The sequence below is a fragment of the Glycomyces halotolerans genome (assembly GCF_054779575.1).
The window spans coordinates 1-108,143 of sequence record NZ_BAAGXZ010000018.1 but is presented as its reverse complement, the minus strand read 5'-3'; the positions used below and the strand labels follow the sequence as shown (position 1 = coordinate 108,143).

The window sequence follows — 108,143 nt, the reverse complement described above, 5'->3', positions numbered from 1 at the left end:
GCCAGCGGCCGGCCGGGAACCACTCGGACGAGAACGGGTGCGGATGCGCCGACTGGCGCACCGACCAAGACCTGGACGCCGACTTCACCGGCGATGTCGCGAACGTGTTCCCCACCGGGCTCTACCCCGACGAATGGGGCCCCGCCCTCCGAGAAGAACTCGACCGCTGGGCCGAACAGATCGGCCTCGACCGCGACCTGAAGGCCGCACGCGAAGCCCGCAGCAGGGCACGAGCCCGCTTCACCAACAGCACCGAGCGGCCAACACCAGCACCCCCACAGGCGAGGGAACCGCAAACACCGGTGAAGGAACCCGAACCCTCCCCGCCTCCGGCCACCACACCCCCACGCGAACCCGAGACCGCCTCCCGAACCCTCCCCGCCCCCACATCAGCGACCCCGGCCGCAGCGCCGCCGCCGGGCATCACCGGCGAACGCGACTCAACACACGAACCGATACCGTTCTTACCCCGCCCGTCGCAGGAAGCATCCTGCGGCGGGGGAAGCGACACGAACATCGCAGCCCGAGACCCCAAGCGGGTCCGGGCCCTCCGCCATGCCCACACCCTCAAAAGGACACCTCGGCCCGGCCACGAACACACCACCCCGGCCAACCCCGCTGCCTCTTTATCGCCGCCAATGAACCCGCGCCATCTACCAGCCCGCTACCCGAAGACACGACCCCGACCGCCCTCCTACCTCCTCATCGCCGCCAAAAGACCGCAGCCATGCAGCACCCGAGAGACGACAACCGACCTTGCCCGCTCTGTTGGCCCGGGCTTTCGGGTGGAGGCACTCGATCCCGGCCGACCGGGTCAGGCGACGCAGCCGCCGACGCGAATGCCTGCGGTCCTCGCGCCGGAGCATCGCATCGAGCCGGCGCAGCCCGTAGCGGCTCTTGTGGCGCTCGTGCGGCACTTCGAGCTGCTCGGTCAGCGCCTGGTCGGCCCGCTCCCGCGCCGAAGGCCACGCGTGACCACCACCCGTAATAGCCCTAATGCGTTTCTCAGGACCTCGAGCTCCTGAGCCTGACGGCGCACCGTCTCACGCAGCTGTTCGAGCTCGGACCGCTCGTCCGATGACAGTGCTTCCCCCTCGATCACCAGCTGACTCCTGTTCACAAGCCCACCGAATCCCCGCCCGGTGCTGGCGATCGCGCGAGATGGTTCTGGATGACCGCGTGCCTGAACTGGTAGACACCGCCGGTGCTGCGTAGGATCTGGCGCTCCCGGGCGTCCTCGAGCGTCTTCATGAACGGCGAACCCCAGGGCAATCGGCCCTCTCGACGCCTGCTCCACAGGTATACCGACAGTTCCTTGGCCGCTGAGGGGACGAACATCCAGGCGACCACGATCGCCAGCGGCGGGGCGAAGACAAAGTACGACCATGACGGCACCACGAACGCATGTGCGTCGCCCCGTGCCCAGAAATGCATGACGAGCAGCAGCCAGAGAAAGGGGACGGCGAGCGTGAACAGCCGGGAGATCAAAAGGTTGCGGTCGGTCCGATACGAGCCGTAGGGCCCCATCACCCCGAGCTGTGTTCGATCGATCAGTCGCCCTGCCAGAAAAATCCAGGTGAGCGCGTTGAACCAGAAGAGCCCGGAGGCCTCGAACGGGATCTGGGAGACCGGCATCTCGGGAGTCATGGATCTGAACGCTACGACCGGCAGGAGTATCGAATACGCGATCACGCCGGCCAACTGGAACCACACCAGTCGTGCCGGACGACGCCGCCGATTCGGTGGGGGCATCTCCCACCAGGCCAGATCCGAGGTGCCTTTCTCCCTGAGATACCTGGCGACGAAACCGAGGATGAGTATCGCCTCCCGTGCCCGGCGATCGCCCTTCCGTCCGCCACGGCTGCCGGAGCGATAGACGTTCTCCACATATGCTGCGGCGAGGAAGTCCTCGATCCTGCCGCGGGAATTGAATCTGAGCAGCTCCTTCGGCTGCGACCGCTCGTCGTCTTCGAACGCGGCGCGGGCAAGGAAGACCATCAGGGGAGTTGAAAGCGCCTTGCTGAGCGCCTGCGCCTTGCCGCTTTTGTGGATATTGGCGAGTTTGTCGACCACGGGCTCCCATTGTTCCGGCACCACCGTGGGGCGGTCCTCGGTCGGCTCTGACCGGCACAGGTATGCGGCGGCCAGTTGCCAGTCCAGGTCCTTGAGGGTGTAGACACTGGCCTTCTGGAGGTGGAATTCGCTCGCGGCCGTCGCGCGGTACTCAGTCGCACGACAGGCGAGTACCAAGGGGAGCGTGGCGAAAACGGGGTCGCGGTTCAGGTTCCGCATCGCGGCGCGTCTGCGGCCGTCCTGGTCGGTGATCTCGTCGAACCCGTCCAGGAATGGGACGATCTTGCCTTCGTCGATGAGATGCTCCGCGATCGTCCCTGCTCCTCGTCTCCATTTCGGATAGTGGTGCTTCAGGTATGGATGGAGGCGCTCGACCTGGCTCTGGAACCATTCATGGAAGGGCGTCTGGGGATCCCAGTCGCCGACGGAGACCAGCACCGGCACCGGGGCGACGGCGTCCCGCCGATGGTCGCGAACAATGGACCACAGCATGCGGACCAGGACCGAAGTCTTGCCGGACCCGCTGTCTCCGAGAATGACGAACCGCTGCTTCGGATCGCTTTTCCACTCGTCGACCATGTCGGTGATCGTGATAGAACGGCCGAGGTCGACATCGGTGGGCGAACGCGGTGCTGTCCCCGCGGCGGGTTCGGTGACCAATTCGGTCATAATGGGCGAATCCACCAGGCCCAGTTGCAGCGCCTCGCGGTCAGCTTCCTTCCTGACGTCGAATCGCAATTGTTTCAGCGACTCGGTCAGGCTCCGCTTGCTACTTCGCCACAGTGGATACGTCGCGAGCAATCCCGTCACCGCCGCAACAAGGCTCCCCGCGTCCCCATGAGTCGTGTATCCCAACAGGTACGCGGCCGTGGCCGCTATAACTGCTGCACTGAAGAAGAAGGCGATGATCTTCCTGGTCAATTCGACTCCAGGGGTAGGATAGGCAGCTTTCAAGAATTGTACGGGCGCAGGGCCGGCCGCAGTTCGCGTCGTTTCACGGAACGCCGTGGGCGGTCGCCAGCCTCGCCGCGGCACCGGCTGCCGGAAAGCGCCGCGCGGCGCGGTCGTCCTGAGGCTCGGGGAAGTCGGACATGATCACCGGCGAGGTCCACGCCCCACGGATCGTGGCCTTGCCCGACCCCGATCATGCCGTCCCCGACTGTCACCACATGGTAGTGGCCGCCGTCCACTCAGCCCGTTGCCTGGGCGGCGACGAGGCCCGCTACGTTGCGGGCCTTGCGACTTTCGGCGGACCTGCCCGCTTCGACCTGTTACGGAAGTGAATACTGCTCGCTGCCGGATGGAGCACGGATTTCGAGACCGGGCTTCGACCCTGCGAAGCGCATCGAATGCCGGCAAGGTCCAGCCGGGCCAGGAGATTGCAGAAATCGCCGGTCACTTTCGCGACTCTGGCGCACGCGGCTCGGCACTGCCGTCGTCGAACCGGCTCGTTCATTGAGTCACCGAGGGGCCGTTCGGCGAGTGGCGCACGTCCACATGGTGGCGATCAAGGTGCGGAAGGCCGAACCGCTCGCGTACGATGCGTTCGCGGACGAACGGAAGCGGCCCATGACAGAGCGGGACGCGACTCGAACACCCTTGCCGCACCGATTCCAGCGGAGGAGACCTTGCTAGACGTAAGCGGACTCGCCTGGGCCGGCACCATCGGCCTCATCGTCGTCCTGTTGGCGGTCGACCTGATCATCGGCGCGGCCAGGCCGCACCACGTCGGGTTCCGCGAAGCCACGGCGTGGTCGGTGTTCTACATCCTCGTCGCCGTCGCATTCGGACTCTGGTTCGCCTCCCAGTACGGCGGCGACTTCGGCACCGAGTACTTCGCCGGCTACATCATCGAGAAGAGCTTGTCGGTCGACAACCTCTTCGTGTTCGTCATCATCATGACCACCTTCGCCGTCCCCACCGAGCACCAGCACAAGGTGCTCACCTTCGGCATCGTGCTGGCCCTGGTCATGCGGGCGATCTTCATCGCCGTCGGCGCCGCGCTGCTCAACCTGTTCTCGTTCATGTTCCTGCTGTTCGGCCTGCTGCTCATCTACACGGCCGTGCAGCTGTTCCGTCACCGCGACGAGGACCCCGACATCGAGGACAACCCCGTCGTCAAGGCCTCCCAGCGCATCCTGCCGGTCAGCACCGACTACGTCGGCGGCAAGCTGTTCGCCCGCATCGGCGGCCGCAAGATGGTCACCCCGCTGTTCGTGGTGCTCATCGCGATCGGCAGCGTCGACCTGCTGTTCGCGCTCGACTCGATCCCGGCCGTGTTCGGCGTCACCGAGGAGCCGTACATCGTCTTCACCGCCAACGCCTTCGCGCTGCTGGGCCTGCGCGCCCTCTACTTCCTGGTCAAGGGCCTGCTGGACCGGCTGGTGTACCTCTCGACCGGCCTGGCGATCATCCTGGCGTTCATCGGCGTCAAACTCGTCCTGCACTGGCTCCACGTCGACATCGACGAGCGGGTCCCGGAGATCTCCACCATGTTCAGCCTCGGCGTGGTCGTCGTCGTCCTCGCCGTGGTCACCGTCGCCAGCCTTGTCAAGACCCGCCGCGACCCCGAGGCCAAGGCCCACCCCGGCTCCCTGCGCGGGCGCGGACAGAAGCAGGAGGAGGAGCGCTAGCGGGCCGGGTCGCCTATCGGACAAGGCCACCGAGCCCGCCAGTCACTGCGGCACCACCCGCATCGCGGAACCGGCGAAGGTAGGTTAGCCTTACCTTCATGTTGGATGATGTGGGTCTCCGCGGCAGCGCTCTCGAACTCGCCTACTTCGGCGACACCGTCGTGCACGGCGCCGACATCGAGCTCGCCTACGGCCACGTCACCGCGCTCCTCGGCCCCAACGGCAGCGGCAAGTCCACGCTCCTGCGCGCCCTCGCCCGCCTCCACCGGCCCACCGCCGGCACGGTCGACCTCGGCGACGGCACCGCCGTCGCCTCCCTCAGCCCCAAGGCCTTCGCCCGGAAGGTCGCCCTGCTCGCGCAGTCCCGGCCCGTCCCCGGCGGGGTCCGCGTCGCCGACGTCGTCGGCTACGGCCGCCACCCCTACCGCGGCCGCTGGCGCGACGGCGACGCCGACGGCCCCGCCGCCGTCGAACGCGCCATGGCCATCTGCGGCGTCGCCGACATGGCCGACCGCGGCGTCGAGACCCTCTCCGGCGGCGAACGCCAACGCGTCTGGCTCGCCTCCTGCCTCGCCCAGGACACCGGCGTCCTCCTGCTCGACGAGCCCACCAACCACCTCGACCTGCGCTACCAGGTCGAGATCCTCGACCTCATCCGCGACCTCGCCGACGAGCACGGCACCGCCGTCGGCGTGGTCCTGCACGACCTCGACCAGGCCGCCGCGGTCGCCGACCGCACGGTCCTGCTCTGCGACGGGCGCGTCATCGCGTCCGGCCCGCCCCACGAGGTGCTGACCGGCGAGCACCTCACCGCCGTCTACGGCATCGACATCGAAGTCGACGCCGATCCCGTCACCGGCCACCTCAGCTGCCGGCCCCTCGGACGACACAACCGACGGCCGGCCGCAGCGCCGGCCGCCAACCAGTAAGGAAACCAATGCGACTCCACCCACGCGCCCTCATCGCCGTGCCCGCTGCCGCCGCCGTCCTCGCCGCCGCGGCCTGCGGCACCACCGAAGAGGCCGACGGCGACGACACCGCCGCCGAGGCCGCGGCCGGCCCGGTCTCGGTCACCGACGCCACCGGCACCGTCGTCGAACTCGACGCGCCCGCCACCGACATCGTCACCCTGGAGTGGGCCGAGACCGAGATCGCCGCCAGCCTCGGCGTCATGCCCGTCGGCGTCGCCGACGTCGCCGGATACGAGACCTGGGTCGGCGCCTCCATGCCGCTCGACGACACCGTCGAGGACGTCGGCACCCGCGCCGAACCGTCGGTCGACTCCATCGCCCAGCTCGCCCCCGACCTCATCATCACCGAGGTCCGCGACGAGACCGTCATCGAGCAGCTCCGCGAGTTCGCCACCGTCCTGGTCACCGAAGGATCCTCCGAGGACGGCAACCTCGAGCGCATGGAGCGCGACCTCTACCTCATCGCCGAGATGCTCGGCAAGACCGACGAGGCCGACGCCCTCATGGCCGACTTCGAAGCCAAGATCACCGAGGTCAAGGACGCCATCGCCGCCGCCGGCACCGCCGACGTCCCCTACCTGTGGGTCGACGGCTGGGAAGACGGCGGCACCGTCGCCATCCGCATGTTCGGCCCCACCTCCCTGGTCGGCAACCTCGCGACCGAGGTCGGCCTCACCAACGCCTGGGACGGCGAGACCGACGGCCAGTGGGGCCTGGGCCAGAACGACCTCGAAGGCATGGCCGAATACGCCGAGACCGACCTGCGGCTGGTCTACAACGAGTCCGACAACTCCGGGCTGTTCGCCGAGACCCTCCCCGAGAACGACCTCTGGTCGAGCCTCCAGTTCGTCCAGGACGGCCACACCTACAAGCTCACCGAAGGCGCCTGGACCTTCGGCGGCCCCGCCTCCAGCGAGGTCCTGCTCGACTTCTTCGCCGAGGTCTACACCTCTTGAGCACCACCCGAACACCGCTGACGCGACCAGCGACCCCGGTCGGCACCAGGACCCGCCTCGTCCCGGCGGCCACCCTGTTCACCACCGCCGCCGGGGTCCTGGTCGCGCTGGCGGCCGTCCACATCACCCAAGGCTCCTCGTCGATCGGCGCCTCCGACCTGCTCGGCCTGCTGACCGGCTCGACCGACGAGATGACCCTGCACGTCCTGACCGACTCCCGGATGCCGCGACTGGCCGCCGCCGCGCTCGTCGGCATCGCCCTGGGCGCCTCCGGCTCCCTCCTCCAGTCGATCGCCCGCAACCGCCTGGCCAGCCCGGACACCCTCGCCGTCACCGGCGGCGCCTACCTCGCCGTCGCCGCCGCGGCCGCCTTCGGCATCAGCCTCCCGGTCCTCTCCGGCGTCGGCGTCGCCTTCGCCGGCGCGCTGGCCACCTCCGCGCTCGTCCTCGCCGTCTCGGCCGGCGGCGGCGCCTCCACCACGCGCCTCATCCTCGCCGGCTCCGCCGTGTCGCTCGCGGCCAACGCGCTGGTGACACTCCTGCTGATCCTGTTCCAGGAGAACACCGTCAGCCTCTTCGCCTGGGGCTCGGGCAGCCTCAGCCTCACCGACTTCGGGCCCCTCAACGCGACCGCGCCGATCGTCGCCGCCTGCCTGGTCGCCGCGATCGCCGTCGGCTCCCGCCTCGACCTGCTGCGTCTCGGCGACGACACCGCCGCGAGTCTCGGCGTCGGCGTCCGCCGCACCCGCCTGATCGCGATCGTCTGCTCGCTGCTGCTGGCCTCCAGCGCCGTCGCCGTCGCCGGGCCCATCGGCTTCGTCGGCCTCGCCGCGCCCGTCGTCGCCCGCCTGATCGCCGGCCGCGTCCCCGACCTGCTGCCGCACCGCCTCCTGGTGCCCTTCAGCGCCCTGTGCGGCGCGGTGATCCTCATCGCCTCCGACATCGTCGTACGCGCCGTCCTCGGCGGCGCCGCCGGATACATGATCCCGGTCGGCGTCACCACCACCGTCGTCGGCGCCGGCGTCATGGTGTGGCTGGCCCGCAAGGTCACCGACGGCGGCACCGCCGACAAGCCCGCCATGCTCCACGGCGCCAGCGGACGCACCCGCACCGGCTTCGCGTTCATCACCGTCGTCCTCACCGCCGCCCTCGCCGCGGGACTGGTCGTCGGGATGCTCTCGGGCGACACCATGTTCCTCACCGGCGACATCGTGAACTGGCTGACCGGCGAGACCGGGAAGGCCTACACCTGGATCATCGACCAGCGCTACCCGAGAGTCCTCGCGGCGATCCTGGCCGGGGCCGCGCTCGCGGCCGCGGGGACCGTCACCCAGGCCGTGTGCCGCAATCCCCTGGCCGAGCCCGGGATCCTCGGCGTCACGGCCGGAGCCGCGGTCGGCGCGGTCGCCCTCATCACCTGGTTCCCGGCCGCCGGGGCGTGGACGGTGACCTCCGGCGCCGCCGTCGGCGCGGTCCTCGCGTTCGCCGTCGTCTACGGTCTCGCCTGGAAAGGCGGCCTCGACACGGCTCGGCTCGTGCTCATCGGCATCGGTGTGCAGGCCATCGCGACGGCCGTGATCACGCTGCTGATCATCTACGCCGACCCGTGGAACACGCCGAAGGCCATGACGTGGCTGTCCGGCTCGACCTACGGGCGCACTGCCGGCAGGCTCGTCCCGGTGGCGGCGGCCCTGGCGCTGCTGGTGCCGTTCATCGTCTCGCGCCGCCGGGAGGTCGACCTGCTGGCGCTCGACGACGACACGCCCCGGACCCTCGGGGTGCGACTGGAGCACACCCGCTTGCTGCTGCTGGGGGCCGCCGCGCTCCTGGCCGCCGCGGCCGTGGCCGTGGTCGGCACCGTGTCGTTCGTGGGCCTGGTGGCCCCGCACCTGGCCCGGAGCCTGGTCGGCTCCAGGTCGGTGCGGGTCCTCCCGACCGCGATCCTGCTCGGCGCGCTGCTGGTGAGCGTCGCCGACACGCTCGGCCGCACGGTCATCGCCCCGGCGCAGATCCCGGCCGGGCTGGTGTGCGCCCTCATCGGCACGCCCTACTTCGTGTGGCTGCTGTGGCGCACCCGCCGCGCTTAGTCGCCGCCTGCGCCTTTCAGGACCTGTACCACTTCTGGTTCTCGCCGCCGTGGCGCTCCCACATGATGAGGTCGGTGCCGTCGGCGGAGTTCCAGCCGGCCACGTCGATGCACTTGCCGGACTGCGGGTTGACCAGTTCGTGCTGGTCGGTCAGGACCCATTGCTGCGCGGCGGTGCCGTTGGGCGTCCACAGCTGCACCTTGGCGCCGTTCTCGGTCGAGCCGCCGGCGACGTCGAGGCACTTGCCGAGGGCCCGGATGGTGCCGTCGTCGTGGAAGGTCCACTGCTGCGCGGCCGTCCCGTTGGGCGTGTAGAGCTGCACGGGCGTGCCGTCGGCGCTGACGCCTCCTTCTACGTCCATGCACTTGCCGGCGAAGCCGGTGATGGCCCCGGTCATCGAGCCGCCGCCACCGCCGCCGCCGACGGTGAGCGTCAGGCGGCCCGGCTCGGGATCGGCGGCCGCGCCCGACTGGTCGTGCGCGCCGTTTGGCGTCACGTCGTCGTAGGGGAAGGCGTAGCCGATCGGGGAGTTGGCGTGGACCACCCGCGAGTAGTGGTTCGTGATCGGGTGCCGGTAGAACTCGTCGACCGCGGCGCCGTTGGGCTGGTCGGCGTGGCTGAGGATCGTGCTGCGGTTGAAGGCCGCCGCCAGCCGCGCCAGGATGCCCTTGCGGACGTCGGAGTCGCCGGGGTTGTTGGTGAACGGCCCGTGGTCGCAGGTGAAGATGTCCCAGTCGTTGGGTTTGGCGAAGCTGGAGCCGTCGTTGAAGACCAGGTGGTCGCCTTGGACTCGGCCGGTGAACACCCCGCGCCCGCCCTGGTTGTCGACCCGCAGGTCGTTGTGCCGGTAGTGCTCCCACACCTGGTCGGCGTAGCCGCTCCAGTAGCCGTTGAACGGCATGTCCGGCTGACCGGCCCGGGGCGCCATGATGTTCTGCGGGGACATGACCCGCAGGATGCGCCCGCCGTCGCCGCGCATGACCAGCTCGTCCCACGGCTGCCCGTCGGCGGCGGCCTGGGCCTCCAGGTCCGAGGCGATGGCCTCGACCGCCCCGGCCGGCAGCGGCGCCACGCCGTGGTCCCCGGCGCCCTGCAGGCGGATGCCGATCGGCAGTGCGGTCACCAGGTCGACGTAGCTGAGGTTGATGAACAGCTGGACGTCGTTGAAGGTGAACTCGCAGAAGGAGACGATCTTGCCGAAGTTGGCGTCGTTCTCGTTGTGGAGCGCGGGCTCGACCAGCGCCGGGCCGGGATTGACGTAGAAGTCGAGGGTGTCCTCGCGGACGAAGTAGACCCGCGAGCCGTACATGCGCGGCAGGGTCAGCACGACCGGGTCGGCGCCGGGGGCGTTCAGCGGGATCGAGGCGTCGATCGGCAGGGGAGTGCCGGGCGCGGGCGGCTCCTCGAGGTAGTAGGGGCCCTGGCCGGCGCGCACGAGCATCATGCGGTCGGTGCCGAACTCGCGGCCGGTGACGTAGGCGTTGACCGAGGCGGTGTCGGTGTGGTTGGCGAGCGCGAGCTCGCAGGTCGCGGGGGTGGCCGAGGCCCGGGGTGCGGCGAACCGGCTCCACCAGGGCGCGCTGGCGGCGACGATGCCGGTGGCGGCGGTCGCGGTGATGAGTTTTCTGCGGGACAGCATGGAGTGCCTCCTTGGTGGGGGAGAAGGGCCGGGATTCCGGCGCTTCGACATGGTTTCTTTACTGATAGGGGGCGCAGTGCGGCACGGGGCCGCTCGGGAGAGGTCGGTCGAGTGGTCGTGCGGGGTCGTCGTCGGGTCAGGCCCGTCCGCGCGGGCGCAGGCGGCCTCCTGGCAGCGGCGGGGCCGGGATGCGCTCGCCGTCGTGGCCGGGCACGGTCCCGAAGCGCGTCTGGTCCGGGTCCTCCCACGCCGTGCGGGCCGCGACGATGTCGTCGTGGCCGCGGCCGACGAAGTTCCACCACATGACCAGGTCGTCGGGGAACGGTTCGCCGCCGATGAGGAAGACCGTCGCTCCCGCGGTCGAGGACAGCGCGAGCTCGTCCCGGCCGTCGCCCAGGTACAGCAGCGGTCCGCGCGCGAGCGCGATGCCGGCCGCCTCCAGCGTGCCGTCGATGGCGATCACGGCGTGCTCGAAGTCGGGCCGCAGCGGCAGTGTCGCCGCGCCGCCGGCTTCGATGCCGATCTGCGCGCCGACCAGCGGCGTGTAGGTCGTGGCCGGGGAGGCGGCGCCGGCGAGTTCGCCGACGGCCACGACGCCCCGCACGCCGGAGGCCTCGAAGCGCGGCAGGTCGGTGTGCCGCTCGAATCCGGCTCGGACGCCCTCGCCGCCCTCGGGCAGCGCGACCCACAGCTGCAGGCCGTCGATCATCGGCGACTCGCCGAGCGAGATCTCCGAGTGCGCGATGCCCGGCCCGCTGGTCACGAGGTTGAGCTGGCCGGGGCGGATCACGACGTCGCTGCCGAGGCTGTCGCGGTGGTGTATCTCGCCGGCGATCGGCCAGGTCACCGTCTGCAGCCCGGTGTGCGGGTGCGGCAGGACCCGCATGTCGGTGTGCTCGGGCCCGAACTGGTCGAGGAAGCACCAGGCGCCGACGGTGGGGATCCGCCGCTGCGGGAGGGTGCGGCTGACGTGCATGGCCCTGACGCCGCCCAGCGGGACGTCCCGCGCCTCCAGGAGCCGGGACCGGGGGCCGGTCGTCTCGGCGGCGTGGCAGGGCGTCTCCGCCGGGCGGGCGTCGAGGTTGCTCATGGTGTCGACCTTAGGCCTTTCAGGCCCGGTACCACTTCTGGTTCTCGCCGCCGTGGCATTCCCACATGATCACGTCGGTGCCGTCGGCGGAGTCCCATCCGGCCACGTCGACGCACTTGTCGGCCTGCGGGTTCACCAGGTCGTTCGCGCCGCTGAGGACCCATTGCTGGGCCCCGGTGCCGTTGCAGGTCCACAGCTGGACCTTGGCGCCGTTCTCGGTCGAGCCGCCGGAGACGTCCAGGCACTTGCCGAGGGCCCTGACGGTGCCGTCGTCGTGGAAGGTCCACTGCTGCGCGGCCGTGCCGTTGCAGGTGTAGAGCTGCACCGGGGTGCCGTCGGCGCTGTTCGCCGCCTCGACGTCGAGGCACTTGCCGGCGTAGCCGGTGACGGCTCCGGTCGATCCGCCCCCGCCTCCCCCACCGCCGCCGGAGTAGACGCGGACGTAGTCGACCTTGAGCTGCTGCGGGAACTGGGTGGTCGCGTCGGGGTAGCCGGGCCACTGGCCGCCGACGGCGACGTTCATGATCATGAAGAACGGGTGGTCGAACACCCACTCGTTGCCGCCCAGGTCGGCGGGCGTGAGCGTGAAGTACTCGTTGCCGTCGACCGACCAGGTGATGGAGTCGGGCGTCCAGTCGACCGCGAAGGTGTGGAAGCCGTCGGCGAAGTGCTGGCCTCCGGGCAGGGTGTAGCCGTTGCCGATGCCTCCGGCGCCGGAGTAGCCGGGCCCGTGGACGGTGCCGTGGACGGTTCCGGGCTCGGAGCCGATGTTCTCCATGATGTCGATCTCGCCGCTGTTCGGCCAGCCGACGTCGCCGAAGTTGTCGCCGAGCATCCAGAAGGCCGGCCAGATGCCCTGGCCGCGCGGGATCTGCATGCGGGCCTCGAAGCGGCCGTATGCCTGGGTGAAGGTCTCGGCGGTGAGCAGGCGCGCCGAGGTGTACTCGCAGGCGCCGTACCAGCACTGGTAGCCGGCGGGGTTGTTCTTGCGGGCGGTGATGACCAGGTTGCCGGCCCCGTCGTGGGCGGAGTTGTCGGTGCTGTCGGTGTAGTACTGGTGCTCGGCGTTGCCCCAGCCTTCGCCGCCGATGTCGTAGCGCCACTTGGCCGGGTCGGGCGGGGTGCCGGCGGCGCGGTCGAACTCGTCGCTCCAGACCAGCTGCTGGGCGGCGACCTCTTCTTGGGCGCCGGCGGTGGTCAGCGAGCTCAGGCCGACCGCGGCGGCGGCGACGGCCGCGCAGCCCAGGGCCAGCAGCCGGAATCTTCTTCGGGGTGGTCTCACGGTCGCGTCCTCTCTTCGCAGTGAGCCGAGAGCGCTCTCCAGTGACGAACCCAGTACGGGCCCTTAGTGAGAGAGCGCTCTCTCTAAACCGTGCTTACTTTCTACCATTGAGCATCGATTGCTGTCAATGCCTAGATGGTCCGAAACGCCCCCGCGACACCGGAATGCGTTTGCGGCTCCGCCGGCCCGGAACCGGCCTGGGAGAATGGCCCGGTGGGCATCGAGACGCAACTGCGGCGGGCGATCACCGTCTTCCGGTTCGCCGCGCTCGGCTACCCGGTGGTCCTCTGCGCGCTGCTCTACGAGACCCTCGCCCGCCCGGTCCCGGCGGTCCTCCTCGTCCTCGTCCTGGCCTTGTGGACCCTCGCGGTCAGCCGCTCCTACGCCGGACGCGGCTTCCGACCGGCGACGCTCTACGCCGACCTCGCCGTCACCGTCGCCGCGATCGCCACCTCCACCTGGGCGCTCGCCGTCGACGGCCGCAGCGTACCGATCCCGGTGGGCCCCTGGCTGGCCGGAGCCGTCCTCGCCTGGGCCGTCCAAGGCGGACGGCGCCGCGGCGTCATCGCCGGAGCCACGGTGGCCCTCGCCGGCATGGTGTTCCGCGGCGGCCCCACCGAGAACACCTTCAGCGAAGCCATCCTGTTCATCCTCACCGGACTCATGGTCGGACACTTCACGCGTCTCGGGGTCGAGGCCCAGGAACGGCTCGAAGAGGCCGCCGCCCGCACCGCCGCCGCCCGCGAACGCGACCGCCTCGCCCGCGACATCCACGACTCGGTCCTCCAAGTCCTCGCGCTCGTGCAGCGGCGCGGCAACCAGATCGGCGGCGAAGCCGCCGAACTCGGCCGCCTCGCCGGCGAACAGGAGGAAGCGCTCCGCACCCTCATCGGCTCCCAGACCTACCGGCACCCCTTCGACGGGCAGCGCGACGTCCGCGACCTCCTCAGACGCCATGCCGCGGAGACGGTCACCGTCGCCGCGCCCGCCGCCCCGGTGCCGCTGCCGGCCGGCGCCGCCGCAGAACTCGCCGCCGCCGTCGCCAGTGCGATCGACAACGTCCGCGAGCACTGCCCGGCCGGGACCAGCACCTGGCTGCTGGTCGAGGACCAGGGCGACGAGGTCGCCGTGGCCGTGCGGGACAACGGGCCCGGCATCCCGCCCGGGAGGCTGTCCGAGGCCGCCGCCGAAGGACGGCTCGGCGTGGTCCAATCGATCGAGGGCCGGATCCGGGAACTGGGCGGCAGCACCGCCATCACCGCGACCCCCGGCCAGGGAACGGAAGTCGAACTGCGGGTGCCGCGCCCGCACCGGAAGGCAGGCAGTGATGGCGACGCTCATAGTGGTCGATGACCATCCGATCTGGAGAGAGGCGATCAGCCGCGACCTCACCGAGGCTGGCCACGAGGTCCTCGCCTGCCTCGGCGAGGGCCGCCGGGCCCTGACCGCGATCCGCGAACTGCGCCCGCAAGTGGCCATCCTCGACCTCCAACTGCCCGACCTGCCCGGCGTCGCGGTCCTGCGCGAACTCGAGGACGACCGCCCCACCGAGGTACTGGTGCTGTCGGCCAGCGGCGAGTCCGAGGACGTGCTCGAGGCGGTCAAGGCCGGAGCCCGCGGCTACCTCGTCAAATCCGCCGGCCCCGCCGAACTGCTCGACGCGGTCGAGCGCGTCGCCGCCGGCGACGCCGTGTTCACCCCCGGCCTCGCCGGACTGGTCCTGGGGGAGTACCGCCGCCTCGCCAACGCCGGAGCGGGCGACGAGAGCCCGAGCCTGTCCGAACGCGAGACCGAAGTCCTCCGCCTGGTCGCCAAGGGCCTGACCTACAAGGAGATCGCCGCGCGATTGTTCCTGTCGCACCGCACGGTCCAGAACCACGTCCAGCGCACGCTCAGCAAACTCCAGCTTCACAACCGGGCCCAGCTGGTCCGCTACGCCATCGAGCACGGCATCGACGAGCGGTGAGTACTGCAACCCTCTGAAATTGAGTACTTCGGCGCGCCAAGTCGAGCCGGGCACCCGATGCGGAACCGGCCCCGACCGGTGCCCAATGGAGACATGAGCGAGACCGCCTTCATCACCGCCGCCGGAGCCTACCTGCCCGGCCCGCCCGTCGCCAACGACCGGATCGCCGAGCGCCTCGGCGGCGTCGACGAACGCGGCGACCGCCTGCGCCGACGCATCCTCGCCGCCAACGGCATCGAGACGCGCCACTACGCCCTCGACGAGACCGGCGCTACCACCGAGCTCAACGAGGAACTCGCCGCGGCGGCCCTCCACGCGGCCCTGGCCGACCGCTCCCTCGAACCGGCCGACCTCGACATGCTCGCCACCGCCACCACCCAAGGCGACCTGCTCGTCCCTGGATTCGCCTCCATGGTCCACGGCCGACTCGGCGGCGGACCGATGCAGCTGCTCTCGGCCTCCGGTGTGTGCGCCTCCGGCCTCGCTGCCCTCGACGCCGCCGTCGCCAAGGTCCGCCTCGGCGAACACGGCCGCGCCGCCGTCGTCGGGTCCGAACTGGCCAGCCGCCGGCTGCGCCGCTCCCGCCTCGAAGGCGCCGAAGCCGACGCTGCGTTCCTGCGCTGGATGCTCTCCGACGGCGCCGGGGCCGTCGTCGTCGAGCCCCGGCCGCGCCCCGACCGCCCCTCACTGCGCGTCGACTGGATCCGCCACGTGTCCCTGGCCCACGAACACCCGGTGTGCATGCGCGCCGGCACCGGCGAAGTCCTCGAACCGAGCGCCGGCGACACCTGGCAGGACGTCGACCTCGACGAGGCCGACAAGACCGGCATGATGCACCTGCGCCAGGACACCAGCGCGCTGGCCGCCCTCGCCGAAGCCGGGCTCGAGCAGTTCGCGAACCTCACCCGCGAGGGCCTGGTTGACCTCGCCCGGCTCGACCACGTGCTGTGCCACTACAGCACCCACGCCTTCCGCGACATCGTCTTCGACCGGCTCACCGCTGCCGGAGCGGCCCTCAAACCCGAGAAGTGGTTCTCCAACCTCGCCACGAGCGGCAACACCGGCGCGGCCTCGATCTTCATCGCGCTCGAGGAATGCTGGCGCACCGGCCGCTTCGAGCCCGGCCAGACGATCCTTCTGGCCGTCCCCGAGTCGGGCCGGTTCTCCTTCGCCTTCGCCCACCTCACCTGCGTCGGCGCCGAACGGACCGAGCCCTCATCGGCCGCGCCGACCGCCTCGGCGGCGCCGGCGCGCGGCGACCTGTTCGCCCGCCTCGACGACGTCTGGCTGGACTTCGAGCGGCGGCTCGAGCAGGTCCCGGTCATGCACCGCCTGCACGAGGGCACCGCCACCATCGAGGACTACCGGCGCCTGCTGCACAACCTGCGCCAGCAGGTCGCCGACGGCGCCCGCTGGATCTCCCGCGCCGCCTCCAACTTCTCGGTCGACCACTTCGACCTGCGCAGCGCCGCCATCGGCCACGCCGCCGAAGAGCACCGCGACTTCATGATGCTCGAACGAGACTTCGTCGCCGCCGGAGGATCGATCGACGAGATCCGCTCGGGGGAGAAGAACCTCGGATCCGAAGCGCTCTCGGCCTACATGTTCCACACCGCGAGCCGGCCCGACCCGATCGGGCTGCTCGGGGCCATGTTCATCATCGAAGGCCTCGGCACCGGCAAGGCCTCCGAATGGGCCGTCCGCTTCCAGGAACTGCTGGGCCTGCGCGACGACCAGGTGAGCTTCATGCGCTACCACGGCGAGGCCGACGACGACCACTTCGCGAAGCTCCAGGCGATCCTGTCCTCCGACCGCGTCGACGAGGCCGCCGCCGACGCGATCGTCAAGACCGCCAAGGTCGTCGCCCGCCTCTACGCCCTCCAACTGGAAGAGCTCGACCATGTCTGATCCGTCCATGTGGGACGCGGTCGAGGCCGACCCGGCCATGCCGCTCGAACCCGACGTGGCGCGCAAGGTCGTCGACGACCAGCGCCGCTGGACCCGCACCTGGCTCTACCCGATCGCCAGGCCGATCTCCCGGATCGCCGCGGTCCTCATCGTGATGAGCAAGCGGCTCTTCCCGATCCGCTGGACCGCGCACGCCACCATGGACCGGCTGTGCCTGTGGTTCCTGCGCCGCTTCGTCTCACCACTGGCCGTCGAGCTGCTCATCCGCCACTTCGTGATCGAGACGAACCTGCTCAACTTCATCGTCGACAACGCCGAGAACGCCGACCTGGCGCCGGTGAGGCTGCGGCCCACCACGCTCGCCGGACTCGGCGACCGCGCCGTCATCGAGCACGACATCAACGTCTACGACGTCCTCGCCGCCCTCGGCCCCGGACCCCTGCGACCGCGCGAGATCGACTACTCCGGCCTCGACATGCCCGACCTCGACCCCGAACCGAACCGCCGCCGCCTGCTCAACCTGGACATCCAGACCGCGCTGTGCCTGATGAACCTGCCGTTCGCCATGTGCCTCACCCCCGAGGAGTACCGGCGCGCCGTCCACTCCATGCGCTTCGACGACTCGATCCTGGCGATCCTGGCCGACATCACCGGCGACCCGATCTTCCTCAGGTGGCAGTGCGGCGACCTGTCGATCCGCGCCGACTCCAACATCGACGTCCCGGCCGCCGTCTACCGCCACGCCGTCGTCTGCGAATACGCCCACGCGCACCTGGTGCGGCTGGCCGCATCAAGCGCGCGTGAGCCGAGCGGCGCTTAATCCCCGCTCGAACGCCAGCCGTCGGCCGCCAGGCGGTCGCGGTCGCGCGGGCGCGAGGACTCGAACACGACCCCGCCTCCCTCGCGCACCTTGATCTTGTCCACGTACACGCCCCGGCCCTGGTAGTACGAGTCGCTGACGTACGACCAGCGCACATACCTCGTCCCGGCCGGCAGGGCCGCCGCCGCGTCGATCCACCGCCGTCCCGAGAAACCGGAGAAGACCCCGCCGGTCGTCCAGCGGTGCGAGTCGGTCCGCAGCTCCAGCGGCACCGTCGCCCACGTCTCGCCGTCGGCGCTGGCCTGCACCGAGCCGCGGTCGGTCGACTCGGTGTCGTACCACAGCGCGAACTCGACCGAGCCGTTCGACAGCGGCGAGTCCAACCCGGCGGTCAGCGCCGCCTCGGTCCGGTCGGCCTGGCCCGAGAACCAGGAGTCGCGGCCCGTGCGCGGCTCGACCGGGACCGCCCGGCTCAGCGGCCGGTGCGCGGCCCTCCGGTAGCTGCTGACCCCGCCCCAGTTCCGGGTCGGGTGGACCCGGTTGGTCAGCAGGACCGCCAGCGTCCCCGACAGCGGGTCGAGCACGATCGAGGTACCGGTGTAGCCGGTGTGTCCGATCGTGACCGGCGAGGTCAGCGCGTCCATGTACCAGCGCTGGCCGATCTGCCAGCCCAGTCCTCGCGCCGCGCCCGAGCCGAGCCCCGGGTTCATGTCGGTGAAGAACCGCCGCGCGGTGTCGGTTTCGAGCACGCGGGCCTCGCCGTAGGCGCCGCCGTTGAGGATCGTCTGCCCGAACACCGCCAGGTCTCGCGCCGTCGAGAACACTCCGGCGTGTCCGGCGACGCCGCCGAACGACCAGGCGTTCTCGTCGTGGACCGAGCCGCGGATCATGCCGCGGCCGGTCCACGGCTGGTACTCGGTGGCCGCGATCCGCCCGAGTCTCTCGGCCGGAGGGTTGTAGCCGGTGTCGGTCATGCCGAGCGGGCCGGTGATGTACTCCTCGACCAGTTCGTCCAGGCCCGCGCCGGTGACCCGTTCCATGGCCTTGGCCAGGACGATGAGGTTGAGGTCGGAGTACTCGTAGCCGCTGCCGGGCGGCCGCCTGAGCGGCCGGGCGTAGATCCGCTCCATGCGCGCCTCGTTGTCGGGCGCGCTGTAGAGGTTGATGAAGGCGATCTGACCGGAGGTGTGGGACAGCAGCTGCCCCATGGTGATCGGTGTCTTCTCCGGGTCGGCCGAGTCGAACTCCGGCAGGTGGTCGACCACGGGCGCGTCGAAGTCGATCCGGCCGTCCTGGTCGAGCCGCGCCGCCACGGTGGCGGTGAACAGCTTCGAGATGGAGGCCAGGTCGTAGATCGTGTCGAGCGAGGCCGGCTCCCACCGGTCCTCCGGCAGCTCGATCGGGCTGCCGGCCTCACCGTCCCAGCTTTCGTAGCGGACCTGGTGGCCGACGGCCCGGTGCTCGACCACGACGCCGTCGCGGGCGGCCAGGACCACGAACCCGGGGAACGACGGCGCCGCCCCCTCCATGTGGGCCGCGGTCTCGGGCACTATCCGCTCGACGTGCTCGGCCACCAGGCCGGCCTCGGCGGCGCCCCCGGCCCGCAGCGTGTGCGGGACTTCGGGGAACACCACGTCGCGGGGGCCCACGGTCGGCGGGCCGGTCAGTTCGGTCATCGCGGGCAGTTCCTCCGCGGCGGCCTGGGAGCCGCCGGTCATCGCCGCCAGCGCTGTGGCGGCGGCGCCGCTGAACACCATTCGACGTCTCATGATCCTCCTCAGCGCGGGGGCCGGCGGTAGATGAGGTGCGACTCGCGTAGCTCGGCGAACGCCGCGAGGTCGTCGGTCCAGACCGAAGTTACCTCGCCGATCTCGGCGCCGCCCTCGATCGCCAGCCGGACCGCCTGGTTCCCGGTGAGCTTGTCGAGCCAGTACGAGGTCGGCCCGTCCTGGCCGCGCCAGCCGTACTGCCCGAAGTGCCGGCGCTGCTCGATGATCATCGCCAGCGCGCTCCTGATGGGGTCGAACGACTCGCGGTCGGTCACCTGGAGTTCGACGCCGCCGCAGACCGAGCCGCGCCACTTGGAGAACGTCGGGTTGAAGTAGGCCTCCCTGAACCGGGCCCCGGGGAGGTCGGCGGCGTTGAGCGCCTGCTGCCAGCCGTGGTCGATCTCGGGCGCGCCGAGCAGCTGGAACGGCAGCGTCGTGCCGCGGCCCTCCGACAGGGCCGTGGCCTCGAACAGGCACGTCCCGGGGTAGACCGCGGCGGTGTGCACCGTGGGCATGTTCGGCGAGGGCGCCACCCACGGCAGCCGCGTGTCCTCGAAGTAGGAGCCGGCGTCCCAGCGTTCCATCGCGACCACGGTCAGGTCGACCGGCGAGCCGCCGGCCTCGGTGACGAACTCGGCGTTGAACAGCCGCGCCAGTTCACCGATGGTCATGCCGTGCCGCTGGGCGATCGGCTTGAGCCCGACGAACGTCGCGTGCTCGGGGTGCAGGACCGGCCCGGAGACCTCCTTGCCGGAGATCGGGTTGGGCCGGTCGAGGACGACGAACCGCAGCCCCAGCGAGGCGGCGGCCTCCATGGCCAGGTACATCGTCCAGATGTAGGTGTAGAACCGGGACCCGACGTCCTGGATGTCGAACACGAGGGTTTCCACGCCCGCTTCGGCGAGGAGCTCGGTCATCCGGTCCTTGTTGTTGTAGGCGTTGTACACCGGAATGCCGGTCTTGGGGTCGAGGAAGTAGTCTTCGCCTTCGCCGGCCTGCGAGGTGCCGCGGAAGCCGTGCTCGGGGCCGAAGACGGCCACGATGTCGACCTTGCCGCTCTCGTGCATCAGGTCGACCTCGTGGGTGAGGTCGGGCAGGACGCCGGTCGGGTTGGAGATGACGCCGACGGCCTGGCCGGCGAGCTCGGCGAATCCGGTCTCGGCGAGGACTTCGATGCCGGGCTTGACGCGCTTGCGGGGGTGCGCGTACGCGGTCTGCCGGGTGGCGGCGGGGATCGCGGCCCCTCCGAGGACGGCGGCGGTGCCGCCGAACAGCCGCCTGCGGTTGATCTTGGCGCTCATCAGTAACTCACTCCATGTCCGAAGGCGTACAGCACCGTGTCGGGGTCGTCGGCGGCCGGTATGTCGACCGGGAGGCGGCCCTGCGGGGCGGTCTCGCCGACGATCACTTTGACGGCGGATTCGAGCCCGGCGGCGGCGTAGGAGTACGTCGCCAGGTAGGCGTCGGCGTCGTCGGGGTAGTAGGCGATGTCGTAGGGGTTGCGCACGGCGACGGCGACGACCGGCGTGCCGGTCTCGTGCAGCGCGGCGACCAGGTCGGCCTGGGCCGGGTCGGTGGCGACGCCGTTGGTGGTGACCACGACGAGGTCCTTGCCTTCGGCTTCGGCCGCGGCGGCGTCGATCTCGGCCTGGGAGGGGTTGCTCCCGGTGGCGAGTCGGGAGGCGTCCCAGCCGCGTTCGTCGAGTTCGGCGGCGATGGCGCCGGTGGTGGCGTTGCCCCAGCCGGTGACGAGTGCTTCGCCGGTGGCGGCGGCCGGGAGGGCGCCGTCGTTGGTGACCAGGGTGGTGCTCTGGTCGCTGATGTCCTGCGCGGTCTCGAGGTGCGAGGGGACGCCCACGACGTCGTCGATGGCGCTTGCGTCGGCGTACGGGTCGTCGAAGAGTCCGAGCTCGTATTTGAGGTCGAGGATGCGCGTGACCGACTCGTCGAGCCGTTTCTTGGAGACCTCGCCGGTCTCGACCGCGTCGAGCACGGCGTTGTAGGCCAGGTCGATGTCCGGGGGCATGAGGAGCATGTCGGCTCCGGCCTGGAGGGCCATGACCGGGACGCGGTCGTCGCCGTATTCGTCGCGGACGCCCTGCATGGTGAGCGCGTCGGTGACGACGACGCCGTCGTAGCCGAGTTCGTCGCGCAGCAGGCCGGTGAGGATCGGCTCGGAGAGCGTGGCGGGCTTGAGCGAGTCGTCGAGCGCGGGGAACTGGATGTGGGCGGTCATGATGGTGCCCACGCCCTCGTCGATCGCCGCCTGGAACGGCGGCGCGTCGAGCCGCTGCCACTCCTCATAGGAGTGGGTGATGAGCGGGACGCCGATGTGGCTGTCGGTGTCGGTGTCGCCGTGGCCGGGGAAGTGCTTGACGGTGGCGGCCAGATCGCCGCCGGACTGGTAGCCGGCGACCTGGGAGGCGACCATGTCGGCCGCGTGCCGCGGGTCGGAGGAGAAGGACCGGACGCCGATGACGGGGTTGGCCGGGTTGACGTTGACGTCGGCGACCGGCGCGAAGTTCTGGTTGATGCCGAGGGCGCGCAGTTCGTCGCCGGCGATGTCGGCGGCGGTGTAGGCGGCGTCGGCGTCGTGGGTGGCGCCCAGGGCCATCGCTCCGGGGAACTGCGTGGCGGGAGGGCCGACGCGGGTGACGATGCCGTGCTCTTGGTCGGTGGAGATGAGCAGCGGCGTGTCGCCGGCTTCGAGCGCGGTCTCCTGGAGGCCGTTGGAGAGTCCGGCGATCTGGTGGGGGTCGTTGACGTTGTTCGACCAGGCGAAGTAGATGACGCCGCCGAGGTGGTAGGTCTCCAGCAGCTCGTCGGCGTTGTCGACGCCGTGCGCCGACCGGTTGCGGGAGACGTCGGCCGGGTCGGTGGTGCCGGAGGTGTCGCCGTAGGCGTAGGTGACGAAGAGCTGGCCGACCTTCTCTTCGAGGCTCATGGAGCGCAGGTGGTGTTTGACGAACAGCCGCTGCCGGATCTCGTCCCAGTGGTCGGATCCGGGGGGACCGGGTTGGGCCCCGGCCGAGGCTCCGGTCGAGGCGACCAGTGCGGCGCTCAGAGCGGCGACGACGGCGATGGCCCAGGGCCGCTTGGAGACGCGCTCGGGGAGTGCCGTCTTGGGGGTCGTGGGCTTGTCGGCTTCTCGCTTGAAGAGCAGGGTCTTGGGCTTCGGCTTTTCGGCTTCGCGCTTGAAGAGCAGTGTCCTGAGGTTCAGCTTCATGGTGCAGACTCCCGCCTGGACAGGGGGTTGAACGCCGCGGCCGACGGGTGGCGGCCGCGGCGGTTGTGCGGGGACGTCCGACTGGAGGAGAGTTGACCCCTACGGGCGGGTACGACCCCTGTTGATCATCCTGGCAGAAACCTTCAACATTAATCAATACTTTGAAATGAAATTTCAGACAAGGGCGGCGGCCCGCCTCCCCGTACCGGGAGGCGGGCCGCCGTGATCAGGTGTCGTCGCGGTCAGCCGCTAAACGCGGTTCCACCGCTGGTTCTCACCGCCCCAGCAGCTGTAGACCTGCACGGGGGCGCCGTTCGAGGAGCTGTAGACGTCCAGGCAGGCGTTGCCGGAGCGGATCGTGCCGTCCGAGCCGACCGTCCACCGTTGACCCCCCGAGCCGTCGCACGAGCGGATCTCGACCAGCGTCGCGTTGCCGCCGGAACGGGCGTCCAGGCACTTGCCGAGCACTCGCAGCTCCCCGCTCGAGGTCTGTGTGAACTGCTGGTTCTGCCCTTCGTAGCAGGCGTACAGCTGAACGCGGGCGCCGTCGGCGGTGTTGCCGCCGGGAACGTCGATGCACTTGCCGGCCGAGACGCTCTGCAGCAGAACGGTGTCGCCACCGCCTCCACCGCCGCCGCCACCGTCGTCTCCGCCGTCGTCATCACCACCGCCGTCGCCGTCGGGGGCCACGGCCCGGCCGGTGCTCGGCGAGATCATACCCGCGCACAGGCCGCGCGAACGCAGGTCCGAGGCGATCTGCGGGATGGCGTTGATCGTCGCCTGGTAGTCGTCGTGCATGAGCATGACCCCGCCGTCCTGCAGCCCGCGCGCGGCCTGCACGATCTGCGAGGTCGAGGCCCCGTTCCAGTCCTGGGAGTCGACGTCCCAGAGGACCTCGGTGAGCCCGTACTGCGACTCCACTGCCCGCAGCGTCGAGTTCGTCTCGCCGTAAGGGGGCCGGAACAGGTTCGGGGTGACGCCGGTGGCCTGCTGGATCGCCTGCTGGGTGCGGGAGATCTCCGATTCCATCTGCTGCCGGCTCAGCTGCGTCATGTGCGGGTGGGACCAGGAGTGGTTGGCCACCCACATGCCCGCGTCGACCTGGGCCCGGGCCAGACCGGGGTTGCTGGAGACGGCCTGACCGGTGTTGAACATCGTGGCGCGCAGCCCCGCGGACTGCAGGGCGTTGAGCAGGCTGCCGGTCGTCCCGGGGTTCGGCCCGTCGTCGAAGGTCAACGCGACGTAACCGTTGCAGTTCTGCGCGTAGGACGGAGCGGGGGACGAGATCGCGAAAGCCACGGCGGCTCCCAGGGTTGCGAAGGCGGCTGCCAGGACTGTGATGATGGGACGTCTGCGTCGGCGATCGCCGTGCATGGGGTGTCCTCCTCGGAGTGTTCGCCGGCGGTGCCAGGCCGAGGGTGCCGAACGGCACCGGCCGGTGGGTACGGCGCATCAGTCTGCGTCGGCGAGCGCCCGGGGTGAGGGCCCGCGTCGCCATGAGGGGGTGACGGTGGATCGATGTTCCGAATGCGTACAGGAACGCACCGAATTATCCCCGAGAAGCGCCTCTGGCGCAAGGGGTCCGGTCAGCGGCGGTCAGGCGTCGTCGGGCCCGCTCGACCCGGCCGGGTAGGACTCCAGCGGCACGTCGCCGTCCTTCCACGCCCGCAGCACCGGCTCGAAGATCCGCCAGCACTCCTCGGCCTCGTCGCCGCGGATCGACAGCGTCTGATCGCCCTCGAGGATGCTCTGGATCAGCCGCGAATAGGCCGGCAGCTCCTGCTGCGGGAACTCGGCGTTGAGCCGGGCGCGCTCGAGCCCGAACGGGTCGCCCGCGCCGTTGAGGTTGACGTCCAGGGAGATCTCGTCCGGGCCGAGGATCATCCGCAGCTCGTTGGGCGGCGCGGCCTCGGGGAACGGCTGGTGCGGCGCCGGGCGGAACCGCAGGACCAGCTCCTTGCGGGCCTTTCCGAGGGCCTTGCCCGTCCGCAGCCGGAACGGCACACCGGCCCAGCGCCAGTTGTCGACCCACAGCGTCGCCTCGGCGAAGGTCTCGGTGCCGCGTTCGGGGTCGACGCCCTCCTCCTGCGAATAGTCCGGCACCCGGCGGCCCTCGATGTCGCCGGCGGTGTAGCGGGCGCGGCGCGACGGGCCCGGATCGGCGGGCCGGACCGCCCGCAGAGCATCCACTTTGGCGTTCCGCAGGTCGCGCTGGCCGATGCCGACCGGCGGGTTGATCGCGATGAGCGCCAGGAGCTGCAGCAGGTGGTTCTGCAGCATGTCCTTGAGCGCGCCCGCACTGTCGTAATAGGATGCGCGGCCTTCGAGGGTGATCGTCTCGTCCCAGACGATGTCGACCGCTTCGACGTGCGCGTTGTTCCACAGCGGCTCGATCACGCGGTTGGCGAATCGCAGGCCGAGGATGTTGAGCACGGTCTGCTTGGCCAGGAAGTGGTCGATGCGGAAGACGTCCGATTCGTCGAAGGCCTCGTGGATCGCGGCGTTGAGCCGCCGGGCGTCCTCCAGGTCCTCGCCGAAGGGCTTCTCGACGACGAGCTTGCTGCCTTCGGGCGGCCGCCGCTCCCGCAGCGCCTGGACCACCTCGAGGAAGATCGAATTCGGCAGGGCCAGGTAGACGACCGCCGGTCCGTCCAGGCGGTCGAACAGCGCGCCGAGCCGTTCGGGATCGGTGACGTCGGCGGTGTGGTGGCCCAGCCGCTCGCCGAAGGCGCGGACGGTCTCGTCGGGCGTCTTCGGGGCGTGCTCGTCGAGGCGCTCGCGCACCATCGAGCGGTAGTCGTCGTCGCTCATCTCGCCGCGCGTGACGCCGATGATCTCGGTGTCCCCGAGCAGGCCCGACTCGTGCAGCCGCACCAACGCCGGATACAGGAACCGCCCGGCCAAGTCGCCCGAAGCGCCGAGCACGATCAACGTCCCGATCGCGGATCCACCGCTCTGCTCACCCATGCCGGTGCAGTACCCGCCCCGCCGGGCGGGAAACTCGGTGGCCTCCGCGGTCCCGTTCGGGCACGATCGAGGCCCCCGCCTCGCCGAACAGGTCGTCGACCTCACCGTCTGGCTTCGGCCGCGTTTCGCCGCAAACGACGCTCCGAGGCCGGTTCGATCGTTATGGTCGGAAAGACTCGATGCGGGCACCCTCCCGGCACGGGCGGTACGGCGAGCGGAACAGGAGCTGAGGCCATGCGGACGACCGGCTTCCGACCGCTCGCGATCGCCGTCCTGGCCGCCTGGCTGGCCGGATGCTCCGCGATCGCCGCCTCGAGCGGGTCCACGGTGGACCGCATCGTCGCCGAGGCGCACACCCAGGTCCAGACCGCCGGACTCGTCGCCGCCGCCGGACTCGAGGACCCGGCGCCCACCGTCCCCCTGGCGACCATCGCCGACGACACCGAAGCGGCCTTCAACGCCCTCCGCGACAAGACCCTCGAACTGCCCGACGACGAGCCGGCCCGCGACGACCTGCTCGACCTCACCGACGCCTCGCTGGCCCTCGTCGCCGACATCCGCTCGGCCCTGCGAGCCGACGACCGCCAGGCGCTGCGCGAGCTGCGCACCAGAGCCACCTCCCTCGCCGAGGACTGGAGCCTGCGGAGCGACCTGCTGTGAAGCGTCTCGCCGGCCTCACCATAGGCGTCCTCAGCGCCATCGGCGGATTCGTCGACGTCGGCGACATCGTCGCCAACGCCTCCGCCGGCGCCCGCTACGGACTCGGCCTCGCCTGGGTCGTCGTCCTCGGCGTCATCGGCATCTGCGCCTTCGCCGAGATGTCCGGCCGTCTCGTCGCCGTCTCCGGACGCCCGGTCTACGACGTCATCCGCGAACGGCTCGGCCCGCGCATGGCCCTGGCCAACCTCGTCGCCTCCTTCGCGACCACCCTCCTGACCCTCGCCGCCCAGATAGGCGGCGTCGCGCTCGTCATCCACCTCGCCGCCGGCATCCCGCACGTCATCGTCGTCGCCCCGGTGGCCATCGGCCTGTGGCTGCTGATCTGGTTCGTCAAGTTCGAGCGGCTCGAACAGGCGATCGGTCTCGCGGGCCTGGCCGTCGCCGTCTTCGTCGTCGCCATCTGGCGGCTCGACCCCGACTGGTCGGCACTGGCCGGACAGGCCACGAGCCTCACCGCGCCGGCCGGCGAACCGGTGCCGACCTACCTGTACTACGCGGTCACGCTCTTCGCCGCCGCCATGACCCCGTACTCGGTCTTCTTCTTCTCCTCCGGAGGCGTCGAGGAGCGGTGGACGCCGGGGGACCTCGCCAAGGAGCGCCTCACCACCCTCATCGGATTCCCGATCGGCGGCATCCTCTCACTCGGCATCGCCGCGTGCGCGGCGATCGTCATGCAGCCGCTCGGCATCGGCGTCGGCAGCCTCGGCCAGGTCGTGCTCCCGGTCATCCTCGCCTTCGGGCTCGCCGGAGCGATCGTGGCCCTGTTCGGATTCTTCGCCGTCATGACCGGAGCCGCCCTCGAGACCGGCATGTCATGCGGATACATGGTCGCCCAGTACTTCGGCTGGTCGTGGGGCAAACGCCTCCCGCCCAAGCGCGCCGCCCGCTTCCACGCGGCCGTGGCCTGCTCGATACTGCTGGCCCTGCTCATCGTCCAGACCGGCGTCGATCCGGTCATGGTCACCGAGCTCTCGCTGATCGGGGCCGCGGCGGCGCTGCCGCTGACCTACCTGCCGGTCCTCATCGTCGCCAACGACCGCCAGTACCTCGGCGATCGCGTCAACGGCCGGCTGAGCAACGCCGTCGGCCTCATAATGCTGGTGGTGGTAGTGGTCGCCGCCGTCGCGGCGATACCACTCCTGATAACGACGGGGATGGGGGCATGAGCGAAGACCGATGGCGCGGACGCGAGCGGATCGACCTCGGCACGCAGCTGCTCGACCGGCAGGTCGTCGACCCCGACGGCATCGCGGTCGGCAAGGTCGACGACCTCGAACTCCGCTACCGCGACGACGGCGTCCTCGAGGTCACCGCGATGCTGGTGGGGACCGACGCGCTGGCCGACCGGGTCCCACAGCCGGCCAAGGGGCTCCTGCGACGCCTCCTGCGCTTGGCCGGCGGCCCCGACGAGGCCCGCCGCATCCCCCTCGACCAGGTCATGCAGTTGACCTCGGCCGTCGAAGTGACCGGCCCTGCCGCCGAGGCCGCGCTGAGCCCGGCCGAGCGCCGCCTCCGCGATTTCGTCGCGAAGATCCCGGGGGCCGGTCATGCTGGCGGCTGAGGTGCTGAACGCGCCGGTGCTGGACGCCGACGGGAACCGGGTCGGCAACGTCCTGGACCTGCGCACCCGCCCGGACGGCGGGAGACTGGTCGTCGAGGGCCTGGTCCTCAGCCGGAGGAGCATCCGCCTGTTCGGCTACGAGCGGGGCGACGAGGGCGGCCCGGCGGTGTTCACGCGCCTGGCCGCGTTCCTGCACCGGGACACGCGCGTGGCCGACCTCGACGAGGTCGAACTCGACCCGCCTCACGCCGTTCGCCTCAGAGTGGCGTGGGACGACCTCCACGACCTGGAATCGCCGCAGCGTTAGCCTGGCTGTTCGATACGTTATATATCGACCAGGAGGTATGGACTCTGCTTTGTCCGGTTTCGGACTCACCTCGGTGAGTGCCCGTCGGCGGCGGCGAAATTGGCTACCTTGGAGGAGCTGGAGGGAAATCCTCATGGGACAGTTTGATCATGGTGCCGCCCAACGCGACACTGAGCGACTGCGTGCGGACTATCTCGCCGCGTACCACGGCGGGGAGCTCGAGGCCGCCCTGCGGATCGGCGCCGACGAGCTCCTCCCGCTCGCCGAGGCCCTCGCCGAGACGGACCCGGCGGTCCACGCGGAACTGGCCACGATCCTGCGGAACCTCTCGCTGATCAGCCACCGGCTGGGCCTGCCGATCGGTGCGTTCCACTTCATCCAGCGGGCCTTCGACTCGGCCATGCGGGTCCACGACCACGGGAAGCCGGCCGACCGCAGCCTGGAGAGCGCCGCCACCGAGACCGCCGAACTGGCCGCCGAGATCGCAGGCGGCCACGTCGGGCGCGGCGCGGGCCTGTCCGACCGCGAACGCGAGGCCATCGAGCCCGCCGCCGCGCTGGTGCCGTCCTCGATCGAGCTGATGGGCAGGCTGGGGTCGTTCGAATGGGCCTGCCGGTTGCGCGTCGCCGCCACGCAGCTGCGTGGACTGGAGACCTATCCGGTCCTCGAACTGGTCGACCACGAGGCGCGCTCGATCGTGTGGATCGCCCGGCTGGCGTACGCGGGAGGCCACCGCGAATTCGCGGTCGCGGAACTGCGGGAGGCGATCGACCTGTGGCCGGAGCAGCTCGGGCACGGCGGACGGTACTGGTCGACGCGGCTGCGGCGGACCTTGACCGTCGCCGCTGAAGTGCTCGAGTCGCTGGGGAGGCACGAGAGCGCCCGCGCGTTGAGGAGCGCGGTCGAGCTCGCCTCCGAGAACCCGAGGGCCGTCCCGGATCTCCGCGCGCACTACCGCGAGGCCTCGGCCGCCATGCCGCGCTAGGCGACGGGGGAGCAGGGGACGGTCTCGGGGAGCTCCGGTTCACCGTCGGCCCCGGCGCGGAAACCCGCTTCGGCCGTCTCACCGGGGTCGAGGTCGCCGTTGAGCCAGCCGTTGCCGTACCGGTCGTCCTCGAGGTGCTCCATGCCCCAAGTCCGGTTCACCTCGACGCCTTCGATGTCGATCACCACTTCCCAGCCGTCGAAGGACTCCTCGCCGGTGTTGGCGACTTCGACGGCCACTGAGATCTTGTTGCCCCAGCTGTCCTGCCGGTGCAGCGTGGCCACGCACTGCGGCCCGGTAGGCTCCGGGTCGCTCGGCGGCTCGTCGGCCGACTCGGTCGGGGCCTCGCTGCTCTCCTCTGCGGCCGGCTCGGACGACGGTTCGGCGCTCGGACTGGCGGTGTCCGAGGCGCTCTCCTCGGCGACGCCGTGCGAGGGACCGGCGTCGGGCAGGCGGCTGACCGGCGGCTCCTGGCTGCCGGGACTCCATTCGGCGCCGTCGCCGCCGTCCATGGCGATCGCGAACTGCCAGGCGGCGATCGAGGCGGCCACGACGGCCACGGCGAACAGCGACGTGACCAGACGTCCGTGCACGCGACCGCGCAGCAGCTTCGGCCGGCTCTTCCACACGCGCATCGAGCCTCTTCCAACGTGGGCGCAAAAGGGGCGGTCGGACGCGCGCCGTTCGGGCGCCGGCCGCGAGGCGACGCGTCCACGGTGAAGCGTACAAGGGGCCGGTCCGCGACCGACCGGTCGCCGGGGTCACCCTTGCCATCGACACCCGCTGTCTGAACGGCATCGGGCCTAGGAGTGCACGCAGAACTCGTTGCCCTCCGGGTCGGCCATCACGATCCATCTGGACGGACCCTGCTCATGGGAGCCGTGCCGCGTCGCGCCGAGGCCCTCGAGCCGCTCGGCCTCGGACTCAATGCGATCGGCGCCGTAATGCAGGTCCAGGTGCAGGCGGTTCTTCACCGTCTTCGGCTCCGGGACCTTCTGGAACAGCACCCGGATGCCTCCGTAGACGCCGTTCTCCGGGTTGACCGGTTCGTCCGGGTCGCCGATGGCCTGGCCCTCCCTCCATGCCTTGCGGCCGTCGACCTCGGTCACGAGGTCCTCGGTGATGAGCCCTTGCGCCAGCAGCGACTCGATGAGCGCGGAATTGTCCTCGACGGCGTAACCCATCGCGGCGGCCCAGAAGGCGGCCAGCCGGTGCGGGTCCTGGCAGTCGACGCAGATCTTGTAATGCACGGCCATGCGACGAGCCTATGGGACCGCTGTGACAGTCGGGGCCGTCGAGCGGTGAAAGGTCCGTCCTGATCGGCCCGGGAACCGGTGCCCCGTCCCCCGATGGAGTTAGCATGGGCCTGGAACGGAGGGATCCTGATGCGGATCGTGCTCCCGGGAGGCACCGGGCAGGTCGGGACGATGCTCTACCGCGCCTTGACCGCCGCCGGGCACGAGGTCGTCGTCCTCACCCGCCGCTCGCAGGCCCGGCACGAGGTCCAGTGGGACGCCGAGTCGATGGGGCCCTGGGCCGAGGAGATCGACGGCAGCGACGTCGTCGTCAACCTGGCCGGCCGGAGCGTCAACTGCCGCTACGACCAGGAGAACCTGCGCCAGATGCTGGCCTCGCGGGTGCGGTCGGCCCGGCTGGTCGGCGAGGCGATCGCGGCCGCCGAGCGCCCGCCGAAGCTGTGGCTGCAGATGAGCACCGCGACCGTCTACGCCCACCGCTTCGACGAGCCGAACGACGAGGCGACCGGCCTCATCGGCGGCGACGAGCCCGACGTGCCGGACTACTGGTCCTTCAGCGTCCACATCGCCAAGGCATGGGAGAAGGCCCAAGCGACCGCCCGGACCCCGCGCACGCGGAAGGTCGCCATGCGCACGGCGATGGTGATGAGCCCTGACCGTGGCGGCGTCTTCGACGTGCTGCTGAGGATGGTCCGGCTCGGACTGGGCGGCCCGGTGGCCGGCGGTCGCCAGTACCTGTCATGGATCCACGACCACGACTTCGCGCGCGCCGTCGAGTTCCTCATCGACCACGACGACATCGAGGGCCCGGTGAACCTCGCCTCGCCCGGCCCGCTGCCGCAAGCCGAGTTCATGCGCGAGCTGCGCGAGGCCTGGGGCAGGCGTTTCGCCCTGCCGGCGACGAAGTGGATGGCCGAGTTGGGCGCGTTCGTGATGCGCTCGGACACCGAACTGCTCTTGAAGAGCCGCAGGGTGGTACCGGGCCGCCTGCGGGAGGCGGGCTTCGAGTTCGCCTATCCGCGGTGGCCGGAGGCGGCCGCGAACCTGGTCTCGCGAGTGCGCGACCGCGACGAAGCGGACCGGTGAGCCGCCGCGGTCGCGAGCGCTCAGCGCCAGTACGCCATCGCGTGGACCCGCTGCTTGGGAATGCCCAGTTCCTTGCGCGCGAACGCGGACAGGGCCCTGGTGGCCGTCATGTGGCAGGTGATCCACACGTACGCCCGCTCGGGGTCGTCGACGAGTCCCGGCAGCGCCTTCCGCACCGCTTCGACCAGGCGCGCGCCGTCGTCCTCCCGGGGCACCAGATGCAGCTCGTGCCGCTCGGGGTCGATCCTGAACGGCAGCTCGGCGTCCGAATCGTGCGCCGTCTCGAACCACACCGTCGCCTCGGCCTCCGGCAGGGCCGCCAGCAGTGAATTGATCGCCGGGAGCGAGGCCGCGTCGCCGACTGCGAGGATCCGTTCGGGCAGCGGATCCGGTTCGATCCAACGCGATCCGTGGAGCGTGCCCTCGATCGTGTCGCCGGGCTTGGCCACGCGCGCCCAGTCGCTCGCGCCGCCGTCGTGGATCGCGAACTCCATATCGAAGGCGCCGGCCTCGACGTCGGGGTCCACCAGCGTGTAGGCGCGCTGGTAGGCCTTGCCGTCCTGATAGAACCACAGCCGAGTCCACATCGTCGGGTGCACGCCGGAGAGCCCGAGCATGCCGCCGTCGGTGAAGCTCAGTCGCCGGTAGTGGTCGGTGACCTCCTCGTTGGCGGTCACCGTGAATACGAAGTCCTTGGCGCGCAGCAGTTTCAGTACTGCGCCCTCCCAGCCGTGGCCCATGGGCACCTCTCCTCCCGGCCGCCTTCGCAGTCGACGGCTCGTATGACAGAATCTCGAGTTAGGTTAGACTACCCTAACTATCAGGAAGTGAGGCGGGATGGAGTTCGCAGCGCACCGCGACGCGTGGGGCATCCCGCATCTGCGGGCGCGCACGCCCCGCGCCCTCGCCTTCGCGCAGGGGCACAACGCGGTCCGGGACCGCTCCTGGCAGCTCGAAGTGGCCCGGCACCGCGCCCGCGGCACCGCCGCCTCACTGCTCGGGCCCGAGTCGCTGGCCTGGGACCGCTTCGCCCGCCGGGCCCGCATCGGCGAGACCGCCCGCGCCTGCTTCGAAGCCCTCGACACCGACACGGCCGCCTGGGTCGCCGCCTACGTCGACGGCGTCAACGCGGGGCTCGGCGAAGCAGAACCATGGGCTCCATGGACCCCGCTGGCGATCTGGTACGCCGAGCACATCATGTTCGGCGCCGGATTCCCCGCCAAACTCTGGCGCGACCGCGTGGCCACCGCCCTCGGCGAGAACGCGGTCGACCTGTTCGCCCTCGACGGGCCCCACCGCAGCGGCAGCAACGCCTGGCTCCTGGCCGGCGAACGCACCGGCTCCGGCGCGCCGATCCTCGCTGGAGACCCGCACCGCATCCTCGAAGCGCCGGGCATCTACCAGCAGATCCGCCTCGCCTGCGAGGATTTCGACGTGCTCGGCCTGGCCGTCCCCGGCGTCCCCGGCATAGCCCATTTCGGACACGCCGGCGCGGTGGCCTGGGGCGTGACCAACGCCATGGCCGATTACCAGGACCTCTATCGCGAACGCCTGCGCCGCAACGGCACAGGCGTCGAGGCTCTCGGCCCCGACGGCTGGGAGAGCGCCGACGTCCGCACCGAGACGATCGAAGTAGCCGGAGCCCGGGCCGTACACGTCGAATGCGTCGCCACCGCGCGCGGCCCGGTCATCGCCGGCGGCACCGACGAACCGTTCGCCCTCAGCCTGCGCTGCCCGGTGCGCGTCGACGCCGACCTCGGCTTCGCCGCGATGCGGGCGCTGCTCCACGCCCGCACCGTCGCCGACGTCGACGCGGCCCTGGACGACTGGGCCGCCCCGGTCAACGTCGTGCTCGCCGCCGACACCGCCGGAGACCGACTCCACCGCGTCGCCGGTCGAGTCCCGATCCGCCACCGCGACAACCGCTGCAAGCCGGTCCCGGCATGGGAACCCGCATACGCCTGGCGCGGCCGGCACGCGCCGCCACGAGCCGAAACCGGCCCGATCACCGTAGCCGCCAACGAGCGCGGCCTCGCCGCCGGACTCGGCGTCGAGTTCGCGCCCGCGCACCGGGCCGACCGCATCCGCGAACTGCTCGAGCTGTCCGACGCCTGGAGCCCCGAGGCGATGAGCGTGGTCCACACCGACACGCTGCTGCCCTCGGCCGGACCGCTGCTGGAGGCACTGTCCTCGCTCGACCTCGGCGAAGCGGCCGCGCGGCTGCGCAAACGCCTGCTGGCATGGGACCGCCGCATGGAGGCCTACAGCGTCGAGGCCGCCGAGTACGCCGCGCTGCGCACCGCCGTGGCCCGCCGCCTCGCCGAGCACCCGGCGCTCGCGCCGCTGGCCGAACCGTCGCCCTACCCCGAGGTCTTCACCCCCTGGCTCGCACTGGTCCCTCGCATCGGCTACGCGCTCGAGCACCTGCTCACCCGCGGCCGCGAGCTCCTCTCCGCACGCGACCTGGCCGAGGCCGTCCGCTCGGCCGCCGAGGCGGTCGCCGCCGAGCCGGTCGGCACCCCCTGGGGCCAGGTGCATCTGCCCTCGCTCTGGCGGCCGCGAAAGCCCGGAGCACCCGAGCCCGCGCCGCTGCCGGGCGTGGCGGGCGACCACGACTGCGTCCTGTCGACCTCCAGCGTCCCCGGCGTCACCGACCGCTGCGTCCGCGGCCCGGCCGCGCGCTGGGTATGGGACCTGTCCGATCGCGAACGCAGCCGCTGGATCGTGCCGCTCGGCGCCGCCGGCGACGACGGCCACCGGCACGCCGACGACCAGCTGCCGCTGTGGCGGTCGGGCGAGCTCGTCCCGGTCGCCACCGATTGGAACCGACTCAGGGAGGAACACCCGATGACCGAGCACGCGACCGACTCGACCCGCCGCGCCCCCGTCCACGAGCGGACCGTCGAGGGCTTCGGCCACGTCGGCATCGTCCCGCTCGACCCGAAGTCCGACCTCGACCTCGTCCACGGCTGGGTCACCGAGGAGCGCGCCCGCTTCTGGGGGATGACCGGCTACAGCCGCGAGAAGGTCCTGGAGATATACGAGTTCCTCGACTCGCTGACCACCCACCACGCCTACCTCGTCCACCGGGACGCCGTCCCGGTGGCGCTGTTCCAGACCTACGAGCCCGACGCCGACCCGATGGGCGAGTGCTACGACGTCCGCCCCGGCGACTTCGGCGTCCACCTCCTCGTCGCCCGGCCCGACCGGGGAGCGGCGCGGGCCGGCTTCACCGCCGCACTCGTGTCGGTCCTGCTCGAGTTCGCCTTCAAGGACCCCTCGCACCGGCGGATCGTCGTCGAGCCCGACGCGCGCAACGAGCAGGCCCGCGCCCGGCTGCGCCGCACCGGCTTCACCATCGGGCCCGAGGTCGAACTGCCGGACAAACGCGCCCGTCTGGCGTTCCTCGACCGCGAGGACTTCCTGCGCGGCTAAGGTCGAGGCAACCGGCACACCGGCTCGCGGCGGAGAACCCGGCACGGGTGGCCGGGAGACCATCGCACCGCGTCTGACGCCAGAGCCGAAGGAGCACGATGTGCGCGCCGTGATCGCCACCGACTTCAACACCGAGCCCGAGCTCGCCGAACTGCCGGTCCCCGAACCGGGGCCCGGGGAGGTCCTCGTCCGCCTCGCCTCGGCCGGGGTGAACCCCTTCGACTGGAAGGTCGTCGACGGCATCATGCGCGGTGCGGTCGAGCACTCCTTCCCGCTCGTGCTCGGCTCCGACGGCGCCGGGATCGTCGAGCTCACCGGCCGCGACGTGACCGGCTACTCGCCGGGCGACCGCGTCTTCGGCCAGTTCATGGACGTCGAGCGCGGCCGCGGCTCGTTCGCCGAGTACGCGCTCGCCCCGGCCGACGGCAAGCTCGCGCTCCTGCCCGAGGAGCTGCCCTACGACCTGGCCGCCGCGCTCCCGACCGCCTGCTGCGCCGCGCACGACTTCGTGGAGGGCACCGGCACGGGCCAAGGCGACAAGCTCCTCGTCAACGGCGCCTCAGGCGGCGTAGGCCAGGCGGCGGTGCAGCTGGCCGCCGCCAAAGGAGTCCACGTCATCGCCACCACCGCGCCGGACACGGTCGGGTACCTGCGCGAGCTCGGCGCGGCCGAGACGGTCGACTTCGCCGCCGCCCCGACCGTCGAGCAGGTCAAGTCGGCGCATCCCGAAGGCGTCGACGCCGTCCTCGACCTCGTCTCGGGGCCCTCGGAGATCGGCGAGGTCGCCGGGCTCCTCAAGGGAGGCGGCACGATCGTCAGCTCCAACACCGCCGTCGATCCGGAGGCGATGCAGGCGCGGGGCCTGCACGGCCGCAACATCTTCGGTCAGGCCACGCCCGAGGCGCTGGCGTCGGTGGCCGAGTCGGTGCGCACCGGCCGCCTCAAGGTCCGCATCGACCACCGGGCCGCGCTGAGCGAGGCGTGGGAGGCGCTGACCCGGCTGCGCGAGGGCAAGGCGCGCGGCAAGACCGTGCTGGCCATCCAGGCGTGATCAGCGGACCTCGAAGCGGACGCCGGTGAGCTCTTCGGAGACCTCCCACAGCCGCCGGGCCGTCTCGGGGTCGCCGGCCTCGGCCTTGGGCCGCACGATGGTCGGGTGCCCCTTGTTCTCGCCTTTGCCGTCGGGGCCGATGTACTGGCCGCTCTCGGCGCCCGGGTCGGTGGCGGCGTAGAGCTGCGGGAGCGCGCCGTCGGCGGCCGACTGGGCGCGCAGCCTCACCACGAGCCAGCCGACCGGCCTGAGCATGGCCGGGAGGCTGTGGGTCAGGTTCGTCGACGCCAGGCCGGGGTGGGCCATGACGCTGCGGACCGGGACCTGCGCGGCCCTCAGCCGCCGGTCGAGCTCGAGTCCGAACAGGATGTTGGCGAATTTCGACTGCGCGTAGTAGCGCCATGGAGTGTAGTCGCGCTCTCCGGTGAGGTCCTCGAAGTGGATGCGCCCGCTGTGGTGGGCCATCGAGGCGACGGTGACCACGCGCGGGTCCCGGTCGAGGCGGATGCGGTCGAACAGGAGCCCGGTGAGGGCGAAGTGGCCGAGGTGGTTGGAGGCGAACTGGAGTTCGTGGCCCTGCGCGCTGAGCGATCGGGGCGGGGCCATGACGCCGGCGTTGTTGACCAGCACGTCGAACTCGACGCCGTCCTTCCGGATGCCGTCGGCGAAGGCCCTGACCGACTCGAGGTCGGACAGGTCGAGGCGGCGGATCTCGAGCTCGGCCCCGGGGCGGGACCGCGTGATGTCGTCTGCGGCGGCCCGGCCCTTGGCCTCGTTGCGGACGGCCATGATCACGCGGGCGCCGCGTCCGGCCAGTTCACGCGCGGTCTCCAGGCCGAGGCCGCTGTTGGCGCCGGTGATGAGCGCGGTGCGCCCGGTCTGGTCGGGGATGTCTTCGGCGGTCCATTTCCCGCTCATGATGTGCCTCCAATAAGATGAATCTATATTCACTATAATAGTGAATTACCATTCACGTTACAAGGCGGGGGAGCGGCGGCATATGATGCAGCTGCGATGGGAGGAGACCAGATGCGTCAGACCCGGCCCCTGCGCGCCGACGCGGCCCGCAACCGCGCCAAGATCCTCGAGGCGGCCAACGACCAGATCGTCGCCCGCGGACCTGAGGTGCCGATGGAGGCCATCGCCGCCGCCGCCGGCGTGGCCGTGGGTACCCTCTACCGGCATTTCCCAACCAAGGACGACCTGGTCCGCGCCGTGCTCGAATCCCACCTCGCCCAGATGCGCGTCGAGGCCGACGCGGCCGCCGCCCGCATCGAAGCGGGCGCGAACGCCATCGGCGAGCTCGGCGCCTTCGCCCGCCGCGTCATGGACACCGCCGCAGGCAACAAGGCCGTCAAGGCCGCCGCCCGCGCGCTCGGCACCGAATACGACGCGGGCGCGCACAAGGAGATCGGTCAAGTCGCCTTGAAGCGCCTCATCGCCGCCGGCAGGGCCGCCGGCGAGTTCCGCGACGACCTCACCGTCGACGACTTCTTCCTGTTCTTCACCACCGTGCCGATCGATCAGCCCGCGCCGCAGCGCGAACGCTGGCTCACCCTCATGCTCGACGGCTTCCGCCCGGCCGCGGGCAGTCGCTGAGCGACGGCTTCGGGGCGCCGAGGCGTCGCTCCGAAAAATAGGCAACTTATGGTTGCGCATTGCTGTCGCGGCTGCTAACGTCACATGCAACCAAACGTTGCGAAAGGTGGCGGTCATGGAATTCGGATCGATCGAGCGGGAGATCCACGTCAACGCCTCACCGGAGGTGGTCTTCGACGTCGTGAGCAGTCCCGAGCACGTGCGAGAGTGGTGGCCGGACGAGGCCGACTTCTCGCTCGTGCCGGGCGAGGACGGGCGCATCGGCTTCCGCAAAGGTGACGGAGGAGAGATCTCCTGGGAGCAGTTCACCGTCGTCGACGCCGCTCCGCCGCACCGGTTCTCCTTCCGGTGGACCCACGCCGAGGACGAGGCCGCGGCCCCTGGCAACTCGCTGCTCGTGGTCTTCGAACTCGAACCGGCCGGGACCGGGACACGCCTGCGGATGACCGAGTCCGGCTTCCGCGAGCGCGGCTGGGACGAGGCGAAGGTCGAGGCGATGCACGCCGACCACGGCAAGGGCTGGGACCACTTCCTCAACCGCCTGCCCGCCTACGCCGAGAAGGTCGGTTCGGCCCGATGAGCACGGCGGTGGACGACGATCTCTGGTCGGCGGTCGGAGACCCGACCCGACGCCGGATGCTCGATCTCCTGCTGGCCGAGGGCACCGGTACCGCGACCGGCCTCAGCGAGCGCCTGCCGGTCACCCGCCAGGCGGTCGCCAAGCATCTCGCCGTCCTCGACCGGGCCGGACTGGTGCACGCCGCCGTAGCCGGACGCGAGCGGCGCTACCGCGTCGACACCGCCCAGCTCGCCCGCGCCGCAGCGCAGTTCGCCGAAGTCGGCGCCGCCTGGGATGCCCGCCTCCGGCGCATCAAGTGCATCGCGGAGCGGATAGAGCGAAGCGCGGGCGAAGGCCGCGAGGCCGAACGACGGTCCGAGACGGGCGAAAACGAACCGGACCGATGAGGCACAGCAGTAGAGAGGAGCATGGAAATGGCAGACATTCTGCACCGCATCGGCGTCGAGGGCGCCACCCCCGACGAGGTGTACGAAGCTCTCACCACCTTGGAGGGCCTGTCCGGCTGGTGGACCGAGCGCACGACCGGCGATCCCGGACTCGACGGCGTGGTCGAGTTCCGGTTCGAACGCGGGGGCTTCGACATGAAGGTCGTCGAATCCGAGCCCGGCCGACGCGTCCTCTGGGAGGTGGTGGAGGGCCCGCCCGAGTGGGTCGGCACCGAGATCCACTGGGACCTCCGTCAGGACGGCGCCTGGACGATCGTTCTGTTCAAGCACGCGGGCTGGCGCGAGCAGGTCGAGTTCATGCGCCACTGCAGCACCAAGTGGGCCGCGTTCTTGTTCAGCCTCAACGACTTCGTCCGGAACGGCAAGGGCGCGCCGGCCCCGCGGGACTTCCGCGTCGATGATTGGGACTGAGACCTGAGCCCACTCCGCGGGCCGCCTTCCAGCGGCCCGCGCATCTCGCCGCTACACGACCGATGCTGCGCGCCCGAAGACCGGCCGGGACGTTCGGGCCGCGAGTCTGCTCATGCCCGCGTTCGGCCGGTCGCTCGCACCGACACCAAAATATTCCTTGACAAGAATATTCTTCTTATGGAATACTTCTGGTCATGGAAGACCTCTTCGCCGCGCTGGCCGACCCGGTCCGCTGGCGGCTGGTGACCCTGCTGGCCGAGCGGCCCCGCCCGGTCGGCGTCCTCGCCCAGCTGGCCGGGACACGTCAGCCGCAGACCACCAAGCACCTGCAGGCACTGGAGCGCGTCGGCCTCGCCACCTCGCAGCGAACCGGCCAGCGCCGCATCTACGCGCTCCGACCCGCCGCACTGCGGGACCTGGCGACCGCGATCGTCCGACTCGCCGACGCCGCCGATGAGAGCGGCGGCCTTCACGCGACCTTCGACCGCTACGGCATCGCCCTCGAAGCCGAGCGGCTCGCCGCCGACGCGCCCGGATGGGCCGACGGCCGCTCGTTCGAGTTCCGCCGGTCGCTGGAGGGCGCTCCCGAACTGGTCTGGCGCCATCTGAGCGAGCCTCGGCTCCTGGCCCGATGGTGGACGCCCGACGACCTCCGCGTCTCCGAACTGGTCTTCGAGGCGCGATCGGGCGCCCGGATCGTCCAGGAGTATCGCGACGCTGAGGACACCGACGGGACCGACCTCGTCGCCGGGCGCGCCGAGGGCATCGTCGACGAGGCCCGGCCGGCCGAGCGCTTGGCCTACCGCCTCTCGCCGCTGCTCCCCGACGGCTCGGTCGCCTTCACCGCCCACGTCGACTACGACCTCCGCGCCTCCGGCGCCGGCACGGACCTCGACGTCCGCTACCGCATCACCGACAGCACCACCGAATCCGCGGACTTCGTGGCGGGCATCGAGATCGGCTTCGGCCAGAGCCTCGACAAGCTCGCCGCCGCCGTCGCCGCGGCGACGCAAGACACCATCACCGACACAGGGAACGGACAATGAACCACTCGACCGGTCGCAGAGTGACCGCGAACCTGAACCTCACCCTCGACGGGCGCTACAACGGTCCCGGCGGACCCGCCGACCTCGGCGCGATCGTCCCGTACGCGGTCAGCGAGGTGTCACGAGAGCACATGAGGCGCATGCACGAAGGCGCGACGACGGCCCTGCTCGGCCGGCGGAACGCCGAAGGCTTCATGGGCTACTGGCCGCGTGTCGCCGACGACGAGAACGCCGATCCGCGCGATCGCGGATACGCGAAGTGGCTGGTGGACACGGAGAAAGTGGTCCTCTCGAGCACCTTGACCGAAGCGCCCTGGGAACGCACCCGCATCGCGAACGCGCCCTCCGCGGACGTCGTCGCCGAGCTCAAGGCCTCCGGCGAGGGCGACATCCTCGTCAACTGCAGCGTGAGCGTCATCAAGGCCCTCCTCACGGCGGACCTGCTCGACCGGCTGCACCTCATGATCGTCCCCGAGATCGCCGGAGGTGGTGGGCGACTGTTCGAGGACGGCCTGCCGGCCACCAAGTGGACGGTCGCTCACCACGAGGCGGGCGACCTCGGAGAGATCGCTCTGGTCTACGACCGCGTCCGCTGAGCCGCCCCGGTCTGCTCGGGCGCCGTCCAGCTGTCGAGCAGCCGCAGCGCCTCGGCGCTCGGCGAGCCCGGCTCGACGTTGTAGACGCACATCACCTGATCGGGATCCCCCGGCGCCTCGAACGACTCGTAGTAGAACTCCAGATCCCCCACGACCGGGTGCCGGTAGCGCTTGATGCCGTGGGTGCGTCGCAGCACTCGGCGGTCGTTCCACCAGTCGTCGAACTCCCCGCTGCGCTCAGACAGCTCCTCGATCAGATCGGCCAGGCGAGCGTCGTCGGGGTGCCGCCCGGCGTCGAACCGCAGCACCGCCACGGTGTCGCCGGCCATCCGCTCCCACTCGGGCGTCCGCTCGCGCGCCTCCGGATCCAAGAAGAGGTACCGCGCCATGTTCCGCTCGGCGACCGGTTTGGACTCCAGGTCGCCGATCACCGCCCGCGCCAGGCGGTTCATCGCCAGCACGTCGGTCCGGCGGCCGCAGATGAACGCCGGAATCCGGTCGAGGCTCTGCAGCGTCAGCATCATCCCGGGGCGGACCCGCTGCGCCGCACCGGAAGAGCGGCGCACAGACGGATTCACCCCGCACAGGTCGAGCAGATGCGCCCGCTCAGAGGCGTCGAGCTGCAGCGCCGACGCCAGCGCCTCGAGCACCTCGGGAGACGGGTTGCCGCCGCGCCCCTGCTCGAGCCGCGTGTAGTACTCGGTGCTCATGTTCGCCAGGCGGGCGACCTCGTCGCGGCGCAGCCCCGGCACGCGCCGGATCCGCCCGTCGTCGGCCAGCCCGGCCCGCTCGGGGCTGAGCCTGCCGCGACGCGAGCGCAGGAATCCGGCGATCTCCGAACCTCGGTCCATGCGCCCATTGTGACCTGCCCGGCCCGCGCCCGCACGGCTCCGGGTGGCCCTGCCGGTACCAGTTCGGAGAGGGCGCATTTCGCGGCGGATGCGGCCCCGGAACGGTGGTCTGCTTGATCCGGGCGGCCCCGCCTGCCGCCAGAGTCATTCGATGATGAAGGGACACCACATGTCCGCAGAGAACACCGCCCCGCTCGCGGGCCGGATCGCGGTCGTCACCGGAGCCTCGAGCGGGATCGGCGAGGCCGCCGCCGAACTCCTGGCCGCTCGCGGCGCGAAGGTCGCCGCGCTGGCCCGTCGCGCCGACCGGCTCGAGGGCCTCGTCGAGCGCATCGCCGACAAGGGCGGCACCGCGATCGCCGTCCCGGTCGACGTCACCGACGCCGCGGCCGTGGACGCCGCCGCCGAACGCGTCGCCTCGGCCTTGGGCAAGGCCGACCTGCTGTTCAACAACGCCGGCGTCATGCTGGGCGCGCCGATCACCGAGCGGCGGACCGATCAGTGGCGGCGGCAGATCGACCTGAACATCACCGGTCTGATGAACGCCATCGGCTCCTTCACGCCCCAGCTGGTCGATGCCGCGGGCGAGCGGGGCGTGGCCGACCTGGTCAACACCTCCTCGATCGCCGCCCAGGGCGTGTTCGGGTCGTTCGCCGTCTACTGCGGAACCAAGGCCTACGTGAGTCACCTGTCGCGCAGCCTGCGGGCCGACCTCGGCCCCGCAGGGGTGCGGGTGTCGGTGATCGAGCCGGGGATCGTGGCGACCGAGCTGCAGGGCCACGTCACCGACCCGCCGTCGGTCGAGTGGATCGAGGCCGCGATGAAGTCGATGGAGGCGCTGGAGTCGGCCGACATCGCCGAGGCCGTGGCGTTCTTGGCCCAGCAGCCGGCGCGGGTGAACTACCAGCAGCTGACGGTCATGCCGACCGGCCAGGTGTGAGCGGCGAGGCGGGCCCGCCGCCCGGAAGTACGCGGCGGGCCCGTGAACCGGCGGCGTTACGCGGCCGGAGCCTTGGCGTAGACCTCGATCTCGCTCATGGTGATCCAGCCGACCTCGCCGACGGTCATCGCCACCCGGACCGCCGAGGTCCGGGCGTCGACGTCGATGTCGACCACGGGCGAGGACTCGGTGCCGACGGTGACCGGATCACCGGCGTCCACCCAGGAGCCGTCGGCGGCCAGGTACTGGACCTGGACCGTGTCGGCGTAGCTGGCGCGGCCGCCGTCGCTGTAGAAGTAGAGCGACACGCTCGTGACGTCCCGCTCGACCGGCAGCGTGAAGGTGATGGTGTCGGCCGTCCGCTTGTCGCCGGACACCCAGTTGGAGTAGGCCTTGTCGGTCAGGACGCCGTTGCGCAGCCCCTCGGTCGAGTAGCCGGGCTCGGTGAAGGTCGCCGAGGTGGTCACGCCGTCGTCGAGCGCGGCGTTGACCTCGATCGGCTCGGCGATCTCCACGTCGGCCTCGGCCTCCAGCGTGGATCCGTCGACCAGGTGGGCGGTGCCGGTCACCGTGACCGTGCCGAGCTCGTCGAACGCACCTTCGGGCGCTTCGTCCCACGTCACCGGCACCGACGCGCGGCCGCCGTTGTCGCCGACGGCGACCACTTCGTCCGGCAGCACCGGCGCCGCCCCGGGGTACGTCGTCGCCCGCGCCGTCTCGGTCGCACCGAAGGTGTCGACGGTGATGTGCGCGGTCGCCTGGTGCCGGTTGCCGAGCACGTCGGTCGCCTTGCCGCGGATCTTGATCGTCCCGGGCTTCTTCCATTCGCCCTTCTCGGGGTACGTCCAGTCCACCTGGAGCTCGCCGCGCGGTCCGTCCCGGTAGACCGGGGCGACCGTCTCGGGCAGCTCGGGCCTGTGGCCGGTGACGGTGTAGCCCTCGAGGTCCTGGACGCCGAGGACGGTCTCGTCGACGACGGTCCAGCGCTGGTTGGAGCCGGAGGTCGGCGTGTAGGTGCCGACCTGGGCGCCGTCCTCGGTGGACCGGCCCCAGACGTCGGGCAGGCGGCCGGTGGCGGCGTTGACGAAGGTGTAGGTCCCGTCGCCGGTGGTGGACAGGATCCACTGGGCGCCCTCGTCGGGTGCGGTATCGGCCGCTTCGAGCACGAGCGCGTTGTCGTCGCGGACGGCCAGGCGCGTGCCGGTGTCCACGTTGACCACTTCGTGGCGTTCGCGGTTGGTGTGGCCGTCGGTGAGCTTGCGGATCGACCACAGCTGGTCGGTCGCGGCGGGGTCGTCGGTGCGGATGACCACGCCGGCGCCGTCGTCGCCGGGGGCCAGCGACTTGTCGCTCTGGACGCCGTCGAGGCGGTAGACGTGGCCGTCCTGGATCAGGGCGGCGTCCTCGGCCACGCCGGAGACGCCGTCGACGACGAAGGTGGTCACCGACTTGCCGGGCACGGTCAACGTCGCCGAGGTGCCGTCGAAGGCGACGGTCTCGCCTTCGACGAGTCCGCCGGCGGCGCTGGAGACGATCGGGGTGACCGTCGCTCCGGAGTCGACCGAGGCGAACTTCGACATGTCGAGCGTGATCGCGCGGTCGTCTTCGCTGTTGTTGGTGTAGACGACCGTCGCCGCGTCGCGAGAGTCCTTGACGGCGGCCACGGCCGCGGTGTCGTCGACGCCGATGACGTGGTCGCCGGGTTCGATGTAGTGGGTGAAGTTGCGGATCGTGTCGAACTTGGTGTTCGGCCGGATCGGGCAGGTCTCCAGGGTGTCCTCGGCGGCGCAGTCGAACGGCACGTGGATGCTGCCCCAGTTGCCGCCGCCGGCGACCTGCGGGTTGGTGTCCTCGATCGGCTGCCAGAACACCCAAGCGGACGGCTCGAGTTCGCGCAGGTCGTCGGTGATGCGGCCGGCGATGCCGAGGCCGTTCTCCATGGTCTCGTAGTCGGTGGGGGAGTACCAGCTGCCCTCGACTTCGCTCATCCACAGCGGCTTGTCGTCGCCCTTGGCGAGGTCGCGCACGCCGGTGCGGCCGCCGGTGCCGTAGGTGTGGACGTTCATCTGGTCGACCACCGCGCGCGACTGCTCGCTGTAGGCGTTCCAGTTGGTGGTGAAGGTGCCCGGGTTGGTCTCGTCCATCGCCGAGATCACCGCTTCGGTGTCGGCCGTCTCGAGCCGCTGGGCCAGCGCCTGGATGACCAGCTGCTGCAGGCCGGGACCGGCGTGGGCGCCCTCTTGGCGGCCGCCGGTGGGCTGGACGCCGTCGGGTCCGAGGGTGGTGCCCCAGTAGTTCGTGTTGGGCTCGTTGAGCGGGTTGACGGTGTCGAACTCGATGCCGTGGTCGGCTTCGAGGTGCTCCATGACCTCGGTCAGGTAGATCGCGAACTCGTCGACGGTGTCGGTGCGGATCTGGTCCTGGCCGGCGTCGAAGCCGCCCGAGACGTAACCGGAGACGGTCTGGAAGTAGGGCGGGGAGTTGGAGAACGCCTCCCAGTGGGTGACGTCGTCCTTGATCTGGTCGACCCACCAGCGCTGGCCCGCGTCGGCGTCCCAGTTCCAGTGGTCGGGGTTCTCGGGGTCCCACCAGTCCTTGTCCTCGTGGGTGGTGCCTTCGGGGGCGGCCCAGAAGTAGGGCATGTTCGCCCCGTCCTTCATGTACTCCGAGTCGATGTTGGGTGCGTTGCCGCCGCCGATGTTGTAGCGGGCGATGTTGAGGTTGAGTCCCTCGTCGCCGAAGACCATGTCCACCAGCTGCTCGCGGATCTCGTCGGGGTAGCCGCCGGTGGCGTTGGCGAACCAGACGAGGCTGGTGCCCCAGCCTTCGAACTCGGGGTGCTGGTAGGAGGGGTCGGGAGTGATGGTCACGCCGGTGAGAGTGGTTTCGTCGGCGGTGGCCGCGCCCGCCATGGGGAGGGCGGCCGCCGCTGCCGCCACGGTGAAGCCCGCGGTGGTCGCCAAGGCGAGCACGCGCTTTCTTCTCGGTCTCGGGGATGACATCGTTGTCTCCTTCTGGGGAATCTGATCGAGTCGAATCGATGTTTCCACAGAATCCAACGATTGTGAACACCCTTCGTCTAACGGATCGAAAAACCCGACGATGGGAGCGAGCCCGTCTCACCTGGTGCGACGCCGGAGTGCCGGAGCGGCGCGGTCGCCGCCCCGGCACGTCGCTCACTCGAGATGGAACGTCGCCTCGCTGCGCTCCTGCGAGGTGCCGGCCGTCAGCAGGTCGAGCCGGCCGCCCGAGTGCCGTATGTACCTGCCGGAGAAGTTGTAGGACTCGAACGACTCCGCCGAGGAGTCGGCCAGGCCGGCCCGGCGGTGGAAGCTGGCGTCGGCGTCGAACAGCGACGAGCCGTCGTCCTGCTCGACCCAGCACTCGTAGTTCTTGTGCCGCAGGTAGTAGCCCGGATAGTTCGCCGACTCCAGCGAGACCGTGCCCGAGCCGGCCAGGCCCGAGACGATCCGGAACTGCGAGTCGTCCAGCATCGCCGGGTCGCCCACCCGGCCCCGGAACTCGTAGTGGTTGATCCACCCCGCGCCGCCGTGCGCGGCGAACCGGTACGGCGTGGCCCCGTCGGCCACCGGGATCCCGAAGGCCGGCGTCCCGTCGGCGTTCCAGTAGATCTTCTGGAGCCTGGTGTGCCGGTTCGGGTCGTACAGCGGGTCGCCGTCGATGTGCTCGTACGGGCGGGCGTGGTAGACCATGATGTCGCTCTGCCCGTCCTCGGAGACGGTGAAGCAGTTGTGCCCCGGCCCGTACTGACCGGTCCGGTCGTGACTGCGGAAGACCGGTTGCGGATTCTTGCTCCACGAGGCCGGGTCGAGCAGATTGCTGCTCTGCGAGGCCGTCAGCAGCCCGATCGCGTAATTCGCGTCGGTCGCGCTGGCCGAGAAGGTCATGAAGATCCGCCCGTTGCGCTTGATGACGTAGGCGCCTTCGTTGACGTTGTGGCCGATCCGCTCCCAGTCGTGGGTGGGCATGCTGATGCGCACCGGACTGCTGGCGAGGGTCCACGGGTTGGCCATCGTCGCCAGGTACAGGCTCGTCCCGCTGCCCAGGTCCGGGTCGCTCTGCGCCCAGCACAGGTACCGGCTCCCGTTGTGCTCGAACGTGGTTGCGTCCAGCGAGAACGAGTCCCGCGGGGTGACGATCCGGCCCTTCTCGGTCCAGGTGCCCGACATGGGGTTGGCGCTCGAGTTCTCCAGGGCGTACATGCGGATCGCCCAGATGTCGTCGGCGCGTCCGGCCGCGAAGTAGATGTACCACTTGCCGTCGACGTAGTGGACCTCCGGCGCCCAGATGTGGTGGCTCATCTCGCCGCTGGAGTGCTTCCACCAGACGGTGACCTCTTGGGCGCCGGCCAGGCCCTGCAGCGTCGTGGAGCGCCGCATCACGATCCGGTCGTACTCGGGAACGGAGGCGGTGAAGTAGTAGTAGCCGTCGGTGTGCTTGACGATGTGCGGGTCGGCCCGCTGCTGGATGAGGGCGTTGTGGTAGGTGACGGCCGGCGAGGCCGAAGCGGGGGCGGCGGTGCCGAGGGTCGAGGCGGCCGAGACGAAGGCCGTCGCTCCGGCCGTCTGGAACAGCCGTCGGCGGCTGAGGTGGAAATCGGGCATGGAAACTCCACTTGCTTGGTCGCTGATTGGTCGATCGCCGGTTGGTTGATCGATAACATCCAAGCTCGACTATATATTGACCATCCTGGAGCTGTAAATCCCGCCGCCGAGAAAAAGAGGCGGGGCCGGGTCCCGCCCTGCCCCGCCCTGCCGGAACCACACCCCTGCGACCGGCGTTCGCGAATCGTCGCGCGCTCTCGCAACTGTCCCACAATTGCAAGTATTTTGCAATAAGATCCGCGAACCGCCGGCTACCGCATCGTCGCCCTTCGGCATCGCTTTTTGATGGCGGAATGGATCCGGTCCGTCATGGCCGGCGTCCTATCTTGAACGAAGGGTGGGCAACGGCCCGCCGCCATCGCCGAAACCCCTTGCGAGGCAGACCATGAAACTCCTCCGAATCCCGACAGCACTGCTCGCCGCCGGCCTGGCCGTCGCCGGATGCGCTTCGAGCGACGACGCCGGCAGCGTCGAATCCGCACCGGACGCGGCCCAAGGCGCCGGCGGCGCCGACGACGCGGGCGCGGACGAAGCACGCCAGGAAGCCCCCGACCTCGGTGACGCCCAAGTCGACACCGCCGAACAGCGGGATCTGATCTACACCGCCTCGATCCGGGCGGCCGACCCTGATCCGATCGCCATGGCCGAGCAGGTGTGGGCGGCCGCCGAGTCCTACGGCGGTTTCGTCACCGCCGACCACCGCGAGCGCGCCGCGGACCAGACGGTCGTGGAGATGACCGTCCGCATCCCCTCCGAGCACTTCGAGGCGGCGATGGACGAGCTGGCGGGTCTGGCCGAGACCGAGGTGAACCGCACGGTCGGCACCGAGGACGTCACCGGTCAGACGGTCGATCTGGAGGCGCACATCGCCACCAAGAGCGCCAGTGTGGAGCGCGTGCGCGGGCTCCTGGCCGAGGCGTCCTCGGTCGACGCGATCCTCGAGCTGGAGTCCGAACTGGCCGAGCGCGAGGCCGAACTGTCCTCGCTGGAGTCGCAACTGGCGAGCCTGGAAGACCGGATCGCGCTGTCGACGATCGCCTACACCGTCTACTCGTCCGCCGAGACGGCCGAGCTCGAGGAGGAGGGCCGTTTGGGGCCGGCGAACTTCGCCGAAGGCGTGGGAGTCGGCTGGTCCGGACTGCTGAGCCTGCTCAGCGCGGTGTCGATCGTGATCGGCGTGCTCCTGCCGTTCCTGCCGCTGGTCGCCTTCGTGCTGGCGGCCGTGTTCGGCCCCGTCTGGTACGTCCGCCGCGCGCGCCGCCGCGCGGCTTGATCCGTCGCCGAGATCCCTGACGGGCGCGGGCCCGCGAGGCGTGCGCCTCGCGGGCCCCGGGGTGTTCTCATTGGAAGTGTTCGGCGTTGCGCCGCGCCCATTGGTCGAACGTCGTGCCCGGTCGGCCGGTGACGGCCTCGACGACACCGGAGACGGTGCGCGCGCTCTCCGGCGGGTCGGCTCGCCAGCCGAGGATGAAGTCGATCGAGTCGTCGCCGACGCCCATCCGGCGCATCCGGTCCCGAGCCTCGGCCACGGTCTGCTCCTCGTACCGGATCGGCCGGCCGGTCGCCCGCGACAGGGCCGCGACCTGCTCGCCCACAGTGATCACCTCCGGGCCGGTGAGCGTGTACGAGCGCCCGGCGTGACCGTCGGCGGTGAGCGTCTCGGCGGCCACCGCGGCGAGGTCGGTCTCGGCGACCGGCGCGTGTCCGATGTCGGCGAACGGCTCGCGGACGACCCCTTCGGCCCGGATCTCCTCGGCCCACGACAAGGCGTTGGACATGAACTCGCCGGGCTCCAAGATCGTCCACTCGAGACCGCTCGCCTCGACGGCCGCTTCTACGGGGCCGCGGAACCCGTTCCACATCACCGTCACCCGCCGCACGCCCGCCTTCGCCGCCGCCGCGACCAGGTCGGCGGGATTCGGCAGCGTCTCGTACGAGGGGCCGTGCGCGGCCAGCAGGTACATCGCCGTGGCCCCTTCCAGGGCCCGCTCCATGCTCGCCGGGTCGGTCAGGTCGCCGCCGACGGCCTCGACGCCGGCGGGGAGGTCGGTCGTGTCCGGACGCCGCGTCATGGCCCGAACCGGCCTGCCGTCCTCGGCCAGGCGCCGCACCAGGTGGCGTCCGACGTTCCCTGTCGCACCGGTCACCAGTATGGACATCGTTGCCGCTCCTTCGGGTCGCTGGGACGCCAACGCTAATGCCGCCCGCGCCGTTCGCCCTCGGCCCCGAGAACGAGTCCGCTTCGGCCGCAGGTCCTAAGACCCGGAGCCAGGAAGATCAGGCCGGCGGCGATGAGCAGATCCAGCATGCAGCAGGCCTCGGCGTAGGAGCGCGAGACGACCTTGTCGAGCCGGTGGACGTGCGGGGGCGGCGGTGTCGGTCATGGTCTCCTCCTGAAACGAGCGTTTCATATACCCTCTTGGGGTATTAGCTCGTCTCATGTTGCCATGATTCCGAATTTCGCGCCAGCCCGAACCACCGCCGATCGCAGGCCCGCGACCCCCGGACGGCGGCCTCGCTCCGGCCGATGTTCGGGTGGCTCGCCGCCGGACGCCCGCGTTAGAGTCGGGCCGTGATCGTCCGAGAAGGAGAATCAATGGTGCGCACCGCGGTCGTCAGCGGGGGAGGAACCGGTATCGGCTACGCCGTCGCCGAACGGATGCTGGCCGAAGGCGACAGGGTCGTCATCGTCGGCCGCAGGGAAGCGGTGCTCCGCGAAGCGGCCGACCGGCTCGGCGACGGCGCCGACTACGTGGCCGCCGACCTCGCCGAACCCGAAGGCGGCCGACTCGTCGCCGACCACCTCGCCGACCGCTACGGCGGCGTCGACGTCATCGCCGCCTGCGCCGGCGGCAACATCGAGATCCAGGCCCCCGAGAGACGCGGTGAAGGCCTGGACGGCACCTCCTGGTACTGGACCGAGAACCTGCGCCTCAACGTCATGACCGCCGTCCACCTCGTCGAAGCCGCGAAGCCGATCCTCGCCGACGGCGGACGCATCCTCCTGTTCAGCTCGATCGCCGCCTTCCGCGGCTCGGGCTCGGGAAGCTACGGCGCCTCCAAGGCCGCGCTGCACCCGTACGCGGTCGACCTGTCGGCCTCGCTGGGGCCCAGAGGCGTCACCGCCAACGTCATCGCGCCCGGGTACATCGAGGACACCGAGTTCTTCGCCGGCCGCATGACCGATTCGCGCCGCCAGACTCTCATCGGCCAGACCCACGACAAGCGCGTCGGCACGCCCGGCGACGTCGCCGAACTGGCGCACTGGCTCGCCCGCCCCGAGGCCGGACACGTGACCGCCCAGATCGTCCAGGTCAACGGCGGCGCATTGGCCGGCCGGTAGATGGACTCCTTCTGGTTCGTCGTCCGGTTCCTCACCGTCACCGTCGGCTTCGCCGCGCTCCACGGCTACCTGTGGTGGCGCCTGTTCCGCGACACGACCGAGCCGGGCTCGCGGTGGCGTCCGATCGGCGCGGTCGCGCTGGCCGTGCCCGCCGTCTTCGGGCTCGCCGCTCGCTTCGCGGTGCCCTCGCCGCTGCCGCTGTCGTGGCAGGCGGTCATCGGCTGGCCGGGCCTGGTGTGGTTCGGCGCGTTCGTCTACCTGTTCGGGCTGCTGGTCGCCGCCGAGCCGCTCCGCTGGTGGCTGCTGCGACGCAAGGAACAACGAACCGAGCCCGAGCCGGCAGCGAAGCCCTCCGGTCAGACGCGGCGCCGAGTGATCTCGCGCGGCATCGGCCTGACCGCGGCGGTCGCGACGACCGCGACGGTCGGCCACGGCCTGGCCGAGGGCTACCGGACCCCGGCGTTGAAGGCCGTCGAGGTCCCGCTCGCGCGGCTCGGTCGCGAGTTCGACGGCTACCGGATAGCTGTCGTGGGCGACACCCACTTCTCTGCCGTGCGCGGCGCCGGATACTGCGAGCGCGTGGTCGACCAGATCAACCGAGCCGGGGCGGACCTGGTCGCGTTCGTCGGCGACCTCGCCAGCGGCGAGGCCGACCAGCTCCGGGAGGCCACCGAGCCGATGGCCCGGCTCCAGGCGCGCGACGGGGCCTTCTTCGTGGCCGGCAACGCCGAGCACTACGTCGGCGCCGACCAGTGGTACGCCCGCGTCGAGGAGCTCGGGATGATCCCGCTGCCGAACACGCGCGTGGAACTGGCCGGCTTCGACCTGGCCGGCGTCAACGACCTCGTCGTCGACCAGCGCGGCATCGCCGGCGAGGTCGGACCGGACCTCGAGGCGGCCCTGGGGGACCGCGACCCGGACCGCGCCGCGGTCCTCATGGCGCACCAGCCGCGGATGATCGAGCAGGTGCCCGGCTGGAACGTCGATCTGCAGCTGTCGGGCCACACCCACGGCGGCCAGATGTGGCCGGTCCACTACGCGAGCATGCTGCGCGACGGCCAGATCACCGGCCTGGAGACCCACGGCGACACGAAGCTCTACGTCACCAACGGGGCCGGCACCAACGGCCCGCCGCTGCGCGTCGGCGCCCCGTCGGACATCACGGTGATGACACTCCGCTCCGCTCGGGCTTGAGCAGTGCGCGATGCGCTTGAACGCCGTCGCCGAGGCGCACGGGCTCGCGCAATTCATGGGAAGTGTCGGCGCCGTCGCCTAACGTCGGGGACATGGAATTGATCATGATCCCCGGACTCTGGCTCGACGGCTCCTCCTGGAGCGCGGTGACGCCGCCGCTGGAACAGGCCGGGCACCGGATCCGGGCGCTCACGCTGCCCGGCAAGGAATCGAAGGACGCCGACCGGAGCGGCATCGGCTTCCAGGACCACGTCGCCGCGGTGGTCGCCGCGATCGACGAGGCCGCCGATCCGGTCGTCCTCGTCGGCCACTCCGGCGGCGGCTCGCTGGCCCAGGCCGCCAGCGACGCCAGGCCGGACAAGGTCGCGCGGGTCGTCTACGTCGACTCGGCGCCCATGCCGCCCGGTGCGGTCATCAACGACGACCTGCCGGTCGTCGACGGCGAGATCCCGCTGCCGGACTGGGACTTCTTCGAGGAGGAGGATCTGGTCGACCTCGACGACGAACTTCGCGCGCACTTCCGCGAGGTGTCGATCCCCGAGCCGAAGGGAGTCGCCTACGACCCGTCCGTGCTGGGCGACGAACGGCGTCACGACGTGCCGACCACGGTCATCGCCTGCGAGTTCCCGAGCAAGATGATCCGGGAGTGGATCGAGCAGGACGCGCCGTTCGCGCGGGAGCTGGCCGCGTTGAAGGACCTCGAGCTGGTCGACCTGCCGACCGGGCACTGGCCGCAGTTCACCAAGCCGGTCGAGCTCGGCGAGGCGATCCTGCGGGCCGTCAGTCGCGGTTAGCGGGCCGGATCATGCAGGTGAGGCGGCCGGTGCAGACCCGCCGGCCCGCCTCGTCGCTGACGATGATCTCGTACGTGGCGGTCGATCGTCCGCGATGGATCGGTGTGGCCTCGCCGGTGACGGTGCCGGAGCGGACCGCCCGGTGGTGGGTGACGTTGAGGTCCACGCCGACGGCCATCTGCTCGGGGCCGCCGTGGAGCATCGCGCCGATCGAACCGAGCGTTTCGGCGAGCACGGCCGAGGCGCCGCCGTGGAGCAGGCCGTACGGCTGCGTGTTGCCCTCGACCGCCATGGTCGCGACCACCCGCTCCGGCGAGGCGTACCGCACGTCGATGCCCATCCGCTCGCCCAGTGCCCCGGCGGAGAACAGCTTCTCCAAGTCGATGCCGACACCGTTGAACTGCTCGATGATCTCGGGCGGAAACTCAGTCATGCTTACGTGCTCCAATCGGTTCCCGGGCAAGTCTAGGCGCGCTCGCCCGCGGCCGCCGCGATGCCGAGGCCGATCATGGACGTCCCGCCGATGCGGCTGAGCCCCCGCCGCGCGCGCGGCGAGCCCAGCATCTCGCGAGCGGCGGCCGCCGCGAAGCTCCAACCGGTGTCGCATGCGGCGGCGAGAGCGGCGAAGATCGCGCCCAGCGCCAGCATCTGGAGCACGGCCGAGCCGCCCGAGGGGTTGACGAACTGCGGCAGGATCGCCAGGAAGAACAGGATCGTCTTCGGATTGAGGGCACCGACCAGGAACCCCTCGAACATCGTCAGCGCGGTCCGACGCGGCCCGGCCTCAGCGGCGTCGGGCTCGGCGAGCATGCCCTTCCGGTCACGGAACGCCTTGACGCCCAGGTACACCAGGTAGGCCGCGCCCGCGTACTTGACGATGTTGAACGCCAGCGTCGACTGCTGCATGACCGCGCCCATGCCCAGGGCCACGAGAGCGGCGGCCGAGAATGCCCCGACGGCGTTGCCGAGCGCCGTGAGCACGGCCTTGCGACGCCCGTAGGCCAAGGCGCGCCCCACGACGAACATGACGCTCGGCCCGGGGATGAGGATGATGACGAGCGAGGTGACCGAGAAGGCCAGCAGCTGTGCGAGGCTGGGCATGCCCGAATCCAACCACCGCCCGTGCCCCACAGTCAACATCCTTTCCGCCGGCGGCCCTGCCTCGACCGGCAGGTAGCCTGCCGGAATGAAGCGCGTGCTGCTGACCGGGGTGTCGGGGGTCGGGAAGTCGACCGTCGTCGCCGAGCTCGGCGCTCGGGGGTACACGGCCGTCGACACCGACCACGGCGGCTTCTGCGCGCCCGCACCCGACGTCGAACCGCCGCGTCCGGCCGCCGAACCCGACTGGGTGTGGCACGAGGACCGCATGCGGCGCCTGCTCGACACCGCCGACGGCGAGCTCCTCTTCGTCAGCGGCTGCGTGCCCAACCAGGGCCGTTTCCACCCCGACTTCGACCACATCGTGCTGTTGAGCGCCGCTCCCGCGCTGGTCCGGCACCGGCTGCTCAAGCGGACCGGCAACGACTACGGCAAGCGCCCCGGCGAGCTCGACAAGGCCCTGCGCGACCAGGCCGAGGTCGAACCGCTCCTGCGGTCCGGGGCCACGCTCGAGATCGACACCTCAGTCCCCGTCGGAGAGGTGGTCGAGCGCGTCCTTCGCCACGTCCGCGGCGATTCGGCTTGACTTGGAGTGCACTCCAGGTTCTAGCGTCGGTCGCATGATCACACGGAAACTCGGCAGAAGCGAGATCGAAGTCAGCGGTATCGGCATGGGCTGCTGGGCCATCGGCGGCCCGTTCTACTCCGACGGCGGTCCCTGCGGGTGGGGCGAGGTCGACGACGACGAGTCGATCAAGGCGGTCCACCGCGCGCTCGAGCTCGGCGTGAACTTCTTCGACACCGCCGACGTCTACGGCGCCGGCCACAGCGAGCGGATCCTCGGCCGGGCGCTCGCCGGACGCCGCGACGAAGCGGTCATCGCCACCAAATGGGGCAACCGCTTCGACGAGGAGACCAAGTACATCACCGGCCCCGGCGACACTCCGGCGTACATCCACGAAGCGGTCGAGGCCTCGCTGCGCCGACTCGGCACCGACTACATCGACCTGTACCAGTTCCACCTCAACGAGTTCGACATCGACCAGACCGCCGCCCACCTCGAAGTCCTCGAGTCGCTGGTCGAGGAGGGCAAGATCCGCTGGTACGGCTGGAGCACCGACTCGCCCGAGCGAGCCGAGGCCTGGGGCGATCGCGGCGCCCACTGCACTGCCGTCCAGCACGACTTCTCGGTCATGTACGGCTCCAAACCGGAGGTACTCAAGACCGCCGAGCGTCTCGGCCTGGCGAGCGTCAACCGCGGCCCGCTCGCGATGGGCCTGCTCACCGGCAAGTACACCGCCGAGACCAAGGTCGGCGAGAAGGACGTCCGATCCAGCGGCGTCTCGTGGATGACCCTGTTCACCGAGGACGGCAGGCCCGCCCCCGAGTATCTCGCCCGGCTCGAAGCCGTCCGCGAGGTGCTCACCGGCGACGGCCGCACGCTCGCCCAAGGCGCGCTCGGCTGGCTGTGGGCCGTCAGCGACGCGACCGTCCCGATCCCCGGCTGCCGCACCGTCGCCCAGGTCGAGGAGAACGCGGGCGCGCTCGAGAAGGGACCGCTCTCGCAGTCCGAGGTCGAGGAGGTGGCGAAGCTCCTCGCGAGCTGACCCCTACATCCTGACCATCTCGATGTCGTGGAAGCGCTCGGAGCCGCTGTCGAAGTGGAGCCGCGCGCCTTCCATGTAGTTGAACAGCGCGCCCCACTCGTCGTGGTCGGCGTCGGGGAACAGCGCCACCAGCGCGCATTCGATGTGCCCGCCGTGCCCGATGACCAGGGCCGCGTCGCCCGGCCCGAGCGGCGCCATGAGCTGGTGCCACTGCTGCGACATGCCGAGGGAGTAGTCGCGCACGGCCCCCGGTCGGCCCACCAGCCGCGACAGTCGCGTGAACGGCGCGCCGACGTCGTGCGCCGCGGCGGCGGACTCGGTCATGAACTGGCCGATGTTCGGCAGCGTCGGCAACTCGAGCGTGACGGCGAACCCCATCGCGATGGCGGTCTCGCGGGTGCGCGGCGCGACGCTGCACGCCACGGTCTCGAACGGCCCCAGCAGGGTCCCGGCCCAACGGGCGAGCTCGACGCCCTCCTGGGAGAGGTGAACGGACTCGGCTCCGTCGCGTTTGCTGTGCCGGCGAATCTCGAGCATGGGCATGGGCGTTCTCTTTTCCTATGTCGCGCCAGCGGATCGGCTTCGAGCCTACGCGTCCGGGTCGCGCGCCTCCCGCGCCGACCGGCACTCAGGATTTGACGGCGATGCCGGCCATCTGCGTGCGCTCGTAGGGTTCGAGTTCTGCGACGGCGCGCAGCGGCTTGTCGGGCTCCTCGGGGAACCAGCGGGCGATGTACTCCAGTCCCGGCGGCACCATCGCCATGCCCTGGAAGTGCCTCTCGATGTCCTCGATCGGGCGGCACCAGCCGTTGCCGAGCGTCTCGATGCAGGCCCGCGAGAGCGCGCGCTGCTCGGGCTCGCCGGTGTCGGGCCACGAGGTCAGGAACAGGTGGCTGCCCGGCGGCATGCGGTCCATGAGGGCCGCGATGATGTCGTCGGGCCGCTCGTCGTCGCTGATCTGCATGATCATGCCGATGATCATCAGGCCGATCGGGCGGTCGAAGTCCAGGAACGAGCGCACTTCCGGGGCGTTCATGATGCCCTCGGGGTCGCGCAGGTCGCCGGCCACGAACGTGGCGGTGGCGTTGTCGGCGAGCATGGCCCGGCCGTGCGAGATCACCATCGGGTCGTTGTCGACGTAGACCACGCGCGCGTCGGGGTTGATCTCCTGGGCGACCTCGTGCGTGTTCTTCTTGCTCGGCAGACCGCAGCCGATGTCGAGCAGCTGGTCGACGCCCGCGGCCCGAACCATGTACTCCACGCCGCGCAGCAGGGCGCTGCGATTCTCGTGGGCGCACTGCTTGGCCTGCGGGATGTGGTGCTGGAAGACCTCGGCGGCCTCGCGGTCCACCGGGAAGTTGTCCCGCCCGCCCAGCAGCGCGTCGTAGACCCGGGCCGTCGAGGGGACGGTGGTGTCGATGTCCGGAGGAAGCCATTTCGGGCGTTCGTCTGACACGGGAATCTCCTATCGGTGCGAAGGGGACCGATCGAGCGTCGGCGAGCCGCGTGGGGCCGCGTCACCGTCTTCAGGCTACTCCAGACCGGACTGTCGCGGCGGCGCCGGTCAAGGCCGCCTCGCTCAGCTCGATGCGCTGGCGCACCGCAGAGATCAGCGGATCGCCGATGGCCGCGAGCACCGCTTCGGCACGCGACCAGACCTCGCGGGCCTCGCCGATCTCGTCGCGGTCGTGGTGTAGGTTGCCCAGGCGGAACAGGAAACGGCCCTCGCTGAGCTGGTCGCCGATCTCCACGGCGATGTCGATCGCGGTGCGGTAGTTCACCATCGAGCGCGTCAGGTCGCCCATCTCCCGGCAGGTCTCGGCGATGATCTGCCTGGTGCGCATCTGCGCCCAGCGGCTGCCGATGGTCTCGGCGCGGTCGAGCGCGGCGCGGAAGATCTGGATCGCCATCTCGAAGCGGCCCTGGGCGACATAGGCGCGGCCGATCGCGCACAGGCTCGTGCCCTCGCCCCAGGCGTTGCCGTGGAAGCGGGCGATGTCGAAGCCGCGCCGCGCCAGTTCGACGGCCTCGTCGACCCGTTCGAGCTGGACGTAGGTGCAGCTGAGACTGTTGAGCGCGTGGACCAGGCCCTTCGGGTCGTCTCCGGACTCGAAGTGGCCCACGGCCTTCGACTGGAGCTCCAGGGCTTCGCCGCTGCGCCCCAGCTCGATGTAGGCCGCGCCGAGGTTCACCATGAGCGCCGCGGCGACCGCCTCGTCGCCGAGCTGCTGGGCCGATGCCAACGCGGTCTCGTGCGTGGTGGCGTAGGAGCGCCAGTGGCGGCGCAGCACGTAGTACCCGCCGGCGGCGTAGGCCAGGCGCCAGGCCAGTTCGTGCTCGCCGGCCTCGGCGGCGAAGCGCACCAGGGCGCTGATGTTGTGCCGCTCGTTCTCGTGCCAGCACAGCGCTTCCCGCAGCGTGGTCGCGGTCGGGTCGGAGTCGGCGGGGATGTCCCGGACGAACCAGTTGGGCATCAGGAGCTTGGTCGCGGCGGCGGCGTTGCCGACGTAGTGGCGCAGCATCCGCCCCACGGCCCGGTCGGCCTCGTCGGCGTCGTCTTCGGCGAGCCACCTGGAGGAGGCGTAGAGCCGGATGAGGTCGTGCATCTGGTAGCGCCGGGGTCGCTCGGACTGCAGGAGATTGGCGTCGACGAGGTCCTCGAGGTGGTCCTCGGCGGTGGGCGTGTCGATCCCGGCGAGGCTTCCGGCGACCTCCGGGGTGAAGTCCACGCCCGGGAACAGCGCTCCCAGGCGGCGGAAGACGAGCCGCGCGGGCGCCTCCAGGGCCCGGTAGGACATCTGGAACGTCTCGGCGACCTGCAGGTCGCCGGCTTCGAGTTCGCTGAGCCGCTTGTGCTCGTTGCGGAGCCGGTCGGTGAGGGTGGCGATCTTCCACTGGGGACGGGAGGCGAGTCTGGCTCCGGCGATCCGCAGCGCCAGCGGGAACCGCCCGCACAGCTCGGCGAGCTCGGCGGCGGCCCGGGGCTCGGAGCGCATCCGCTCGGCTCCGGCCAGTCGGCCCAGCAGTTCCACCGATTCGGCGGTGGTGAACGGCTCGAGGCGCAGCAGCCGGGCGGCCTGCATGCCGACGAGGTTGCTCCGGCTGGTGACGATCACCAGGCAGTCGGGGGCGCCGGGCAGGAGCGAGCGCAGGTCGGCTTGGCAGCGGGCGTTGTCGAACACCAGCAGGCACCGCCGCCGTCCGAGCAGCGACCGGTAGGCGCTGGCCAGTTCGTCGGGGTCGGTGGGGATCTGCTCGGAGGGGTAGCCGAGGGCGCGGACGCATTGGCGCAGCACGGTCTCGGGTTCGAGGCGGCGTTCGTCGAAGCCGCGCATGTTGACGAACAGCTGCCCGTCGGGGAACTCGGGGGCGAGCCGGTGGGCGAGGTGGACGGCCAGCGCGGTCTTGCCGAGCCCGGGCGCGCCGGTGATGCCCAGGACGGTGGGGCAGCGGCGGTCGGGGTCGTCGAGCCGGGACACGGCGACGGCGTAGAGTTCGTCGGTCTCGGCCGCTCTGCCGGCGAAGTCGGACAGGTCGGCCGGCAGCTGGTAGGGCAGCAGGCTCAGTCGCGGCTTGGGTTCTTCGACGCCGGTGGCGAGGTCCCGTTGGAGGCGGTGCCAGCGCTCGGTCCACTGCTGGACGTCGCCGCCGCAGGCGGCGACGTAGGCGGTGACGACCTCTAGGGAAGGCAGTTCCCTGCCGCCGGCGGCTCGCGCCAGGGTGGAGGCGGAGTAGTGGGCCCGTTCCGACATGGCCCGGTAGGTGTTGCCTGTCCGGCAGGACCGCAGTTCCCGCAGCTGGTGGGCGAATTGCTGGAGCGGCCCCCGCGCAGGGTCGATCGGTTGCTCTGGTCGTCCCATTCCCTCGTTCGTCCGACTCGGCTTGGCAGCTCGTTACGAATCCCCCGCGATCATCACTCATAGTATCGAAGTGCGGCCATGTTCGCTCTGCGCACATCGCGCCTTGGCTTCGTTTGTCTCGCAACAATCGCACGGATGGCCGACAATTCGGGCCGCCGTTAGCGTCGAGGACGGAAATCCCACCAGCAGACATCCCTCGAAGTCGACGCCCGGCTCCGGGCGCGGGAAGCAGGAGTTCGCGCATGAACGCTGAACAGATGTACGACTCGCAAGCGTCGTCGAACCGGATCCGGAAGGTCGTCATCCTCGGCGGCGGCACGGCCGGATGGATGACCGCCTCCTATGTCGCCAAGGCCTTCCAGGGCACGGTCGACGTCACCGTCCTCGAAGCCCCCGCCATCCCGAAGATCGGCGTCGGCGAGGCCACGGTGCCGAACCTCCACAAGGCCTTCTTCTCGTTCCTCGGCATCGAGGAGGAGGAGTGGATGCGCGAGTGCAACGCCAGCTTCAAGATGGCCGTCAAGTTCGTCAACTGGCGCACCGAAGGCGAAGGTCAGGCCACCTCGCGCGACCTGCGCGGACGGCCCGACCACTTCTACCACACCTTCGGGATCCTCCCGAACCACGAGCGGCTGCCGTTGTCGCACTACTGGTTCAACAAGCACCACGCCGGCGAGACCGACGAGCAGTTCGACTACGCCTGCTACCGGGAGCCGGCGATCATGGACGCCAAGCTCGCCCCGCGGCACGCGAACGGCGAGCGCTGGACGAACTACGCCTGGCACTTCGACGCCCACCTGGTCGCGGACTTCCTGTGCCGCTTCTCGGTCAAGACGCTCGGGGTCACGCACGTCCAGGACCGCATGACCGAGGCGGTGCGCGACGAGCGCGGCTTCGTGACCGCGCTGAAGACCGAGTCGGGCCAGGTCCTCGAAGGCGACCTGTTCGTCGACTGCTCGGGCTTCCGCGGCCTGCTGATCAACCAGGTCATGCGCGAGCCGTTCCTGGACATGAGCGACTACCTGCTGTGCGACAGCGCCGTGGCCGCCTCGGTCCCGCACGACGACGAGGCCCACGGCATCGAGCCGTACACCTCGGCGATCGCGATGAAGCACGGCTGGACGTGGAAGATCCCCATGCTCGGCCGCTTCGGCTCCGGTTACGTCTTCTCCAGCCGCTTCACCAGCCGCGACCAGGCCACGCAGGACTTCTGCGACCTGTGGGGCCTGGACCCGGAGAACACCGAGCTGAACCAGGTGAGCTTCCGCGTCGGCCGCAACCGCCGCGCCTGGGTCAAGAACGTCGTCTCCATCGGACTGGCCTCGTGCTTCCTGGAGCCGCTGGAGTCCAGCGGCATCTACTTCATCTACGCGGCCATCTACCAGCTCGTCAAGCACTTCCCGGACAAGCACTTCGACCCGGTCCTGGCCAAGCGGTTCAACACCGAGATCGAGACGATGTTCGACGACTCCCGCGACTTCATCCAGGCGCACTTCAAGGTCGCGCCGCGAAACGACACCGCGTTCTGGCGGGAGAACAAGCACCTGGTGCTGGACCCGGGGATGCAGGAGAAGGTCGACATGTACCGGGCCGGGATGCCGGTGAACATGCCGGTCACCGACGAGTCGACCTACTACGACAACTTCGAGGCCGAGTTCCGCAACTTCTGGACCAACGGCAGCTTCTACTGCGTGTTCGCCGGGCTGGACTTCCTGCCCGCGCACCCGTACCCGCAGCTGACGTACCGGCCGGCCGACGCCGCCGGCGCCGAGCCGATCTTCGAGCGCATCGCCGACGAACGCGACCGGCTGCTGGAGACCCTCCCGAGCACCTACGACTACCTGCGCGAACTGCACGGCAAGCGTTTATCGCGCCTCGCCGCCGCGAAGGGAGATCCCCGATGAGACGACCCGCCTACGACGACCCGCGTTTCGACAAGCGCCGCATCGCCGCCCTCGACCCGCTCGACGCCGACGCCGAACTGGCGCCGGTGCCGCGCATGAACGCCGCAGCCGACGTGCCGGCCCTGACCGCCGCGCTTCGCCGCATCACCCCAGGCCCCGAGCGGGTCCGCGGCTTCTCCTTCCACGAGAGCCTGGCGGCCATGCGCGACCTCGGACTGCTGCTCGGCTCGATCAAGCGCCACGGCACGCAGCCGGTCGAGGCCGTCCCCGAAGTGGAGCCGGTCCTGCTCGAACTGGGGCGGCGCACCGACATGATCCCGCGCGACACCGTCCACCACTACACCGAGTGGAACCCCGAGGGCGAACGCCAGCGCATGTACACCGGCGACGTCCAAGAAACCGTCCTCATGGGAGGGCCGCGGGCGTCGATCCCGAAGCTGAGCCTCGCCGTCGAGTGCTGCGCGGCCCTCGACGGCCTCGACCTGGACGACCCGGACTTCGTGCCGCTGCTCGACCAGCTCGCCGGACACCTCGCGGCCTTCGACGCGGCCATCACGAAGGTCGTCGCCGAAGTCTCCCCGGAGTTCTTCGCCCAGCAGATGCGGCCCTACTACGAGGAGGTGGCCGTGGCCGGACGCGACTACCTCGGCCCGGCCGCCGCCCACGTCCCGCTCTACCTGGCCGACCTGGCACTGTGGGCGGCCGACGACAACGACCCCGAGTACGCCTCGTTCCTGCGCGAATCGGCCGAGCACACCCTCCCGGCCTGGCGCGAGCTCGTCTCCGACTGGGAGCTGCGGCCCTCGCTGGTGCGGCGACTGCGCGAGGCCGCCGCGGGCGACCCCGAGCCGTGGCGCGCCCACCTCGAGGCCCTCCACCGGGTCATGCGGCAACTGGTGGTCTTCCGCGGCAAGCACCTCGGCATCGCCCGCAAGGCATACAAGGAGGACGTGCGGCTCTACGAGCTCGGCAGCGGCGGCGCGCCCATCGCGCTGCTCGTGGCCGTCCTCGACCTCACCCGCGAGAACGCCGGATTCGCCAAGCGGCTGGTCCCCACGAAAGCGGGGCAGGCCGCATGAGGATCGTCATCTCCGGAGCCGGCATCGGCGGCCTGACCGCCGCCTTGAGCCTCCACGCCGCCGGGCACCGCGACATCCGCCTGCTCGAAGCGGCCCGGGAACTGCGGCCCCTCGGCGTCGGCCTCAACATCCTCCCCAACGCCGTACGCGAACTGGAGGCCCTCGGCGTCGCCGACACCGTCGCCTCCCACGCCGTCGAGACCGCCGAACTGGCCTTCTACAACCGGCTCGGCGACCTGATCTGGTCCGAGCCGCGGGGCCGGCACGCCGGATACCGGTGGCCGCAGTTCTCCCTGCACCGCGGCTACCTGCAACGCGACCTGGCCGCCGCGGTCGCCGACCGGCTCGGCCCCGACGCGATCGAGACCGGCCGGGCCGTCACCGGCTTCGAAGCCGCCGACGACCACGTCACCGTCCACACCGGATCCGGTTCGGTCGAGGCCGACCTCCTCATCGGCGCCGACGGACTCCACTCGGCCGTCAGAGCCGCCATGCACCCCGGCGAAGGCGAACCGCTCGGCAACGGGCTCATGATGTGGCGCGGCACCACCCGAGGCAGGCCGTTCCTCACCGGCTCGTCCATGACCGTCCTCGGCGACGACCGCCAGAAGTTCGTCATCTACCCGATCGCGCGCCCCGCCGACGGCGGCCCGCCGCTCATCAACTGGGTCACCGGCCGCCCCGCCGACCGCCCCTCAGGCGCGAGCGGCCTGGCCGAGCGCAAGAAACTCGTCCTCGACCAGTTCGGCGGCTGGAAGGTCCCCTGGGTCGACATCCCCGGCCTCATCGCCGACGCCGAGCAGATCCACGAATACCCCATGCTCGACCGCGACCCGCTGCCGACCTGGACGGCCGGGCCGGTCACCCTCCTCGGCGACGCGGCCCACCCGATGTACCCGGTCGGCTCCAACGGCGCCACCCAGGCGATCGTCGACGGCCGCGCGCTGGCCTACCACCTCGCCGCGGCCGACGACGTGCCGACCGCGCTGCGCCGCTACGAGAGCGAGCGGCTCCCGGCCACCCGAGGCATCCAGGAGGCCAACCGGCGCATGGGTCCCGAGCGCGTCATCGACCTCGCCTGGCAGCGCGCCCCCGAGGGCTTCGACCGCGCCGAGGACGTCTTCACCCCCGAAGAGCTGGCCCGGATCTCGGCCGACTACGCCGCCACCGCCGGGTTCACCGTGGACGAGCTGAACGCCGCGCCCTCCTACGATCCACCGGAGCGACGATGACGTTCAAAAGCGACACCGCCGCGGACCTGCGCGGCCTCATGGCCGGATTCCCCACCGGCGTGGCGATCGTGGCCGCCTTCGACGCCGACGGACACGCCATCGGCATGACCTGCTCGTCGCTGTGCTCGGTCGCGCTCGACCCGCCGGTGCTGCTGGTGTGCCTGCGCGAGGGCGGCCCGACCGCCGAGGCGGTCCTGTCCTCCGGCGCCTTCAGCGTCAACCTGCTGGACGCCGACGCCAGGGCCGCCGCCGAACTGTTCGCCTCCGGGGCCGCCGACCGGTTCGCGCGCGTGCGGTGGCGCGGCGGCGGCGCCGGACCGCACCTGGTGGCCGACGCCCACTCGGTCGCCGACTGCCGCGTCTGGCGAACCCAGCGCGTCGGCGACCACGTCGTCGTCCTCGGCGAGGTCGACGGCGTCACGAACTACCGCGAACCGCGTCCGCTGCTCTACGGGCTGCGGCGGTTCGCGCGATGGGAAGGAGACGGCCAGTGCGACGGAGGTTTCGCCTCCGCAGTGTCCACGCTAGAGTGCCGCTCAACGAAAACCAACAATGCAGATAAATCGGAGCAGAAATGAACGTAGCCGCAATCGTCCTTGCCCTCGTGCTGGCAGTGGCCTTCCTCGCCTCCGGCACGGTGAAGGTGCTGTCACTGGCGCCCGCCAAGGCCGACGCCGACCGATTCGGCATGTCGTACAACGCCTTCAAAGTCATCGGCGTCCTTGAGGCCGCCGGCGGCGCCGGACTGGCCATCGGGGTCCTCGCGACCGACTTCTGGTGGATCGGCGTGGCCGCCGCCGTCGGCCTGGTCGCCCTCACCATCGGCGCGCTGATCACCCACATCCGCGCCGGAGACCCCGCGGCCAAAGCAGCCGGAGCCCCGATCTTCGGCATCCTCGCCGCCGTCGCCGGCATCCTCATCTACCTCAACGCGGCCTGAGCCGCACGGGCCCGGGCCGACAGGCCCGGGCCCCCGAACCGAAGCCGCAATCCGAGAACGAGGCGAACACCGTGAAGCACCAAAGGGACCCGATAGCGATCATCGGCATGGGCTGCCGCTTCCCCGGCGCCGACGACGTCGACGCCCTGTGGCGGCTGCTGCTCGAGGGCCGCGACGCGACCGGACCGACCCCGACCGAACGCTACGACGCCGAGGCGATGTACGCGACCGAGCCCGAACTGGGCAAGGTCATCAGCAAACGCTCCGGATACCTGGAGCGGCCCTGGGACTTCGACGCCCGGTTCTTCGACATGACCCCCGCGCAGGCCGCCTACCTCGACCCGCAGCAGCGGCTGATGCTCATGACCACCTACGAGGCCTTCGCCGACGCCGGGATCACCCGCGAAGCGATCGCCGGCACCCGCACCGGCGTCTACGTCGGCAACATGAACCTCGACTTCTGGGACGTCATCGCCCGCCGCGGCCCCGAGGCCATCACCCCCTCGGTGATCTACAACCTCCGCAGCATCCTCTCGGGCCGACTGGCCTACGAGTTCGACCTGCGCGGACCCAGCATCACCGTCGACACCGCCTGCTCCTCGTCGCTGACCGCGATCCACCTGGCCTGCATGAGCCTGCGCGCCGGCGAGACCGAGACGGCCGTGGTCGCCGGCGTCAACTTCAAACTCACCGCCGACGAGGACCTCCTGCTGTCCCAGGCGCGCATGTTCGCCCGCGACGGCCGCTGCAAGTTCGGCGACGCCCGCGCCGACGGCTTCGCCCCCTCCGACGGGGCCGCCACCGTCGTGCTCAAGCCCCTCTCGCGCGCCCTCGCCGACGGCGACCCCGTCCGCGCCCTCGTCCTCGGCTCCAACGCCAGCAACGACGGCCGCGCCTCCGGCTCGCTCCTGGCGCCCTCGGCCGACACCCACGCCCAGATGCTCAGGTGGGCCTACGAGGACGCCGGCGTCGACCCGGCCGACGTCGACTTCATCGAAGCCCACGGCACCGGCACGCCCATGATCGACCCGGTCGAGTTCACCGCCCTCGGCGAAGTCCTCGGCAAGGACCGCCCCGACGACCGGCCCTGCCTGGTCGGCTCGGTCAAGAGCAACATCGGCCACACCGAAGGCGCCGCCGGGGTCGCCGCGATCATCAAGAGCGTCCTCGCCCTGGAGCACCGCCGCGTCCCGGCCAGCCTCCACTACGAGAACCCGAACCCCAAGATCGACTGGGGCGGACTGCCGCTCGAAGTGCCGACCGAGACCCGCGACCTGCCCGACCGCGGCCGGCCCCTCATCGCCGGCGTCAGCGGCCAGGGCATCTCGGCGGCCAACACCCACATCGTCCTCGCCGAGGCCCCCTCCGCCGAGCCGGCACCCGACGACGGCCGCGCCTACCCGTTCGTCATCTCCGCGGCCCGCGACGACGCCCTCCGCGCCCTCGCACGCTCCTATGTCGACTACCTCAGCGGCGCCGGAGCCCAGCACGCCATGCGCGACATCTGCTACAGCGCCGCCGTCCGCACCACCCACCACCGTCACCGCGCCGCCGTCACCGCGCGCGGCCACGCCGAACTGGCCGACCGGCTCGAACGCATCGCCCGCGGCGAGCAGCCCGACGAGACCGGCGTGTGCGAGTCCTTCCTCGCCGACGAACCGGTCGACTGGACCGAGGTCTTCGACGACACCGCCTCGTACGTGCGGCTCCCGCACTACCCGTGGCAGCTCGAGACGTACCCGCTGCCCGAAGAGGAGACCGCCCGATGAGCGCGGCAGTCCTGACCGGCCTCGGCACCGCCCTGCCCGACCGCACCGTCACCAACGACGAGATGGCCGCCCGGCTCGAAGTGAGCCCCGAATGGATCGAACGGCGCACCGGCATCCAGGCCCGCCGCCTGTCCGACCGCGACTCGACCACCTCCGCGCTCGCCGCCCGCGCCGCCGAGAACGCCCTCGACGACGCCTCACTCAGCGCAGACGGCGTCGACGCGCTCATCGTCGCCACCTACACCCCCGACTACCAGATCCCGGCCACCGCCCCGATCGTCGCCGCCGAACTCGGCCTCGGCGACATCGCCGCCTTCGACGTCAACGCCGCCTGCAGCGGCTTCGTCTACGCGCTCGCCACCGCCCGCGGCTTCATCGCCGCGGGCGCCGACCGCGTCCTGGTCGTCGGCGCCGAGACGGCCTCCACGCTCACCGACCCCCACGACAAGACCATCGCCCCGCTGTTCGGCGACGGCGCCGGAGCGGTCCTGCTCCGCTCCGGCGACGAGACCGAACCCGGAGCGATCCTCGCGATCGACCTCGGCAGCGACGGCTCGGGAGCCGACCTCCTCATCGCCCCCGGCAGCGGCTCCCACTCCCGCCTCCAACCCGAACCGGCCGACTACTACATGACCATGGACGGCCGCGAAGTGTTCATGAACGCCGTCTCCCGCATGACCGCCTCCTCCCGCGCCGTCATCAAGACCGCCGGATACCACACCGGCGACATCGACCGCATCTGCGGCCACCAGGCCAACCTGCGCATCCTGCGCGCCATCGCCGAAGAGCTCGGCGTCGGCCCCGACCGCCTCATCGCCAACATCGACCAGGTCGGCAACACCGGCGCCGCCTCCATCCCGCTCGCCCTCGACGACGCCCGCCGCGCCGGCGGCCTCGAACCGGGCGAACTGACCCTCCTGACCGCCTTCGGCGGCGGATTCACCTGGGGCTCGGCGCTGCTGCGCTGGCCCGAACCGCACTGAGCCCCACCGGCTCACCAGCTTCCCGAACTAGGAGGTATCCGATGACCACCCACGAACGCGTCGCGACCGTCGTCGCCAAATGGTGCCGGCTCGAGCCCGAGGACCTCACCGCCGAGACCAAACTCGACGACCTCGACCTCGACTCGCTCAGCCGCCTGGAGACCGCCCTCGGCCTCCAGCGCGAATTCCGCGTCGCCATCGACGACACCCGCATGAACGAAGCCGAGACCATCGCCGACGTGGTCGACATCGTCGAGACCAGCCCGCCGAAGGAAGGCGACCCGGACGCCGTCTGACCCGATGTCGACCACCGCGGTCCTCCTCCTGGCGCTGCTGGTCATCGTCATCGCCTGCCGCCTGGCGCACGTGGCGGCGCGCCGCCTCCGCCAACCGGTGGTGATGGGGGAGATCGTCGCCGGCATCCTCCTGGGACCGACACTGCTGGGCGCCGTCGCGCCCGGCGCCCAGCGGTTCCTCTTCGGCCCCGACGTGCTCGACGTCCTCGACGGCGTCAGCCGGCTCGGCCTCGTGCTGTTCATGTTCACCGTCGGCCTGGAGTTCCCGGCCGACCGGCTCCGCCGCACCGCCGGCGTCGGCCTGGCCGTCTCGGCGGCGGGCGTGAGCGTCCCGATCGCCCTCGGCCTGCTGTTCACCGCCACCATCGGCACCGGGCTGCTCGCCCCCGGCGTCGGCGTCTGGACCGGCGGCCTGTTCATCGGCCTGCTGCTGGCCATCACCGCGTTCCCGGTCATGGCCCGCATGATCGCCGACCACGGCCACACGCGGACCCGATTCGGCGCCGTCGCGCTGACCGCCGGAGCGGTCGACGACGCGGCCGCCTGGGTCCTGCTGGCCGCCATCCTCGCCGCCACCACCGCGAACGGCGTCGGCGCGGCCGGGCACGCCGTGACCGGCCTGCTCGTCCTCGCGGCGGCGCTCGCCGCCGTGCACCGGCCCGTCCGCCGGCTCCTGACCGCCGAACGGCTCGGCCGCGACGGCGTGCTGGTCGCCTCGGCCGCGCTCCTGCTCGCCGCCGCCTGGTACACCGAGTCGATCGGCGTCCACGCCGTCTTCGGCGCCTTCGCGATCGGCGTGGTCATCCCTCGCGGCGAGACCGCCGAACTCCTCGTCGAGCGCATCCGGCCGCTGACGATGGTCCTGTTCCTGCCCTTGTTCTTCGTCCACTCCGGCATGAACACCGACCTGCGCCTCATCGGCGGCGAAGCGCTGCTCGGGGCGGTGGCGCTCATCGCGCTGGCGTTCGCCGGGAAGCTCGGCAGCTGCACGGCCGCCGCCCGCCTGATGGGCGAGAGCTGGCCGGACGCGGCCAGGATCGGCCTCTACATGAACGCCCGCGGCCTGATGCAGCTGGTGGCGTTGAACATCGGCCTCCAAGCCGGCCTGATTCCGCCGACCGCGTTCGCCATGATCGTGCTGGTGGCGATCACGACCACGCTCGCCACGGCCCCCGGCCTGGCGCTGACCGCCCGCCTGGAGCGGCGACGCGCCTCGCGGGGACTCGAGCCGACGCCCGGCGAGCCGACGGCCGTCTAACCATGTCGCCCTGGGAGGTCGCCGACACCGCTCGGAACTCGGCGCTCATCCGGTCATGTGCTGTTCGAGCAGAAGTGTCATGCCCGGGACGGAGGCGCGGTCGCGGTCGTCGCGGAAGTCGGCCGGGTCCTGGCGCAGGCGTGACCACATCGCCAGGCGCGGCTCGTCGAAGCGGTCGATCGCGGCCTCGAAGTCGACCTCCTCGATCGAGTAGGGCATCTTCAGCGCGTCGCCGGAGAGCAGGAACTTGCGGAAGCTGCGCCAGGCGATCTCGGGGATGCCGTTGAGTTTGGCGATCGAGCCGTCGCCGAGGTAGTCGCGGTGGACGATGAAGGCGTGCGCGGCCTCGCCGCGGGCGAACTCGAACACCAGCACGGCGCTCGGCGCGCCGCCGCTCTCCATGACCGGGGAGCACGCCCAGGCGGTGAGCGGCCGCACCGGTTCGGCGAGCGCCTCTTCCCACGGCGGGCACGGGACCTGCGCGGCTTCGAGACGCTCGATCTCGGCGGCGGCGTACTCGCGGACCGGGCCGGACAGGACGGTCTGGACCGCGTGCAGCAGCGCTGATGCCGCCGCGTCGTCAGCTCGCCCGATGATGGCCGCCAGCAGCGCGAAGCAGATGCGGTCCTCGCCGCCCGGAACGCACAGGACCTCGGAGACGACTCTGGCGCCGTGCACCTCGGCCTCGAACGGGTCGGACAGGCCGAGCAGCTGCCCGGCCGCCTCGCGGGCGTCTTCGGCGATCGGCCGCACCGCCTCGAAGGCCGCCTCCACGGCGGCGTCGCTGAGACCGTCCGATGCGGCGGCGTGTTTGACCGCCAGGTTCGCGCCCAAGTTGGTGTCCATGGGCCCATTATGGGCGGGAGCCGCACCGCGCGCGGCGATGCGGCTCCCTGTCTTGACCGAATTCAGCTCTTTTCTCGAAAGTTCATTCCGCGGCGGTCGAGGGCTCGATGTCGCCGTAGATCAGGCCGCGGCCGTTGGTGGCGATGTAGACGCGCCCGTAGACGGCCGGGTCGCCGGAGACGGCCTTGCCGGTCCAGGCCCATTGGTGTGCGTCGTCGTTGATCCGGACCCAGTGGCCGCCGCCGTCCACCGACCGGTAGATGCCGCGCTGCCCGGCGGCCTTGGCGGAGGTGAAGATCACCGGATGGTGGCCGTCCTTGGCCGGCTTGCCGAAGCCGACGGCGTCGGCCTCTTCGAACTCGCGGATGCGCTTCCAGGTGAGGCCGCCGTTCTTCGACCGCCACATGCCGTACTCGGTGTCGGCGCCGCCGCCGACGAGCCAGAGGTTCCGCTTCCGGCCGGGCACGGCGCGGAAGTCGACTTCGCCGCTCGGCAGTCCGGCCGCCCCGGTGGCGGTGAAGGTCCTGCCGCGGTCGCCGCTGATGTAGAACGTCCCGCCCGCGAAGGCGTAGACGGTGTCGGACAGGACCCGGTCGGCCCGGATCACCGCTCCGGCCGGGAGGCCGGCCACCGGCTCCCACGTCCGCCCCAGGTCGGTGCTGTAGACGGGGGCCACGTCGATGTCGGCGGGGGACCAGAGGATCGCCGACCCGTCGGCGGTGACGGCGACGATGCCGCCGTGCGCGGCGCCGGGGACGCTCTCGAGTCGCGTCGTGGTCTGCCAGGTCCGGCCCCGGTCGGTGGAGACGCCCACGTGGCCGTCGGTGTCGCCTTCGACGTCGCCGGTGCCGACGATGAGGTCCGGACGGTGTTCGGCGAAGTCGACGCTGCGCCCGGAGCTCCAGTTCGGGTCGCGGATCATCATGGTGGCCCGGTCGAGGTCGGTGTGGACGAAGCCGCCCAGGTCGCCGACCGCGGTGACGACCGTGCCGCCGAGCGCCGCGATGTCCTGGATCGAGGTCTCCTCGAGGCCCTCGACCCGCACTTCGACCTTGAACCGCTCGATCGGCAGCTTGGTCTGCCGCCCGGCCGCGTCGTCCCAGCCGACCAGGTCGCCCTGCTCGTCCCACTCGGTCAGGCTCTCGGTGCCCCAGATGGTCGCGCCGGTGCCCCACATGATCCGGTCGGAGTCGTGCGGGTCGATCGCCAGCGCGTCGATCATCCAGCCGTGCTTGACCGCGTAGGCGGGCCCGTCGTCACCGGCGCCGAAGGTGAGCCACGGGCTGCCGGAGTGGTCCATGGTGAACCGGTCGGTGCGCTCGGGCGGCCAGGACCAGTGCTCGTCCCACACGTAGTCCCAGCTGGTCTGCCAGGTCGCTCCCGAGTCGGTCGAGCGGAAGAGGATCTCGTCGGGCCACCAGTTGTTGAGGGTGGCGGCCATGAGGGTGCCGGGTCGCTGGCGGTCGACGGTGAGGCCGCCGAATCCGGGGATGGCCCCGACGGGGTTGTGCGGCGGGGTGATGTCGGTCCATTCGCCGGTCTGGGTGTCCAGGCGCCAGATCTGGCCGCCCGCGCCGGAGGCGGGCGCGCCGCTGTAGGGGCCGGGGTCCCAGCCGGTGGCGATGAAGAGGTGGCCGTTGCGGTCGTCGACGGCCGACTGCTTGGGGATGGTGGCGTTGCCGTCGACCGAGCCGAGCGCTTCGGCCGCTCCGGTGACGGGCCGCCAGGTGGCGCCGCGGTCGTCGGAGACGTAGAGGGGGTCGGCGGGGTCGGCGACGCCGACGTAGGTCTTGCCGCCGATCTGGTCGAAGTCGATCCAGACGACGCCTTGGTTGTCGTCGGAGTAGTCGCTGGAGGGGTCTTGGACGAAGTCGCCGGCGTTCGGGAAGTCGTCGACTCGGGCCCAGGTGCGGCCGTGGTCGGTCGAGCGCCACAGGCCGTTGCCGTTCGGCGCGCCGAGGTAGAGCACGGCGTTGTCGGCGGGGTCGACGACGAGGCGTTCGCCCATGCCGCGGCCGGGCATGTTGCCACCCTGTTTGAACGGCAGTTCGGCGACGCCCCAGGTCTCGCCGTAGTCGTCGGAGTACAGGACGGCGCCGCTGCCGGGATCCCAGTCGTTGGTGTAGGTGCCGACGGCGGCGTAGACGCGGCCCGGTTCGACCGGGTCGGTGGCGACCGAGATGACGCCGGTGTAGCCCCACTGGTCCCAGCCGATCCAGTCGAGCAGGGGTTTCCAGGTCTGAGTGTCCTGCCGCCAGCGGTAGAGGCCGCCGATGTCGGTGCGGGCGTAGATGAGGTTCGGCTCGGTCTCGTTGAAGACGATGCCGGGCACGAAGCCGCCGCCGTTGACGACGGCGTTGCGCCAGGTGTAGGGGTCGGCGCGGTGCTTGTCGTTCTTCGCGAATGCCGGTCCCTGGACGGCGGTGGCCGCTACCGCGGCGGCGCCGAGCGAAGCGGCGAAAGTGCGTCGTCGCACGTTGGTCTCCTTGAGGGAATCGCGAGGGATTTAGTTGGGAGACCCAACATAACAGCGCCGACGCCCGCTGGCAATACATTCACCGTGCCGACCCGCCGGCGGCGCACGCGCAGCGCCGACGCAGATGCGAAGTGCCGTGTTCGCCGCGCGTTCGGGTTCGGTACCGTGGAGCGAGGTTGGGGATTTCCGGTTCAATTGCCGTAAGGAGACCCCAATGGGTGCAGCCATCAAGCGCCTGCGCAGCCGCCCGGTCCTGTGGATCCCGGTCGTCGCCGCGCTCGTCGCGGCGCTGGTCGTGTGGATCGTCGTCGTCCCGGCCGATTCCGACGAGGACCCCGCCTACCTCGACCCCGCTCTTCCCGTCCCAGAACGCGTCACCGACCTCTTGGAACGCATGACGATCGCAGAGAAGGTCGGCCAGATGACGCAGGTCGAGATCGGCTCCCTCGCCGGCGAGGAAGGCGACGTCGGCGAGTTCGGTATCGGCTCGCTCCTCAACGGCGGCAGCGACGCCCTCCACGACAGCCCCGAAGACTGGGCCGAGATGATCGACGACCACCAGCGCCGCGCCCTCGAATCCCGGCTCCGGATCCCGATGATGTACGGCCTGGACGCCGTGCACGGCAACGGATCGCTGCCGGGGGCCACGATCTTCCCGCACAACATCGGCCTCGGCGCGACCGGCGACCCCGAGCTGGCCGCGCGGGCGGCCGCGATCACCGCCATCGAGACGCGCGTGACCGGCGTCCACTGGACCTTCTCACCGTGCCTGTGCGTCGCCCGCGACTCCCGCTGGGGCCGCACCTACGAGGCCTTCGGCGAAGACCCCGCGCTGGTGTCCGACATGGCCGCGACCGTGGCCGGTTACCAGGGCGAGGACCTGTCGGCCGATACGAGCGTCCTGGCCACCGCCAAGCACTACGTCGGCGACGGCGGCACGACCTTCGGCTCCTCGACCACCGAGGGCTACCTGCTCGACCAGGGCGTCACCGAGCTCACCGAGGAGGAGCTCCGCCGGATCCACTTGGCGCCCTTCGAAGCCGCGATCGAGGCCGGCGTCGGCTCCATCATGGTCTCGTACTCCAGCACCGACCTCGGCGACGGAGCGATCAAGGCCCACGCCGACGAGTACCTCGTAGGCGAGGTCCTCAAAGGCGAACTCGGCTTCGAGGGCATCGTCCTGTCGGACTGGCAGGCGGTCGACCAGATCAGCCCCGACTACGCCGAAGCCGTACGCACCTCGGTCAACGCCGGTATCGACATGGTCATGGTGCCGTACGAGTACGAGCGGTTCATCGCGACGCTGCTCGCCGAGGTCGAGGCCGGGAACGTCTCCGAGGACCGCATCGACGACGCCGTCGGCCGCATCCTGACAAAGAAGTTCGAGCTCGGCCTGTTCGAGGCGCCCTTCGCCGACACCGCGAACGCCGACCTGGTCGGCTCCGCCGAGCACCGGGCCCTCGCCCGCGAGGCCGCCGCCGCCTCACAGGTGCTGCTGCGCAACGAAGGCGACCTGCTCCCGCTGGCCGGCGACGAGTCGGTCTACGTCGCCGGCTCCGGCGCCGACTCCCTCGGCCGCCAGCTCGGCGGCTGGTCCGGCTCCTGGCAGGGCACGGCGACCGGCTCGCCGCACGAGGGCGCCACGATCCTCGACGGCATCGGCGAGGTCGCCCCGGACGCCGACGTTCGGTACAGCCGCGACGCCTCCGAACCGACCGACGGCTACGACGTCGGCATCGTGGTCGTCTCCGAGGAGCCCTACGCCGAAGGCGTCGGCGACGCCGGGGCCGGAAAGCACGACATGAGACTCTCCGAACAGGACGCCGCAGCGGTCGACACCGTCTGCGGGGCCATGGACTGCGTCGTGATCGTCACCGCCGGCCGCCCCCTCGAACTCGACGGCCTCGAGAGGATCGACGCGCTGGTGGCCGCCTGGCTGCCGGGCACCGAAGGCGCCGGCGTCGCCGACCCGCTGTTCGGGCAGGTCCCGTACACCGGCACGCTCCCGGTCAGCTGGCCCCGCTCGGTCGACGACGAGCCGGTGAACGTCGGCGACGCCGACTACGACCCGCTCTTCGCCTACGGTTTCGGCCTGGCGACCTGAGCTACTCGTCGAACGCCTGGCACGGCACCGTATCGGGCAGTGCGAACCCGTCTTCGACCTCGGCCTGGAACGAGGCGCCGGTCGAGCCGCCGGGCCCGACCGCGCCGTTCCAGTCACTGCGGTAGCGGTCTCCCTCGTGGTGCTCCATGCCCCAGTAGTGGTAGATCGCGACGTCGCTGAACGAGAGGGTCACCTCCCAGTCCGAGATCGCCGCTTCGCCGATATTGGCGATGACCACGTCGACTTCGATGTGGCCCGACCACTCCTTGTCGATCTCGAGGGTCGCGGTGCACGTCGGTCCGGTCGGCGTCGAGTCGGGGGAGCGGGGCGCCTCGCTGGTGGCCGGCTCGCTCGGCTCGGCCTCCGTGGTCGGATCCGGCGACGTCGGCGTCGCGCTCGGCTCCTCAGTCGACGGTGCGGCGGCGGTCGGACCGAGTTCGGCGGCCGCCTCGTCGGTGGGCTCGCCGCTGAGGATGGCGCCGGTCGCCATGCCGCCCTCGCTCCCGGCCGGGAGCGCCTGCTCGTCGTCGCCGCCGAGGCTGCTGAACTGCCAGACCGCGATCGTCGCCGCGACCACCGAGACGGCGATGAGGATCCACAGCAGATTGCCGTGGAGCCGCCCACGGATCGGCGAGTCTTCGTGATGCCGTCCCAAGCTGCCTCCCTTCACCGTTGACGACCAGGGCCGCACGGCCGCCGAAGGCCGGTCCGCGCCCCGACGTAGCGTACAGGGATTCGACACGGCCGTGTTTCCACCGAACAGTCGAACCGTTTCGTCCCGATTAAGCTCCTGTGCAGCGGGTACGCTCAGAAAATGAAGGCGAGACTGCAACTCGGACACATCGCGGGCGTATCGGTCGGCCTGCACTGGAGCGTCCTCGGCATCGTGGCGCTCCTGGTCATCGTCGTGACCGCTGGACTGTCGACCGCTTACCCGGGACGGTCGGCGGCGGTCTACGTGATCGCCGGCGTACTCGCCTCCCTCCTGTTCCTCGTCTCGCTGCTGGCGCACGAGGTCGCGCACGCCATCGTCGCCCGCCGCAACGGCGTCGAGGTCGACGACATCACGCTGTGGCTGCTCGGCGGGGTCGCCCGCCTCCACGGCGACGCGCGCACCCCCGGCGCCGACTTCCGCATCGCCGTGGTCGGGCCGCTGGTGAGCATGCTCGCCGCCGTCGTCTTCGCGCTCCTCGCCTCGCTCATGGACCTGGCCGGCATCGGCACCCCATGGGTGCAGGTCACCGCCTACCTCGCGGGCATCAACGTGCTCCTGGCGCTGTTCAACGTCATCCCCGCCGCCCCGCTCGACGGCGGTCGGATCCTCCGCGCCGCCCTGTGGGCCTGGCGCGGCGACCGCACCAGCGCCGCGGTCTGGTCCGCCCGCGTCGGCCGCGGCTTCGGCATGGTCCTGCTGACCTTCGGCATCCTGTCGTTCCTCTTCGGATACGGCGGCGGCCTGTGGTGGGTGCTGCTGGGCCTGTTCATCATCGTCGTGGCCGGCGCCGAGGAGCGCCAGGTCCAGGTCGGCTCGGCCGTCGAGGGCCTGCGCGTCCAGGACGTGATGTCCCAGGACCCCGACACCGCCCCCGGCGACGCCAACGTCGAGCAGTTCCTCCACCAGACCGCGCTGCTGCGCCGCCACTCGACGTTCCCGCTGCTCGACGACGCCGGACGGCTCGAAGGGCTCATCACCCTCGGCCGGATCAAAGGCGTCCAGCCCGAGAACCGCACCACCACCAGGCTCCGCGACATCGCCTGCCCGCCCGACGAGGTTCCGCACTCCACGCCCGAGGAGCCGCTGGCCGACCTGCTGCCGCGCATCGGCGGCTGCGCCGACGGCCGCGCCCTGGTCTTCAGCGACGGCCACCTGGTCGGCATCGTCTCGCCCAGCGACATCAGCCGCGCCGTCTCACTGCGCGGTATGGGCGTCGAATACGACGTCGGCCGCAGCCGCACCGTCTGACCGGGCCCTACACTTGGCCTGTGACCAAGGCTCCTCAAGACGACCCCGACCAGGACGCGCCGCGGACCCGGCGCCCCAAGTCCCACGCGGCCGGGATGAGAGCCGTCGCCGGTTCGGTCCGGTTCGTCGGCCGTCAGGCCGGCGTCAAACGAGGCTTGCCGCTCCTCCGCTCGGTCAACCAGACCGACGGCTTCGACTGCCCCGGCTGCGCCTGGCCCGAGCCCGAGCACCGCCACAGCGCCGAGTTCTGCGAGAACGGCGCCAAAGCCGTCGCAGAAGAGGCCACCCGCCTGACCGTGGGCCCCGACTTCTTCGCCGCCAACCCCGTGACCGGCCTCGCCGACAGATCCGGGTACTGGCTCGGACAGCAGGGGCGCCTGACGCACCCGATGTACCTCGCCGAAGGCGCCGACCACTACGTCCCGATCGAATGGGACCGGGCCCTCGACCTCATCGCCGACGAACTCGCCGCCCTCGACGACCCGAACGAGGCCGCGTTCTACACCTCCGGCCGGACCGGCAACGAGGCCGCCTTCCTCTACCAGCTGTTCGCCCGCAGGCTCGGCACCAACAACCTCCCCGACTGCTCCAACCTCTGCCACGAGTCCTCCGGCGCCGCGCTCTCGGAGACCATCGGCATCGGCAAAGGCAGCGTCAAGCTCGAAGACCTGTGGGCCGCCGACCTCATCATCGTCGCCGGCCAGAACCCCGGCACGAACCACCCCCGCATGCTCACCGCCCTCGAGAAGGCCAAACGCGCCGGTGCGAAGATCGCCACGGTCAACCCGCTGCCCGAGGCCGGGATGCGGCGGTTCAAGAACCCGCAGACCGCCCGCGGCCTCGCCGGACGCGGCACCGACCTGACCGACCTGTTCCTCCAGATCAAGGTCGGCGGCGACCTGGCCCTCTTCAGCGCCCTCAACCGCCTTCTCTTGGGCGCCGGCGACGAGGCGATCGACCGCGACTTCATCGACGAGCACACCCACGGATTCGACGCCTTCGCCGCCCACCACGCGGCCGGCACCGCCGACGAGGCGCTGGCCGAGGCCGAACGGCACGCCGGCCTGGCCAGGGAGCGGATCGAACAGCTGCTGGCGATGGTCCGCGGCGCCGAGAAGATCGTCGTCTGCTGGGCGATGGGCCTGACCCAGCACAAGCACGCGGTGCCCACGATCCGCGAGATCGTGAACTTCCTGCTCCTGCGCGGCAACATCGGCAGGCCAGGCGCCGGCGTGTGCCCGGTGCGCGGCCACTCCAACGTCCAAGGCGACCGCACGATGGGCATCTCGGAGCGGATGCCGGCCCGCTTCCTCGACGCGCTCGGAGCCGAGTTCGGCTTCGAGCCGCCCCGCGAGCCCGGATACGACACAGTGGACACGATCCGGGTGATGCGCGACGGCAGGGTCAAGGTCTTCTTCGCGATGGGCGGCAACTTCGTCTCCGCGAGTCCCGACACCGAGGCCACCGAGGCGGCGATGCGCCGCTGCCGCCTGACCGTCCACGTCTCGACGAAGCTGAACCGCTCGCACGTCGTCACCGGCGCCCGCGCGCTCATCCTGCCCGCCCTCGGCCGCACCGACCTGGACCGGCGGGCCGGCGGCGAGCAGCTGGTCACCGTCGAGGACTCGATGGGCGTCGTCCACGCCTCCACCGGCCGCGTCGAGCCGCTGAGCGACCGGATGCGATCCGAAGTCGCCATCGTCTGCGGCCTGGCCCGCCGCGTCTTCGGCGAGGACGACGGCACCCCGTGGGAGCAGTTCGCCGCCGACTACGACCTGATCCGCGACCGCATCGAACGCGTCGTTCCCGGCTTCGAGGACTACAACGAGCGCGCCCGCAGACCCGGCGGCTTCGCGCTGCCGCACGCTCCGCGCGACCGGCGGTCCTTCCCGACCGCCACCGGCAAGGCCAACTTCACCGTCAACGAGGTCACCGCGCCCGAGGCCGGTCCGGGTCGACTGCTGCTGCAGACCCTCCGCAGCCACGACCAGTTCAACACCACCGTCTACGGCCTCGACGACCGCTACCGCGGCATCCACGGCGGCAGGCGCGTGGTCCTGGTCCACCCCGACGACGCGGCCGAACTCGGCCTGGCCGACGGCGCCTACTGCGACCTGGTGAGCGAATGGGACGGGACCGACCGGCGCGCGAAGCACTTCAAGATCGTCCACTACCCGACCGCCCGAGGCTGCGCGGCCGCGTACTACCCGGAGACGAACGTGCTGGTCCCTCTCGACTCGGTCGCGGATGTGAGCAACACCCCGACCTCGAAGTCCATCGTCGTGCGCTTCGAGCCGGACAACGGAGCATGAGCCCATGGGACGAGTGACCACCAGGCAGAAGGTCGTGCGCCTGACCGGCGGCGGACGGACCGAACGGGTCGAGACCCTCGTGGTCGAGGAACCCCTCGAGCTGCGCGTCGGCGGCGAATCGCTCATGGTCACCATGCGCACGCCCGGCGACGACTTCGACCTCGCGGCCGGGTTCCTCGTCTCCGAAGGCGTCATCACCGAATCGGGCGACCTGGCGACGATGCGGTTCTGCGCCGGCACCGACGAGAGCGGCCAGAACACCTACAACCTCCTCGACCTCCAGCTCGCCCCCGGCATCGCGCCGCCGGACCCCTCGGTCAAGCGCCAGTTCGCGACCACCGCCGCCTGCGGGATCTGCGGCAAGGAATCCCTGGACGACGTCCGTACCAAGGCCGCCTGGACGGTCGAGGAGGATCCGCTCCGGATCAGCCCTGAGACCCTCACCGCCTTGCCGGACCGCCTCCGAGCGGCCCAGCGCGTCTTCGACCGCACCGGCGGCCTCCACGCGGCCGGACTCTTCACCGCCGACGGGGAACTCCTCGCCGCACGCGAGGACGTCGGCCGCCACAACGCGGTCGACAAGCTGATCGGCTGGGCCGTCCGCGAGGACCGGCTGCCGCTGCGCGGCACTGCTCTCATGGTGTCGGGCCGCGCGTCGTTCGAGCTGGTGCAGAAGGCCGTGATGGCCGGCGTCCCGGTGCTCGCCGCGGTCTCGGCCCCGTCGTCCCTCGCGGCGGAGCTGGCCGCCGAGTCGGGCCTGACCCTGGCGGGCTTCCTGCGGGGCGAGACGGTCAACCTCTACGCCCGCCCCGACCGCGTCGCATAGACGGTCGCGCCACTGGACTACGACCGTGACCGGGCGAGTCGGTAACGTGGAATCGCTCACGGTTTCAACGGCGATGCGGAGTGTCATGTATGCGGTAATCGATGTGGAGACCACCGGTCTGTTCAATAAGGACCGAATCGTCGAGGTCGCCGTGGCCCATGTCGACTCGGACGGCCGGATCACCGACCACTGGGCCACTCTGGTCAATCCCCGGCGGGACGTCGGACCCCAGCACCTCCACGGCATCCGAGCGGCCGACGTCATGCGCGCGCCGACCTTCGAACAGATCGCGGGCGACCTCCTGCAGTTCCTGAACGGGAAGATCCCGGTCGCGCACAACATCTCCTTCGACGGGCGCATGATCCGCAACGAGTACCGGCGCCTCGGCATCGACATCCCGAGCCTCGACGAGTTCGGTCTGTGCACCATGTCATGGGCGTCGCATTTCCTCCCCGGCGTCAGACGGACCCTCGGCGACTGCTGCGAGGCCGCGGGCATCAGCAACGACCGACCGCACGAGGCGCTCTCCGACGTCCGCGCCACCGCCGAGCTGCTGACCTTCTACCTCGGCAGCACCTCCGTGGTCCCTCCATGGGACGGCCTGCGCCAGATCGTGCAGCGCCTGCAATGGCCGGCGCTGCCCACCGGCGTGGCCGTCCCGGTCCAGCGCGGCCAGGGAGCGGGAGCGGGCAAGGACTTCCTGACCCGCCTGGTCGACCACCTCCCGCGAGTGCCGGACCCGCCCCAAGCGGACATGTACCTGGCGCTCCTCGATCGAGCCCTGGTGGACCGGCACGTCTCCGCCAGCGAAGCAGACGAATTGGTCAGCCTCGCCGCGCGCCACGGCATCACCCGCCCGGCGGCGCTGAAGCTCCACGGCGACTACCTCCGCGCCCTGGCCTCGGTCGCCCTCGAGGACGGCGAAGTCACCGAAGAGGAGCTCGACGACCTCTACGAGGTGGCGGCCCTGCTCTCACTCACGCCGGACGACGTGGAGACCGCACTCGAGACGGCCCTCGCCACCAGCGAGGCGATCGCCGAGGCGCCCAAGCCGTTCGCACTGAGCACAGGGGACATCGTGGTGCTGACCGGCTCATTCGCCGAATCGAAGCAGTACTGGGCCGACCGACTCGAAACCGCCGGACTCAACGTCGCCCCGAACGTCACCAAGAAGACCGCCCTCGTAGTGGCCGCCGACGCCGACACCATGTCCGGCAAAGCCGCCAAGGCTCGCCAATACGGCATCCCGGTAATCGGCGTCGAATCGATCGACCTAGTCCTGTCGCGAGTCTGCGATTAGTCGACGTGCGCCGTATCGGCACCGGCGCCGGCCGTCCCCGAGCGGACTGTCGGGGATCCGACGCTTGAGCGCCGACGGCAACTTTGCGGGCTGACAGCGCGTGATTGAAGCGGTATCGTTCCGAAGTCCGGTTCGATCGCGCCGACCGCCGCCATGAAACGGAACCCCCCATGTCTGATCTCGAGTTCTCCGTCCCCGCATTCAATCTGCTGCTCGCACTGGTCCACCGGCGCGGCAGCGGCACGACCACCGACTTCGAAGCAGCGTTCGGTTTCAAGGACGTGAAAAAAGACGCCCGTGACCCGCTGCTCGATCGCGGCCTCATCGCTATCGACCGCGGCGTCCGACCGTATGTCTACGAACTCACCGACGCCGGCTGGCTGACCGCACGGCAGCTGCTGTCCCAGCCAGCGCCGAAGGGCATCAGCAACCGGACCGCGCGCATCCTCTGGGCGATCATGGGCGACTTCGCCACTTACATGGACCGAGCCGGGACCGAGCTCGCCGACATCTACCCGCCGCCGGCCCCCACCGATCCCCGCGACGCCATCCGCGACGCGTACCGAGAGCTCGTCGAAGGCACCTCGGGCTGGGTCTCCCTGAAGCGACTGCGCAAGCACCTCGACGGCATCGACCGGGCCACCCTCGACAAGGCGCTGATCGAACTGGTCGGCTCCCATGCCATCCGACTCATCCCCGAATCGAACCAGAAGACGCTCACCCGCGAGGACCGCGAGGCCGCCCTGTGGCTCGGTGGTGAGTACCTGCACCTCATCGCGATCGAGGCGCTATGAGCAGCGCCTTGGAGGCGTTGCGGCGTGCCCCGACGGATTTCGCCGTCACCCCGGACGACATCTGGGACGACCACGCGCGGCCGCACGTGCCGGGCATCAACGACTCGGTCATGAAAGCCATCGAAGGGCGGATCGACGCCGCCGAGCGCAGTCGCCGATCGAGCGTCCTCGGGCTCCCGATCGTCGGCGAGGGCGGTCGCGGCAAATCCCACTCCCTCGGACAGGCGAGGAAGCTCGTCCAGGACCGCGGCGGCTTCTTCGTTCGGTTCAACCTGCTGAACGTCGACGACTTCTGGTCGAACCTCGTCGCCAGTTACCTGTACGCCCTGAACATGCCGCACCGCTCCGGGCCGACCGGGCTGGCGTTCCTGCTGGAGTCGCTCGCCGAGCGAGCCGACGTCCCCTCGGATCTGCGCGAGCGCCTGCTGCGCTCGCGACTGCCGGACCCGGGAGCCACCGCGCAGTTCTTCGAATGCGTCCGCGGCCTCGAGCCCGCGCTGGCGGGCACGCGGCACACGCTTCGCGCGCTGCTCCTCCTGCACTCCAAGGACGAGCTGCGGGCCGAAGCGGGCGACGTGTACCTCAACGGCGGAGTGATCGATCCCGAGGCCGCACCCGGGTTTCCGCGTCCGGCTCCCAAGCCGCCCAAGGAGGTCGTCCGAGACCTCTCGCAGCTCATGTCGCTGTGCGGGGCGACGGTCATCGCCGTCGACCAGGTCGACGAGATCGTCCGGGCCTCGAAACGCGACACCGAGTCCGGAGAGCGCGACGGCGCGGGAGAGCTGCTGGAGATGATCGGCGCCGGGCTCATGGAGCTTCGCGACACCACCCGCCGCACCACCGTCCTTCTCGCTTGTCTGGTCGGGACCTGGCTCGAGTTCAGGGACACCTCCCAATCGACGGTCCTGCAGCGCTTCGAGGCGCCCGCACATCTCGACGCGACCCTGCCGAACCCGGAGGCGGCGGCCGAGCTCCTTGCGGCGGTCCTCGGGCCGGTGTACCAAGAGGCCGGGTTCGACCCGCCGTACCCTTCGTACCCGTTCGGGCCCGAGTGCCTCCGCGAGGCCGTCCACTTCAGCCCACGGAGGTTCCTTCTCGCCGCGGCGAACCACCTCCGGCACTGCGTCGAGTCGGAGAAGGTCACCGAACCCGACCGTCTCGACACCGAACCGGCACCGGATCGGGCGCCCGAACGGGTGACGCCGCTGAGCGCGGATCTCGACCGGGCCTTCGAGCGGTACAGGGATGACGCCGAGGTCGCTCCGGCGATCACGAAGGACAACGAGTACCTCCGCGTGCCCGAGCTGCTGTCCGCCGCCTTGGAGGCCTTTCGGCTGGAGCAGGGCCGGGGCCCCGACTCCTTCCAAGTCAAGTCTCCGGTCGGGCCCCGGCAGCACTTCCACGCCGAAGTCCACGATCATCAGACCGATCCCAAGCGGCGGTGGGTCTTCAAGGGCATCGCGGGGTCTCACGGCAACTATGTGGGTCCGCGCGTCCGGGGTCTGTACAAATGGGCCGCGCTCGACCAGAACAATCCGATCTCCGAGAACCACGGCGTCCTCTGGGTGCTCGCCCCGCAGCGGGAATGGGGCACCTGGGGACCGGGCAGCAAAGTGGCCGCCGCTGTCGAGCAGTTCGCCCGCGACGGCTTGGTGATCATGGCCTCGGACGACGACCTCCGCACGTTCGACGCCCTTCACCGGATGCGGTCGGAACGGCTTCCCGGCTATGAGGAGTGGCTCCGGCGGCGGCGACCGGCCTCCCACTCAGCATTGTTGCAGGCCGTGTTCGGTCCCCCAGGCGGCGGAGACGGCGACCCGCCGGATCCCGAGCCGACCGGCGGCCCGACCGGCAGGTTCATCGAGATTCCGCTGAACGGGCCCGGAGCGAAGCAATCTGGTCCGAGCGACGCGGGCAGCGCGGGGGCCGGTTCGGCTCAGGGCCGCACCGTCATCGACGTCCCGGTCGCCGAGGTCCCCGAGGGCGGTCCGCCGATCGGGCGCCGCGAGACCGGCGACGAAGTGCGCCTCGACCTGTCGACGACGGCGAAGCACATCGGCGTGTTCGCCGGCTCGGGCTCGGGCAAGACGGTGCTGCTGCGCCGCATCATCGAAACCTGCGCCCTGCGAGGGGTCTCGGCGATCGTGCTCGACCCCAACAATGACCTCTCACGGCTCGGACGGGCCTGGCCGGATCCGCCGGACACGTGGCTCGAGGGCGACGATGCGGCGGCAGCCGAATACCTCGATTCGGTCGAGGTGCTGATCTGGACTCCCGGCCGCACCGGCGGCCGGCCGCTGACGTTCCAGCCGCTCCCGGACTTCGCCGCGGTCATCGACGACGTCGACGAGTTCGCCAGCGCGGTGGACACGGCGGTCGCCTCGCTGGCGCCGCGGGCCATGGTCAACCGGACGACGCCGAAACACGCCGAGGCGCGCGCGGTCCTTCGCGAGTCCCTGGTCGCCTACGCGCGCACCGGCCGCTCGGACTTCCCGGGCTTCCTCGACTTCATGGACGAGCTGCCGGAGGAGGCGAGTTCGGTTCCCAAGGCCGCGGACGCGGCCGCGAAGGTCGCGGCGACGCTGCGCGCGGTCATGATCAACGACCGCGTCTTCGCCGGGGGCGGGGAAGCCCTCGACCCGGGCGTTCTCTTGCGGCCGGAGGGCGGCAAGCGCGCCCGAGTGTCGGTGATCAACTTCTTGGGTCTGCCGACCGAGGAGCAGCGCCAGGGGTTCGTCAATCAGCTGGAGCTCGCCCTGTTCTCTTGGGCCAAGCGCAATCCCGCCGTGGACAAGCCGTTGTCGGGGCTGTTCGTGCTCGACGAGGCGCAGACGCTGGCGCCGTCCTCCGGCTCGACGGTCTGCCTCGATTCGACGCTCGCGCTGGTCTCGCAGGCGCGTAAGTACGGACTGGGAATGGTGTTCGCGACGCAGGCTCCCAAGGGGATCCATAACCGGATCGTCGGGAACTGCGCCACCCACTGGTACGGGCGCATCAATGCCCCGTCGCAGATCGCGGCGGCGGCGGAGATCGCCGCGCAGAAGGGCGCGTCGGAGGTCGATCTGGCGCACCTGTCGGCCGGGCAGTTCTATCTGGTGGCCGATCGCGGTGCGACCGAGCGCGTGGACGTGCCCATGTGCCTGAGCCATCATCCGCCGACCGCTCCGACGGCCGAAGAGGTCCTGGCCGCGGCGCGGGGCGACGAGTGAGGGAGGGCGCCCGGCGTGAACGAGATCATCAGGGAGCTGCTCTCGACGTTCCGCTCCGACCAGGAGCTGCCCGACCTCGGTGAGTCCGAGCTGTTCGAGGCGTTCGCGGCCTTCTGCGTGCTGCATCAGTTCCATGAGGAGGGGTTCGCGCCCGACGCGCACCGCACCGGCGGTGGGAACGACCTCGGTGTCGATGCCTGGGGGATCGTCGTGAACGGCGAGCTCTACCACGACCTGGACGGCGTCAAGGGCGCCGTCGAGAACCTCCGTGAGGTGAATGTGGTGGTCGTCGTGGTCCAGGCCAAGACCAGCTCGAGTTACGAGGGCAAGGTGATCGCCGACCTGGCCGACAACTTGGGGCAGATCTGCGGGCGCGGGCCGATCGCCTACTCCGCTTCGCCGGAGATTCGCGAACTGCACGGCGCGCTCCAGGTGCTGTACGACCATCACCATCTCAACGCGGTCAACAGTCCTCGCCTGGAGGTCAGGTACGTTCACTGCGGTGGTGGGCCGAACCCCGACATGCTCGCGAAGTGCCGTTCGGCCGAGAAGACGGTCGGGCGTCTGGGGCGGTTCGATTCGGTGCGGTTCGAGGCGGTCGGCTCACATCGGCTTCAGCGGCTGTACAAGTTGGCGAACCGGAAGGTCCGGGTGTCGTTCGATTGGCCGATGAAGTTGACGATGCCGCGGATGGACGGGGTGAAGCAGGCGTGGACGGGGACGCTCCCGGCCTCCGAGTTCGTCGAGAAGCTGCTGGTCGACGACGGCGGCAGTATTCGCCGGTTCCTGTTCGAGGACAATCTGCGGGAGTTCCTCGGCCAGGCCAATGAGGTCAACGACGACATCGCGCGGACGCTGACCGACGAGACCACGCGGAAGCGCTTCGCCGTGCTGAACAACGGCATCACGGTGATCGCCAGGAGCTTCGACAACTCCGGCCATGAATGCCACATGAGCAACTTTCAGATCGTCAACGGCTGCCAGACCGGCAATGTGCTCTTCGAACACCGCGAGAAGCTCACCGACGACGTCCACGTCAAGCTGACGGTGATCCAGCCCGAGGACGAGGACATCGCGAGGCAGGTCACCAGGGCGACCAACCGGCAGACCGAGATCCCCAAGGAGAGCCTGACCGCCGACCGCCAGATCCACCGCGACATCGAGGCGTACTTCGCTACGCGAAAGCCGCCCCGGAAGCTGTACTACGAGCGGCGCAGTGGACAGTTCGACGCGGACCGCTCGATCAGCAAGACCCGGGTGCTCAAACAGAGCCAGCTCACTCAGTCGTTCGCGGCGGTCTTCAGGGGCAGCGCGCACGAAGCGACCCGGACGGCGAAGCTCGTGAAGGACGAGAAGCTCCGCATCTATCATGAGGAGGATCCGCCGATCGCGTACTACACGGCGGCGTCGCTCTGGTACCAGGTCGACTGGCTGTTGCGGAACAACCGCGTCGACCGGAGATGGAAGCCGGCGCGCTTCCTCCTGATGGCCGCGGTGATGCGGCGCCTGGCGGACGGCCGGACGCTGCCGCGAAGCCACCGTAAGGCCGAGGCCTTCTGCGAGAGACTGCTCGACCTCGTCTGGAACCGCGACTTGATCGAGCGGCTCATCAGTTCGATGGTGCCGCATTTGGAGCGCCTCTGGGCCTCCGAAGGTCCGACGGAGCGTCTCGGTGATCTGGCGAGGAAGAAGCGGTTCGCCGACCGGTTTCTCAAGTCGGTCGCCGAGGCGAATCTCGACTGAGCCGATGGCCCCTCGTCAACCGACCGGTCCTGAGCCGTCTGCGTCAGCGCTTCGGATTCGTCGGGGAGGACGGCGCTTAGGGCACCGGGCCGAGATGCGGTCGGATCTGCTCGGCCACGTCGGCGATCGCCTCAGCGTGAGCCTCCGGATCGGGAGCGGCCGATCGCTCGAAGCCTTCCCGCGTGAGCGCCACCGTCAGGGCCACATTGCTTTCGGTGAAGGTGCCGACGAGCGCGAGCCCGCGGCCGTCCGGGTCCCATGTCAGGCGGTCGTCGCTGACGCCGGTGAAGTGCAGTGCCTGCGAGGACTCCCATGTGGACTCAACCGGTATGGTGATCGGCTCCGGCACGGATTCCAGCTCGCCGTCGGCATGGTCGCCGGTGTAGGCCCACCAGTATCCGAATTCGTGATCCGGGTCCTGTTCGGCGGCGGCGCCGGCGGGGTCTCGGAGCAGTTCGATGGAGACGTACATCCAGGTCTCGTTGGCGCCGTCGTTGTACCTGACGTCGCAATAGGTGTCGCCTGAGACCGATATCGTCTCGCTTTCGTCGCCGTAGTCGGGACCGGACGATTCGACCGGGCCGAGCAGCGGTTCGAAGTCGTCCGGGTCGAACGCGGAGCACGGGTCGGTCGGGATGGTGTAGTAGGCGGGCCGGGTATCGGGCGACTCGGTCGAGGTGGCGTCTCCTTCCTCACCGGTACAGGCGCTGACCGCCACGAAGAGGGCCGCACCGGTGGCGGCCGCGAGCGGTCGGAGGGCGCGGATCGCGGTAGCGGCCATAAGTCCTTCTCTCCGGGGATGAGCACCTGCGGGTCGGACCGGTAGAGCCCCTCCCAGGTTCCGTGGTCGGTCTCGAGATTGCCCTTCGCTTCGTCGCGGGCCGATCGCAGCTGCTCTCTGGTCGACGAGGCGGTCTCCAGCAGTTCGGACTTGAGCTTCGATCCCTGCTGCGGGGTCAGCCCCATCTCGTATTCGAGTTCGAGCGCCTCGAAGAAGCCGTTCACCCAGTCGCTGACCGCAGAGTCGTCCTGGCCGATGACTTCGGCGATGCCGTCGCCCAGGCTGACGAGCACACCCGAGTGCGGGATCGCGTTGAACGCGGTTCGGACGCTGATCGTCAGGCTGGGGCTGGAGCCGGTCTTGAGCTCTTCGATTTGGCCGTGGACCTTGTCGAGCGCCGCGCCCAACTGCAGTTGGGCGGTGAGCTTGGCGGCGCACTCGGCGGCGGCGCCTGCCAGCAGACCGGACGCGATCACGCGGTGGATGCCGGCGGCGGGACGAAGCCGGTTGCCGTATTTCTCCATGCCCGCATCGGAGTCCTTGCCCTCCCAGGCTTCGAACAGTTCGCGGATCTGCTTGAAGCCGCCGTTCTCGTGCGCATCGATGAGCGAGTCGATCTTCTCCGCCGCCGATGCCGCCTGCCGCAGCAGCGAGTCGATCCCCGAGAGCGAGCCGTCGTCGAGCACCTCCCTGAACGCGCTGTTGACCTCTTCTATCGCAGTGTCCGCGTCCGACTTCGCCGCGCCGTCGATGACCTCCTCGTCTGCCTGCGTGGACTCTTGGGGCACCCGGAACGGCAGGATGTACGGATTCCGGCTCGGATGCTGCATGTCGCGCGGGCTGGTGTTGCCGAGAATGGAGTTGTTGTTGCCGTTGGATCTGTCCCGGGCCTCGTCCAGCGATAGCTTTATGATGAATGCGTAGTCGGGCCACGCTTCGAGGGCGTGTTCCCGCTGGTATATCTCCACGAATGCCGGGTGGAGGTCGTTGATCTTGTCCCTGATGTCGCCGTAGGTGTTCGGCAGCGAGCCGAAGTCGATGCCTTCGTAGTAGGTCAAATCGCCTTCCAATCAAGCGCGTGGGCGAGTTCCGTCACCGGTGCTGTTCGCATGCCGCTAGAACGGCCCCACGCCACCGCCGAGCTGATCCGCGTACGGGTTCTCGTCCTTCTCCTCGGGGTCTGGAGGTGCGGCCGGCGCGGCGTCGTAATTCGTCGAGGGGGATGAGGTGTAGCCGCCCTCGATCTCCGATTCCATGCCGTCGAAGGTCTGGACGAGCTCGCCTTCGAGGATCTCCTGGTCGCTCGCGATTTCGATGAGCGTCGGCCCGAGGGCCCGCACGTTCTCCCCGGTCTCGTGGATGACCTCGTAGAACAGGTTGAACATGTCGTTCCAGACCACGGCGAGGTCGTGGTCCCCGAAGGCGCCGTTCCTGCCTCGCCCCGCGTCGGCGGCCTTCGAGGCGATGTCGTCGTAGAAGTTCGCTATGTCGGGGCAGGCGGTCTGCCCGACCTCCTCGATGAGCGCGGGGTCGTAGGTGATCTTGTCGCTCACTGGGGCCTCCAAGCGAGGTTGCTCATGGTGGCGATCAACGGAGAACTCCCCTTCGAAGTTCGCCCGGGGATTCGGGTGCCGTGTCTACAGGATGCCACGAAGGCGCCACATGTCCTGAATGGCACGAACGCCCTCGTGGAGGTGCGGGTCAGAGACGTCCTGCGGGTAGGTCGGCTCCGGCCGTTGCATCAACGACGAAGAGGCAGCCTGAGGGCGGGGTTTTGCGGCGGTCCTGCGGCCCTGACCGGGTCCGGACATGGTGAGGGGCTCAGTCCCTGTCGGGTCCTGAGCTTGGAGCCTGTATTCGCTCTCCCCCTCAACGCTCCAGCGCTGAGGGCGGCTTAAAAACGGAATCGGTTCACCTTCGGAGTGCTGCTCGCCGTAGATGTCGGCCGGTGGGTTGGTGACCGGGGCGGTGAAGTCCTCGGTGACCGGTGCGGGTTCGCTCCGGTGAGTGGTCCGGCCGCTGGTGGTGGTCTCGTTGCCGGCCCATCGCTGGTAGTCGCCGAGCATGGTCTTGAGTGCGGGCGCCCACTCCTGGTCTTCGAGCCCGGTGGGGAAGACATCGAACAGGTCGCGCCCGATCACCGGCCTCCTTGCCAGTCCCCGAACCTCACAGGTGGGGCAGTCGCGGCAGGGCCGGTTGTCGCTGCAGCCGTGGCGGCGGAGGTCGGCGGTGCCGGGGCCGGTCTTGGTGGCCGTCCACCGGCCGGTGTGGAGGCGGCCGTGGTGGAAGCGGCACACCAGGATCAGGTTGTCCGCTGAGGTGGGTCCGCCGTCATACCAGGGGACCAGGTGGTGGGCCTCGCACCAGGAGACGGGGCGGGTGCAGCCGTTCCAGGCGCATCCGGTCGGCTGTTCGAGCTCGAGCTTGCGTCGCAGGGCGACATTCGGCAGCCGCAGCTCCCGACCGAGCTCGACCACTTCGCCGCGCTCGTAGTCGTAGATCGAGGGGATGATGGCCGCCTCGCAGGCGAGAAAACGGATCTTCTCGAGCGGGGCGGGGCGGCCGTCGATGGTGCCGACCCGGCCGGTGTCCTGGCCCTGGAGAGTTTCAAGGTCGCAGGTGACGTTGAGGGTGGCGGTGTGGCCGTGCCGCTTGGGCGCGTGGGGGTCGGTGCCGGCGGTAGCGAGGAGCTGGTGGAGGGCTTCGGCGTCCCGGTTCGGCTTGGCCGGCAGGACGCCTTCGGTGTCGGTCTCGTCTTGGCGAGGCGGGGGCGTGGCGGTCTGCAGGTAGTTGTAGAGCAGCCGCCCGGTGTCGTCGCTCAGCAGGCCGGAAAGATCCCAAAGGCCGTCGCCGCGCTCGTACACCTCCACCCACGCCAGGGACTGCTGGGACAGATCATTGTCCAAGGCGGCGGTCTCCAGGAGTGCGACCAGGCGGTTGATCTCCTCGCGCAGTTCGTCATGGGAGGCGTGGATGCAGTACTCCCGGATCATCGTCTCCGGGGTGGGGCACTCGACGGCCTGGTCGTAGGGGGATTCCTGCGGGCCGTCGGGGTAGGGGAGCCTGGCGACGACCCGAAGGCCGGTGGTGTCCAGGCGGCACATGGCGTAGGCGACCGCGTCGATGCGGGCTGTGCCGTCAAGGGCTGCGGCGGCGAGGGTCTTGAATTTGGGGGCGAGGCGGGCGATGGAGGCGATGTTGCGGGCGACGTTGCGGTGGAGGTTGAACGTCTCGCACAGCCAGTCGCGGATGGAGGAGAAGCCGTCGACTTCGCGGTGGAGGTGCTGTCGGGTGTATTCGATGGCGGCGGCGAGTGCTTCGGCTTGGGCGGCTTGGAGTACGGCTGCGGCCGTTTCGATGCGGGAGCGCAGCTGGGAGGCTTGTGCGTCGCGGTCGGTGCCGGTGAGGTTGTCGCCGCTCATGCCTGCCTCCCTCCATGTGGATCAAACAGTCCTGCTGTTTTCGTTGTTTCGTGCTATATCTCTATGATAGGTGGTATAACAGGAGAAACAATCCCTCGATGGGTTATAGAAGACTCACGTTTCCTTGCGTCCCAGGCACCACCGTCTTCCCAAACCACCAGGCGCTCCACTCACAGGGCTGACACCCGACTGCCCGGCAACGGCAACAAGGCCCCGCACCGAACCGGCCCCTCGCCCCGCCCCACCCCGGCCCCGTTCGGCCTGGCTCCGGCATGCGACCTCAGTTCCCGCTCACCTTTTCGTCGCCGCCGCCTGAAGCCGAGCCCAAAGCGACCGCAAAGCCGAGCCCAAAGCGACCGCAAAGCCGAGCGCACGCCAGTCCGCAGAGAGCACTCCTGTAACCGCCCAACGCAAATAGAGTGCGACAAGGCAGGGATTCCCGCCAGAATCGCTCAGAGCCTGAATCGCTCTCCCAGACGATGCAGCAGCGGGGAGGCCCCGCCGGCGCGAGTGTGCAGCAGATCGGCTACCAGTTGACGCGCCCACGGCCGGTGGTGCAGGTACTGCGGCGCGGTCTCGTCGAGTTCGGCGAGGGCTTCGATGGCGAGATCGAACCGTCCTCGCCCGTAGGCCGCGATGCCGACCTCCTGCCAATACCGGCCGCGCTCATGCAGGTCGGGCACGGTGTCGAGGTCCACCGACTGCGCATGGTGGAGCGCCGCTCCGAAGTCGCCGAGCACGCGGTCGCAGGACACGGCGAAGACGTCGAGATCGGCCCGCGCCAGATGCGGCGTGTGGCCGAACGGCGCAAGCGCGCCTCGTGCGGCCGAGAGATATTCGGCCGAAGCATCACGGTCATCGTGACCCGCTGCGGTGTAGGCCGCCGAGGCGAGAATCTTGCCGTACATCCCCGCCGAAGACGCGTCCTGCAGCGAAGTGTCGGTTCGAAGGAGCTCGGCGGCGTCGATCATCACCTTGTCGGCCAGCGGGCTTCCCGCCCGGCGCAGCACCACCGCCTGATTCCGGGATGCCTCGGCGACCGCCACCGGATCGCCGGCGAGTTCGGCGTAGCGCGCGGCCCGGTCGGCCGCCACCGAGGCTATCGTCTCGCGGGACATGCGTATCTGCTGCTGCGCGGTCACGCTCAACGTCCGGGAGAACAGCGAGGCGGCCCGCTCCCGAGTGCTCCCGGTGAGCGATTCCCAAGTGGCCCTCGCCGTGCTGAGCAGCCCCGGAAGACGCCGGTTGAGCTCGCCGAGCCCGGCCGCCTCCAGCGTGCGTTCGGCGGCCGACACTTGCGCGCCGAGAAGCCGCAGACTCACCGGCTGGGCGGTGGCATCGCCGAACAGGGCCTGCTCGATGCCACGGTCGGCCGCGGACCCGCCGATGGCGGCGGAAACGGCGGTCAGGCCTGCGGCGATGAACGTGCGGCGTCTCATGTGCTCATCATCCCGCACTGAGACCGGTTGCGAAACCTGCGCCACGGCATTTCCCGACCTCGAATCGGTGAGTCCGACCAGATATGCGGGCACGTTCAAGGCCGCCGCCACGCGTGCCAGGTCGCCCACGGTCCAATTGCGTTTGCCCTGCTCCCAACGCGAGACCGTCGCGGCCGAGAATCCGCATTTCGCTCCGGCGCCGACTTGATCAAGTCCGAGCGAATACCGGGCGGCTTTCAGGACACGGCCGATCTCGGCGTCGCTGATCTGCGGCGGCCGATGCCAGTGTGGAGGTTTGGTCATGGGGGAATCGCCTCCGCATCCAGCGTGCACACGGTTTGCAGGTCATGCAATCAGCTTGCCGACAGTGAACAGTCCATTGAAGATCAACTTGATTCGGGGTGCACTCGATTCAGGCGGGCAGCGGAGGCCCGCCCTGATCCGAAGGAACCGCGAATGTCACCGCAATTGCCGCCCGCATGGGCCGCGGCCGTGGCCGAAGGACTGGCCGTGGTCGCCGCCGATGCGCACATCCACACCACCGCGCAACTCATCCCCGCCGACCGAGTCGGCCGTAAGCGCCGCATCGTCATCGGCCCCCGATGCCGCATCGGCGCCTTCGCCGTCCTCCACGGCGGCACCCAGCTCGGCGCCGAGGCCGAGATCGGCCACGGCTGCGTCGTCGGCGAACCGGAGAGCGGCTACGCCCTCCGCGCGCACCACCCGGGAGTCGGCCGCAAGACCCGGATCGCGGCCGGCGCCGTCCTCCGGTCCGGAGCGGTTGCGTACGCCGGAGTCGAGATCGGGCCGCGCACCACCGTCGGCCACCACACTCTGCTGCGCACCGACACCTATGTAGGCGCCGACAGCCAGCTCGGACACCACCTCACCGTCGAGCGCGGCGTCCGCATCGGCTCGGGCGTGCGCTGCTCGCCCGGATCGCACCTCACCGCCGAGACGCGCGTCGGCGACGGCGCGTTCATCGGCGCGGGCGTGCGCACCATCAACGACAAGCGTCTCATCTGGCGTGACCCGTCACGCGAACAGCCGCTCGCCCCTCCGCGCATCGAGACCGGCGCGAAGATCGGCACCGGCGCCGTGCTCCTCGCCGGCGTCGTCATCGGCGCCCGCGCCCTGGTCGGGGCCGGCTCAGTGGTCACGCGCGACGTCGAAGCCGAGACCGTCGTCTACGGCGGCCCCGCCCGAGTCAAGAACGGAGACAAGCCGTGAACCCGCTGGACTGGCTCGACACGCTGCGCCCGGGATTCGACTCCCGGCAGTGGGGCACCTTGGAGGCGCTCAACGCCGACCTCGCCGTGCTGGCTCCCACCGGCCCCGGCACCGCAGACCCGGTCGCCCGATCGGCGTGGCTGCTGCGGCTCCGCGGCAGGCTCGCCGAACACCGTGCGCCCGAAGGCCCCGAGGGCGCACAGTGGCAAGTCGCGGCGCAGTTCATCGCCGGATACCACGACCTCGACCTGCGAGAGGCCACTGGAACCGGGCACGGGCAGATGATTCTCCACCATGCCCGCCCCGACCTCGCCGAATACTGGCGCGAGCGCTTGGCCGGCGGGGCACTGGTCGGCATCGCCGCCACGGAGGCCCACGGCGGATCCCGCCTCCGAGAGATCACCACCGCCGCCGTCCACGACGCGGACGGCCGGTGGAGGATCAACGGTTCCAAGCGCTGGGTCTCCCGCCTGGCAGAGGCCGAAGCCTTCGTCGTCTTCTCGCGCGACCCGGACGGCGGCATCGCCGCAGTGGTCGTCGACGCCGACTCCAAAGGCCTGGCGAGGCGGCCAGTCGAACCGGCCGGGCTCGGCGGTTGGAGCTGGGGTCTGCTCGACCTCGACCAGGTGGCAGTCGATCCCCGGACGCACTTGCTCGGACGCGCCGGGCAGGGCACGGCGATCTTCCGCTCCCACTTCGAGCGTTTCCGCCCGCTGGTCACCGCCTGCGCCCTCGGCGCCGCGGCCGGGGTCTGCGATCGGGTGCGTGCCGCGCTGGCGACCAGGTCCGCGTCCGGTGTCGTGCCCCGTGTCCGCGACAACGCCATGATCGCCATCGGACAGTCCTGGGCCGCGATCAACGCCGCGACCCTGCTGGCCTGCCACGCGGCCCGGACCGCCGCCGGACCCACGTCGGCCGACCTGGCATCGAGGGCGGGCAAGGCGCACGGCGTCGACGTTGCTCTCGAGGCGGTGAACCGCCTGGCGCCCTTGATAGGCGCGGTCGGTTTCCAGCGTTCGCATCCGATTGCGAAGGCCAGGTCCGACCTGGCGGCATTGCAGTACGCCGACGGCATCCACGACAGCCTTTACCGGTCCGCTGGGAAGGAGCTGCTCGGCGGAGTCCGCGAACCGATCGGCGACGGCCGTGCGGCGCACTGATGGGGAACGAGGCCGGCTATCCGATCGGGTAGCCGGCCTCCAGGTACGCCGTCGACCCGGTCGCGACCGCCGCGAGCGCGGACTGGATACGGCGGGCCACCAGCGGGCGCATTCTCCGGTGCGCCTCCGGGATGGTGCACCATTCCCAGGTGCGCAGCTCCTTCTGAGCGAGTGTGATCGATGAGGTCGCTCGGCAGTCGAGTCGGCCGCCGTCGAAGACGTAGACCATGCCCTCGGTCCGTCCGGCCATCGGCGGCACCCAGTCGACCGCGACGAGCCGGCCCGGCTCTATCGTGAGCCCCAGCTCCTCGCCGACTTCGCGGGCGGCCGCACGACGAGGTGACTCGCCTGCCTCCACGGCGCCGCCCGGCGCCTCCCACACCTGCTTGTACGTCGGTTCGCACAGCAGCACCCGGCCGGCGCCGTCGGTGAAGAGAACGGTGGCGGCGGCGCGCTTGCGCGCCATCTTGTGCGTGTGCTCGGCCGTACCGATGCCCCGCTCGGGCTCCAGGCTGTAGTTCATCGGCAGAACGTAGCACTCAGTGACTGAACGGCTCCGGCATCGGCCGGGTCGCTCCGGGCGATTCGCTGCTTGTAGGCGGTGCGCTCAGGTGCAGTCGGCCGGTGGTCCGGACTTGAGCCGAGGCCCGCGCCAGCGGGCCCCGGGTCGAGCCGTTGCGCCGCTCACGATCCGTTCGCATCAGTTGGTGAGCCGAACGCCTCGAGTTCTCCCCGGTCTCGGCTGGACCGCTTCGGGATCGTTGACGACACCGCCGTCGAAGACGTAGAACGTCAATGGCTCGGTCACGAACCTGCTCGCCGGAATCCAGTCGAGGACCAGCAGGTCGCCGACCGTCAGTTCGAGCCCGATCGCCTCTTTGATCTCGCGGGCGGAGCCTTCGTGGGGCCATTCGCCCTCGTCGACCCAGCCGCCGACGAACCCCCTTCGTCGCGAGACGCCGGTTTGACGAGCAGCAAGCGACCTTCGGGGTCGGTGACGAGTGCGGCGGCGACGGTGGCCGATACCGCGACGCCGTCCGGTTCTCGGGGCGGGGCGGGTTCGGCCGGAGACATATGAAGCACCTTAACCGGTTCGCGTCCGTCTACGACTTGCGCGCCTCCAGCGCATCGAGATCGCGTTCGGCGTAGAGCCGGTGCTCCCACTCCTCGTTGAGGACGATCGACAGGCACTCACGGACCGGATAGGCGCGCGGCTCCGGCCATCCCGGGGCGGTCACCGGTTCGGTGTCGGCGTCGAGCCGCTCGTCGGTGAGGCCCTCGAGCACGTCCCGAACCGTCGCCATGCGGTCGTGCCGCAGGGCCAGCACCTCGTTCAGCGAGGGCCGCGCTTCGCGGTCGCGCGGGATGACGCCGGGCATGTCCGGCATCTCGTCCCACGGCAGGGCCAGCGGATGCCAGGGCGACGGCTCGCCGATTACCGCCCGCTTGATCCACGAGTCGGTGGCGAACACCAGGTGCCGCAGGGTCTCGATGAACGACCACTCGCCGTCGACCGACACGTGCAGCAGTGCCGAGTCCATCCCGCGAGCTCGCTGCTCGGTGCGGGCCCAGAGCCGCTCGAGCACGGACCACGCCTCGCGGAATCCGGCCGCGTCGCTCGGGCGCATCTTGGCGCGGTCGGGATACCGACGGTCGAGCTCCGCCTCGATGAGCGGCCCGACATCGACGCCGTTGACCGTCAGGCCGCCGATCTCGCCGTAGATGTCGACATCGACCAGTTCGACGCCGCGCATCACCACGCCGGACAGGGACACGCCGCGCAAACTGGTGTCGACGACTTCGCCGGCGCGGACCTCCGCGCCGCGCAGGCTCACGCGCGAGAACCGCGCGCCCGAGAGCGAGACCCGCTCGAACGTCGAGCCGGTCAGATCTTCGTCGATGAAGTCCGCCATCTCCCGACCATAACCCCGGGTACCGACATGCCCGGGACCACTCGCCCACGCGCAGTTCAGCTTCTCTCTGCCAGTGAGGCGAGGGTCTGCGAGCCGTCGCCGGGCGACTCGACCGACCAGTACGTCCACCCGTCGCGCGCCGCTCCGGACGCCGCCCGCGCGGCGGCGGCCGGAGCATCGTAGGCCACGCCGTCGTACTCGAGGCGCCCGTCGGCCAGCACGGTCGGCTGCACTTCGTCGGCCTCGTTCACGATCGACTCGCCGACCTCCAACAGCTCCGACTCGGCGCTAATATCACCGTTCGGAATGGACCGGCGCCGCGGAGTGCCGGATCGTACTTTCGGTCGACGGTTCCACCGGGTAAGCCGATATTGCGGTGTTGCGAGGCGTGCTTATGCTGCGTCCGGAACAACTGATTTCTTGCCCAGTGAAAGTGAATACGGGGGTCTATTTTGCTTGGATTCGCTCAATGAGCGCGCGCCGCCGTCCGGCCTACAGCCTCTGAGGCGATGTCCGCGGGATGAGCACGAGCAAGTCCCGCTGGTAGTAGTGCCCGCTCACTGCCTTGCGTCGACCGGCCCACGTACCTCTCGCCGGTCGATCGATCCGAAAGGGCGCGGCCGCCGACGGGCGTCGACCCGCCGGTCGGGACCAATGCAGGCGCCCGCCCTCGAGCGCTTTTCTCAATCCGTCCCGTCTTCACCGCGATGAGTGCGACACCGGAGTCGGCCCTCTTCCACACACTTACCGGATTCCTTTGATCAGGGAGACCAATTGTCTGTTAAGAAGCTATTGCGGCGCATAAGCCTGCCGCTGGGAGTCGCGGTCCTCGTGGCCGTGCCGGTCGTGGCGTACGCCGACGACACGACGATCGACATCAATCCCGGCAACGTCCCGACGACCGCCGCCGGATTCGAGGACCGGGACTGCGCCCAGGTCCCGGACGACATCGGAGCGAACGAAGACGGCTGGGTGTTCGTCCTGCCGGGGAACAATGGCGTCTTCGTCTCCGTCACCGCGACGTTCACCGACCTCGACGGCGACACGCGTACGGCGACCACCGGAGACAGCGGCGGCATCGACGGAGGCAAGGGCACCAGCAAAGCGTTCATCATCACGCCCGCCGGCTGGACGCTCACCGGCGCGACCGCCGAGGTCGACGGCACCAACCGGGACAAGTTCAACCTGACGCACGCCTGCCCGGGCGAAGTGCCGCCGCCGGACCAGGAGACGACCCCGCCCCCCGAAGAGACGACCACGCCGCCGCAGGAGACCACGTCGCCGCCTGAAGAGACGACGACTCCGCCCGAGGAGACCACGACCCCTCCGGACCAGGAGACGACGACTCCGCCTGAGGAGACGACCACGCCTCCCGACGAGGAGACGACGACCCCGCCCGATGAGGAGACCACTCCGCCGGACGAGGAGACGACGACCCCTCCCGACGAGGAGACCACTTCACCGGACGAGGAGACCACCTCTCCTGACACGCAGAGCTCGCCCCCCGAGACCGAGTCGACCACGCCGGTCGGCAAGGTCGGTGGCGGCGGTGGCCTGACGACCACGGGTCTCAGTGTCGCCACGTTCGCGCTGGCCGCGGTGGCGCTCGTCGCCGCCGGTATCGGGGCGCTCTACCTGACGCGACGCCGAGGCGCCGCCGAATAGAAGCCTTCCTCCAGAGTTGTCGCCGCGGCGCTTCGGGCGCCGCGGCGACAATGTCGTCTGAGGCGGACCCGTCCGGGTCCGCCTCATCGCATCTCGGAGTGCCGAGCTGCTACGGGGTGTGGATGTCCGGCCAGGGGGCCGTGGACATGTCGCTTCCGATGTAGAAGCTCGGGTGCGGCGGCTGGTTGTAGGCGGTGTTCTGCCAGGCGATCGCGACCCGGTACTGCACGTCGTGCATGAGCGTGGCGATCCGCAGGTCGGTCTCGTGCGCCGTGGCGTAGATCCGCAGCGCCGAGCTGTCGCTGGTGCGCCAGACGACCTCTTCACGCCAGTCGCCGAACAGGTCGGCCGACAGGGCCGGGTTCGACTTGGTGCCGTTGTTCGAGGCCACGCCCGAGCCGGTCAGCTGCCGTCCGTCGCGGTAGTCGTCGATGTGGGTGCCGTCCAGCAGCTCGCGCTCGCCGTCGCCGTCCCACCAGATCACGAAGTTCGCCGAGCTGGGCTTGGACCCGATCTGGTCGCCGTTCGCGTTGCGCAGTCCGCTGACGTTCGAGGACCAGTATTCGGCGCCGAAGTTGCCGGCGTCGACGTTCGCGGCCACGCCGCGGCCGTTGTCGCCGTCGGGGCTGGTCTGGAACAGCACCTGGCCGTTGGAGCCGACGAGGCTGGAGGACGGCTGGCTGCCGCTCTCGTGGACCATGAACACCTCTTGGCCGGCCCGGTCGGGCACGAGGTCGCCGACGTGCTGGGCGTCGCCGTGGCCGAACCCGGTCCGCCAGAGCGGCTGCCCGTTCGAGCCGATGGCCATCGCCCCGTAGACCACGTCCTGGCGGCCGTCGCCGTCGAGGTCGGCGATCGAGAGGCTGTGCGCGCCTTGGCCCGCGTACTGCGAGCCGGCCTGGTCGGAGTCGAAGATCCAGCGGGTGGTGAGGTTCTGGCCGTCGAAGTCGACCGCCCAGATCACCGAGCGGGTGTAGTAGCCGCGCGCGAAGATCATCGACGGGGTCTGCCCGTCCAGGTAGGCGGTGCCGGCCAGGAAGCGGTCGACGCGGTTGCCGTAGCAGTCGCCCCAGGAGCAGACGTCGCCGCGGCCCGGCCGGTAGTCGACGGTGTCTACCGCGGCGCCGGTCCGCCCGTCGAAGACCGTCAGGTATTCGGGTCCGGACAGGACGTAGCCGTCGCCGTTGCGGTGGTCGGCGCCCGCGTTGCCGATGACGTTGCCTTGGCCGTCGACGGTGGCGTCGGCGGTCTTCATCGCGATCTCGGCGTCGCCGTCGCCGTCGTAGTCGTAGACCTGGTACTGGGTGTAGTGCGCGCCGGAGCGGATATTGCGGCCCAGGTCGATGCGCCACAGCCGGGTGCCGTCGAGCCGGTAGGCGTCGATGATGGTGTTGTCGGTGTGGCCGGACTGCGAGTTGTCCTTGGCGTTGTCGGGGTACCACTTGACGATGTACTCGTAGTCGCCGTCGCCGTCCAGGTCGCCGACGCTCGCGTCGTTCGCCGAGTGGCTGCTGGAGGGCCGCTGGATCGGGATGTCGAGGTAGCCGCTGGAGTTGAACCGCGCCTCGGTGCTCGAGGCGGTGCCTTCGGTGCCGCCGGTGACGGCCGCGACGGTGTACTGCGAGCCGGAGGAGCCGCCGGAGTCGAGGTAGTTCGTAGCTCCGGTCAGCGGCGAGGAGTTGAGCAGTTGGCCGTCCCGGTAGACGTTGAAGGCGGTGTTCTCGGCGTCGGTGCCCAGCAGCCGCCAGCTGACGAGGTTCCCGCCGCCCGAGGGCACCACCGAGACCCCGCGGGTGAGCGCCTCGGCTTCGTATCGTCCGTCGCCGCCGCCCGGCGGGTCGGTCGGCGGGTCGGTCGGCGGGTCTGTCGGATCGTCCGAGCCGCCGACCGTGACGTCGAGGTAGTCGATGTTGGCCAGTCCGTCGGGGCCGGTCGCGGCCAGGCGGACGGTGTTGGATCCGGCGTTGAGTTGGACGGTGACCGTCTCGGTCGCCCAGGTCGCCCAGGCGCCGGTGTCGGCGAAGGCGGCCGAGTCGACCGTCGAGCCGTTCACGATCACGTCGGCGGGCCGGCCGATCGAGCCGTTGGCGTAGCCGATATCCAGAGTGGCCGTGCCGGAGGAGGCGGCGTCGACGGTGAACTGGGCGGCCGATCCGGTGGTGTTGTCGGTGTTGCAGAATCCGCTGCCGGAGTATCCGGCGTGGTTGGAGTCGATCGTGCCTTCGCAGGTGGCCGGGGCGGTTTCGGCTTCGTACCGGGCGTATTCCCGGCTGGGCTCGTCGGTCTCCTCGTCGGTAGGTTCCGTGGTCGGATCACCGGTGGGTTCCTCGGCGCCGTTGCAGACGTCGCCGTTGACGGTGAACCGGTCGGGTGTGGCGCTGCTGCCGCCGGCGGCGAAGCCGAAGACTTCGCGGCTTTCCCCGGAAGCGATCGTGGCGTTCCAGCCGACGTCGGTGCCGGTGAAGGTGGTGCCGCTCTGGCTCCAGTCGACGTTCCAGGCGCTGCTGACGGTGGTGCCGGAGGGGAAGTCCCATTCGAGCTGCCAGCCGTCGATCGGTTCGTCGGCGGTGATGGTGACGTTGGCCTGGAAGCCCGAGCCCCATTCGTTGACGATGGTGTAGTCGACTTCGCAGCCGGCTTCGGCGAGGGCCGGGTTCGGCGAGGTGATCGTCAGGGCGGTGGCGCCCAGCGCGGCTGCGGCCAGGCCGGTGACCGCGAGGTACCGGCGCCGGAAGCGCCGGTTCGGCGGTCGGGCCGAGACCGGTTCGTGAGGGTGAACGGTCATCAGTGGTCACTCCGTTCGAGAAGAGGCGTCTTCTGATTTGTGGAGCGCTCCCATCGGGGGAGCGCGGTGGCGCCTGTGCGGAACGTTGAGTGCCGGGCGGCGCTTCCATCGAAATATCGAATTGAATCGATATAATCGACCGACTCAGCATATACACGCCGTCTCCATATGGCAACGGCCGGGCCCCCGAAATATCGGGGCCCGGCCACCCTGAGGCTCTGAGCGGGTAACTCGGCGAGCAGGCCGTCCATCTGGCCGACCGCCTGACGGAGCCCTTCGGCCATGCCCATCTCGTCGAGCCGCTCCATCTCCTCGCGCGACTCGAAGAACGAGCGCAGCTCCATGCGGGTGCCCCCGTCGCGTTCGGTGAGGCGCACCTTCGCGGTGGTCACCGGCATCTCGCCGGACGGGTTGCCCTGCTCGTCGGAGAAGCCGTCGGTGAACGCCAGCGAGTTCGGCGGGTCGACGGCGGTGACCTTCCACCAGCCGTAGTGCTTGTCGCCCTCCGGACCGGTCATGAAGTAGCTCATCTCGCCGCCGGCCTCGAGCCGGTGGCGCTCGAAGGTCGCCGGGTATCCGGGCGGGCCCCACCAGCCCTCCAGGCGGCGCGGGTCGGCCCACAGCCGCCAGACCTCCTCGACCGGTGAGTCGAAGTCGGCGACCAAGGTCAGTGTCAGGCTGTCGAAATCCTTGTCGACGCTGGTGACGGTCATGGTTCCATTCCTTTCGGTGGACGGTGTTCGATCGGTGCGGATTGCTGCTCGAGCAGGCCGGACATCCGGTCGACCCGCCCGCGCCACGTCGTCTCGAGTTCGTCGAGGGCCCGCCGCACTCGGCGGAGGGCCTCGCGGTCGGTGCTCACGAGCTGCTCGCGCCCGCTGCGGCGTTTGGTGACCAGCCCGGCGCGCTCCAGCACCGCTACGTGCTTCTGCACGGCGGCGAAGCTCATCGGGTAGGCCTCGGCCAGTCGCGACACCGACACCTCGGCGCCGGCGCAGCGCTTGACGATGTCGCGGCGCGTGGCGTCGGCCAGTGCGTGGAAGACCCGGTCCGCGGTCTCATTATCTACAACCATTTAGTTGTACGTTAGACGCGGAGGCACCCGCTGTCAAGCGTTTCGCATGATGCGAGGACCGCCGGTGGATCGAGCCTAAACCGCTCGGGCCCTCAGCGGCGGCCGTTCCGGCGAGGCGCGGCGGTCGATTCGCGGACCACCAGCGAGGTGGCCAGCTGCACGTGGTGCGAATCCGGCACTCGGCCGCCCGCGATCTCCAGGACCGTGCGGGCCGCGACGCGCCCCATCTGGCGCAGCGGCTGGTGCACCGTCGTCAGCGCCGGCTCGGTCCACATCGCTCCGTAGGTGTCGTCGAAGCCCACGATGCTGACGTCGCCGGGGACCGAGAGTCCCCGGACCTTGGCGATCCTGATGACGCCCATGGCGATCACGTCGCTGGCGGCCACGATCGCCGTCGGCGGGTCGTCCATGTCCAGCAGCGCCTCGGCGATGTCGGCGCCGGTCTCGGCGGCGAACTCGCCGCGGCGGACCAGCTCGGGGTCGGGGGCGATCCCGGCGGTCTCGAGCGCCTCGCGGTAGCCGTGGAGCCGCTCGCGGCCGGGCACCGAGTGCTCCGGCCCGCCGGCGAAGGCGATGCGTCGGTGACCGAGGTCGAGCAGGTGCCTGGTGGCCTGGACGCCGCCGGCCCAGTTGGTGGCGCCGACGCTGGTCACGCGGTCGTCGAGCGGGTTGACCGGGTCGATGACCACCAGTGGCAGCCCGGCGTTCTCGCAGGCGGCGATCTCCTCGCCGGTCAACTCGGTGGTGACCACGATCAGGCCCGCGTGCCCGCGGGAGGCGACCTCCTTGACCCGGTCGGTCCCGAGCGTCGCCCGCGGGACGGCCCCGCCGGAGGCCAGCGCGCTGGTGACCACGTCGACGTCGAAGTCCCGGCCGCCGCTGATGACGCCGTCGAGGACGTAGAGGGAGTACATGTTGATGATGCGGTCGAAGACGACGTGGATGGCGCCGCGGGCGGCGGGTTCGCGCGGGCCCGTGCTGGGCCGGTAACCGAGCTCGGCGATCGCTTCCTGCACTTGGTGTCTGGTCTCCTCGGACACGCCGGGACGGCCGTTGAGCACTTTGGAGGCCGTGGCTTTGGAGACGCCGGCCCGCGCGGCGACGGCCGCCAGCGTCGGCCGGGGATTCGGCGCTCTGCTCATCGGGTACACCTCGTGCTCTATGTGGGGTCTGCCATTCTAACCAATTTACGAAACTTTTTCTATCAGCATGGTCCGGATGCGCCGGGATCGCCTCGGGCGATCACATAAAGTTTATCTAGCTGTGACTTGACGCACCGATGAACTGCGCGTACGTTCGAAACGCCAGGAAACAATCGTGAAACTGTTTCTGACTATAGCGTCTTCGGGTTCCGTCCCGGAGACCGAAGAAAGGAAATCCAGCAATGGAGCTTGGAACTCGCCGCCGCACCCTCCTCGCCTTCGGCGCCGCGTCGCCGCTCATCGCCGCGGGGGCATGCGGCAACACTCCCGGGGGATCCAACGGTGAGGGCGCCACCGCCTGGGGGCTGACCGGAGGATCCGAAGAGGCCATGCGCGCCTCGTTCGACGCCTGGAACGAAGCCAATCCCGACAGGCAGATCTCGGACGAGTACTTCGCCAACGACGCCTACAAGGAGCGGATCCGCACCGCGGTCGGATCGGGCAACGCGCCGACACTGATCTTCAACTGGACCGGCTCCACGCTGGCCGACTACGTCGCCAACGACTACGTGGTCGACCTGACCGAGGGGACCCAGGACCTCATGAGCCGGGTCCTCCCGTCGGTCGCGGACGCCGGCACCATCGACGGCCGCGTCTACGCGGTCCCGAACAACCAGTCGCAGCCGATCGTCTTCTACCACAACCTCGAGGTCCTCGAGGAAGCCGGGACGCAGATCCCGGAGACCTGGGACGACCTCATGAACGCGATCGACCAGCTCCAGTCGGCCGGGAGGACCCCGATCGCGCTGGCCGGGCAGAGCGTCTGGCCCGAGCTGATGTGGATCCAGTACCTGTCCGACCGGATCGGCGGGCCCGAAGCGTTCAACCGGGTCCTGGCCGGCGAGTCCGGCGCCTGGACCCATCCGGACATGGTCGCCGCCTGCGAGCGCATCACCGAGCTGGTCGACGCCGGCGCGTTCGGCGACGCGTTCGCTTCCGTGAGCGCCGACGCCGGGGCCGACCAGGCCCTGATGTACACCGGGGAAGCCGGCATGCTCCTCCAGGGCAGCTGGATCTACCCCGATGTCGTCTCCAACGCCCCTGACCTGGTCGAAAGGGGCGGGGTCGGCTACTCCATCTTCCCGTCCATCGAGGGCGGCGCGGGCGACCTGTCGAACATCGTCGGCAACCCGGCCAACTTCTGGTCGGTCTCGGCCAACGACTCCGAGGAGGCCCAGCAGATCGCGCAGGACTACCTGTCCGAGATGGTCTTCAACGACGAGCACATCGAATCGCTCATCGAGATCGGCACCGTCCCGCCGATCGTCGACATCGAGGACCGCATCAGCCAGTCCGACATGGGCGAGTACCTGCTGTTCACCTACGAGATGGTCCGCGACGCCGGGCACTTCCAGCTCTCGTGGGACCAGGCGCTGCCCGCCGGCCAGGCCCAGTCGCTCCTGGAGAACCTGAGCCAACTGTTCCTGGGGGAGCAGACCGCCGAGCAGTTCGCCGAATCGATGGACGCCACCCTGTGAGCACCACCGTCACCGCTCGACACCGCCGGAGCGCGCGCCACAAAGGCGCGCGCTCGGCGGGCCCCTCGGCCTGGATGGCCGCGCCGGCCCTGCTGCTCTTCGGCGTCTTCGCCCTCATTCCGCTCTTCGGCGTCGCCGCGCTGTCCTTCGTCAATTGGGACGGACTCGGCGCGATCACCTGGGCCGGCCTCGACAACTGGAAGGCCGCCGCGACCGACCCGGTCTCGCAGAACGCGCTCTGGTTGACCGTCCAGCTGACGATCCTGTGCGTGGCCTTCCAGGCCCCGGTCAGCCTCCTGCTCGGCGTGTTCCTGGCCGGCCGGCAGCGCCACCGGGCCTTCCTGGGCATGCTGTTCTTCCTGCCGCTGCTGTTCAGCTCGGCCGCCGTGGCCATCACGTTCACCGCCCTGCTCGACCCCAACTTCGGGGCCGGATCCGCGCTGAACGTGGCGCTGCTGTCTCAGAACTGGCTGGGAGACCCGGACCTGGCGCTGTTCGTGGTGGTGTTCGTGATCGGCTGGTCCTTCATCCCGTTCCACACCCTGCTGTACCAGGCCGGCACCCGCCAGATCCCCAAGGAGCTGTACGAGGCGGCCCGCATCGACGGGGCCGGACCGCTCGACCAGTTCTTCAGGATCACCCTGCCGATGCTCAAATACACGATCGTCACCTCCACGACGCTGATGACGGTCGGGTCGCTGACCTACTTCGACCTGATCTTCGTGCTGACCGGCGGTGGACCCGGCAACGCCACCCGCGTGCTGCCGCTGGACATGTACCTCACCGGGTTCCGCTCCTACGACATGGGCCGGGCCAGCGTCCTGGCACTCGTCCTGGTCGTAGTCGGGCTGGCCATCGCCCTGGGCCTGAACCGGATCACCGGCACCTCGCGGATGGGCGGACGAGGGGAAGGCATCTGATGACCACGACGCAACGCCGCCGCCCCAACGTTCTGGGCACCATCGGCGCCTGGATCTGGCTGGCCATCATCATCCTGCCGATCTACTACATCTTCATCACCAGCTTGCGGCCCCGCGAGGACTACTACTCCGAGAACCCGCTGAGCTGGCCCTCCAACGCCACCCTCGCGGCCTACCAGCGGGTGATCGAGAACGACTTCATCCGCTTCTTCCTCAACAGCGTCATCGTCACCACCGCGTCGGTGACGGTCACCCTCGCGGCGTCGCTCATGGCCGCCTACGTCGTAGTGCGGCGGCGCGACCGGTTCGGTTCCGGTCTGTTCCGGGTGGCGCTGCTGGGCATCGCGATCCCGATCCAGGCCGCGATCATCCCGGTCTACTATCTGATCGTCCAGCTCGGACTGTACGACACGCTGTGGGCGCTGATCCTCCCGTCGACCGCGTTCGCGATCCCGCTGACGCTGCTGATCCTCACGAACTTCCTCCGGGAAGTGCCCGAGGCGCTGTTCGAATCGATGCGGATGGACGGGGCCACCGAATGGACGATCCTGCGGAAACTGGCGCTCCCCCTGTCCCGCCCGGCCCTGGCCACGGTCGGCGTCTACCAGGCCCTGCAGGTCTGGAACGGCTTCCTGTTCCCACTGGTGCTCACCCAGAGCGCCGAGACGCGCGTCATCCCGCTGTCGCTGTGGAACTTCCAGGGCCAGTTCGGCGTCGACGTCCCCGCGGTGCTCGCCGCGGTGGTCCTGTCGGTGCTGCCGATGCTGGCGGCCTACATCATCGCCAGGCGCCAACTCGTGTCCGGCCTGACCGCCGGATTCGGCAAGTAACGAAAGAGAGAGCCGCATCATGGCAGAGACCACCGACTGGCGCGACCCAGCGCTCCCGGTCGACGAACGCGTCGAGGCCCTGCTGGGGGCCATGACCGTCGAAGAGAAACTCGCCCAGCTCGGCAGCTTCTGGCCCCCGCACCACGACGAGGAGGCCGACGGCGAAGTCGCGCCGATGGAAGACGCGATGCAGGTCGGCGCCAAGACCATCGAAGAGGCCGCCGTCCACGGTCTCGGCCATCTGACCCGCGCCTTCGGCAGCAGGCCCATCGCCGCCGCCGAAGGCGCGGCGGCCCTCGAGGGGATGCAGCGCCGCCTGGTCGAACACTCCCGGCTCGGCATCCCGGCGATCGCGCACGAGGAATGCCTGACCGGATTCACCACCCTCGGCGCGACGGTCTACCCGACGTCGCTGGCGTGGGCGGCGACGTTCGATCCGGACCTGATCGGGCGGATGGCCGGCCGGATCGGCGCCGACATGCGCGCCGTCGGCGTCCACCAGGGCCTGTCCCCGGTCATGGACGTCGTCCGCGACTACCGGTGGGGCCGCGTCGAAGAGACGATGGGGGAGGACCCCTACCTCGTCGGCACCATCGGCACCGCCTATGTCAGGAGCCTCGAGCGGGCCGGGATCATCGCCACGCTGAAACACTTCGCCGGATACTCGGCCTCACGCGGGGCCCGCAACCACGCCCCGGTCCCCATGGGACCGCGCGAGTTCGCCGACGCCATCCTGCCCCCGTTCGAGATGGCCGTCCGCTACGGCGGCGCCCGCTCGGTGATGAACTCCTACTCCGACGTCGACGGCCTCCCCGCCGCGGCCAACCGGGAACTGCTGACCGACATCCTGCGCGGCCGATGGGGCTTCAACGGCACCGTGGTCTCCGACTACTGGTCGGTCGCGTTCCTCGACATGATGCACCGCCTCACCCCCGACCGCGCCGCGTCCGGCGTCGCGGCCCTGACCGCCGGCATCGACGTCGAACTGCCGAACACCGACGCCTACGCCCGCCTGGGCGAGAAGATCGCCTCCGGGGAACTCGACGAAGCCGTCGTCGACACCGCCGTGCGCCGAGTCCTGCGGCAGAAGGCCGAACTCGGCCTCCTCGACGCCCGGCCGCGCCTGGAGCCTGAGAACGCGGGAGTCGATCTCGACAGCGCCGAGGGCCGAGCCCTCGCCGCCGAGGTCGCCGAGAAGTCGATCGTGCTGTGCGACAACAACGGGCTCCTCCCGCTCGCGGCGGACGCGACCGACATCGCGTTGATCGGCCCGACGGCCGACGACCCGCGCACGTTCATGGGCTGCTACTCCTTCCCCAACCACGTCCTGTCCCGCTACGGCGAGCACGGCACCGGCATCGAGGTCAAATCCCTGTTCGAGGCGCTCGGGAACGAGTTCCCGTCCGCCACCATCGCCTACGAGCAGGGCGTTCCCGTCCGCGAGATCGACCGCTCCGGAATCGAAGCGGCCGTCGCCGCGGCCGTCGACGCCCAGGTCGCCGTCGTCGCCGTCGGCGACCTCGCCTCGCTGTTCGGGCGCGGCACCTCCGGTGAAGGATGCGACGCCGCCGACCTGTCCCTGCCCGGCGCGCAAGTCGACCTGGTCGAAGCGGTACTGGCGACCGGCACGCCGACCGTGCTCGTGGTCGTCTCCGGACGGCCCTACGCGCTCGGCGCGTTCGCCGACCGGGCCGCGGCCATCGTGCAGGCGTTCCTGCCGGGCGAGGAAGGCGGCGAAGCCATCAGCGGCGTGCTGTCGGGACGGATCAACCCGTCCGGGCACCTGCCGGTCGGCGTCCCCCGCATCCCCGGCGGCGGACCCGGCACCTACCTGGCCCCGCCGCTGGGCCAGTACAGCGAAGGCGTGTCCAACATCGACCCCACGCCCCAGTTCCCCTTCGGCCACGGGACCTCGTACACCGAGTTCGAGTACACCGACCTCGCCTTGAGCGCGGACTCGATCGCGGCCGACGGCGAACTCGAAGTCGCCGTGACCGTCGCCAACACCGGCGACCGCGCCGGGGACGACGTCGTCCAGCTGTACCTGTCCGACGAGGTCGCCCAAGTGACCCGCCCGGTCAAGGAACTGGTCGGCTACGCCCGAGTCGCCCTCGACGCCGGCGAGTCCAAACGCGTGGTCTTCCGGCTCCACGCCGACCGGACCTCGTTCACCGGCCGCGACGGTGACCGCATCGTCGAACCCGGCGACTTCTCCGTCGCCGTCGGCCACTCCAGCCTCGACCTGCCGCTGACCGAACGCTTCCGCATCACCGGCTCTGTGCGGAAGCTCGACGGCGAACGCGTCATGGTCACCGGCGCACAGATCTCCGAATAAGCAAAGGACGTAGCGATATGAGTGATGAGTTCGCACCGACTCCCGAGGACAAGTTCTCGTTCGGGATCTGGACGGTCGGTTGGCCTGCACAGGATG

General features: G+C 70.2%; 90 protein-coding genes and 4 pseudogenes. 54 read left to right on the top strand and 40 right to left on the bottom strand.

From position 1 onward, the window contains the following. Nucleotides 1–653 precede the first annotated feature (653 nt). Nucleotides 654–935 carry an IS3 family transposase gene (locus tag ACYVL2_RS15195; protein ID WP_460544804.1) on the bottom strand — a complete coding sequence of 94 codons (282 nt, stop codon included), beginning with the start codon at nucleotides 933–935 and terminating at the stop codon, nucleotides 654–656. A gap of 181 nt (nucleotides 936–1,116) precedes the next feature. After that, nucleotides 1,117–2,994 carry an NACHT domain-containing protein gene (locus ACYVL2_RS15190; RefSeq protein ID WP_460544796.1) on the bottom strand — a complete coding sequence of 626 codons (1,878 nt, stop codon included), beginning with the start codon at nucleotides 2,992–2,994 and terminating at the stop codon, nucleotides 1,117–1,119. A gap of 707 nt (nucleotides 2,995–3,701) precedes the next feature. On the opposite strand from ACYVL2_RS15190, the gene ACYVL2_RS15185 reads away from it, so the two are divergent. From ACYVL2_RS15185 to ACYVL2_RS15170, 4 genes are all read left to right on the top strand, one after another. Continuing rightward, nucleotides 3,702–4,706 (top strand): TerC family protein, encoded by a 1,005-nt coding sequence (locus ACYVL2_RS15185; protein ID WP_460544794.1) that lies wholly within the window; start codon nucleotides 3,702–3,704, stop codon nucleotides 4,704–4,706. Between the two features lie 98 nt (nucleotides 4,707–4,804). After that, the gene (locus ACYVL2_RS15180; RefSeq protein ID WP_460544792.1) at nucleotides 4,805–5,635 is read left to right on the top strand and encodes an ABC transporter ATP-binding protein; all 831 of its coding nucleotides are present in this window, start codon (nucleotides 4,805–4,807) and stop codon (nucleotides 5,633–5,635) included. Nucleotides 5,636–5,643: 8 nt separating this feature from the next. Continuing rightward, nucleotides 5,644–6,633: an ABC transporter substrate-binding protein gene (locus ACYVL2_RS15175; protein WP_460544790.1), complete on the top strand. Its 990-nt coding sequence runs from the start codon at nucleotides 5,644–5,646 to the stop codon at nucleotides 6,631–6,633. Next, entirely contained in the window at nucleotides 6,630–8,720 is a 2,091-nt protein-coding gene (locus ACYVL2_RS15170; RefSeq protein ID WP_460544788.1) for an iron ABC transporter permease, read from the top strand. Before ACYVL2_RS15175 ends, ACYVL2_RS15170 begins: the two co-directional genes overlap by 4 nt. Nucleotides 8,721–8,736: 16 nt before the next feature. On the opposite strand, the gene ACYVL2_RS15165 is transcribed toward ACYVL2_RS15170, so the two are convergent. From ACYVL2_RS15165 to ACYVL2_RS15150, 4 genes and pseudogenes are all read right to left on the bottom strand, one after another. Further along, nucleotides 8,737–9,117 carry a ricin-type beta-trefoil lectin domain protein gene (locus ACYVL2_RS15165; protein ID WP_460544802.1) on the bottom strand — a complete coding sequence of 127 codons (381 nt, stop codon included), beginning with the start codon at nucleotides 9,115–9,117 and terminating at the stop codon, nucleotides 8,737–8,739. 21 nt (nucleotides 9,118–9,138) lie between these two features. Next, nucleotides 9,139–10,359, bottom strand: a pseudogene (locus ACYVL2_RS15160) (glycoside hydrolase family 64 protein); the annotation flags it as partial. A gap of 136 nt (nucleotides 10,360–10,495) precedes the next feature. Then, nucleotides 10,496–11,449: a pirin family protein gene (locus tag ACYVL2_RS15155; RefSeq protein WP_460544786.1), complete on the bottom strand. Its 954-nt coding sequence runs from the start codon at nucleotides 11,447–11,449 to the stop codon at nucleotides 10,496–10,498. Between the two features lie 19 nt (nucleotides 11,450–11,468). After that, nucleotides 11,469–12,731 carry a ricin-type beta-trefoil lectin domain protein gene (locus ACYVL2_RS15150; RefSeq protein WP_460544784.1) on the bottom strand — a complete coding sequence of 421 codons (1,263 nt, stop codon included), beginning with the start codon at nucleotides 12,729–12,731 and terminating at the stop codon, nucleotides 11,469–11,471. Nucleotides 12,732–12,944: 213 nt separating this feature from the next. On the opposite strand from ACYVL2_RS15150, the gene macS reads away from it, so the two are divergent. The 4 genes from macS to ACYVL2_RS15130 all read left to right on the top strand — a co-directional run bounded on the left by macS (nucleotide 12,945) and on the right by ACYVL2_RS15130 (nucleotide 17,425). After that, nucleotides 12,945–14,084 (top strand): ATP-binding protein, encoded by a 1,140-nt coding sequence (gene macS, locus ACYVL2_RS15145; protein ID WP_460544782.1) that lies wholly within the window; start codon nucleotides 12,945–12,947, stop codon nucleotides 14,082–14,084. Beyond that, entirely contained in the window at nucleotides 14,059–14,697 is a 639-nt protein-coding gene (locus ACYVL2_RS15140; RefSeq protein ID WP_460544780.1) for a transcriptional regulator, read from the top strand. The genes macS and ACYVL2_RS15140 overlap by 26 nt, the downstream gene beginning before the upstream one ends. Before the next feature lie 93 nt (nucleotides 14,698–14,790). Continuing rightward, nucleotides 14,791–16,605 carry a 3-oxoacyl-[acyl-carrier-protein] synthase III C-terminal domain-containing protein gene (locus ACYVL2_RS15135; protein ID WP_460544778.1) on the top strand — a complete coding sequence of 605 codons (1,815 nt, stop codon included), beginning with the start codon at nucleotides 14,791–14,793 and terminating at the stop codon, nucleotides 16,603–16,605. Continuing rightward, nucleotides 16,598–17,425 (top strand): DUF6999 family protein, encoded by an 828-nt coding sequence (locus ACYVL2_RS15130; protein WP_460544776.1) that lies wholly within the window; start codon nucleotides 16,598–16,600, stop codon nucleotides 17,423–17,425. Before ACYVL2_RS15135 ends, ACYVL2_RS15130 begins: the two co-directional genes overlap by 8 nt. On the opposite strand, the gene ACYVL2_RS15125 is transcribed toward ACYVL2_RS15130, so the two are convergent. From ACYVL2_RS15125 to ACYVL2_RS15105, 5 genes are all read right to left on the bottom strand, one after another. Continuing rightward, a complete protein-coding gene (locus tag ACYVL2_RS15125; RefSeq protein WP_460544774.1) occupies nucleotides 17,422–19,194 on the bottom strand; it encodes a serine hydrolase domain-containing protein in 1,773 nt (590 codons plus the stop codon). The genes ACYVL2_RS15130 and ACYVL2_RS15125 overlap by 4 nt on opposite strands. 8 nt (nucleotides 19,195–19,202) lie before the next feature. Next, entirely contained in the window at nucleotides 19,203–20,495 is a 1,293-nt protein-coding gene (locus ACYVL2_RS15120) for an exo-beta-N-acetylmuramidase NamZ family protein (RefSeq protein ID WP_460544772.1), read from the bottom strand. Next, nucleotides 20,495–22,420, bottom strand: coding sequence for a glycoside hydrolase family 3 protein (locus ACYVL2_RS15115; RefSeq protein WP_460544770.1), 1,926 nt, complete (start codon nucleotides 22,418–22,420; stop codon nucleotides 20,495–20,497). The genes ACYVL2_RS15120 and ACYVL2_RS15115 overlap by 1 nt, the downstream gene beginning before the upstream one ends. Before the next feature lie 249 nt (nucleotides 22,421–22,669). Continuing rightward, nucleotides 22,670–23,794: a polysaccharide deacetylase family protein gene (locus ACYVL2_RS15110; RefSeq protein WP_460544768.1), complete on the bottom strand. Its 1,125-nt coding sequence runs from the start codon at nucleotides 23,792–23,794 to the stop codon at nucleotides 22,670–22,672. Between the two features lie 222 nt (nucleotides 23,795–24,016). Further along, complete coding sequence (locus ACYVL2_RS15105) at nucleotides 24,017–25,387, bottom strand: glucose-6-phosphate dehydrogenase (RefSeq protein WP_460544766.1); 1,371 nt, start codon at nucleotides 25,385–25,387, stop codon at nucleotides 24,017–24,019. Between the two features lie 234 nt (nucleotides 25,388–25,621). Here ACYVL2_RS15105 and ACYVL2_RS15100 point away from each other — a divergent pair, with 234 nt between their 5' ends. The 5 genes from ACYVL2_RS15100 to ACYVL2_RS15080 all read left to right on the top strand — a co-directional run bounded on the left by ACYVL2_RS15100 (nucleotide 25,622) and on the right by ACYVL2_RS15080 (nucleotide 28,960). Beyond that, entirely contained in the window at nucleotides 25,622–26,047 is a 426-nt protein-coding gene (locus ACYVL2_RS15100; RefSeq protein WP_460544764.1) for a hypothetical protein, read from the top strand. Beyond that, on the top strand, nucleotides 26,044–27,273 hold the full coding sequence (locus tag ACYVL2_RS15095) for an NRAMP family divalent metal transporter (protein ID WP_460544762.1): 1,230 nt from the start codon (nucleotides 26,044–26,046) through the stop codon (nucleotides 27,271–27,273). The genes ACYVL2_RS15100 and ACYVL2_RS15095 overlap by 4 nt, the downstream gene beginning before the upstream one ends. Then, the gene (locus ACYVL2_RS15090; RefSeq protein ID WP_460544760.1) at nucleotides 27,270–27,668 is read left to right on the top strand and encodes a PRC-barrel domain-containing protein; all 399 of its coding nucleotides are present in this window, start codon (nucleotides 27,270–27,272) and stop codon (nucleotides 27,666–27,668) included. The genes ACYVL2_RS15095 and ACYVL2_RS15090 overlap by 4 nt, the downstream gene beginning before the upstream one ends. After that, the gene (locus ACYVL2_RS15085; protein ID WP_460544758.1) at nucleotides 27,655–27,975 is read left to right on the top strand and encodes a hypothetical protein; all 321 of its coding nucleotides are present in this window, start codon (nucleotides 27,655–27,657) and stop codon (nucleotides 27,973–27,975) included. The genes ACYVL2_RS15090 and ACYVL2_RS15085 overlap by 14 nt, the downstream gene beginning before the upstream one ends. Before the next feature lie 133 nt (nucleotides 27,976–28,108). Then, a complete protein-coding gene (locus ACYVL2_RS15080) occupies nucleotides 28,109–28,960 on the top strand; it encodes a hypothetical protein (RefSeq protein ID WP_460544756.1) in 852 nt (283 codons plus the stop codon). Here the strand turns inward: ACYVL2_RS15080 and ACYVL2_RS15075 are convergent. Both ACYVL2_RS15075 and ACYVL2_RS15070 read right to left on the bottom strand, forming a co-directional pair. Beyond that, nucleotides 28,957–29,595 carry a cellulose binding domain-containing protein gene (locus ACYVL2_RS15075; protein WP_460544754.1) on the bottom strand — a complete coding sequence of 213 codons (639 nt, stop codon included), beginning with the start codon at nucleotides 29,593–29,595 and terminating at the stop codon, nucleotides 28,957–28,959. The two genes, ACYVL2_RS15080 and ACYVL2_RS15075, sit on opposite strands and share 4 nt — an antisense overlap. 168 nt (nucleotides 29,596–29,763) lie before the next feature. After that, complete coding sequence (locus ACYVL2_RS15070; protein ID WP_460544752.1) at nucleotides 29,764–30,216, bottom strand: VOC family protein; 453 nt, start codon at nucleotides 30,214–30,216, stop codon at nucleotides 29,764–29,766. A gap of 129 nt (nucleotides 30,217–30,345) precedes the next feature. Here ACYVL2_RS15070 and ACYVL2_RS15065 point away from each other — a divergent pair, with 129 nt between their 5' ends. Beyond that, nucleotides 30,346–31,302 carry an epimerase gene (locus tag ACYVL2_RS15065; RefSeq protein ID WP_460544749.1) on the top strand — a complete coding sequence of 319 codons (957 nt, stop codon included), beginning with the start codon at nucleotides 30,346–30,348 and terminating at the stop codon, nucleotides 31,300–31,302. 20 nt (nucleotides 31,303–31,322) lie between these two features. Here ACYVL2_RS15065 and ACYVL2_RS15060 read toward each other — a convergent pair whose 3' ends face one another. Beyond that, nucleotides 31,323–32,042, bottom strand: coding sequence for a siderophore-interacting protein (locus ACYVL2_RS15060; RefSeq protein ID WP_460544747.1), 720 nt, complete (start codon nucleotides 32,040–32,042; stop codon nucleotides 31,323–31,325). 97 nt (nucleotides 32,043–32,139) lie between these two features. On the opposite strand from ACYVL2_RS15060, the gene ACYVL2_RS15055 reads away from it, so the two are divergent. Both ACYVL2_RS15055 and ACYVL2_RS15050 read left to right on the top strand, forming a co-directional pair. Further along, complete coding sequence (locus ACYVL2_RS15055; RefSeq protein WP_460544745.1) at nucleotides 32,140–34,737, top strand: GNAT family N-acetyltransferase; 2,598 nt, start codon at nucleotides 32,140–32,142, stop codon at nucleotides 34,735–34,737. Nucleotides 34,738–34,837: 100 nt separating this feature from the next. Then, the gene (locus ACYVL2_RS15050) at nucleotides 34,838–35,788 is read left to right on the top strand and encodes an NADP-dependent oxidoreductase (protein WP_460544743.1); all 951 of its coding nucleotides are present in this window, start codon (nucleotides 34,838–34,840) and stop codon (nucleotides 35,786–35,788) included. Here ACYVL2_RS15050 and ACYVL2_RS15045 read toward each other — a convergent pair whose 3' ends face one another. Further along, a complete protein-coding gene (locus ACYVL2_RS15045; protein WP_460544741.1) occupies nucleotides 35,789–36,706 on the bottom strand; it encodes an SDR family NAD(P)-dependent oxidoreductase in 918 nt (305 codons plus the stop codon). Between the two features lie 111 nt (nucleotides 36,707–36,817). On the opposite strand from ACYVL2_RS15045, the gene ACYVL2_RS15040 reads away from it, so the two are divergent. The 6 genes from ACYVL2_RS15040 to ACYVL2_RS15015 all read left to right on the top strand — a co-directional run bounded on the left by ACYVL2_RS15040 (nucleotide 36,818) and on the right by ACYVL2_RS15015 (nucleotide 40,466). Further along, nucleotides 36,818–37,387 (top strand): TetR/AcrR family transcriptional regulator, encoded by a 570-nt coding sequence (locus ACYVL2_RS15040; protein WP_460544739.1) that lies wholly within the window; start codon nucleotides 36,818–36,820, stop codon nucleotides 37,385–37,387. A gap of 115 nt (nucleotides 37,388–37,502) precedes the next feature. Further along, complete coding sequence (locus tag ACYVL2_RS15035; RefSeq protein WP_460544736.1) at nucleotides 37,503–37,967, top strand: SRPBCC family protein; 465 nt, start codon at nucleotides 37,503–37,505, stop codon at nucleotides 37,965–37,967. Beyond that, a complete protein-coding gene (locus tag ACYVL2_RS15030; protein ID WP_460544734.1) occupies nucleotides 37,964–38,353 on the top strand; it encodes an ArsR/SmtB family transcription factor in 390 nt (129 codons plus the stop codon). The genes ACYVL2_RS15035 and ACYVL2_RS15030 overlap by 4 nt, the downstream gene beginning before the upstream one ends. A gap of 27 nt (nucleotides 38,354–38,380) precedes the next feature. Beyond that, nucleotides 38,381–38,824 (top strand): SRPBCC family protein, encoded by a 444-nt coding sequence (locus tag ACYVL2_RS15025; RefSeq protein WP_460544732.1) that lies wholly within the window; start codon nucleotides 38,381–38,383, stop codon nucleotides 38,822–38,824. A gap of 194 nt (nucleotides 38,825–39,018) precedes the next feature. Then, nucleotides 39,019–39,870, top strand: coding sequence for a metalloregulator ArsR/SmtB family transcription factor (locus tag ACYVL2_RS15020; protein ID WP_460544730.1), 852 nt, complete (start codon nucleotides 39,019–39,021; stop codon nucleotides 39,868–39,870). Next, the gene (locus ACYVL2_RS15015; protein WP_460544728.1) at nucleotides 39,867–40,466 is read left to right on the top strand and encodes a dihydrofolate reductase family protein; all 600 of its coding nucleotides are present in this window, start codon (nucleotides 39,867–39,869) and stop codon (nucleotides 40,464–40,466) included. The genes ACYVL2_RS15020 and ACYVL2_RS15015 overlap by 4 nt, the downstream gene beginning before the upstream one ends. On the opposite strand, the gene ACYVL2_RS15010 is transcribed toward ACYVL2_RS15015, so the two are convergent. Further along, a complete protein-coding gene (locus tag ACYVL2_RS15010) occupies nucleotides 40,448–41,317 on the bottom strand; it encodes a helix-turn-helix transcriptional regulator (RefSeq protein WP_460544726.1) in 870 nt (289 codons plus the stop codon). The two genes, ACYVL2_RS15015 and ACYVL2_RS15010, sit on opposite strands and share 19 nt — an antisense overlap. Nucleotides 41,318–41,486: 169 nt before the next feature. Here ACYVL2_RS15010 and ACYVL2_RS15005 point away from each other — a divergent pair, with 169 nt between their 5' ends. Next, nucleotides 41,487–42,257, top strand: a complete 771-nt coding sequence (locus tag ACYVL2_RS15005; protein ID WP_460544724.1) for an SDR family oxidoreductase — start codon at nucleotides 41,487–41,489, stop codon at nucleotides 42,255–42,257. A 56-nt stretch (nucleotides 42,258–42,313) separates the two neighbouring features. Here the strand turns inward: ACYVL2_RS15005 and ACYVL2_RS15000 are convergent, their stop codons facing one another. After that, nucleotides 42,314–45,259 carry an RICIN domain-containing protein gene (locus ACYVL2_RS15000; RefSeq protein ID WP_460544722.1) on the bottom strand — a complete coding sequence of 982 codons (2,946 nt, stop codon included), beginning with the start codon at nucleotides 45,257–45,259 and terminating at the stop codon, nucleotides 42,314–42,316. 174 nt (nucleotides 45,260–45,433) lie between these two features. Next, nucleotides 45,434–46,882 carry a family 43 glycosylhydrolase gene (locus ACYVL2_RS14995; protein ID WP_460544720.1) on the bottom strand — a complete coding sequence of 483 codons (1,449 nt, stop codon included), beginning with the start codon at nucleotides 46,880–46,882 and terminating at the stop codon, nucleotides 45,434–45,436. 385 nt (nucleotides 46,883–47,267) lie between these two features. Here ACYVL2_RS14995 and ACYVL2_RS14990 point away from each other — a divergent pair, with 385 nt between their 5' ends. Beyond that, entirely contained in the window at nucleotides 47,268–48,155 is an 888-nt protein-coding gene (locus ACYVL2_RS14990) for a DUF4349 domain-containing protein (protein ID WP_460544717.1), read from the top strand. Between the two features lie 67 nt (nucleotides 48,156–48,222). On the opposite strand, the gene ACYVL2_RS14985 is transcribed toward ACYVL2_RS14990, so the two are convergent. Further along, nucleotides 48,223–49,041 carry a Rossmann-fold NAD(P)-binding domain-containing protein gene (locus ACYVL2_RS14985; RefSeq protein WP_460544715.1) on the bottom strand — a complete coding sequence of 273 codons (819 nt, stop codon included), beginning with the start codon at nucleotides 49,039–49,041 and terminating at the stop codon, nucleotides 48,223–48,225. A gap of 437 nt (nucleotides 49,042–49,478) precedes the next feature. Between ACYVL2_RS14985 and ACYVL2_RS14980 the strand changes: the two genes are divergently transcribed. From ACYVL2_RS14980 to ACYVL2_RS14970, 3 genes are all read left to right on the top strand, one after another. Continuing rightward, entirely contained in the window at nucleotides 49,479–50,225 is a 747-nt protein-coding gene (locus ACYVL2_RS14980; protein WP_460544713.1) for an SDR family NAD(P)-dependent oxidoreductase, read from the top strand. Then, the gene (locus ACYVL2_RS14975) at nucleotides 50,226–51,419 is read left to right on the top strand and encodes a metallophosphoesterase (RefSeq protein ID WP_460544711.1); all 1,194 of its coding nucleotides are present in this window, start codon (nucleotides 50,226–50,228) and stop codon (nucleotides 51,417–51,419) included. A 92-nt stretch (nucleotides 51,420–51,511) separates the two neighbouring features. After that, a complete protein-coding gene (locus ACYVL2_RS14970; protein ID WP_460544709.1) occupies nucleotides 51,512–52,213 on the top strand; it encodes an alpha/beta fold hydrolase in 702 nt (233 codons plus the stop codon). Here the strand turns inward: ACYVL2_RS14970 and ACYVL2_RS14965 are convergent. Together ACYVL2_RS14965 and ACYVL2_RS14960 are read right to left on the bottom strand one after the other, a co-directional pair. Beyond that, nucleotides 52,200–52,646: a PaaI family thioesterase gene (locus tag ACYVL2_RS14965; RefSeq protein ID WP_460544707.1), complete on the bottom strand. Its 447-nt coding sequence runs from the start codon at nucleotides 52,644–52,646 to the stop codon at nucleotides 52,200–52,202. The genes ACYVL2_RS14970 and ACYVL2_RS14965 overlap by 14 nt on opposite strands. Before the next feature lie 32 nt (nucleotides 52,647–52,678). After that, nucleotides 52,679–53,314 carry a LysE family translocator gene (locus ACYVL2_RS14960; protein ID WP_460544704.1) on the bottom strand — a complete coding sequence of 212 codons (636 nt, stop codon included), beginning with the start codon at nucleotides 53,312–53,314 and terminating at the stop codon, nucleotides 52,679–52,681. 85 nt (nucleotides 53,315–53,399) lie between these two features. On the opposite strand from ACYVL2_RS14960, the gene ACYVL2_RS14955 reads away from it, so the two are divergent. Together ACYVL2_RS14955 and ACYVL2_RS14950 are read left to right on the top strand one after the other, a co-directional pair. Then, nucleotides 53,400–53,897 carry an AAA family ATPase gene (locus ACYVL2_RS14955; RefSeq protein ID WP_460544702.1) on the top strand — a complete coding sequence of 166 codons (498 nt, stop codon included), beginning with the start codon at nucleotides 53,400–53,402 and terminating at the stop codon, nucleotides 53,895–53,897. A gap of 34 nt (nucleotides 53,898–53,931) precedes the next feature. Then, complete coding sequence (locus ACYVL2_RS14950; protein ID WP_460544700.1) at nucleotides 53,932–54,918, top strand: aldo/keto reductase; 987 nt, start codon at nucleotides 53,932–53,934, stop codon at nucleotides 54,916–54,918. A 3-nt stretch (nucleotides 54,919–54,921) separates the two neighbouring features. Here the strand turns inward: ACYVL2_RS14950 and ACYVL2_RS14945 are convergent, their stop codons facing one another. The 3 genes from ACYVL2_RS14945 to ACYVL2_RS14935 form a co-directional block, all read right to left on the bottom strand. Further along, nucleotides 54,922–55,455, bottom strand: a complete 534-nt coding sequence (locus ACYVL2_RS14945; RefSeq protein ID WP_460544698.1) for a histidine phosphatase family protein — start codon at nucleotides 55,453–55,455, stop codon at nucleotides 54,922–54,924. A 91-nt stretch (nucleotides 55,456–55,546) separates the two neighbouring features. Next, the gene (locus ACYVL2_RS14940; RefSeq protein WP_460544696.1) at nucleotides 55,547–56,374 is read right to left on the bottom strand and encodes a class I SAM-dependent methyltransferase; all 828 of its coding nucleotides are present in this window, start codon (nucleotides 56,372–56,374) and stop codon (nucleotides 55,547–55,549) included. 70 nt (nucleotides 56,375–56,444) lie between these two features. After that, entirely contained in the window at nucleotides 56,445–58,778 is a 2,334-nt protein-coding gene (locus ACYVL2_RS14935) for an ATP-binding protein (RefSeq protein ID WP_460544694.1), read from the bottom strand. A gap of 242 nt (nucleotides 58,779–59,020) precedes the next feature. Here ACYVL2_RS14935 and ACYVL2_RS14930 point away from each other — a divergent pair, with 242 nt between their 5' ends. From ACYVL2_RS14930 to ACYVL2_RS14890, 9 genes are all read left to right on the top strand, one after another. Continuing rightward, on the top strand, nucleotides 59,021–60,682 hold the full coding sequence (locus ACYVL2_RS14930) for a tryptophan halogenase family protein (RefSeq protein ID WP_460544692.1): 1,662 nt from the start codon (nucleotides 59,021–59,023) through the stop codon (nucleotides 60,680–60,682). Then, nucleotides 60,679–61,761 (top strand): PrnB family protein, encoded by a 1,083-nt coding sequence (locus ACYVL2_RS14925; RefSeq protein ID WP_460544690.1) that lies wholly within the window; start codon nucleotides 60,679–60,681, stop codon nucleotides 61,759–61,761. The genes ACYVL2_RS14930 and ACYVL2_RS14925 overlap by 4 nt, the downstream gene beginning before the upstream one ends. Next, complete coding sequence (locus tag ACYVL2_RS14920) at nucleotides 61,758–62,993, top strand: flavin-dependent oxidoreductase (protein ID WP_460544688.1); 1,236 nt, start codon at nucleotides 61,758–61,760, stop codon at nucleotides 62,991–62,993. Before ACYVL2_RS14925 ends, ACYVL2_RS14920 begins: the two co-directional genes overlap by 4 nt. Continuing rightward, the gene (locus tag ACYVL2_RS14915) at nucleotides 62,990–63,571 is read left to right on the top strand and encodes a flavin reductase family protein (protein WP_460544686.1); all 582 of its coding nucleotides are present in this window, start codon (nucleotides 62,990–62,992) and stop codon (nucleotides 63,569–63,571) included. The genes ACYVL2_RS14920 and ACYVL2_RS14915 overlap by 4 nt, the downstream gene beginning before the upstream one ends. After that, a complete protein-coding gene (locus ACYVL2_RS14910; RefSeq protein ID WP_460544684.1) occupies nucleotides 63,568–63,933 on the top strand; it encodes a DoxX family protein in 366 nt (121 codons plus the stop codon). Before ACYVL2_RS14915 ends, ACYVL2_RS14910 begins: the two co-directional genes overlap by 4 nt. Nucleotides 63,934–64,004: 71 nt before the next feature. Next, a complete protein-coding gene (locus ACYVL2_RS14905) occupies nucleotides 64,005–65,702 on the top strand; it encodes a type I polyketide synthase (protein WP_460544682.1) in 1,698 nt (565 codons plus the stop codon). Beyond that, on the top strand, nucleotides 65,699–66,685 hold the full coding sequence (locus tag ACYVL2_RS14900) for a beta-ketoacyl-ACP synthase III (RefSeq protein WP_460544680.1): 987 nt from the start codon (nucleotides 65,699–65,701) through the stop codon (nucleotides 66,683–66,685). Before ACYVL2_RS14905 ends, ACYVL2_RS14900 begins: the two co-directional genes overlap by 4 nt. A gap of 41 nt (nucleotides 66,686–66,726) precedes the next feature. Next, entirely contained in the window at nucleotides 66,727–66,981 is a 255-nt protein-coding gene (locus ACYVL2_RS14895; RefSeq protein WP_460544678.1) for a phosphopantetheine-binding protein, read from the top strand. Nucleotides 66,982–66,985: 4 nt separating this feature from the next. After that, nucleotides 66,986–68,239 carry a cation:proton antiporter gene (locus tag ACYVL2_RS14890; RefSeq protein WP_460544676.1) on the top strand — a complete coding sequence of 418 codons (1,254 nt, stop codon included), beginning with the start codon at nucleotides 66,986–66,988 and terminating at the stop codon, nucleotides 68,237–68,239. A gap of 45 nt (nucleotides 68,240–68,284) precedes the next feature. On the opposite strand, the gene ACYVL2_RS14885 is transcribed toward ACYVL2_RS14890, so the two are convergent. Then, entirely contained in the window at nucleotides 68,285–69,085 is an 801-nt protein-coding gene (locus ACYVL2_RS14885) for a hypothetical protein (RefSeq protein WP_460544674.1), read from the bottom strand. 82 nt (nucleotides 69,086–69,167) lie between these two features. After that, entirely contained in the window at nucleotides 69,168–71,561 is a 2,394-nt protein-coding gene (locus ACYVL2_RS14880; RefSeq protein ID WP_460544672.1) for a WD40/YVTN/BNR-like repeat-containing protein, read from the bottom strand. A gap of 214 nt (nucleotides 71,562–71,775) precedes the next feature. On the opposite strand from ACYVL2_RS14880, the gene ACYVL2_RS14875 reads away from it, so the two are divergent. After that, on the top strand, nucleotides 71,776–73,665 hold the full coding sequence (locus ACYVL2_RS14875; protein WP_460544669.1) for a glycoside hydrolase family 3 protein: 1,890 nt from the start codon (nucleotides 71,776–71,778) through the stop codon (nucleotides 73,663–73,665). Between the two features lies 1 nt (nucleotide 73,666). Here ACYVL2_RS14875 and ACYVL2_RS14870 read toward each other — a convergent pair whose 3' ends face one another. After that, on the bottom strand, nucleotides 73,667–74,320 hold the full coding sequence (locus ACYVL2_RS14870) for a cellulose binding domain-containing protein (RefSeq protein WP_460544667.1): 654 nt from the start codon (nucleotides 74,318–74,320) through the stop codon (nucleotides 73,667–73,669). Between the two features lie 159 nt (nucleotides 74,321–74,479). Here ACYVL2_RS14870 and ACYVL2_RS14865 point away from each other — a divergent pair, with 159 nt between their 5' ends. The 7 genes from ACYVL2_RS14865 (at nucleotide 74,480) to ACYVL2_RS14835 (ending at nucleotide 85,812) form a co-directional block, all read left to right on the top strand. Further along, nucleotides 74,480–75,628, top strand: a complete 1,149-nt coding sequence (locus tag ACYVL2_RS14865; RefSeq protein WP_460544665.1) for a site-2 protease family protein — start codon at nucleotides 74,480–74,482, stop codon at nucleotides 75,626–75,628. A 20-nt stretch (nucleotides 75,629–75,648) separates the two neighbouring features. Beyond that, nucleotides 75,649–77,940 carry an FdhF/YdeP family oxidoreductase gene (locus tag ACYVL2_RS14860; RefSeq protein WP_460544663.1) on the top strand — a complete coding sequence of 764 codons (2,292 nt, stop codon included), beginning with the start codon at nucleotides 75,649–75,651 and terminating at the stop codon, nucleotides 77,938–77,940. A gap of 4 nt (nucleotides 77,941–77,944) precedes the next feature. Then, nucleotides 77,945–78,766 (top strand): formate dehydrogenase accessory sulfurtransferase FdhD, encoded by an 822-nt coding sequence (gene fdhD, locus ACYVL2_RS14855; protein WP_460544661.1) that lies wholly within the window; start codon nucleotides 77,945–77,947, stop codon nucleotides 78,764–78,766. A gap of 85 nt (nucleotides 78,767–78,851) precedes the next feature. Then, nucleotides 78,852–80,066, top strand: a complete 1,215-nt coding sequence (locus ACYVL2_RS14850) for an exonuclease domain-containing protein (RefSeq protein WP_460544659.1) — start codon at nucleotides 78,852–78,854, stop codon at nucleotides 80,064–80,066. A gap of 170 nt (nucleotides 80,067–80,236) precedes the next feature. Then, complete coding sequence (locus ACYVL2_RS14845; RefSeq protein ID WP_460544657.1) at nucleotides 80,237–80,860, top strand: hypothetical protein; 624 nt, start codon at nucleotides 80,237–80,239, stop codon at nucleotides 80,858–80,860. Then, the gene (locus tag ACYVL2_RS14840) at nucleotides 80,857–84,069 is read left to right on the top strand and encodes an ATP-binding protein (protein WP_460544655.1); all 3,213 of its coding nucleotides are present in this window, start codon (nucleotides 80,857–80,859) and stop codon (nucleotides 84,067–84,069) included. The genes ACYVL2_RS14845 and ACYVL2_RS14840 overlap by 4 nt, the downstream gene beginning before the upstream one ends. Nucleotides 84,070–84,084: 15 nt before the next feature. Continuing rightward, entirely contained in the window at nucleotides 84,085–85,812 is a 1,728-nt protein-coding gene (locus tag ACYVL2_RS14835) for an AIPR family protein (RefSeq protein ID WP_460544653.1), read from the top strand. A gap of 76 nt (nucleotides 85,813–85,888) precedes the next feature. On the opposite strand, the gene ACYVL2_RS14830 is transcribed toward ACYVL2_RS14835, so the two are convergent. Further along, complete coding sequence (locus ACYVL2_RS14830; RefSeq protein WP_460544651.1) at nucleotides 85,889–86,593, bottom strand: hypothetical protein; 705 nt, start codon at nucleotides 86,591–86,593, stop codon at nucleotides 85,889–85,891. Between the two features lie 62 nt (nucleotides 86,594–86,655). Here ACYVL2_RS14830 and ACYVL2_RS14825 point away from each other — a divergent pair, with 62 nt between their 5' ends. Next, nucleotides 86,656–87,498 (top strand): hypothetical protein, encoded by an 843-nt coding sequence (locus ACYVL2_RS14825; protein ID WP_460544649.1) that lies wholly within the window; start codon nucleotides 86,656–86,658, stop codon nucleotides 87,496–87,498. Between the two features lie 210 nt (nucleotides 87,499–87,708). On the opposite strand, the gene ACYVL2_RS14820 is transcribed toward ACYVL2_RS14825, so the two are convergent. The 3 genes from ACYVL2_RS14820 to ACYVL2_RS14810 form a co-directional block, all read right to left on the bottom strand. Then, the gene (locus ACYVL2_RS14820) at nucleotides 87,709–88,146 is read right to left on the bottom strand and encodes a hypothetical protein (protein ID WP_460544647.1); all 438 of its coding nucleotides are present in this window, start codon (nucleotides 88,144–88,146) and stop codon (nucleotides 87,709–87,711) included. Between the two features lie 84 nt (nucleotides 88,147–88,230). After that, nucleotides 88,231–90,015 (bottom strand): HNH endonuclease signature motif containing protein, encoded by a 1,785-nt coding sequence (locus ACYVL2_RS14815; protein WP_460544645.1) that lies wholly within the window; start codon nucleotides 90,013–90,015, stop codon nucleotides 88,231–88,233. Between the two features lie 452 nt (nucleotides 90,016–90,467). Then, nucleotides 90,468–91,757: a helix-turn-helix domain-containing protein gene (locus tag ACYVL2_RS14810; RefSeq protein WP_460544643.1), complete on the bottom strand. Its 1,290-nt coding sequence runs from the start codon at nucleotides 91,755–91,757 to the stop codon at nucleotides 90,468–90,470. Between the two features lie 153 nt (nucleotides 91,758–91,910). On the opposite strand from ACYVL2_RS14810, the gene ACYVL2_RS14805 reads away from it, so the two are divergent. Both ACYVL2_RS14805 and ACYVL2_RS14800 read left to right on the top strand, forming a co-directional pair. Continuing rightward, nucleotides 91,911–92,684 carry an N-acetyltransferase gene (locus ACYVL2_RS14805; protein WP_460544641.1) on the top strand — a complete coding sequence of 258 codons (774 nt, stop codon included), beginning with the start codon at nucleotides 91,911–91,913 and terminating at the stop codon, nucleotides 92,682–92,684. Next, nucleotides 92,681–93,844: an acyl-CoA dehydrogenase gene (locus tag ACYVL2_RS14800; protein WP_460544639.1), complete on the top strand. Its 1,164-nt coding sequence runs from the start codon at nucleotides 92,681–92,683 to the stop codon at nucleotides 93,842–93,844. Before ACYVL2_RS14805 ends, ACYVL2_RS14800 begins: the two co-directional genes overlap by 4 nt. 16 nt (nucleotides 93,845–93,860) lie before the next feature. Here ACYVL2_RS14800 and ACYVL2_RS14795 read toward each other — a convergent pair whose 3' ends face one another. The 4 genes and pseudogenes from ACYVL2_RS14795 to ACYVL2_RS14780 all read right to left on the bottom strand — a co-directional run. Beyond that, entirely contained in the window at nucleotides 93,861–94,367 is a 507-nt protein-coding gene (locus tag ACYVL2_RS14795; RefSeq protein ID WP_460544637.1) for an NUDIX hydrolase, read from the bottom strand. A gap of 177 nt (nucleotides 94,368–94,544) precedes the next feature. Further along, nucleotides 94,545–94,868, bottom strand: coding sequence for an NUDIX domain-containing protein (locus ACYVL2_RS14790; RefSeq protein WP_460544800.1), 324 nt, complete (start codon nucleotides 94,866–94,868; stop codon nucleotides 94,545–94,547). A gap of 79 nt (nucleotides 94,869–94,947) precedes the next feature. Then, entirely contained in the window at nucleotides 94,948–95,757 is an 810-nt protein-coding gene (locus ACYVL2_RS14785; protein ID WP_460544635.1) for a DinB family protein, read from the bottom strand. A gap of 56 nt (nucleotides 95,758–95,813) precedes the next feature. Further along, a pseudogene (locus ACYVL2_RS14780) lies at nucleotides 95,814–96,089 on the bottom strand (hypothetical protein); the annotation flags it as partial. Between the two features lie 442 nt (nucleotides 96,090–96,531). Between ACYVL2_RS14780 and ACYVL2_RS14775 the strand changes: the two are divergent. Further along, nucleotides 96,532–97,422 carry a hypothetical protein gene (locus ACYVL2_RS14775; protein ID WP_460544633.1) on the top strand — a complete coding sequence of 297 codons (891 nt, stop codon included), beginning with the start codon at nucleotides 96,532–96,534 and terminating at the stop codon, nucleotides 97,420–97,422. Between the two features lie 109 nt (nucleotides 97,423–97,531). Here ACYVL2_RS14775 and ACYVL2_RS14770 read toward each other — a convergent pair whose 3' ends face one another. The 5 genes and pseudogenes from ACYVL2_RS14770 to ACYVL2_RS14750 all read right to left on the bottom strand — a co-directional run bounded on the left by ACYVL2_RS14770 (nucleotide 97,532) and on the right by ACYVL2_RS14750 (nucleotide 102,424). Beyond that, nucleotides 97,532–99,637, bottom strand: coding sequence for a rhamnogalacturonan lyase family protein (locus tag ACYVL2_RS14770; RefSeq protein WP_460544798.1), 2,106 nt, complete (start codon nucleotides 99,635–99,637; stop codon nucleotides 97,532–97,534). A 135-nt stretch (nucleotides 99,638–99,772) separates the two neighbouring features. Beyond that, nucleotides 99,773–100,207: pseudogene (locus ACYVL2_RS14765) on the bottom strand (cellulose binding domain-containing protein); the annotation flags it as partial. A 233-nt stretch (nucleotides 100,208–100,440) separates the two neighbouring features. Next, nucleotides 100,441–100,920 (bottom strand): annotated as a pseudogene (locus ACYVL2_RS14760) (SRPBCC family protein); the annotation flags it as partial. Next, entirely contained in the window at nucleotides 100,917–101,282 is a 366-nt protein-coding gene (locus ACYVL2_RS14755) for an ArsR/SmtB family transcription factor (RefSeq protein ID WP_460544631.1), read from the bottom strand. The pseudogene ACYVL2_RS14760 and the gene ACYVL2_RS14755, both read right to left, overlap by 4 nt. 92 nt (nucleotides 101,283–101,374) lie before the next feature. After that, nucleotides 101,375–102,424, bottom strand: a complete 1,050-nt coding sequence (locus ACYVL2_RS14750; RefSeq protein WP_460544628.1) for a LacI family DNA-binding transcriptional regulator — start codon at nucleotides 102,422–102,424, stop codon at nucleotides 101,375–101,377. 242 nt (nucleotides 102,425–102,666) lie between these two features. On the opposite strand from ACYVL2_RS14750, the gene ACYVL2_RS14745 reads away from it, so the two are divergent. The 4 genes from ACYVL2_RS14745 to ACYVL2_RS14730 are packed head-to-tail and all read left to right on the top strand — an operon-like array spanning nucleotide 102,667 to nucleotide 108,047. After that, nucleotides 102,667–103,962 carry an ABC transporter substrate-binding protein gene (locus tag ACYVL2_RS14745; protein ID WP_460544626.1) on the top strand — a complete coding sequence of 432 codons (1,296 nt, stop codon included), beginning with the start codon at nucleotides 102,667–102,669 and terminating at the stop codon, nucleotides 103,960–103,962. Next, a complete protein-coding gene (locus ACYVL2_RS14740) occupies nucleotides 103,959–104,882 on the top strand; it encodes a carbohydrate ABC transporter permease (protein WP_460544624.1) in 924 nt (307 codons plus the stop codon). The genes ACYVL2_RS14745 and ACYVL2_RS14740 overlap by 4 nt, the downstream gene beginning before the upstream one ends. Next, nucleotides 104,882–105,712: a carbohydrate ABC transporter permease gene (locus ACYVL2_RS14735; RefSeq protein ID WP_460544622.1), complete on the top strand. Its 831-nt coding sequence runs from the start codon at nucleotides 104,882–104,884 to the stop codon at nucleotides 105,710–105,712. Before ACYVL2_RS14740 ends, ACYVL2_RS14735 begins: the two co-directional genes overlap by 1 nt. A 19-nt stretch (nucleotides 105,713–105,731) precedes the next feature. Next, complete coding sequence (locus ACYVL2_RS14730) at nucleotides 105,732–108,047, top strand: glycoside hydrolase family 3 protein (protein ID WP_460544620.1); 2,316 nt, start codon at nucleotides 105,732–105,734, stop codon at nucleotides 108,045–108,047. The last annotated feature ends 96 nt before the right edge of the window (nucleotides 108,048–108,143 follow it).

Bases quoted from the DNA above. Each gene is read 5' to 3' on its own strand.
- ACYVL2_RS14805 (WP_460544641.1), top strand. From the start codon at position 91,911: ATGTCACCGCAATTGCCGCCCGCATGGGCCGCGGCCGTGGCCGAAGGA.
- ACYVL2_RS15140 (WP_460544780.1), top strand. From the start codon at position 14,059: ATGGCGACGCTCATAGTGGTCGATGACCATCCGATCTGGAGAGAGGCG.
- ACYVL2_RS15030 (WP_460544734.1), top strand. From the start codon at position 37,964: ATGAGCACGGCGGTGGACGACGATCTCTGGTCGGCGGTCGGAGACCCG.
- ACYVL2_RS14970 (WP_460544709.1), top strand. From the start codon at position 51,512: ATGGAATTGATCATGATCCCCGGACTCTGGCTCGACGGCTCCTCCTGG.
- ACYVL2_RS15135 (WP_460544778.1), top strand. From the start codon at position 14,791: ATGAGCGAGACCGCCTTCATCACCGCCGCCGGAGCCTACCTGCCCGGC.
- fdhD (WP_460544661.1), top strand. From the start codon at position 77,945: ATGGGACGAGTGACCACCAGGCAGAAGGTCGTGCGCCTGACCGGCGGC.
- ACYVL2_RS15020 (WP_460544730.1), top strand. From the start codon at position 39,019: ATGGAAGACCTCTTCGCCGCGCTGGCCGACCCGGTCCGCTGGCGGCTG.
- ACYVL2_RS14950 (WP_460544700.1), top strand. From the start codon at position 53,932: ATGATCACACGGAAACTCGGCAGAAGCGAGATCGAAGTCAGCGGTATC.
- ACYVL2_RS15015 (WP_460544728.1), top strand. From the start codon at position 39,867: ATGAACCACTCGACCGGTCGCAGAGTGACCGCGAACCTGAACCTCACC.
- ACYVL2_RS15105 (WP_460544766.1), bottom strand. From the start codon at position 25,387: ATGGGTGAGCAGAGCGGTGGATCCGCGATCGGGACGTTGATCGTGCTC.
- ACYVL2_RS15005 (WP_460544724.1), top strand. From the start codon at position 41,487: ATGTCCGCAGAGAACACCGCCCCGCTCGCGGGCCGGATCGCGGTCGTC.
- ACYVL2_RS14965 (WP_460544707.1), bottom strand. From the start codon at position 52,646: ATGACTGAGTTTCCGCCCGAGATCATCGAGCAGTTCAACGGTGTCGGC.
- ACYVL2_RS14890 (WP_460544676.1), top strand. From the start codon at position 66,986: ATGTCGACCACCGCGGTCCTCCTCCTGGCGCTGCTGGTCATCGTCATC.
- ACYVL2_RS14925 (WP_460544690.1), top strand. From the start codon at position 60,679: ATGAGACGACCCGCCTACGACGACCCGCGTTTCGACAAGCGCCGCATC.
- ACYVL2_RS14900 (WP_460544680.1), top strand. From the start codon at position 65,699: ATGAGCGCGGCAGTCCTGACCGGCCTCGGCACCGCCCTGCCCGACCGC.
- ACYVL2_RS15155 (WP_460544786.1), bottom strand. From the start codon at position 11,449: ATGAGCAACCTCGACGCCCGCCCGGCGGAGACGCCCTGCCACGCCGCC.
- ACYVL2_RS15130 (WP_460544776.1), top strand. From the start codon at position 16,598: ATGTCTGATCCGTCCATGTGGGACGCGGTCGAGGCCGACCCGGCCATG.
- ACYVL2_RS14995 (WP_460544720.1), bottom strand. From the start codon at position 46,882: ATGCCCGATTTCCACCTCAGCCGCCGACGGCTGTTCCAGACGGCCGGA.
- ACYVL2_RS15085 (WP_460544758.1), top strand. From the start codon at position 27,655: ATGCTGGCGGCTGAGGTGCTGAACGCGCCGGTGCTGGACGCCGACGGG.
- ACYVL2_RS15010 (WP_460544726.1), bottom strand. From the start codon at position 41,317: ATGGACCGAGGTTCGGAGATCGCCGGATTCCTGCGCTCGCGTCGCGGC.
- ACYVL2_RS14865 (WP_460544665.1), top strand. From the start codon at position 74,480: ATGAAGGCGAGACTGCAACTCGGACACATCGCGGGCGTATCGGTCGGC.
- ACYVL2_RS14885 (WP_460544674.1), bottom strand. From the start codon at position 69,085: ATGGACACCAACTTGGGCGCGAACCTGGCGGTCAAACACGCCGCCGCA.
- ACYVL2_RS14975 (WP_460544711.1), top strand. From the start codon at position 50,226: ATGGACTCCTTCTGGTTCGTCGTCCGGTTCCTCACCGTCACCGTCGGC.
- ACYVL2_RS14750 (WP_460544628.1), bottom strand. From the start codon at position 102,424: ATGAGCAGAGCGCCGAATCCCCGGCCGACGCTGGCGGCCGTCGCCGCG.
- ACYVL2_RS15180 (WP_460544792.1), top strand. From the start codon at position 4,805: ATGTTGGATGATGTGGGTCTCCGCGGCAGCGCTCTCGAACTCGCCTAC.
- ACYVL2_RS14955 (WP_460544702.1), top strand. From the start codon at position 53,400: ATGAAGCGCGTGCTGCTGACCGGGGTGTCGGGGGTCGGGAAGTCGACC.
- ACYVL2_RS15100 (WP_460544764.1), top strand. From the start codon at position 25,622: ATGCGGACGACCGGCTTCCGACCGCTCGCGATCGCCGTCCTGGCCGCC.
- ACYVL2_RS15075 (WP_460544754.1), bottom strand. From the start codon at position 29,595: ATGCGCGTGTGGAAGAGCCGGCCGAAGCTGCTGCGCGGTCGCGTGCAC.
- ACYVL2_RS15120 (WP_460544772.1), bottom strand. From the start codon at position 20,495: ATGAGCGCCAAGATCAACCGCAGGCGGCTGTTCGGCGGCACCGCCGCC.
- ACYVL2_RS15090 (WP_460544760.1), top strand. From the start codon at position 27,270: ATGAGCGAAGACCGATGGCGCGGACGCGAGCGGATCGACCTCGGCACG.
- ACYVL2_RS14875 (WP_460544669.1), top strand. From the start codon at position 71,776: ATGGGTGCAGCCATCAAGCGCCTGCGCAGCCGCCCGGTCCTGTGGATC.
- ACYVL2_RS14930 (WP_460544692.1), top strand. From the start codon at position 59,021: ATGAACGCTGAACAGATGTACGACTCGCAAGCGTCGTCGAACCGGATC.
- ACYVL2_RS15065 (WP_460544749.1), top strand. From the start codon at position 30,346: ATGCGGATCGTGCTCCCGGGAGGCACCGGGCAGGTCGGGACGATGCTC.
- ACYVL2_RS15080 (WP_460544756.1), top strand. From the start codon at position 28,109: ATGGGACAGTTTGATCATGGTGCCGCCCAACGCGACACTGAGCGACTG.
- ACYVL2_RS15000 (WP_460544722.1), bottom strand. From the start codon at position 45,259: ATGTCATCCCCGAGACCGAGAAGAAAGCGCGTGCTCGCCTTGGCGACC.
- ACYVL2_RS14735 (WP_460544622.1), top strand. From the start codon at position 104,882: ATGACCACGACGCAACGCCGCCGCCCCAACGTTCTGGGCACCATCGGC.
- ACYVL2_RS14810 (WP_460544643.1), bottom strand. From the start codon at position 91,757: ATGACCAAACCTCCACACTGGCATCGGCCGCCGCAGATCAGCGACGCC.
- ACYVL2_RS14920 (WP_460544688.1), top strand. From the start codon at position 61,758: ATGAGGATCGTCATCTCCGGAGCCGGCATCGGCGGCCTGACCGCCGCC.
- ACYVL2_RS14935 (WP_460544694.1), bottom strand. From the start codon at position 58,778: ATGGGACGACCAGAGCAACCGATCGACCCTGCGCGGGGGCCGCTCCAG.
- ACYVL2_RS15055 (WP_460544745.1), top strand. From the start codon at position 32,140: ATGGAGTTCGCAGCGCACCGCGACGCGTGGGGCATCCCGCATCTGCGG.
- ACYVL2_RS15115 (WP_460544770.1), bottom strand. From the start codon at position 22,420: ATGAAGCTGAACCTCAGGACACTGCTCTTCAAGCGCGAAGCCGAAAAG.
- ACYVL2_RS14795 (WP_460544637.1), bottom strand. From the start codon at position 94,367: ATGAACTACAGCCTGGAGCCCGAGCGGGGCATCGGTACGGCCGAGCAC.
- ACYVL2_RS15035 (WP_460544736.1), top strand. From the start codon at position 37,503: ATGGAATTCGGATCGATCGAGCGGGAGATCCACGTCAACGCCTCACCG.
- ACYVL2_RS14985 (WP_460544715.1), bottom strand. From the start codon at position 49,041: ATGTCCATACTGGTGACCGGTGCGACAGGGAACGTCGGACGCCACCTG.
- ACYVL2_RS14915 (WP_460544686.1), top strand. From the start codon at position 62,990: ATGACGTTCAAAAGCGACACCGCCGCGGACCTGCGCGGCCTCATGGCC.
- ACYVL2_RS15110 (WP_460544768.1), bottom strand. From the start codon at position 23,794: ATGCACGGCGATCGCCGACGCAGACGTCCCATCATCACAGTCCTGGCA.
- ACYVL2_RS14945 (WP_460544698.1), bottom strand. From the start codon at position 55,455: ATGCTCGAGATTCGCCGGCACAGCAAACGCGACGGAGCCGAGTCCGTT.
- ACYVL2_RS14730 (WP_460544620.1), top strand. From the start codon at position 105,732: ATGGCAGAGACCACCGACTGGCGCGACCCAGCGCTCCCGGTCGACGAA.
- ACYVL2_RS14830 (WP_460544651.1), bottom strand. From the start codon at position 86,593: ATGGCCGCTACCGCGATCCGCGCCCTCCGACCGCTCGCGGCCGCCACC.
- ACYVL2_RS14815 (WP_460544645.1), bottom strand. From the start codon at position 90,015: ATGAGCGGCGACAACCTCACCGGCACCGACCGCGACGCACAAGCCTCC.
- ACYVL2_RS14910 (WP_460544684.1), top strand. From the start codon at position 63,568: ATGAACGTAGCCGCAATCGTCCTTGCCCTCGTGCTGGCAGTGGCCTTC.
- ACYVL2_RS15125 (WP_460544774.1), bottom strand. From the start codon at position 19,194: ATGAGACGTCGAATGGTGTTCAGCGGCGCCGCCGCCACAGCGCTGGCG.
- ACYVL2_RS15070 (WP_460544752.1), bottom strand. From the start codon at position 30,216: ATGGCCGTGCATTACAAGATCTGCGTCGACTGCCAGGACCCGCACCGG.
- ACYVL2_RS14980 (WP_460544713.1), top strand. From the start codon at position 49,479: ATGGTGCGCACCGCGGTCGTCAGCGGGGGAGGAACCGGTATCGGCTAC.
- ACYVL2_RS15045 (WP_460544741.1), bottom strand. From the start codon at position 36,706: ATGAGCGGGAAATGGACCGCCGAAGACATCCCCGACCAGACCGGGCGC.
- ACYVL2_RS15060 (WP_460544747.1), bottom strand. From the start codon at position 32,042: ATGGGCCACGGCTGGGAGGGCGCAGTACTGAAACTGCTGCGCGCCAAG.
- ACYVL2_RS15025 (WP_460544732.1), top strand. From the start codon at position 38,381: ATGGCAGACATTCTGCACCGCATCGGCGTCGAGGGCGCCACCCCCGAC.
- ACYVL2_RS14755 (WP_460544631.1), bottom strand. From the start codon at position 101,282: ATGGTTGTAGATAATGAGACCGCGGACCGGGTCTTCCACGCACTGGCC.
- ACYVL2_RS14850 (WP_460544659.1), top strand. From the start codon at position 78,852: ATGTATGCGGTAATCGATGTGGAGACCACCGGTCTGTTCAATAAGGAC.
- ACYVL2_RS14895 (WP_460544678.1), top strand. From the start codon at position 66,727: ATGACCACCCACGAACGCGTCGCGACCGTCGTCGCCAAATGGTGCCGG.
- ACYVL2_RS15040 (WP_460544739.1), top strand. From the start codon at position 36,818: ATGCGTCAGACCCGGCCCCTGCGCGCCGACGCGGCCCGCAACCGCGCC.
- ACYVL2_RS14990 (WP_460544717.1), top strand. From the start codon at position 47,268: ATGAAACTCCTCCGAATCCCGACAGCACTGCTCGCCGCCGGCCTGGCC.
- ACYVL2_RS14845 (WP_460544657.1), top strand. From the start codon at position 80,237: ATGTCTGATCTCGAGTTCTCCGTCCCCGCATTCAATCTGCTGCTCGCA.
- ACYVL2_RS15175 (WP_460544790.1), top strand. From the start codon at position 5,644: ATGCGACTCCACCCACGCGCCCTCATCGCCGTGCCCGCTGCCGCCGCC.
- ACYVL2_RS14840 (WP_460544655.1), top strand. From the start codon at position 80,857: ATGAGCAGCGCCTTGGAGGCGTTGCGGCGTGCCCCGACGGATTTCGCC.
- ACYVL2_RS15165 (WP_460544802.1), bottom strand. From the start codon at position 9,117: ATGACCGGGGCCATCACCGGCTTCGCCGGCAAGTGCATGGACGTAGAA.
- ACYVL2_RS14745 (WP_460544626.1), top strand. From the start codon at position 102,667: ATGGAGCTTGGAACTCGCCGCCGCACCCTCCTCGCCTTCGGCGCCGCG.
- ACYVL2_RS14960 (WP_460544704.1), bottom strand. From the start codon at position 53,314: ATGCCCAGCCTCGCACAGCTGCTGGCCTTCTCGGTCACCTCGCTCGTC.
- ACYVL2_RS14785 (WP_460544635.1), bottom strand. From the start codon at position 95,757: ATGGCGGACTTCATCGACGAAGATCTGACCGGCTCGACGTTCGAGCGG.